This window comes from Legionella pneumophila subsp. pneumophila str. Philadelphia 1, assembly GCF_000008485.1.
GTDB classification, from domain to species: domain Bacteria; phylum Pseudomonadota; class Gammaproteobacteria; order Legionellales; family Legionellaceae; genus Legionella; species Legionella pneumophila.
Window position 1 is genome coordinate 2,340,145 of sequence record NC_002942.5, and the last position, 115,343, is coordinate 2,455,487.

A 115,343-nucleotide genomic window follows, 5' to 3' on the forward strand; every position below is an offset into this window, starting at 1 on the left:
TGGGCAATCAAAGTCCTCATTCAATTTGGCGCAACCGGTCAAAACAACACAGGGCAACAGTAATAAAGTAGTTAAAATTTTCATGATCTATATATCCTTAGAAAGAGTGGTTTTTATAGAAAAATTGGTTGGCAGCTTTTTCTTCAGCAGTCTCAGACTCGGCAGGGGCTTCAAAAGCTACTTTGGAATTTTGGCTTTCTTCTGGTTGTTCAGGGGCATTAGTGTCCGTTCCCCCATCAAGCCAAAAACCCTTAAGAAAAGTTACATCTACTGTAACGATTGGAGGCAATTGAATAATCGGGTGGTACATTTCAGCACGCTTGATGTTGTATTGCGCATACATTTTTGCAGCGCCCGATCCGCCACTAGAAACAGCCGCGAGAGGAATTTTTCCTGCTTGAATGGTTGATACACTTCCTAGAGGCGAGGTGCTGTAATCAGTGGAATATTGCTGGCCAATATTGCCCATGCTTTCCCAGAAGTTCCCCCAAAAAGCTTTTTTCACCATCGGTTCATCACGCCATACCGCACGCCCACGAATTCCGTTTTTAGAATCTGAAATGATGCCTGTAACCTGGATGTCGATATTGGTGCCATTGGAATGAATGCAACTTAATCGTTCGGTACGAAACTTTCCTCGCTCACTGGAAATATCGCCAATTACAGAAGCACTTACCATACAGCCTTTAAGTGGTGCCCTGTATTTATTCGGCATCACTCCATCATCGACAATTTGAAATATCATAATGTCGGGATTTGCTTGGCTTAAAACTCCCGCAGATGCATCTGCACCTTGTAAAACAACTGCTTTAGCAAAGGTGTTGGAGAAGACATAATTATTGGGTGTTTTGATTCGTGGCTTGGATTTTTTATTTAACTTGGCTGTGTATTGAATAAATCCCGAATCCATCTCCATGGAGTTGCTCGCTGCCGCTTCATCTGCTCGGGGTAACAACCCATTTTGAGGCTCATTGTTTTTTAATGTCCCATCTATTGGGGTAGTACGCTCCATTTGTAGCTTAACTATTTGATGCTTTAATTCAGAAAGTGTGGATTTCATTTCAGATAGTTCATCTTTTTGCGAGGTAATGAGCTTGCTTTGCTTGTCTTTTTCATCACCTAATGCCTTGAGGTTTTTATCAAAGAGCTCTGATTTTGCAAGCTCAGCTCGCCAGGCATTTTGTGTTTTCTCAATCCAATGGGATTCATTAGTGGCAGTAGATATCGGGCTGGCTAAGCTGTGTTTTTTATAAGCGGGTTTATCAACCTCTCTGGATTTAACTGTCTTGTTTCCCAATAAGGCAAAGCACGCAATCACCAACACTATAACGCCGATAACAATCCCTAAAAAGATCTGTTGTTGTTTTTTAAGTTGAATAGACATGTTAGCTAATCCTGTACAATCGAGTAGTTTCAAACGGCGCTAAATGGGTTTTAGCAAGCGCCACCCCTTTGGTTCCAGGCCAATTAAACCAGGATTCCTTGGCATCAATAGGCTGGTTGGTTACGTTTTTTAACTCAAAAATTTCACCCCGCATACGATTGCCATTAACTGTCAATAAGCGTTTTAGTTGTGTTTTTTGTGCTTTATAGACTGAAGGATTTTTGGGTATTGTTTGGGTAAAACCTTCTGGCAAATACCCATTAACAAGCGCTCGTAAAAAACCAACCATCACCTTTTCATAACTTGATGTATGTGGAGCGCGGGCACGAATTACAGGATTTCTGTAGGATTTAAAAACGATTGTTTGTGACGCAATGGGCTTTGGTTCTACACGCACGTTGTAAAAAAGACCTTTTTCAGTCAGCAAATTGATAGTAAAAGCTCGTGTGTGGTATAGAGGCGATGGCAAAAAAGTAAGAATACCCGTCGTATCATCAATTAATTTGCAATTCGCCTTCCCATTGCATGCATCAACCAGGGTGTTGCCAGGTGCTTTTATTTGCTGAATGCGATCATCCTCTAACATAAGATTATTGGGTTCTTTAATTGAGGCATTAATGAAAATATCTTCATAATTTCTGACTGTTTTTATTTGAGCACCTTCTGCTGTTGCTATTAATAAGCCTAAGCTGAATATCATTGCCATTTGTTTCATGATTACACCTTCTCAAGATTCGTTAGTTTCAACAGGCCATACTCATAGGAATACCTAATCAAAAAAGTCTCCCGTACATCAGACATCAAATCCGCGCCAACAAAACGCTTCATCTGTCCCATTACTTTTACGCTCAAGTGTTTGATATCAATTTCAAAGGTCGATGGATAAAACACGCTGGATAAATGTTCGTGATTAATTTGTTCGACTTCCTTAACCAATTGCGCCCTGATGTCCCCATACAGTGAGGGAGCTACATAGCCTAAGAGCGCATTAAATTGGTAAGTGGCTGAACTTGAAGTGATATTAAAACGAAGTTGCGTTAAGAAATTGGTCATGTCTCTTAAATAACCTTCCGAAACACCTGTTCCAGAAAGTGTAAATTCTTGAGATATTTTAGGTGGGATGAAATGGGTTTCATGTTTGCTATGAGCATAATGCAATAAGACCACAATGGTAATTGATTGCATGAATGTCATAGCTAGCAGCACACTACTAATACCTATGAATAAAACCCTAATCTTTTTTTCCTTCATTAATTCTGATTTTTTTTGTTCTATTTTCATCTGTTACCCCAAAAACGCTCTAATCCATGACGGTGGTGTTGCCCGTAACTTAGGTGATAGAGAAAAGAACCAATAAAAAAGGTGGATATAAAAATAGGGACCTTCATTACCCTTCATGCGTTTCATAAGAAATAGAAACGCACAGGTTAGAATCAATGAGGTAACAAAAAAACCACAAACAGCCCCAAATACGTAGAGAGTTAGTGCTCCTACCATGACCTCATCGAGTGTAAAAATAATCAATCGATAAGGCTCATTAAGATATTGGGGTGTTTTGTATTTTCTCGGATCTTCCATCTTAAACCCCTGCTAGCATTGCAACGACATTTAGAAAAATAGCCATCGCCCCAACGCCGCCAAGCGTTTTAATATTTCGAGTAAACATCAAGGTAACAACAGCCGCTACAGCTTCTCCGACATAAAGATAGGTTTTTATCGAACCATTGTAGGTATCCTTAACTACTTCTTCTGCAGCGGATAAAGCATCCGCTGCAAAGGTTCCTTGAGCCATTATTAGCAAGCAAATAAGTATGAAAATCTTTCCAATGTGAGCATTAATACTGCTTAACACGTTACTTCTGAACTGATTTAATAAAGACATGTTATCCCTCCTTTTTAATGGTGATTGAGGATTGATTGCTGCATTGATGGGCAAAATTTCTTTGTTGGATCAGCCAAACCATCGTGCTTTTCAGATTGAATTTTTTGATAAATTTCATAACGGTGGATGGCTACTGAATTGGGTGCATTAAACCCAATGCGTACCTGATTCCCTTTACAACATAGAACTGTGATAAATATATCTTCTCCAATAACAATGCTTTCACCGACTCTTCTAGTTAAACTCAACATCTTCTTCTCCTTTTTAGTTAACTTTCATATTTAAAATGTGTTTCATTTTCAGTAATTGGGTTTTAGCCACTTCAGGGTTATTGTTTTTGGGAGCTGCATCAGGTACAAAAAATGAACTTCTCTTGGAACAATTTTTACAAAAATCAATAAATTGGGGTAAGGTTGGCGGTAGTTCCTTATTTTTTCGACATAAATCAATTGCCATATCAAGAATGTTATCCGCATAGGTAAATAGTCCTTGTTGCCATTCACCTTTAACAAAAACTAAAAACTCATCGCTTTTAAATTGACTACGCCAAACCTGTCCGTACATAGCTGCAAACCTCAAAAATAATCGATCAATGCGCTTGCGACCTTCCTCGGTAGGCGCTAAGGTCGATGATGTTGTCATCGGTTTCTTCTTCAATGCCTGATTTACATGACTCCCAGAAGCTGTCTCTAATGGGTTGTTTCTTATAATTTGTTTCATGGACTGCATTATTTGTCTCCTGACACGTATCACTTTGAATTTCATCTTCCCAACAATGTTGTGCTAACCAATTGGCAGGATATTTCCAAGCAGCAACCCATTGGCCTTGGCTATGCTGTTGTTGATAAAACTGGATTTGTTGTTGTAAAGCCGAATAAATTTGTATTGGCAACTCAGGTGTGAGATTAAGCGCTTGAAATGCTTCCCATGCTTTTTGCTTTGATTTTTTTAGCGGGTACAAATCCCAAAATTTTTCGAATTGTGATAATAAAAAAATATAATAATTATCTTCTTTTAGAGGTGTGTCGGCTTTTGGAGATTTATCTATGCCGGCTTTTAGTGGGTCTGTCTTTGATAAGCCAGTATTTATAAGGCGTTGCTGATTTTTAGCTGGGTCTAGTTGCTGTGTCTGGTTTAGGTCTAGTTTATTTTGGACGGAATAACCCATTGTAGCTAATTCGCATCTTAAAATTAATTTTAAACCTTCGGATTGTGGTGTAATAAGCCCTGCTCGCCCCAAAGCAGATAAGGCACGGCGTATTTGCATGCGTGAATAGCTCCCGCTTTTAATGCCTTGATGCGGCTCAATATAAAGTTGCTCTGCTATCGATTGATAGCTGATTCCGCGCTTTATGCCGACTAATCCTGTTTTGACATCCATATATGGCCTTATCCCTCTTAGGTAAGCCAGTTGCTGAAGGTGTGGCATCCCACATAAAGCAGCAAGTTCTTTGTCATTAATTAAAAAATCCACTATTCACTCTCAATCCGTGTACAAATTCGTTATTATTTTTTTTATATGGTATATTTACTATTAACTACTACTTGAGTCGTACGATTCGTGTAAATAATTATTTTAATTTACCACTATTTGGTGCATTGTCAATATATATTTTCACAATATGGGATTAATTGGGTTGGTTAATATGAATATAAAAGAAAAAATTGGTCAAAGAATTCAAGAAGAACGGATAGCAAAAGGATTAACTAGAAAGGCCCTTGAGGAGTTAACTGATGATCTTAAACAATCAAGAATTAGCAATTGGGAGCGAGGTGATAGAACTCCAGGGCCTGAAGAAATAAAACAACTTGCTAGAGCACTAGATATTTCACCTGCTTATTTGATGTGCCTAACCGATGAGAAACGTCCAAAAAAAATTCCAGGATTAGGGTCATTGGTTCCACTGCTCGATCATCAACAAGCCTGCGATCCTAAAGGATTCATTCAAAGGGTTAGGAACGAACATAATTCAGATGAAATAAGCTTTATACCGATTTCTTCTGAGCTTAGTACTCGTCTTGGAGAAAATGCATTTGCTCTAAAAATGAAAGATGAGAGTATGCACCCTGAATTAAGAGTTAATGATATTTTGATTATTGATCCCAATTCTGAACTGCATCCAGGAAGTTTAGTTGCAGCACAGCTTAACGAAGAAAATGAGGTTATCGTGCGTAGATATAAACAACTAACCTTATCAAAAGAATTTAATCCATTTGAATTGCGGGCCGAAAATGATAATTGGGGGAATATAAAAATTGATAAAGTAACTGACGCTATAATTATCGGCGTTATTGTGTGTGTTGTGAGGTATACAGGGAGATACTAATACATTTAACCTAATTAATTCGATTTACCAGTGAAATGTTAACGGATAGTTCTGAGATTTTTTATAAACCACTCATGTTACGCACGTGAACTTGCAGTTTGAATAAAAAGCATTAGAATTTTGCCCTTAATTTTAGGGAGTGAATTCAATGGATATGCTTGATCTTTATTGTGATTATTTAATTTTCCAAAACAAATATGCGACTGCTACCGGGTTATCTGATTTGGTTGATGGAGCATTTGCTCATAACAAAGTAACACGATTTCTTCGTTTTGAACATTTTGGTTCAAAATCACTTTGGCACTATGTCAAAAAGCCAGTTAGGTCACAAGAAACAGTAGGAGGAGTATTGATACTTGATGATTCCATCGAAGAGAAGCCCTACTCTGATGAGAATGAAGTGAATTGCTGGTATTACTCTCATGCTAAAGGGGCTGTACTCAAAGGGATAAACATCTTGTATTGCATGGTTCGTTACGCTGACTTCAGTGTATCCATAGGATATAAGGTGATTAAAAAAGATATCGCTTATTGTGATATTAAAACCAGACAAACCAGAAGAAAATCATCAGTGAACAAGAATCAATTATTTCAAAGCTTGATTGCACAGGCTATTACCAATAAGGTGATGTTTGATTATGTGCTAGCTGACAACTGGTTTGGCTCGAAGGCCAATATGGTTCACATCCATAAAGACCTTCAAAAGTCGTTTATCATTGGAATCAAGTCTAACCTAACATTAGCCTTATCTGAAAACGATGCCAAAAACGGGCGGTACCAACAAGTAAGAGCATTAGAACTTGAAGAGGATATACTGGCTTAAAGGCCTAGACCTCCCCGTGAGGCTCCTGAAAAAGGTTTTCAAAAACGAAAATGGCTCAACAGGAATTCTCTATCTTGTTTCAAATGACATGCAAAGTAGTGCCGAACGTCTTTATGAAGTGTACCCTGGCGGATTGAAGAGTATCACAAGTCAATTAAGCAAAATGCAAGCTTAACCAAGTCCCCAGCTCGAATCGTCATAACACAGTGCAATCATATTTATGCGTCTATTATTGCTTACTGCAAGCTCGAAATGCTGAAGATAAAAACCCAATTAAATCACTTTGCCATTAAGTACAAACTAATTGTTAGAGCGAACCAAATTGCCTGGCAGGGGCTTAAAAATATGGCTGCTTAAAATTGATCGTGGGTAACATGAGTATTTGAGCTAAAACCTTAAAGTAATTTTCTGCTACACTTAAAATACAAACTGTCTTCCAAGGTTAGGTATGCGCTACCTCTTTATTTTGATAGCTCTTCTATCCCAACCACTTTTTGCTAAACCATCCGAAGCCATCTTTGCTGGTGGTTGTTTTTGGTGTGTTGAAGCCGATTTTGATAAAGTTCCTGGGGTTTTAGAGACTATTTCAGGCTATGATGGTGGTACTGAGCCTAGGCCTGGTTATGCATTGGTCTCATCGGGTAAAACTGCTTATGTAGAGGTTGTGCGTGTTGTCTTTGATAGCGATAAAGTGACCTATCAAGAATTACTAGATTTTTATTGGCGTCATATCGACCCAACAGTACAAAACCAGCAATTTTGCGATGTTGGTAAGCAATATCGCAGCGTCATTTTCTATTTAAATGACGATCAAAAAAAGGCAGCTTTAGCTAGTATTGATGAAATAAAAAAACGATTTCCTAAGGTATATACAGAGGTAATTCCCTCTACAACGTTTTATCCTGCAGAAGAATATCATCAAGATTATTATCAAAAAAATCCAATTCGTTACAAATATTACCGTTACAATTGTGGTCGTGATGCTCGTATCAAGGAGTTATGGGATGAAAAGTCTAGTTAGTTTTATTGTAAGCGTATTTATGCTAAATACTGCCCTGGCTTACACGCCTGAATTTAACAAATCCGAAAAACTAAAACAGCTTACGCCTCTACAATACCAAGTGACTCAAAAGGCTGCTACAGAAAAACCTTTTGATAATCCCTATTGGAATAATGAACAAGCCGGAATTTATGTGGACATAGTTTCAGGAGAGCCTCTGTTTAGTTCTCTGGATAAATACGACTCAGGAACCGGTTGGCCTAGTTTTACAAAACCCATAAATACCGCAAATGTTATTTTAAAACCCGCGAGACACTATTTGTTTTTTGTGCAAACTGAAGTGCTTTCTAAAAATGCGCAATCTCATTTAGGGCATGTATTTAATGACGGCCCAAAACCCACCGGTGAACGATATTGCATGAATTCGGCGGCATTGCGATTTATCCCAAAAGATCAAATGAGCAAAGAAGGCTATGAAGAGTATTTAACTCTTTTTAAATAGATTGCTTATGAAATTCATAAAGCCTGTGCATCGCTGTCCCTATCACTAACAAAGAAAAGATCATTGCTAAACTTAGGAAGTGGTTTGGCCAAAGCATCATGGCTATAAAAAAAACAAAGGCTTCAGCTCTTTCTATTAATCCTGGGCTGTAATGAAAACTTTTTTCTGAATCATTAGTCTTAAAAATACCCACAACAAGAAAACTCGTGATACAAAGTAGTATACTCGCCATCATTAACAAAGACCCAAGACCCCGCTCATTTGGATTAATAGCCCATAAGGCAAACACAACACCCACCTCAACCACGCGATCAGTCATAATATCCAATACACTACCCCAGTCAGAGCTATGGTTAGTTAGACGAGCAATAGTACCATCGAGGGTATCACAATATCCAGACAGTAATAGTAAACTAATGGCCAGATAGGGTAGATTTAGCCACAGTGCGGGTATCACTAAAAGACCCAATACGCCAGAAAAGAAGGTGACTTGATTTGGGGTCACTCGCTCTATCAACACAGGAGTAATTGGATTGACACAAAGGCGTTGATACAGTGGCCTAAGGTGTTGTTCTATCATAGATTTATCCTAATTTATTTAGCCAACGAACGAAAGTTCGAATTTTAGAAGAAAATATAAACGGCTTATAATACTCTCCCGCAACTCGCTTACTAATTTCACTAAAAGTGGGGTACGCTGCAATCGCATCGGTAAAAGTTCGCAAACTTTTCCGTTCTTTAACGGCTATAACCCAAGGTAAAATTAATTCACCCGCATGAGCGCCCACTATGCTCACACCCAAAATTTTAGCTTTTTTACCGGTTATGATTTTTATTTTGCCATTTACCTTATTTTCCGCTTGGGCTCTGTCCACCTCGGCGAAGGCAAATTCTGTGATTTTTAATGTAGGATCTTTTAAGGCCTCACTCGCCAATAGGCCCACGTGGGCTAATTCGGGCTCAGTATAAGTCACCCAAGGCACCGCTTTGTAATCTACTTTTGCAGGCCATTTAAAAGCAATATTTCTCAATGCAATACCCGCTTGATAACTAGCCATGTGCGTAAATTGATAAGGCCCTGTCACATCGCCTATGGCATAGATTTTTTTATTAGTGGTTTGAAGTCTGGCATTCGTGTTTATCCCTCTGGTGGTGTATTGAACGCCTGCTTTTTCCAAACCGAGCCCGTCCACATTAGCCACACGACCTGTTGATACCAACAAATGCGAGCCTGTGATAGTAATTGGGTTGTCCTGGTTTTCCAAATGAACACTAATGGTCTTATCAGCACTCTCTTCTATTTTGTTAATTTTAATTTGCTCATAAAGTGCTATCTGCATCGACTCAAGTTGACTTCGAATAATAGCCACGCAATCGGCATCATCCTTAGGAAGAATAGTAAAGGCTTCTAAAATAGTGACTTTAGACCCAAGCATTGCGAAAGCCTGAGCTAATTCACAGCCTATAGGACCTCCGCCGATAACAATCAAATGCTCAGGTTGTACTTTTAGGTTAAAGATGGTTTCATTAGTTAAATAAGAGACCTTGTTTAAGTTCTGGATAGGAGGGATGGCTGGAGATGAGCCTGTAGCAATCACAAAATGTTTGGCCCGAATAATTTTCCTTTTTAATTTAAACTGTTTTGGCCCTATAAAATGCCCTGCTTCTTGAATAACCTGAACACCTAGAGAGGTAAAACGTTCCACCGAATCATTTTTTGCAATACACGCTATCACATTATGCACCTGCTGCATCACTTGCAAAAAATCAATTTTCACCGATTTTGCCTGAATACCTAAAACAGTCGAATGTTTGGTTTGATAAAAGATTTTGGCAGTGTTCAATAGCGTTTTAGAAGGGATACAACCGTAATTTAAACAATCACCTCCCATTTTGTTTGGTTCAACCAATACCACTTGTAATCCCAATTGAGAGCAACCTGCAGCGATACTTAAGCCTGCAGAACCCCCGCCAATAATGGCCAAATCACAAAATAAATCTTTATCTTTCATTTTTTCAGTACCCTGTTTACCCTTTTTTTTGTAAAAAACAGGAATCAAAGAAAGAGCGGCTAATCCTAATAAAGGTAGAATAAATTTGGGTTCAAAAATAATCCCCAGATTAGGCTGAAGGCTTGCTGCAAATAGTTCGCCCAATCCATTACCAACAGACACATAGACAATAGAGCCAGGAATAATTCCTATAAAAGTGGCTATGATAAAAGTAGAAGCGCTCACACCCAATACGGCAGAAACGATATTAATCACCCAGAAAGGAAATAATGGGATAAGTCGCAAGGTGAGCAAATAAGAAAATGCATTGTCTTTAAACCCAGAACGCATCCGCTTAACCCAACCTGAAGCACGCTTGGAAAACACTTCGCCTAAGGACGATTGGACTGCAAAAAAAAGAATCGTTGCACCTAAAGTGGCACTTAGAACCACCAAAAAAGTTCCCCAAAGTATTCCAAATAAGAAGCCGCCTATTAAAGTCAAAAAGATAGCACCTGGGATAGAGAGTGCTACAGCCACTGTATAAATTATTATAAAAACGAAAGAGACCAGATAAAAATGTGATTTTGTTATGGCTATAAGCCATTCATGATTGTCTCGTAAACTGGCAAAACTTACGTATTTATTTAAGCCTAAACCCAAAAAAAGACCTAATAAAACTATTATAATTAATAAGGGCAGCCAAGTTTTTATTGCACTAATTTTCATAAGATGATGCCCTTTTCATTATTCACATAACGTTCTTACTTTCTTATCAGAAGTTTTTGACTTTCGACTAAAATGAAAATCCTTTTTTATTTGCCAATAGTGGCGTTGAGCTTTAATTGGCATCAAAAGTAACCGTATAAGACTATTATCTGATGGCTTGGAATACCCAGGTACACCAATTATTATAGCTTGTTGGGGAATATCTAATTTGATTGTTTGATGCAACCTATCCCAAAATGAAAATACAACCCCATAATTACTATTGGTTTCATTGAGATAATTGGAATGATGAATGCCATGCATTCTTGGAGTAACGATAATTTTATTAATTAGCCGTTCAAAGCGAAAAGGCAATTTGATATTGCTGTGTTGAAAAAAAGTATGTGCTTGAAAAAAAAATTCATAGCAAAAAAAGAGTAAGGGACTCACTCCAATCAACCCTAATTGCACCAACCTAAAGAGACTCGAATACATAATTTCCACACAATGAAAACGCATGGCGGTTGAAACATCTAAGTCAGGATCAGCGTGATGCACGACATGGAATCGCCACAACAACGGAAGTTTATGATTTAGAGCATGCCAGTAGTAAAAGCTTAAATCCATTAACAAAAACCCAAGTATAAACACTACCCATTGATTAAAGGGAAGCATAGATAGAAGGCCGAAATCATGGCTAAAGGTGAAAAGGACGGTGGCTTTTGCTAAGGGGCTAATAAACAGACTTGCGATGACATAAACCAAGAGGGTAAAGGTGAAATTAATTGCTAATCGCGGCAATAATGGGCGAGTTGCTTTTCTTAAAGGCCACTTTTTCTCTAAAACAAACAATGACAAATAAATAAAAATAAGAATGAGTACTAAGTAATATTGTACTGTACTGTAATTGATCTCAGACATTAGTTTAAAAGGCTCGTGAATTGTTTCTATAAACTTGCCTATAAAAATGGCTCAAGTCAATCCAATTATAATTATCTTTATTCATAGTAATCATTTTTCTCTTAAATTAGTGGTAGTTGTTGGACTGAAAATATTTTTCTATTTTCAATGTGTCTCTGTAAGAGTAAATGGTGTTCTTGCTTACATTTTTTTGTTTGGGTAAATAAACAGTAAGAAATTCAGTAAAATATTCTGCAAAATCAGTTGGTTTCATCGTTATCGCCTTGCAAATCAGGGATTATTCCTGGGTACCTAGTCTCCATTTTCAACTTTATATCGGGAAACACATCGATCGTCATACGAAGGTAATAGGCCCTTTCGTGAAAAGAGTCGTGTCCCATATAAGTTTTAAATACAGGCAGATATACGTAAGCGTTCGCCTAAATACGGGTTGCATTGATATTGATGCTTTGCACTGAAGCAAATCAAGCCCATTGGGTAATTCTATTCATCTTGGCCTTATATTTTATTCTGGGAAGAATTCTTCATGCTTATGCTTTTATTTATAATAAAAAGCATTTCAAATTTCGTGTGCGGGGAATGGTTCTGACGTTTTCTGCACTTTTTTCCTTGCGGTGTTGAACATTAGTTTAATACTTTTTAAACTCGGGTGATAAAACAATTATTTTTTTACCCTGCATAAATCTGTTCAAAGTATTTACTTTTTCTGAGCGGGCAATCTATTAGAAAAAGAATTATTGAGATCGCTGGACTTATTATACTCAGAAGCATTATGCACACCAAATTTGATTTAGGCAACATCGCCACGCGAAGATGCCAATAATCCAAATTTCTTAGAAATTAAGTGGTCAAGAGATAGTGAACCCGGGCCATAAAATAAAATCAAAGCAAGCAGCATAGCCCAGTAACGATGGTCTATTAAATCGAGATAGGTAAACTGAATGACAGCGGTCATAGCCAGTAAAGGCAATGTTGCAAGTCTTGTTGCAAACCCAAAGATAAGAAGTACAGGGCAAGCGAGCTCAAAAGAGGTTGCAAGACAAGCAGTAATTTCTGGAGGCACAAAAGGAACTTTATATTCTTCCCTAAACAAGAAGACGGTCGACTGCCAGTTTGATATTTTAGTCATGCCAGAATACCAGAAGATTTTAGCCATCCATAAGCGCATGAATAAAACAAGCACAGGAAGGGCAATTTTCTCCAAAACCTTTGTAACTGATAGATAAATTTGAATAATTTTAGAAATGAACGGCTTATTTATAGAAGTTTCTACCGAATTATTGAGCATTATTGCCTCCGGTTTTAATGATATTGTCGACCAGCTGCTCCTGTAACACAAAAGCAACTGCTGAAGTTAAGTCAAAATTTTGATTGATTGTTTGTGCATACTGGACGCTCTCTAAAAGCTTTGCACCTTCAAATAATTTCTTTATGAAATGCCACTGATCTTCGGCAATCCAATAGGTATGTATTTCGTTTTCCTTACAGCCAATAACACCATAAGCTGCTTCTGTCTTAAGGGTAATTGCTTTTGAACTACAATTCTCAATGGTATCATGAATATCAAACAACGGGTATTTGGACTGAAAAATACAAACTGAAGGACAAAAATTCAGTTTGATATGATCTATTTCCTCTTCGGGGATGGTCATTAAATCTTGAGGGGAAATGGACTTAGAGTCTACAGCCCCATACGCCAAATGTTTGAGCCATTCATAGTGGGCATAATCACTTAAATAGGGCAACTCAGACAGTTGCTGTAATGTGGAAAGAAAGTCAGGGAAATCTCCACCAAAATCATCAAGCCAGCCTGTCTTTGGTAAGTACTTATCCTTTTTGCAATAAGTATAGGCAACACTATTGGCACACTCATTGCCGATTAATTTCCAAACGCCTGGATAAGTAATCCTCAAAGCATTGATCATATTTTCAAAAATAGTCTGACGATAAACATCTAGCCGTTCTTGGGAGAAATCCGAGCTTATAAAACTTAAATCAACGTCTTTTTTAAAGATATTTCGATAAAAGGACTCTTGTAATTTAAGTAATTCATGCATTTGCTACCCCCCTATTGACTTTGTAAGACGAGAGGTATGACTCGCATTTTGAAGCTTCCTCAATTAAAACATTGAGAGAAGGGATGTCTGCATCCCATTCAAGTAAAGTTGGTATAGGGCCAAATCTTTGAACAGTATAATCGTATAGAGCCCACACCTCATCACACACATAATTATTGTGAGTATCTATACGCAGAGTACTATCGTTTGACAATTCTTTTATGGAATGACCAGCAATATGAATTTCTTTTACTAAATTAAATGGAATAGAATCAATGTACTCTTTGGTATTCCATCCGTGATTCCAGGATGAGATGAATAGGTTATTCACATCGAGCAGAATCTTGGCACCTGTTTGATTGCAAAGCTCCACCAAAAAATAGGATTCATGGAGCCTGGATGACTTATATTCTATATAGGAAGATGGGTTCTCAATAAGAATTTCTCGTTTTAAAAAATCCTGTGCTATCGATATACTGCGCTTAAAGGTGTTAAAACTTTCTTCTGTATAAGGCACTGGAAGTAAATCAGGCATGTGTATGCCACCAACATGTCCCCATGAAAGATGCTCAGAAACAAATTTAGGCTGCACCTGATGAACAAGATTCGATAGGCGATCCAAATGGACTTTGGAGATACCATCGGATGAACCCAAAGATAGCCCAACACCATGAAGGCTTATCGGATAATATTCGGAAATATTTAAAAGAGCTTTTATCTCATTTCCGCCGTTGGAGAAGAAATTTTCGCTATGAACTTCAAACCAGCCAATCGAAGGTCGCTCCTCTAGAACTTGTGTGTAATGAGGGTACCGAAGTCCAATACCTATTAGCGGGTTCAAAGTCATAATATACGAATCGATTAATTTGAAACTTCGATTTTATCTTTAATGTCTTGCCCAACAGCGCTAAAATCACCCGCATTTATTTTATCACATTGACCTTTTGGTACTAAGATCCACGATTCAGAATCACCTGCTTTATTTTGTCCAGCACAGGAGTGGGAAGAACCTTTGCAATCTGCTTTGTTTTCCTTAATTAATCCCTTGCCATCTTTAACAACGCTACATTTCTCCATTTCACCTTCAGCAAATGCAACACTAGTTGTTAAAGTTATCGCTGCTGCAACTGCTGTAAAAATTCCGTTTTTTATCATTTTAATGCCCCTTGATTAATATAACAGTTACATAACATGGTATTGGAAAACAATCATATTATTTCAGGACTATCCGATATGTTATCTTTTAAATATAGCACCGATCAATTCGCTGTCAAGGTTAAACAAGTTTATAAACTTTCGTGTTAAGGAGTAACTTGGGATTAAGATCCATCGTTGAGACTATTATTATTCTGTAAAATCCTTCCTTAAAATAATCAATACAACGCTAAATATTTGTAGAAAAAACGCTATTTCAGAATACAATTTATTACTACCTTCGATTGCAGTTGCTTTATTTTGAATAGTCACTTGATCAAGATATAAATTATCAATATATTCACCATAACGCTCAATTTCCTTTTTAACCTCTTTGACAATATCCGCTGTACTTGATGTTCCTGTTAACTCAGAAAAGTCTCTCAAATAGTCTTTTTTAATGGCCTGAACTTCGACCTCATCTTTTACAGGTAAAACAGACAGAAGTATCGCGATATCAGCTCTGGTTTCTTTTTTTACTATATTGTTCCATACATCTTTAATGAGAATTTGTTTGTTCTGCGCTTGCATTTTCAAAGAAGATATAAGCAGCTCATTTTGTCTGATAAAGAAATATGAAATCACAGCTGAGCTAACCATCATGGAGAGAGCAAGAATTAAAACTAAATTACTTAGGTATTTACTTGTTTTACTCCTTTTTTTTTCTTTCATATTCCTTCTTCAGCTAATGAACATGATATTATCGATATATTAAGCTCAACGTTTTAATGAAAAGTTTAGGTGAATATTAAAAGATGTCAAGGCTTTCCCAGCCACGATTACTGGCTTACCGCTGACGGTAGTCTGTTTAAAGGCTATAGAGTCTGTATTAATCACCACAATTTCCCGAATCTTTACTTAATGAATACATACTCATTACATCATTTCCCCTTCCAAACTTCTTAATTCGAACCGCAAAACAAATCCGGATGCAAACTAAGTGGGAAGGAGAATTATATTAAAACAGTGCAACTTATTATAAGTCTTTAGGGTCGATGCCTTTAATTTTTGGCCAATTAATATTTGCCTTCTTTATGTTGCCAGGTATATTTTTTGCCCAAACATCTTGTGTTTTGCTGTTTAAATTTAGATAGAGTGTTCCATCCACAATTCTCCAAGCTAAAGGATCACTCACTATTTTGCTCCCAACGGATACGCCATACGCGCAATATCCTCCATAAGCGGGAAGATATTTTTCAGGATTTGCAAGAAATGTTTTTTTGTTCTCTTGATTAGAAAAAATATAACTCACACCTTCATAATATCCCGTGTAGTTTCCGCTACCACGTACAGGCCCACCTTGTTGAAAATAAGACACAGGATCATACCCCTGAATACCCACCAAACTGTAGGAAATATCTGAAGCCCAGGCAAGAACTGGCATCATAAAAATAAATATTAATTGCGGTATATACAATGATTTAATTTTTTTCATCGCTGCTATCCTTATAAAATTGTTAACCATATTTAAATCTTTTTACATTGAAGTGGTACGGAAAATCTTTCCCTGGACTTGCACCTGCCGCATAACAAAGCGGCGCTTTTGTTGCCAAAAAAATTGCGGCTCTTGTTTATAATAAACCATCCAATGCTACTTTTAATTACACACATTTAGGCAGCCTGGCGACCATTATTAGAAAAGCATCAATAGTTGAATTAAATCATTTCAGCTTTTATGGAGCGCTTGCCTGGTGGTTTTGAGGAGTTGTCCATGTATCCTTCCTTGTAGGAGCACGAAATAAATTCTCTGTGCTGTCCGATTGAGTATGGTCCTTTTTTACTTTTAGAGCAAATAATTTACTTATTACCTCCATTAAGAAAAAGAAATACAGATAGAAAAAACCAATGATTTTAATGAATGACTAGAAACGAGGCATAATAGTGTTTTAGACAAAAGGATTCAATTGATGGACAAACAATTGTTCCTCAAGCCAAACATACAATTTTTTTACCAAATAGCTTGCCGCTTTCTCATCCTTCATTTCATAGCTTAATTGTTCACAAATTTCTATGAAAGAAGCCTTGTTTTGGATTGGCTTAACATATTTTGCTCTAACTTATCCATTAGATAATATCTTATTTGAAGTTGGCGGCGCCAAATGACTAAAGATTGTGAATGAGCCATTTTTTTAGGACGAGGAGGATGCTTGTAACCATCTCTTGATGCTTTAATGAGGTCAAAACTGTTCCAATGCATTGATAATAAATGACAAGATGGATGAAGATAAAACTTCATGTCAGGTTTAAGCTCCCTGTTGATAATATTATCCAGCTTAAAGGTAGCTGATTAATTGATAAATTGCAAAAACCAGGCAAAACCACTCAACTGCCTAAGCTCTGTTTATCAAAGGCAAATCTTGTTGTGAGCCATAAACATGGCATATTACTTCACGTTATTTTCCTGCATTTTTGAATAGTGGCAAATACTTACCATAACCTCTTTTCTGCAGATCCTTGACTGGAATAAATTCCAGCGCCGCAGAATTCATGCAAAAACGTTTATTGGTGGGCGGAGGGCCGTCACCAAAAACATGCCCCAAATGTGATTTTCCATGTTTGGAAATCACTTCAGTCCGACTAGTAAACATGCTGCTATCATCTTTATATATTATGTTTCCAGGTTCTAGCGGTTTGGTAAAACTCGGCCAGCCAGTCTTAGAGTCATATTTATCGAGCGAAATAAATAATGGTTCACCGGTAACAACATCAACATAAATACCTTGCTCTTCATTATTCCAATAAGCATTATTAAACGGGGATTCTGTACCCTGTTGTTGAGTAACATTATATTGAATTGTTGATAATTTTTGTTTGATGACAGCATCTGAAGGTCGTTTATAGGCTTGTTCTGCATAGGCTGTCAAAGAGGCAACACTCATGAAAAAAAATAACAAACCTTTGATAATACTCTTCATGGTGGTTTCTCACTGATTAATGCTCTATTCTTAAGTATAGTCAGAATTCCGAACAACAGAATTCCGAACAACTGTCAATTTCCTTGACGTAAGTTATATGGTCTGCTACAAATATAAAGGGCAAGAGGATACTGTCGTATTCCAATCTATCCAAAAATAAGGAGAGGTATCATGCAACGTATTAAAAAAATCTCTATCGCTAACGCACAAGGCAAAGCTAAAGAGCTACTCGAAGGCACAAAAAAAGCTATGGGCACTGAATTAAATCTATTCAGCACACTTGCCAACTCACCAGCGGCACTGGAAGCCTACATTGGGATTATGACCTCTCTTAGCAAAGGTGCTCTTAACCCTAAACTACGCGAACAAATCGCATTGGTCTCAGCAGGTTATAATGGCTGTAACTACTGCGCATCCGCTCATACCTATCTTGGAGAAAAAGCAGGGATTAATAAAGATGAACTTAAAGAAAACCTCTCAGGAAAATCGTCTGATAAGAAAACACAAGTGGCTCTCAATTTTGCTACTCAACTGATTGAACGTCGTGGTGGGGTGAGTGAGTTCGACATCAAGACTGTCCGTGAAGCTGGATTTAGTGATGAAGAAATGGTTGAAATTTTAGCGCATGTAGCGATGAACACTTTCACTAACTACTTCAACGAAGCATTCAAGACGGACATCGACTTCCCTGTCGTTGATACCCATAAAGGACGTACTGCATCATAAATTATTCTAAGGGGTGGCTTAAAAACCACCTCCTTAATAGAAAATCCAAATTATATTTTGCCCCAAATACAAACCACCCTAAGATTCAATCCTCAAGTTTTTATTCTTGACTTTATAGAACGTCGATTTACAGCGGTTGAACTGGAAGATCCAGAGATCTCGAAATACCAATTGACTCAATGGACAAGCTTTTTGGTATCTACGTTTTTATTTTAGAACAAAAAACATCAGAGAAAAAGTTGCCATTCTTATTAGCGATCAATTGCCCCACACATTTTTCCCGAAATAGATACTATTCTATGGCGGGATATTTATCTTTTAATTGTTCGTGTCTTTCCAAGCTAGACTAGACATCATTATTATAAAAAAATCAGGACCAGAAGAAGGAGTATATATTCGTGCTGGAACCACAAATAGAAAAGCTGACACAGAAATGATTAAAGAGTTAAATCGCATAGTCAGCAATCAAACTTTTGATGAGCAACCCTTAACTGCATTGAACTCCGAAGCGATAGACTTCAGAGCTGCTTTAGAGCAATTCGAAAAAATTAGGAAGATCGATAAGAAAGATCTAGAAACGGTCGTTATCTTAATGGATTATCAAGGCAAAAAAGTACCTACAGTTCAGGGTTAATATTATTTGGTAAGGACAGAGCCAAAATATTTCCAGATGCATGGATTCAAGCGGGTCGATTTCAAGGAACAGACGAGAGCTTTATTGTAGATAATGCTGAATTTCATAATTCTCCTGGAAAAGCAATTAAAGAAGCAAGCTTTGCTTTTAATAAGCTTTGCTTTTAATAAGGCTATACTGACGAAACAGCCTGATGCAAAGATCGTCATTCCTCCTCCATCAGTTGCAGTGATTAGCTGGAAAGCGAACACTCAGCGCGACGATCATATTCGCCTTTTGCAGGACGAGGGGGATATGGTATGGCAAAAGAAAAACAATTATGGTTTGCGCAGCCATATAGAGTTAGCTATTTTGCGTTACAAAAAAGTCATGGGGACAGCCATGAAAGCAAGGGAATTACCTCAGCAAAAAACAGAATGTGGGATTGCTACGCGTGCTTTAAACGAATCACTTCACTGGGTATGCCAGTCTCTGTGAAAGTGAAGTAAAACCAATTCGGTTAGGTGAAATGTTGCCTAATTTTGATTTATTCAACAATGCCATATTGGATCATCCCGCCAATTATTTATAAATCCCATTTCAATTCCTGAAAACTGCTCATTTCTTTCAAATAGCTCAAAGAGCTTTATTTTCCAATTAGATTCAGGTGCAATTGTTTCTAATAATTGATCTATGATAAAAGCGATTAATTGAAAACGATAGTTACCATCAATATGGGTTTTAATAGGCGCATTCTTAGGTATTAGCGGAGGAATAACAAGCCATCTATTCCATAATCTTGAATGATGAGCACAGAGGTTCCTTGTATAGGTTAAACTTTTTATCCAAGATTCAATTACAGTTGTATGCTGACCTAAAAAAGAAGCAATCTCATTACGCACATCTTTCGACTGGATATTATTAAACATCTTAGAACAGACACCAAAGGAGAGTGCCTCAACCATCATCCAAATTGGTGGAAAATATGGTTTATCATAATTCTTATGATAATGTTGAATAAATAGTTCCTGCTTATTGGTACTAATCGTTTTAATTGTTTTTAGATAATCATCAAAAAAATCTCTTTCTCTATTTGCACCAGCTTTAGCCTTAAAATAATTTCGTTCTACATACCAAAAAGGATTAAATCGGATACTTGTCACATTGGTTAATGCCGCTCGAAATGCCACCTCTATTTTTTCAATTGCATCAGCAACAAGTAACCTTAGCTCTCTGTCAAATTGATAAAGCTGCCAAACTTGTTCAAATGTAGCGTTTTCTTTAAACTGGCGAGGGTTCTTTGCATTGTGGGATTGCTTAAAAGGCAAAAGATAGGATGATAAGCGATAATAACTTACTGTTTCCAATGCACGAATAGCTAGTTTTTGATCCTCAATCTGCAAACCCTGAGAAAATAAAAACTCCAGCTGTTGACTAACAGTAAGTGCAGGTTTCGTATAACTCTTTTCAGCCATAAAAAAATAACCCGTCGTGGTGCGCATCATTGAGAGGCGTGACGGGCATGGTTAATTATATTATAGCGCAACCACTCTCAAATTCAAATACGCGTTTTGTATTTTTATTAACTCAGGTAATAAGAGATTATACCATTCAGAGTCAGTCTAATCAAAATACTAATAATCAACAATAGGACTCTAATGTGGCTGTATGTCGCACAGGGAAATATTGATTGGGACTGCCTAGCGCTGCCTGACACAACAGTGACGAAATCGTGCCGTAACAGTGACCGTTTGTAGTGTATTTGTGGCAGTTCTAGGCAGTAATTCGATGATTTGATGCATCGTAAGTTGTTGATTTATAATGTTTTCTATTATTGAGTATCAGGCTTCGAACCAAGGTGTCGGGGGTTCGAGTCCCTCCGAGCGCGCCATTTGGGTCTGGTCTATTCCGAAGACATCGGTTACAAATTGGGTCTTTCCCAAATACCTGAATCTTCTACACATCTTGTTTATTCCAAACAAACATGATCAAATCACCTCTTTTTGAGGTATGTATGGACTTAGCAGTTGAAGATACTACAGCATGGTCGGAAGCTATTTTTGGTTCAGTTGCTTTAGGGGATAAACGACTTACTCGTCGGTTAATTCAAATAGGCAAACAATTATCATCGACGCCTGGTGGTTCTCTTTCAGGAAGTTGTGGAGGGCAGGATGCGCTTATAGAAGGTAGTTATCGTTTTTTACGAAACAAACGAGTCACAGCGAATCAAATTGCAGAGGGTGGTTATCAAGTAACAAGCTGGTTATCTCAGTCAATCCCCACGCTTTTAGCCATTGAAGACACAACCACGCTCTCCTATACCCATCAAGTAAAAGAATCATTAGGTGATTTAGGCGGTCCTAAAGAAAAAAGCAATCGAGGTTTTCATGTTCACACCACCATGCTCATGGATGCAGAACAAGAGAAAACAATAGGATTAATCGCGCAAGAACGTTGGTGTCGAGATATCAAAGAAAGAGGCAAAAAAAATCATCGACGAGTAAGGTTATATACAGAGAAAGAAAGCTATAAATGGGAAAAGAATACTCGGGAATTAGAGAATCGATTGGGTTCTAAAATGTCTGATGTGATTTCTGTTTGCGATAGAGAAGCTGATATTTTTGAATACATTCAGTACAAGTTAGACCATGCTCAACGTTTTATTGTTCGAGCGAGCCATAATCGAAAACTAGAAGGAAGTAACTGTTATTTATTTCAAATGTTACCTTCAGCAGTAAACTTGGGTATTTATACAATTGAAGTGGCTCAAAAAGCAAATAGAAAGAAACGCCAAGTGACTCTTGAGTTAAAAACAACATCTGTTACTTTCTCACCTTCTGAACGAAGAGCTAAAGCACGTGAATTAAAACCAATCACTTTAAACGTAGTAATCGCTAAAGAGAAAAATCCATCTGAAAGCGATTGCCTTGAATGGATTCTATTAACAACAGAAGCCACAACAACATTAGAGTGTACCCGAAAAATAACGCGATATTATGAAATGAGATGGCGCATTGAGGATTTTCATAAAGCATGGAAATCGGGGGTTGGTGCTGAAGAGCAGCGTATGCAATCAATTGAAAATTTAGAGAAAATGATTGTCATTCTCTCATTTGTAGCAATTCGATTACTCCAATTAAAAGAGTATTTTGAATACCCGACTACTCTAGTTATCAATGATAGCAGTACTTCTTGCGATGAATTGCTCACTGATGCTGAATGGAAAGTCTTATGGAATAGTGTTGAAAGAAAATCATTACCTGAAAAAATACCTACTGCTGCTTGGGCTTATAAAGCAATAGCCAAGTTGGGCGGTTGGACTGATTCCAAAAGAACTGGGAAAGCAGCTTGGTCTACTATCTGGAAAGGATGGTTCCGATTACAGGAACGAGTAGAAGGGCTTAGGATAGCTAACGAGTTGATGGAGATGTGATCAAGAGACAGCCCAAATACGGGGGCATTTTATCAAGCACATAATACTCTAACTCTTAATCGGTAGTTTTCAAAGTTTCTAAACCCATAAGCTCTTCGTTGTATTAGTTTCATTTTCCGATGAAATCCTTCAGTGATGCCATTTGATTTACTAAACCGCCACATACAGGCAATTTCTTCTTTCCATGAATCTAAGGTTTTTCCCAGGGCAACTAATGATTTAAATGGGCTTTGTTTCAAGTTCTGAATCATTTTTAAGAAGAGAGGAATGATTTTACGGCATCGTACTTTAGTTAGAGTTTTATTCATTAATAGCTCATGAAGCTGTTGTTGGAAGTGATAAATGGCTTCAATGGCTGGATTTTCAGCGAGGAAAGTGTCTCGCTTTATTTTCTTATGAGATGTGAGTTTATCTGGTTTGGTTCGCAACAAAGCCAATAGACCTCGGTTATTTTTAATTGAGCTGGATAACTCACGATAAGTCATCATACATTGATGTTGTACTAATCGAATGACGTGAAACCTATCAGCTACTATTTTAGCGTTTGGGAAATGCTTTTTGACCAGAGAGCGGTAGGTATTACTTAAATCCATACAGACCACTTGAACACGGTCTTTCCCTTTTAAAGAGTTAAGGTAGTGATTTAAATCAACCTCTCTTCGTCCTTTAACGATATCAAACACTTTATGCTTTTTAAGGTCACATAAGGTAGTTGCAAAGCCATGTTTTCGACTAAAGAAGTGCTCATCAAGACCTAACACTTTTGGACAAGGCGTATTGAGCAATTCATTTCCTTCTATTTGATAGCGTCTATGATACCAACGTTCAATGGTTGCTTTCCCTTGTTTAAATTGAAGAGATAACTCTTTCTGGGAAATACCACTCGTATGGTGATGAAATATTTGAACTTGTAAACGCTCTGTAGACCGTTGATATTTAGCAATTCCGGGAAATTGTTGATTACCATAACGACCGCATTCATTGCAAAACAGTTTGTATGCTTTGAATCGAAGAATAGTCCGTCTGTGACCTATTAATTCATGATGAACCTTTCGTTCATAACTCGATTTCTTTCGAACCTTTTTGCTTGAACAATGAGAACAGCGTGGTAAACGGTTATAGGTTAAATCCAATAACAAGGGTTGATAACCACTTACTTTTTTTATAGTAAAACCAGGCAAATTTAGGATAACATCATGTCTCGGCACTTTAATCTCCTTTTTGATCGCGAAATCAAGAGGTTAGTTTATACTAACTTGATTAAAGTGCCCCCTTTGTTGGGGTAGAGCCACATAACCTACCACAATGAGTTACTGTTATCATTTTATCATGAAATGGATAATCAACCTCAGGCAGTCCTTTGTACTCCTTGTTTGATGGGATATATACTTCACCTGGATAACGCATATCTAAAGCTTGATGAGGACGTTCATTATTGTACTCATCAATAAATCGGTCAAACTTCTCTTGCTGCTGTAAGAAGTTTTCTCCTGAGGGTTTTGTTGTTTCTTTCTTTAAAGTTAAATGCATACGCTCATGACGACCATTTTCTTGCGGATTGCCTGGTCTTATGCGCTCAATGCTGATACCTAATCGCAGCCACCATACGGAAAGTTTACTTAGTCCAAATAATGCTTGTACTGAAGAGAAAGGAACACCATTATCGGTACGGATGGCGTTAGGTAGCCCATATTCTTTAAAAACACGTTCAAATACAGTGATAGCATATTGCTCTTTTGTCGTTGATAACCCTTCGCATGCAAGTAAGTAGCGACTGTTAAAATCAGTGAGTGTTAATGGGTAGCAATACTCTTTACTCCCTAATTGAAATTCACCTTTATAATCTGCACACCATAATTCGTTGGGAGTCTTTCCATTAGTTAACTTAGTACCTTCTGCTTTGTAACGCCTTCTCTTACGTTTTGTGACCAAGCCATATTTATCAAGAATAGTATGAATGGTGCTTATTGCAGGTGATTTTACATCTGGATATTGTCTCAATATCTTTTCTCGTATCTTGGGAGCTCCCCAAGTAGGTTTCTCTTTCTTTACCTTTAATATCTCTTTTTCTAATTGAAAAGGTAATTGGTTCGCATAACGATGAGGCTTCCTGCTTCGATCATTTAATCCTTCCAATCCACTTTCTTTATAACGATTGTATATCTTATGCCCCGTCTTTCGAGAAATACCGAATTCTTGGCATAAAGATGACATTTGTTCGCCATCTAACAATCTTGCTACAAATTTTATCTTTTCATCCACTTTAGTACACTCCTGCCATGGCATTTCTCTTCTCCAGAAATGCCTTTGAGTGTAACCTATGTCTCCAGAATATTTTGTTACCTATGTCTCAATAAGGACATCTTTCCCAAATACCTGAATCTTCTACACATCTTGTCTATATCAAAGAAACATGATCAAATCGCCTCATTTTGAGGTAATGTATGGATTTAGCAATTGAGGATTCTGCGGCATGGTCGGAAGCTATTTTTGGTTCAGTTGATTTAGGTGATAAACGCCTGACTCATCGGTTAGCACAGATAGGTAAACAACTAACATCCTTGCCTGGTGGTTCTCTTCCAGAAAGTTGTGAAGGACAGGATGCACTCATAGAAGGGAGTTATCGGTTTTTACGCAATAAACGAGTTACTGCGAGTCAAATTGCAGAGGGTGGTTACCAAGTAACAAGCTGGTTATCTCAGCGAATCCCTACTCTTTTGGCGATTGAAGACACAACCACACTATCCTATACCCATCAAATAAAAGAATCATTAGGTGATTTAGGCGGTCCTAAAGAAAAAAGCAATCGAGGATTTCATGTTCACACCACCATGCTCATGGATGCAGAACAAGAGAAAACAATAGGATTAATAGCGCAAGAACGTTGGTGTCGAGATATCAAAGAAAGAGGCAAAAAAAATCATCGACGAGTAAGGTTGTATACAGAGAAAGAAAGTTATAAATGGGAAAAGAATACTCGAGAGTTAGAGCGTCGTCTGGGTTCTAAAATGTCTGATGTGATTTCTGTTTGCGATAGGGAAGCCGATATTTTTGAATACATTCAGTATAAGTTAGATAATCATCAACGTTTTATTGTTCGAGCGAGCCATAATCGAAAACTGGAAGGAAGTTATGGTTATTTATTTCAAATGTTACCTTCTGCAACAATTTTGGGTACTTATACAATTGCAATAGCTCAAAAAGCAAATAGAAAGAAACGCCAAGCGGCTCTTGAATTAAAAACAGCATCCGTTACTTTCTCACTACCAGAGCGAAGAGCCAAAGCACGGGAATTAAAGCCAATCACTTTAAATGTGGTTATCGCAAAAGAGAAAAATCCATCTGAAAGCGATTGCCTTGAATGGGTTCTATTAACAACAGAAGCAACCACAACATTAGAGTGTGCTCGAAAAATAACACGATATTATGAGATGAGATGGCGCATTGAGGATTTTCATAAAGCATGGAAATCGGGGGTTGGTGCTGAAGAGCAGCGTATGCAATCAATTGAAAATTTAGAGAAAATGATTGTCATTCTCTCATTTGTAGCAATTCGATTACTCCAATTAAAAGAGTATTTTGAATACCCGACTACTCTAGTTATCAATGATAGCAGTACTTCTTGCGATGAATTGCTCACTGATGCTAAATGGAAAGTCTTATGGAATAGTGTTGAAAGAAAATCATTACCTGAAAAAATACCTACTGCTGCTTGGGCTTATAAAGCAATAGCCAAGTTGGGCGGTTGGACTGATTCCAAAAGAACTGGGAAAGCAGCTTGGTCTACTATCTGGAAAGGATGGTTCCGATTACAGGAACGAGTAGAAGGGCTTAGGATAGCTAACGAGTTGATGGAGATGTGATCAAGAGACAGCTTTGTTGGGGTAGAGCCAATATCTTATTTGGGGTAGAGCCTTGACTTGTAGCCTTAAAGAATAGTATTCTGATCCTAGCTAGAAAATGTCTATTTTTATACTTTCCAAATCGTCGTTTTATTCATTTAATCCCTCGTTCGGTAGTTTTTAATTCTTGACCGGTTTCCGGCTAAATTCGCCTATACAGGCACTATAATAAATACTTAAGGATACTTATGTCTAAAACAGTAAATGGAGTCGTTAAATGGTTTAACGAGATCAAAGGATTTGGTTTTATTGAGCAAGAAGGCGGCCCGGATGTATTTGCTCACTTTAAAGAAATTTCAAGTTCTGGCTTTAAAACCCTGACTGAAGGTCAGCGAGTACAATTCATTGTGACGCAAGGAGCAAAAGGTCTTCAAGCACAAAATATAACAGCCCTTTAATTTAAGTAGCTAATATTATTTTTACTTATATCTCTTTGTAGAATGATATATCTGATAGAAACATTAAAATCACTCTCTGTTGATGTCTTTGAGATGATTTTAATGTTATTTTGATCTACACGGATTCAAGTAGAAAAGACAATTGTAAGCATCAGATTAAGCTTGCCCAAAATAAATTGATTTAAAATTGCACTAAGAAGTGCTAAGCTATTCACCTATTATAACAATAAGCACTTTCCATGACTCAATCAGAACACAACGACCAACACCTATCATTCTCTCAATTCCCCCTTCGTCAAGAATTAATAAAAAGTCTTGCTTCTTCAAATTATGAAAATATGACCCCTATCCAAATGCAAAGCCTGCCCATAATTCTTAGAAATGAAGATATGATAGCTCAAGCAAAAACAGGGAGTGGAAAGACCGCTGCTTTTGCTTTGTGTTTATTAAATAATTTAAAAATTTCTTTTTTTGTAGTACAAGCCTTGGTTCTTTGCCCTACCCGTGAACTCGCGGAACAAGTAAGCCAAGCTATCCGTCGATTAGCCTGTTTGATGCCTAATGTCAAAATTATTAATTTATCTGGTGGTATACCAATGCAGCCTCAGCTTGATTCATTACGACATGGAGCTCATATTATTGTAGGAACACCGGGGAGAATACTTAAGCATTTAAAAAACGCCTCTTTAGACTTATCTCAGGTAAAAGCTTTAGTTTTGGATGAGGCAGACAGAATGCTGGATATGGGTTTTTTTGATGACATTAAAAACATTATTTCGGTTTGTCCCAAACAACGACAAACCCTGCTTTTTTCTGCGACTTATCCTGAAGAAATCAAACGGCTTTCAAAACAATTTATGAAGGACCCGAAAGAAGTTCATGTGGTAACCCCTCCTGAAGAAATTGATATTGAACAACATTTTTATGAAGTCTCGAGACATGCTCAGAAATTTCCCTTATTAAAATCATTACTGTTGCACTATCAACCCGTTTCAGTGTTAATCTTCTGTAATACCAAGCAACAAACAATAGAAGTCACAGACCAGCTCATCAATGAAGGCTTCAGTGCCATCGCTTTAAATGGTGATATGGAACAAATCGAGCGTGATCTTGCTGTCTTGCGTTTTGCCAACCAAAGTTGTTCTATTCTTGTCGCCACTGATGTTGCAGCACGAGGACTTGATATAAAAGAACTTTCCGCAGTGATTAATTTTGATCTCGCTTTTGATCACGACGTCCATATTCATCGTATTGGTCGAACAGGACGAGCTGGGAGTAAAGGCATTGCCTTAAGCATTGTAACGCCTGCAGATGCACAACGAATTTGCGCCATTGAAGATAACTACCCGCTCCCCATTCATTGGGGAAACATTAATGAATTAGAAAATCACAACACTGCTCGCTTAGTGCCAGAAATGGTTACACTCTGTATTGCTTCCGGTAAAAAAGATAAAATTCGCCCTGGTGACATCCTTGGGGCATTAACCAAAGATGCAGGATTAGCAGGCAACACAATTGGCAAAATTAACATCACCGCCATGTACTCCTATGTTGCAATTCACCATAGCCAAGCAGATAAAGCCTACCAATATTTACAAAGTGGAAAATTAAAAGGACGCAAAGTTAATGTACGTAAAATAAATTGATTTTTCTAAACCATGCGAAAAACTTACTGCAACAATTGAAAAAAGAAGCAGTTATTATGTAAAAGACCTAATAATACAAGCCTATGGATTTATTAGTGGCTGTTGAAGCAATAGTATAAGTAGATAAAGCATTGTTAAAATCAGGATATCACTCAAATGACAATACAAAAGGGACTTCATGAACGAAGAGCTCTTAAAATATCAATCGCTGTTACCTTTCTCTTAGCCGTGGTAGGTATTTTATTTGGGCTATTGTCCGGTTCATTGGCTATCGTCTTTGATGGCATGTTTAATATGGTGGATACCGTTATATCAATCCTTGCTTTTTTTGTTGCCCGTCTTTTAACAAGTAAGGGGAATCGGAGATTTCAATATGGTTACTGGCATATTGAACCTATGGTTCTTGTTTTGAATGGTAGTATCCTAATACTTCTTTGTACTTATGCACTGGTAAACGCGATTGGCAGTTTGATGTCTGGTGGACATGAACTCAATTTTGATTGGGCATTTGTGTTTGCACTTTTGGTGTTTTTTTTATCAACAGGCATGTATTTTTATTTAGTCAAAACAAACCGCAAAATTAAGTCCGAATTCTTGCGACTAGACATTCAAAGTTGGTTAATGTCTGCTTTGATTTCTACTTCTCTCCTATTGGCATTTGGCATCGCAGCCTTGTTGCATGGTGGGGCTTATGGATATTTTACCCCTTACATTGACCCCCTTATTTTAGCAATTCTTACTGCATTTCTGATTTTTGTGCCTATGGCCGCAGTCCGTGATGCCATGAGAGACATATTTCGCATGGCTCCTGTGGGTCTTGATGAAAGAATAAGAGAATTTTTAGATGAGCTTATTAAACAGCATGATTTCAAGACTTATACAAGCTACGTTGCAAAAATAGGACGCGCACAATTTATTGAAATACATATAGTAGTACCTATGGATTACCCAATTTCGAGCATTGAAACCCTGGATAAAATTCGTAATGAAATCGCGTTGGCTATTGGAGAAGATACGCCACAACGTTGGCTTACCATTGCCTTTACTGCAAATGAAAACTGGATTTAACAAGCGTTTTATTCAAGTTTCCATAAGGATATTTGTGAAAACATGCTACTGAAAATTGAAAGTACAGCAAAATGAACTCTTAATTTTAGTAATTGACTTTCTAGAACAGCATTATCATCTTAACCAGATAGATGCAACTCTTGTTAATGGCTTTTCCACTTTGGGGTATATGGTCGGCGCACCTTTTTTTGGAGTGTTGTCTCATAAAGTAAAGAACGTCATTCCAATCATGTTTTATGCCGCATTGATTGAAAGTATTTTATTGGCATTTAACATCCTTTATCTTCATGACCTACACTTAAAAATGATCTTTTATGCCATAGTTGGTTTTTTAGCTAGTTGATAACAGACTCCATAATAGCGACACCTCGCGGTAATAAGCCATTTCAGGTGAATTTGACAGCTTACAATATATTGATTTATAAGGAATTATCAGAGCATCAGCTTCGAACTATGGTTCCGTGGGTTTGAATCTATTTGAGCTTGTCATTTAATGAGATCTATTCCAATTTACATATTCAGAGTAGGACGCAAGCTTAAAAGAGTAATAAAGCGCTGGCTTAATAGTTTTGCGATATTATAACAAATCAACAATGCGTCCAAATCTTTTGAGTAGATACGAATCCTGAAATCCTCCCCTTCGATTTTTAATAATCTACAATCTACTAAGGCACGGATTGATGCGGCTCGTTTTAGTTGTCCAAATACACATAATTCCCCAAACAATGCTCCGCTTTTAAGTACTCCAATCACTTGCTCCTCCTGAGGATTCGAGCCTGTCGAATTTTGATCCAGTATAATTTGTAATTCACCCTGTTCGACAATATACATTGAGTCACCAATTTCGTTTTGATGAAAAAGAAATTCACCTTCCGGAAGTTCAACTTCCTCACAATTTTCCAAAAAATCATCAATGTACTTTTCATCTATTCCCTTAAATAACACGCTGTTATGTAAATCGGCTTTGTTCATTTCACTATCCTTAACCACTTAAAAACCCAATATCGCCTCTTGAATGGGCTCATAATTGATAATAAGTCCCTATTGCAATAGTTTTATTGTAAGGTAATCGATAAAACTGAATATCTGGCACAGCATTGCGTATCATGAGAGAAAAAAGGTGCTTTTGCCACATGTACATGTGTTTTTGCCTTTCTCTAGTCATTTCAACAAAAACGATCTCAATAAAATAGATTAATTTATTCTTAATTATCTCAAAAGGTAAGTATACTCTTTTAAACATTTCGTCTAATTCATTAGGCAAATTAATATTTTCAGTAAACCCATAATGAATAAAAATTAAATAAAACCCTTCAGCTTTCTTTATAAGCTCAAATTTATCTTCAATAGGGATATAAGGTTTATTTTCAATTTTGATACTTACAAAAATCATATTCTCAAAAAAAATACGGTTGAGGCGAAGATGGTGAAGAAGGCTTTCCCCTTCACAATCATAGGGGTCGATAATATATAATCCCATTCCGGATTGTCTTGAAATTTTATTTTGATTTAATTCATCAATGATAAAAGCATCCATCAGAGCATCTCTATGATGCAATTCCCGTAGTTTCTCAAAGCCACAGTGCCAGGTATACATCACTACAAATCCTAGAAACGCGATTAAAATAGGGATCCAACCCCCAGTTAACAACTTGGGTATATTTCCAGCAAAGAATGCAAGTTCAATAACCAATATCAGAGGGAAAATCATTACCTTGAACGCATGCCAATTCCAGCAATAATAAGCAATGATCCCAACTAAAACTGTTGTGATAAGCATATCTAAATTAACAGCGATGCCGTAAGCATCGGCAAGATTAGATGATGATTTAAAAATCACAACAAGTGAACATGTACCTAAAGCTAAAATAAAATTGATAAGTGGCAAGTATACTTCGCCTTTCTCAAATTTGGACGTATAGATAATCTTAAGACGTGGAATCAGATTAAGCAGTGACGCCTGCTTTAAAATCGAAAATGCCGCTGAAATAATTGCCTGTGATGCAATAATGGTTGCAATGGTAGCCAAAATAATCATCACAGGGAGAAACCAATCTGGCGATAAACTAAAAAAGGGATATTTGATATACTCTATATGCATCAATACAAACGCTCCCTGGCCAAAATAGCATAAAAGTAATGCGGGAAGCGCCACAGCAAACCACCCTGTTCGAATGGCCTTTTTGCCAAAATGCCCTAAATCAGCAAATAAAGCCTCACCACCAGTCATTACTAAAAACACCCCTCCCAATATAAAAAGAGCAAAGTATTTATGTATCATAAAAAAATAAATCGCATAGTAAGGATTTATTGCCATCAGTACTTTGGGGTTCTGTATAATTTGTAAAAAACCCAAAACGCCTATGGTAATAAACCAAATAAGCATAACAGGAGCGAAATAAATACCAATTTTCCCAGTACCTATGCTCTGCATCTTAAAGAGGAAAAATAAAATAATTAATGTCACTGGAAGAACATATTTGGCCAAATTGGGAGACAAAGATTCCAGACCTTCAACAGCACTTAATATGGATATCGCTGGAGTTAATATTCCATCACCAATGATAAGCCCTATGCCAACAAGAGTAATAAATAAAAGCCAGCCTCCTGGTTTTTTTATTTTCTGTCTTATCAACCCTGCTAAAGCTATAATACCGCCTTCGCCATCATTATCAGCACGAAACACGATTACCAGATACTTAATACTGACTATAATGATCAGCGACCAAAAAATGAGCGATAAAATACCATAAATATTATGGTCATTGATTGGAAAATACTTTATTACTTGGCCAAATGCATAAAGAGGACTTGTTCCTATATCACCAAAAACAACCCCCAGAGCCGCAAATGATAAGCTGAGCTCGTTCTTCTTCTCTGTTGAAGACTCATTCATCATCCGGGGTTACTCCCAATATAATTTAAGATCCTTTATGAATTACTATTTTGAGTATAGTACTATCTGATATTAAAAAAACATTATCTCCAAGTATCCTGTGCCTGGTGAATTATTTATTTCTATCTATCGCCAACTGTAAAATGCTTTCTTCATTGCATAAGCAATAGGCCCATACATCTTTCAAGTTTTTTGATATATTTTCTCAGTTTTTTTTAAAATTGTTCCAGATCTTCTTAGTTATCATTAATCACCGTCTCATCAAATCTTTATTTTAAAGTTTGTCATGGCTAAAATACTTGGCTTCGAACTAAGATTTCTGAAGGAGAGTTCTTCAGAGCACGCCATAGAAATTGATTTTTTCCTAAACAGACTTTCAAGCTACGTATATTTACATAAGATTTAGCCTGCCAGGTCTATGAATAAAAACAATATTGTGGGATAATTATTGCCCAACTTCAACAATATTAGCCTATTTATATGAAAATAAGAGCAATTTTTTTCATGATCGCTATTTTTTTTCCAGTTACTTTATTCGCTAGTAATACGACTTGTCCTTTATCAAATGGAATCAATGTACTCACTAAAAAGCGAATTTTAAATATTTGTAAAAACGGCACCGTCGTTAAAACCTTTAAAGTAGCGCTCGGGTACAAAGGCGTTGGTAAAAAAAAGGCTGGGGATAACAAAACTCCAATTGGTTTATATGGGTTAGCCCATCCAAGAAAATCCAATCAATTTAAAGTCTTTATTCCAATTCTCTATCCGACTAAAAAGCAATTAGCTGCTGGATATTCAGGTAGGGATGTTGGGATCCATGGACCAGCCCAGACATCCAATTTATTTGGTTGGTTAAACAACTTACCAGGCTCAACTCGTGGATGTGTTGCTGTTGGCAAAAACAACTACATCGAGTATGTGGCAAATTGGGTAAAAGCCAATCCTGGAGCTAAGGTTTTAATTATTTAAATTGAGACGAAATTTGATACCGCCTATTTATTTTATGTAGAATGCCCTGATAGTGGTCGTCTTGATGATAAAGAAAATTCATTTAAACCAGGTAAGTGCTCTAACGAATTGCGTATTTGTCTAAAATTAAGGCTACCCGTAGCATCAAATATTTTTAGAACTTCAGCAACTAAAGGTCTCTCTTGTCGGGCCCCATCTTTTATCACATTGCGAATCAGGCGAAGCGCATCACTAATTGATTGCTCTTCTTGTGGGTCTATTTCTTTTATAATCGCTTTGATTTCTTTTAAAATCTTGGGAATTAAACTGTCTTCATTACACATTAGAGGGCACTCTAGCATTTGAAATACCGCGTAAATATTTTCTTCACGCTCAGTTGCCGGAATTCTTAGAATACTCATCGATGATTTTTTATGCATCAAGTTCTGTGCATCTATAGGCTCTTTTAGTATATCACTGTCTTCTGCAAGTCTGCTTTTCATTATACGAAACTCGTATATAGGCAGTAGCTGCAGGTTTTTTGACGACAACGTACTGAATAGAGGGAGCATCTCTTCTGACTCAGGGAATAATTTTTTATTGATATTAGTAATAAATTGCTCGGACCTGGCCATCTCTTTTTTTAGGCTATCCTTGTGCTCTTGCAAAAGCTTTTTAAACAAGGCTTTACTTTGACTATCCAAAGTCTGGGGCATGAAAGAGTCAAGATATTCTTGTTGGACGCTTGGGTGTCAAAAAACGGTAGCAGGAGGAAAGGAATGACGTCGCCCAACTCATGCCATAAAGTACCGTAGTTGAAAGTCCTGAGTGACGAAGCTGTGCTTCATTCTGAAACAGCTCTTCTTTTACAGGGTTGGATATATGCCACATGACATTAGTATAGGACTCTTTGTGCTCATCAATAAAATCAATATAATATTTTCTGCCTATGACGCGTTCCTCATTTTCTTTGATTGCTTCCAGAAGCGCGTCTGTTTCTTCAAATTGTAACTCAAGCATTTCCTTTTGGCGTTTTAAATCAATGAGCTGGTTAAGACATGCAATCACTTCCCTCGGCAATGGCCGCCCGAGTATTCCTTTTTTCTGCACAATCCGCCCTGTTGGCAGATCTAAAATGAGGTTCAATCACTTTATCCAGATAACGTTGAATATGATTTTCATCCCCCATAATAACTGCCAGTTCTCCAGGCGAGAGTAACACCTCTTGTTTTCCTTTATGAAACTGCAGAAATGAATTCATTCGAGAAACAGCATCTTGTTTCAAGTAGGTTTTTTTTCCAATGAATGGCTGAAATTAAGGAAGGACTTAGATCAGCACCTAATTTTATTAATTCATCAAGAACCAAAGGTTGACCTGTTAATGCAGCTATATGAGCCGTGGTAAAGCCATCATTATCTGCCTTATTGAGTTCAGCCTGATGCTTCGCAAGCTCTGAGATAAGTGCAATATCTCCTATTCGTGCTGCAATCCAGGCTAAACCCATCCCATTTTGTTCCCGGAATGCTATTTCCGGGGTGATTACATGACTGGATTTAAATTGACCCAATTGTGTGCTTAATGAATACATTTGTGGGTTTCTTGTTGTGGTGTAAATGGATGCATCCAAAGCGATATAAGTGGAAGGCGGGACTGAATTCAAACCCTTTATTATCATTTTAGCAAGTAATCCTGTCTCTTCGGTTTTAAAAACTTTAGAGGGGTATTGATTAATATCCATAAACCCCCACCCATTACCAGGTTTATAAGTCAATGCCAGAGTATGATCAAGAGAGTCTTACTTATGTAACACGGTATTGAACAATTGAAAATTATTTTTTCCCCCTATTTTCACCCTATATAATGCTTCATCAGCTTTTCTAATTAATGTGTCTGAATCATCGCCGTCATATGGATAGATACTTATACCAATACTGCCTGTAATTGAAATACCATAACGTTTGATTGTGATAGGCTTGCTTACAGCAATTAGAATTTTATTTGCTATTTCTATAACTTGATTTACATTGGATAATTCAGTAAGCGCGATAATGAATTCATCACCACCATGCCTGACAATTAGATCAGTAGACCTTAAAATCGTCTGTAATCTTTTCCCAATCTCAACTAATAAAAGATCCCCAATATCATGACCCAATTTGTCATTCACATTTTTAAAATAATCCAAATCCATAAACATAATAGCAATTTGCGTTTGGTGACGTTTCGCATGAGCTAATGCCTGGTCAAATGATAACTCTAATAGCTTTCTATTTCCCAAACCAGTTAAAGTGTCATGATATGCGATGTGTTGAAGTTCTTGCTCTGCTCGTTTTTGAGCATCAATGTTTTGAATTTGCGAGATAAAATAGAGTGGTTTATTGTCGAGATCTCGAATTAAAGAAGCACTGAGTAAAATCCAAATGACACTACCATTTTTGTGAATATAGCGTTTTTCCATATGATAGAATCTTATATCCCCCTCTAATAATTGCCTCACATAACCCAAATCGAGCTCTAAATCCTCTGGATGAGTGATCGATTGAAAATTAGTTTCCAATAATTCTTCTTCTGAGTATCCTACAATCTGACAAAGCGATTGATTAACCTTTAACCACATCCCCTCCAAAGAAACTATAGCCATACCAATAGCAGCAGAATTAAATGCGGAACGGAAACGTAACTCACTTTCCTCCAAATTAGCGTTAATTGCATACAATTTATTAATTAAATCCAAATTCTCATAACGTAATTTAAAATTCTTATTAAGAAGTCCATATCCCATCCAGGATATAATTAATAAAAAACAAAAGTAAATCAGCAATGCAGTTCCAAGGAACCAATAGTTAAGTGTACTTTGCTGAAAAAACCAGACACATAGAGGAATAAGGGTTAATGTAAAAAATAATAGACTTGCTAAAAAACTGGGCTGAAGAATATGTAATCCACCTGATGCGATTCCAATAATTATAATTATGACAATCATTTGATTTAACAGATCATTTTGAGGAATAAGAACAGAACCTGCTATTCCCCATAGAGCCCCATAAATCGCAGTGACGCTTATTAACCATTTTAAAAGGTATTTGGATGGCAAGGAACGATAATAATTAAATAAAAATAAACCTCCATGGAGAACAAATACTGTTACTCCAACCATAAACCATACTGAGAGCATTTCTTGATCTGTTGTTGTTTTATTGAAATCAATATAAATAATTAATGCGCATAAAAAATTTGCAGGAATGCTCACTAATAAATTTTTATTTAGTAACATTACGCGATCTGAAAACATTATTTCATTTATATTTTGAATCTTTGCATTGGCCTTTTGCATTCAGCACTCACTGAGATAAAGTGACAAATTCAAAACCTCAATTTGAACCCTATTGTATTAATATATTGTATTAATATAGTACAAAAATACTTAATTGTTAGAAGCAGAATGTGACACTATAGTAACTCTATGAATCTGTTATATCATCGAATTACATAGAATAATGAGATCAATTTAAGGTAAAATCCCTCTACATCACTTTAATATTCTATTGATTTATTGTATGGAAAATAAGAAGAAAAGGGTCGTTGTCGCAACCGCCGGAACTTTTCTGGAATGGGCTGAGTTTACTTATTACGCCTATATCGCCAATATTATCTCAGGATCGTTTTTTCCAAAATTGGGAAATCATCTTGGTTTGATAGCAACCTTTTCTGTTTTCGCGCTCAGTTACTTTTTTCGTCCGTTAGGAGCCCTCTTTTTTGGATATCTTGGAGACAAGATGGGGCGTCGAGTTGCCCTGCAATCTTCTATTATGCTGATGGGGTTATCCTCTCTGTTCATTGGTTGTCTTCCTGCATACAATAGTATTGGTATCTTGGCTCCAATTCTCTTGCTCATCTTTCGTTGTGTACAAGGCTTTGCCGTATCTGGTGAATTTAATGGTAGCGCTATCTATCTGATTGAACACGACTCAGAAAAACCATGCCAGGCCGGTAGCTGGACTGGATTTGCTTCCGCATTGGGTATGATGTTTGGCGGATTGATGTCTACTTTAATTTATTTACCTCACATGCCAGAGTGGGCATGGCGTATCCCTTTTCTGTTAGGAACCTTATCCTGCTTTTGTGCGATGTATTTTCGTAAAAATTTGAGGGAATCACCACCCTACCTCACAATAAGTAAAGAAAAACCATCAAATCCACTGAAAATTTTATTTGACGATTATAAAAAACAATTAATTAAATCGGTATTATTAGTAGCGGCATTAGGTATTTATATCTACATTATGAATGTTTATTATGCTTCTCATTTGGCAAAATACACCACTTTGTCAGATGCCCAAACCAAATTCGTTGTTACCCTAGGGCAAGGATTGGTTGTCCTATTCATTGTTTTAACAGGAATGTATGCGGATAGAACTGACGAAAGACATATTATAAAAATCGGTTTATGGGGGTATTTTATTGCAGCTCCTATAGCTTACCTGGCCCCTCAAACCAACTCTTTTGCATTAATTCTCTTATCACAAATTCCCTATGCAATCTGCAATGCTCTGGTCGGTACACCAATTTTTAAGCTATTGAATGATTTTTTTCCAACTCAGATTCGATACAGTGGTGTTTCTATTGCCTGGGGAGTAAGCATGGCTATTTTTGGAGGAACAGCGCCATTGGTCGCCAATTATTTACAATATTCATTCAAATTAGCAACTGCACCAATATTCTATATACTTTTATCGGCCAGTGTTGCCTTGCTCGTTTTACATGATAAAAAGAATTACAAGATAGCCCCGATAAAATTAAGATCAGATAATTGAATAAAATTAGCCTTTGCAAGCACATGTCTGTGCAAGCATCCAGGCAATTGGTGACGATTACTTCTTAATAGGTTCAATTATTCGATTCATCATGGTACTTCTTAAGAACTTTCTTTTGATTGTTTTCTCTTTTCGTGCCAGATTTCAAAGGCATTATAGACTGTAGGCACAACAAACATATTTAAAACCGTTGAAGTTAATAATCCTCCCAATAACACTTGTGCCAAAGGACGTTGAAGTTCTTTACCAGCAGGAGATCCCCACAAGAGAGGTATTAAGGCCAGAGCTGCTGTCGCTGCTGTCATTAATACGGGTACCAGGCGATCGAGAGTTCCCTGGATCACTACTTGCTCACGTCCCCGGCCAAGAGAACGTAATTGATTATAGTGGCTCACTAAAATGATCCCATTACGTGCCGCAATTCCAAATAGAGTAATAAACCCAATCATGGCAGCCACACTCATATCACCGCTGGCAAGGAATAAAGAGACCACTCCACCTATTAATGCCAAAGGTAAGTTGAACATAACCAACAAGGCTTCCCAAAATGTGCCAAAAGCCTTATGAAGAAGTACTAACATGATAAAAATTGCCAATGCACCAAAAAGAACAATCACACGAGATGCTTGTTGTTGACTTTCAAATTGGCCACCATATTGAACGAAATAACCACCAGGTAACGAAATCTTTTCTTTAATCTGATGTTGTACTTCTTGAATCACACTACCCAAATCTTTCCCTTGCACATTAAAACCGATAACCAAAACACGTTGCACGTTTTCTCGATTAATTGCAAACGGTTGAGGCTCTAACTGAATATCAGCCACCGCACGCAAAGGGATTTTTGTTTCTTGATTATTGGCCGCACCATGGGCATCAATCAGCATATTTTGAATGGCTTTAACGCTATCCCGTTCTGTTTCACCAATACGCAAATACAAATCAAACGTCCTCTGGCCTTCAAGAATACTGGATACCGTCACACCATTAAGAAGGATTTGAATGTCCTCGGAAATTTGACCAATATTGACACCATAGCGAGCCGCTTTCTCCCTATCAATTTTAATGACCAGCTGAGGTACATTGATTTGCTGCTCTTTATTAATATCTACTACTCCTGGGACGGTTTTTAAAATGGATTCTACCGATTCACCCAATTCATTAAGGGTAGCAAGATTATCACCAAAGAGTTTCACGGCTACTTGCGCTCTGACTCCTGATAACACTTCATCCATGCGATGGGCAATAAACTGCCCCACATTAAATAACGCTCCTGGAATATTCGCTAAATCAGCTCGAATAGATTGTAACAATTCATCAGGAGACATGGTTTTATCTTTACCAAAATTCAGATGTACATCGAATTCACTAATATTCGGTGGTAAAGCATCTTCATCCAATTCACTGCGACCCGCTCGTTGGGCAATAGAAATTACTTGCGGATATTTCAATAACGTCTTACTTACTTGCTTACCCAAACGCATGGATTCATCCAATGAAGTTCCAGGAAGAGTACTCATCACAATAATAAAGTTGCCCTCATGAAACTCCGGCAAGAAAGAGGTTCCAAAAAAAGGAAGTAAACTCAAAGCAAAAATGAATGCTGCAATTGATATGACTAAAACTGTTTTACAATGGGCCAAAGACCAATTTAAACCGGTTAAAAAATGCTTTTTTAGCCAAATCACAAAACGCGTTTCCGTTTGAGTCTGTTTAACCGTTTCCTCTTGTGCGTAATGATAACGTTCGTCTTCGGATAAAGCATGCACCTCCACTTTAGCATCCTGATTCTTTTCAGTTTTTCGCACCAAAAGGAGATAACATAGGGCTGGTACCATAGTAATAGAAACGACAAGAGAGCCTATTACGGAAGCAATATAAGCAATGGCTAATGGGCTAAAAATCCGCTCGGGAATTCCTGACAAAAAGAAGATGGGTAAAAACACCAGGCTAATAATAATGGTCGCATAAACTACTGAACTGCGAATTTCCAAAACCGCATCAAAAACAATTTCAATCGTAGGCAAAGGTTTTTCTGCCAAACGATTCAGTCTTAAGCGATGTACCACATTTTCTACAGTAATAATCCCATCATCCACCACTTCACCAATGGCAATCGCCATTCCGCCCAAAGTCATGGAGTTAATGCCAAAACCAAAATAATGAAGGACCAAGATACCTGCGATAAAGGAAACGGGCATAGAGAGAAAGGTAATAAATGAAGCTCGCCAATTCATCAAAAATAGAAAGAGCACGGCAATCACAATAACAGCTCCCTCAATAAGAGCCCTGGTTAGGTTGTGAATGGCTGACTCAATGAAATTGGCTTGCCGAAATACTTCTGTATTTAATTCAACACCTGCCGGCAAGGATTTTTTTATATCAGCTAAAGCTTGCTCCACTTTACGTGTTGTAGTTAATGTATCAGCTCCATAAATTTTGGAAACAGTACCAATGACAGCGTTTTCTGCATTGAACGAAGCATCACCGCGTTTGATTTCACCGCCAAAAGCGACTGTGGCTACATTATTAACAGTAACAGGAACTCCCTTGCGGACTACAATCAGTGTTTTTTTTATATCGTCCAACGTCTTAATACGACCAATGGTACTTACGACAAATTCCGTACCCCCCTGATGTACGAAAGCACCAGGTACATTTTGATTTCCTGTTGCCAACGCTTGACGAACTTCTTCGACTGTGATGCCATAAGCCAGCATACGCTTGGGATCAAGCTGTACTTGATATTGCTTTACTTCTCCGCCCAGTGAAACTACTGAAGCAACTCCGCCTAAAGCCAATAGACGTGGACGAATAGTCCAATCAGAAATAGTGCGCAAGGTTTCAGGGCTTGCTGTGTGACTCACCAAAGCATATTTAAGCAACCACCCTACTGCCGATGTGACTGGCAGCATCACAGGTGAGGAAACACCTGGAGGGAGACGGTTGATTACCTGTTGAATGCGCTCATTAACCAGTTGACGATTGAGATAGATATCCGTTTTATCATCAAATACCACGGTAATTGTTGATAATCCGACGGAGGTTTTTGAGCGAACACTGGCTACCCCTGGAGTCCCATTGATGGCACTTTCCAAAGGATAAGTGATTAATGTTTCCACATCTTGGGTTGCCATGCCTGGCGCTTGGGTTTGAACTACAACTTGAGGAGGGGCAAATTCAGGAAAAACATCTACCGGCATTTGCTTTAGAGTATAACCACCCAGCAAACAAAGAATAATCGTTAATGCCAAAATCAAGAGACGATTATGCAAAGACCAGGCAATAAGGCGAGTAAACATTTAATGATGCTCCTCTTGCCCTGATTGCAGTTTGCGGCCTCCACTCAACCAAAGTGTATAAAGCTCGCGATTTCCCTGAGTAACAACGAGATCGCCAGGAACTAGACCATCAATAATTTCTGAGTAGTCATCCTCCACAGCGCCTACTTTAACATCGACTCGTTTGTAAGTGCCTCCATTTTGCACAAAAACAAATTGCTCGTTATCTGCTTGTAAAAGAGCGGCATTCGGCACAACGAGTGCTGCCTTATTATGACTTAAAATCACATTAGCCCGCACAAACATTCCGGGTTTCAGTAGCCCCTCCTTGTTATCCAAAGTAATTCGTACATTAACTGTACGGGTCAATGGATCAAGATTGGGTTCAATTAAAGTGACTTGCCCCGGGAATGTCTGTTTGGGATAACTTAAGACATGAACATTCACTTCTTGCCCTACCTTCACTTTACCTAAATCTTCTTCATACACTTGAGCTATGACTAATAATTTATCGCGATTACTGATATGAAAAAGAACGGTGTTTGGCTCGACAGCCTGACCTAAATTGATGTTCCTTGCATCAATGATACCAGCAATTGGGGCATTGACAGCAACGCTCGGTGGAGGATTTCCCACCAATCGTGATTGCACTGTAGCCAAGCGCTGTCCTGTCTTGACACTGTCCCCCAAATTCACATCAATCGCTGTCACACTGCCACTAATACGAATGCTGACATCAGCTTGAGCATCAGGTAATAATTGAATTTGACCATTTAAACCCAGCAATTGTGCCATAGGACGATGGGTTGCCTGGACAACTTTGATATCAAGCATCCTGGCTTGTTCCGGAGTCAAATGAACCGGCCCCTTGGTGCCTCCTTCACTTACTTCTATGTTTCCTCCGTGTGCAAAACTCACTTGGATGGGGGAAAGCAAGCCAAGAAAAAAAACAGTCATGATCATCATTCTAATTTTAAGCTGCAATCTCATTTGCTATCACCGTTGCTTTGATACTCTAAATAAGAGCAAAACCCATCTGTTTTTCCAGGACCAATAGCTGTACACAAGGCCACATAGACTTGTAAAAATTTTTCTAACGTATTGAGATAAGTGGTTTGCAAATCGTTTTGTTGTTTTTGCACTTGTAGCACATTTAAAAAAGAAATTTGCCCATTTTCATAAGAATCACGAGCCAATTTTACATTTTCAATAGTTAATTGAAGAGAAACACGTTGTGTTTCCTCAAGACTCTTACGTAATGCTTTGAGTTGCTCATAATTACTGGCTATCTCCGTTGCAATACTTAAATCGAGAGCACGTAATGACATCATCGCCTGAGTACCTGTATGACTTGCTTCTAAAATTCGCCCTTGATTTCGATTTAAAAGAGGGAGAGGAACAGACAGTGTGACGCCCAAAGTACGATCGGCTGGTTGAGGGGGGCCTTCTTCCACCACAATTTTATCCTGCTGAATACCAAGGCCTACTGTCCAATCTGCAAAGCGCTCGGCTTTTGCCAAACGGCGATCAGCATTGGCACGCTCAATCGATAACGCAATAGATTGCCGATCAGGGCGATTTTTAAGCGCCTGTGTTTTTAGAACATCTAATGCCGGGAGTTTTTTTGCAGCGGCAAAATCCATTTTAAGTGATAAAGAAGAGTTGGCTTCACGTCCCATTAATTGATTTAGTGTCGCATATTGACTAATACTGAGACTGTGCAAAAGATGTTTTTCTTGAACAATACGCAAATACTCAATGCGCGCTGCATTGTCATCCAGTTTTGAAATCTCTGCAGCATGATAACGATTATGGATAACATCAACCAATTCCCGGTTAATCCGTAATAAGTAATTGACTTGCTGTATGCGACGCTCTGTAAGCACTGCTGTATAAAAGGCACTAGCCACTTTGGCACTGAGTTGACGCTCAGCTTCCCTGATTTCTGCAACAGCTTTCAATACATCCAGACGAGCCACTGTCTTTTGTTTTGCAATACGTCCTGATATGGGAAATGCCTGGCTAAAGCCAGCACTGCGCGAATACTCTCCTTCATCAGTGAATAAACGATCGTCATTATTTGAAAGATTCAAGCTTGGATTAGGCCAAAAGCCTGCTTGTAGCAACCGGGCTTTTGCGATAGATACATTGTAACGGGCGGCTTTTAAATCCTTATTGTTTGCTAAAGCAATTTGGGTTACTTCTTTAAGAGTCAAAGCGTTCCCAGCCGATACCAGAGAGGCATACAGCAGTAGCAGGACTAATCCATAAGAAAACCGCCAAACACGATGATATTCCATAAACGATAGCTCAAAAAATCTATCTATCTTCAGTCAACATGGAATCGAAAAAATAATCTGTGGCAGGTGCAGACATCAAGAGTAATGGACTGTGTTTTATTCGAAAGTAAGTCATCAATTAATACCTTCTTTTTATTGTTATATGATTTATTCAGGACTTACGAAAAACCCCAAGGTCGAGGCAGAAAATGTTTTTAATCAAGGAGTTTAGATAAACCAAATGACCAAATTAAAAACATTTTTTAACATAGAGATTGGGATTTTTCGTAAGTCCTGTTAGTATCTCCCAGCAAATGTAATTACACAAGAGCAGTGAAATAATAGATGACAGGCTGCTCTAACACTTCAGTGACATTTTTTAGCTTGGGCCTCGCATCAATGAAGGGGTAAATATAGGTTGCTTATCTTGATTTGCAGAAGATTTCATTTCTTGAAGTTTTCTTTTGGTGTCAGATTGCTTTTCAATTAAATCTGATGCTATAGCTGGCGCACTAGCCATTTCAGCCACTGGTGTTTCAAATGGCTTTAATAACAGTTGAATCGTAATTTCTTTATATGAACAGAAATCCTTAAAAGATTGCTCAGGATTAAAACTCTTTTTATTATCCAACTGTTTCAATAACTGAATGGTGGAAGCTATGGAATTAGAGCAAGCAGAGGGATTTTTCATTAAATAGGTATCAATATGAATTAAAAATCGCTGAACATCTTCTGAGAAACTTTCAAAACTTGGTTTTGAGTTTTTTGAATTATCTTCGAATAATTTATTGATTTGTGCGTTTAGAAAATCATAGGCCGCTCTGGCCGACTTTTCATCAGTTTTATCATCTTTAAATGCGGAACAGATATTATCTAAATACTCCAAAAATACCCTAAGATGATGTCGATTTGTCAAGGTCAACAAATCTTTCATATTCCAATAATTTTCTTTAAATCCTTGAATTTCTCCCAACAACTGTTGTTTGCTCATTTGATTTTTGTATGCTTGTAAACCCAAAGCTTCACTTTCTAGTTCAACGTTTTTTTTCAAAACCAGATTCGAATTATTTAGATATTCATTGTAATTCCTTTCAATAGCTAACTTTAAATCTGAAACACAACGATATTCACTGTTCAAAATTCTATTTAACTTTGCTTCTACTGGGTTGGGGTTAACTATTCGCCTGACTGTAGGTTCATCAGACCAATAGCGTGATGCCTTAAATTGATTTGTTTCATTAGTTGTAAACAAGAGTGATATCATTTCTATGGCAATTGAAATATCCTGTGCCCAAAAGCGTTCATCTGCTACTTTCATTTCTCCTGCATCAATAATTTTTAATTGATTATTTTTTTCGTTATATAAAATATTTTTGAAAGTTAAATCGCCATGGGCGTAGCCTTTGTTATGCAGATTTTCCAACTCAGTTAAAAATGAAATGGCTAACTCCATTTTGTCTGAAAATGTCAATTTTTGAAGCGAGTCTATATCCTCAAGAAGTTCTTCCAAGGCATATCCTTCTTCTTTTTGCATAAAAAATCCTTGGTTTCCTCCTTGCAAATTGACTAATTCTGCAGTTGAATTTCCTGATAAAATCGAATAATTGACAGATTCCTGTTTTATTAGCTCCTCGGCATTGATAAAGTTCTGATATAAAACTTTCAGTACATTCTCTTTAGGAAAAATTACCAATTCATCATCGATTAAGTACATAGCATGATTACTCTGTATCACTACGCCTTTGGTTCCTCTCCCTATCTGTGAGCCATTTAAAATTAAAAACTCCGTAATACCATCCTCACGTTGATTTTTGTAAATATCATGACTTAAGAGGAATTCTATTTCATTTCCATCTTCATCGTTTAGCGTATAAGGATGGTTGGCAAATAATGCGGACTGACTGGAACCAGACAATAAATATTGCTTAATTAACTGCGTTAAAATTTCTTTATCTTGATGTAAAGGTTGTTCCTTCAAATTTATGTAATAAACCATAATGCTCTCCTACAAGCCAATTATCTACATGTATTTGAGCATATTGATAAATATTAATACAATTAATTGTTTTGATATGTTTTATTAAATTTAGTTATATCTATTATTTTTCAATGAATTACTGATGATTTGACGTCTTTTTATGAGCAGTTATTTATTTTGATAAATATCAAAAAATATTATTAACAACTCCTATTCATATTCATAATACTGTTTGTTAGAAACAAACTGTTTCCTTAACTATAATTCTATTAATAAAGAAAAAGATATGGTCGGTAAATTCCAAATTGTAGTTTTTGGGCTTATTCAGTCACCCTGGATAGGAATATAAAAAAGTTAATTTGGATTTAATGAAAAATGGATCTCAGAAAAATTAATCTCAACTTGTTATTGCATCTTGATACATTGTTAAATGAGCTCTCAGTATCCAAAGCGGCTGAAAAATCTTTCATGAGCCAGACTGCAATGAGCCATATATTAAAACAATTACGTGATATATTCGATGACCCTTTGTTTATTAGGAAACCGCACGGGCTTCAACCAACACAAAAGGTACTTGATCTGGCCCCCAAGATTAAAAAATTTTTAAATTACTCCAATGATATTTTTGAAGAAGATACTTTCAATCCAGGAAATGACAATTTATTTTTAAAGACTGCATCAGTAGGTACAGGGGAATATTTTATTTTACCCAGGTTATGTGCTCATTTGGCTAAAAATGCTCCGAAATTTGTATTAAAGATTTCTTCACTGTCAGAGTACTTGAGTCTCGAGTATTTATTAATGTCCGAATTAGACTTTGCAATAGGACCAGGCTTTGTTGAAACGGGGAATAACATCATCAGAGAATTATTGTTTGAAGAGGAGGCTGTGTGCATCATGCATAAATCTCATCCTCTCGCAAATCAGGAATTAACTCAAGATATGTACTTGCAAGCTGAACATGTTGACATACAATTTAGTTACATGGGAAATGAAAATATACTGTATAAAGCATTACAAGGATATCATCAAAGAAATATCAAAGTGATAGTGCCCAATATCATTAGCGCATTGGAAGTGGTTTACCATACGAATTTCATTACAACTGTACCGAGAACTCTAGCTGTTACTTTCAAAGACAGATATCAAATTGAACTACACCCTTTTCCTTTCCCTAAAAAGACATTTTTAGTTAATTTTTACTATCATAAACGATTATCAAATCATAAACCGCTGCAATGGGTATTGGATGTAATAAAAAAATATTGTTGCGTCAATCATGAGGCTTAAACAAATTGATATTAAGGAGAAAGCAGATTCTTCTCCCAATTGTTTTTTATAAAACAATATTCTACGACATCAGACAATTCATCCGTTCTATAAGTATAAAAAACCATGCGTGTGGGAATGACTCTGAAACCATAATAATATTCACTCATAGGCAATGGCTTATCGTGAAACTGAGAAGTCAATATTTTTCTTTTATTTTCAATGAGTTGTTTGCTGGGTATAACTTGTGAGGAAGTAGGCGCATAACTATGAAATCTGATTTGCGCGAAAGGCGGATAGGTATCCCAGTATGCTTGATTTTCGCTTTCCGATAATGGCCTGGCTGAACCGTCTATCATGACCTCTCTTTCACATAACTCAAACCAAAAAGTGAGAGATACCATAGGGTTATGGGTCATTTCTTCAACTTTTCTGGTTCCTCGTTGGGTAAAAAATAATAAACCTTGCTCGTTGATTTCGCGAATGGCGATAACACGCCCATGGGGAATAGAGTTTTTGCCTGCTGTAGATAATATGGCATGCTGTGGATTAGGTGCTCCTTTTTCCAATTCCTCAGAAATCCATGTTGTTAAAAGGCTAATGGGATTGTTCATGGCCACCATTTGAATACCTATTGCAAATATTTTTTGATGTTCATAATGATACTGATTAACAACAGCTCATTGCGACGCTGAGTATTGTGAGCCATAATTCACCCGCAGTCTATTGGTAATACGTCTTTTACAAAAAATCTTAACTATCATCATTGTGGAACTTGGGTTGTTGATAATCCCTGATTTGCTCGTTTAACTCTTCTATTTGATCCAGAATTTTTAAAAACTTTTCTCCAAAAGGAGTCACAAAATACTCAACTCTGGGAGGTAGCTCATGAAAGGTATTTCTGCCGAGAATCCCAAATTCAATATTCTTCCGAAGGCATTGGTTTAAAACTTTTGTTGATAGTCCTTCAACGCTTCGTACCATTTCCCCTGGTCGATTGATTCCATTTCGTAAAAGAGAATAGATAGTCAAGGACCACTTACAACCATAGATAGCCTCTACCATTGATGCGGTCTTAATGGGAGCTTTTTTTTGTATTAATTTTTTTTCATCCATTTCAATAATTTGTACCATAAAGTACTTAGTGAACTGAAAAGTGCTTACTTTTTTTAATATTGTAGTTCTTTCATACTGGATTGGACAGTATTTTAATGAATCAGGAGAATCTATGTTCAATCAAAATTTAGCTATTATTATTGGCGGCTCTAGTGGTATGGGCCTTGAAACTGCAAAAAAACTTTCAAGTAACAATATGGAGCTGTTAATTACCGGAAAAGATAAACAAAAACTTGAAAATGCTGCGGCAGAAATACAAAAACTGGGAGCAAAAGTAGACATTTTAGTTCTTGATCTTTATGACAAAGAGCAGGTATTCCAATTTATGACTAGTATGAATGATGAAACTCGAAGAGTAAAATATCTTGTAAATGCCGCAGGTTATTTCAAACCCATCACTTTTTTAGAACATGATGAAGAAGATTACGATCGTCAGGTTAATCTTAATAAGGCGTTCTTTTTTATCACCCAGGCCGTAGTAAAAAACATGAAAAAAAATGGAGGGGGTAGTATCGTCAATATCGGTTCAATGTGGGCGAATCAAGCGGTTAAAGCAACCCCCTCCTCTGCTTATTCCATGCAAAAAGCCGGACTTCATTCACTAACCCAACATTTAGCTATGGAGCTTGCTGAGCACAATATAAGAGTAAACGCCGTGGCACCGGCAGTGGTAGCCACTCCTATCTATAAATCATTTATTGATGAAGAGAGAATCGAGGAGTCGTTACAGGATTTTAATAAATTTCATCCTATCGGCAGAATCGGTAAGGCAACAGATATCGCTGATGCAATCGAATTTCTTTTGTCAGAAAAAGCAAGCTGGATCACAGGGGAGATTATGAATGTCGATGGAGGGGTAATGGCAGGAAGAAATTAATCAGCAAACCTTATCTAGATTTATGCCTGCGAGCATCAATAGCAAAAGATTGATTTTTAATGCCCTGTTTCAGATTTATCTGATGTGGGTTCTGGATAAGGATTATATAAGAAGCAGTCAATATCCAGAGTCCGTTTGGGCTGAGGAGATGCGTAAGCATCGTCTCGAAGCCTTGGCAAGAAACATTAAATTCCATACAAGGCTTCGAGACGGCATAAATGCCTCCTCAGCCCGAACGATTCAAAATAATGGCTGTCTTATCCATAACTCACGTTATCCATAAAAATCAATCTCTTGCTATTGATGCTCGCACTAAGGCTTTTCATTGCTTGCATGGAATAATGTGGCCATTTGCTTTTGGCAAACATTGATAACCATTACGGTCTAAAAATCTCTTGGGATCCTTGAGAAATTTCAAAAAATACTCCCAGATTTTTTCTCTCTTTTTCGAGAAAGTCCATGAATCCACTATATATTTTTTTATCACCAAACCAGGGATCGGTTACTTCAAACTGCCCATGGCGTTTCTTGCCTAATAAGGTATGGAGTACTCCAGCTTTTATAATGATAAGAGAGGTTATCCCCTCAGGGAAATCTGCCTCACTTAAGGTTGTCAATGTCATTTTTTTTCTTATTGGCACCTCTTTCTTAAAAAGTGAATAGAGTGAAGTAATAACCATATCTTTTGAATATTTATTTCGTACAGATTTTGATAGCTCTCTAATCTCGACACCAATGACATTCAAATTATATTTGCAAAAATAGGATGCGATCTTTTCAGGCGATGCCACTTTACCGGGTTCTAACCAAATGTCTTTGTATATTTCCAATTCTTTGCCAGGTGTATAGCTGCTTGGTTCAATAAACCCCCTTTCAAGAAGTATTTTCATTATTGCTCTTGCAGTACAAGAATTTTCGAATTTTTGTGCATCGACCAAAGGTTCAATGCCATCCAGTTTTGCTCTTAATTTAGGATTATCTAATACAAAATTTGCAATTTCATTAGAGGTTACTATTAATTTTAAGAAGCTTTTTTGGTCAAGCATTTGAACGAAATCTTCTGTGGTAAGAAGCAATTTAATCGTATCAGAGGAGACATTTTTCATCTTCCCCAAAGTAATAATCCCTTCAATGGGCTTATCGTGAGTGCTATGAATACTCTTAAATTGATTAATAAATTTCTCCAAGCTGGTTTTATTGATGGCTATATCAGCATCTTCCCCAAAATTAAAATCAATACTTTGATAAATATTTTGACAGGATTTAATAGCATTAAGCGTCAAATCTGGAAATTGCTCTGCCGTAATATTCAAAATCATAATAACCTGTCTTCACATCCCAAAACTGACACTAACTTGATTATAGGTTATTTTGCATATAAATAATTCTTTTTGATATATAAAAATGCAATTGTATCTTGTATTTGCCTATTCTGATTCTGTTCTCCTTTCATTAAATCCTGGTTAGCAAAAAAGTGAAGCAATGACTTAATATTCAGTTAATAAACATAGTGTAAAATTATTAAACTTTTAATCATCACTATTTGCTGCTATGAAAAAGAATTTTTTTTCTGATCTTCCTGAGGAAACAATTGTCAATACATTGAGTTTCTTAAAAGCAAACACACTAGCTCGTATAGCTCAGACATGTCAATTTTTTAATCGCTTGGCTAATGATAAACATCTGGAGCTGCATCAACTAAGACAACAGCATATAAAGCGAGAGCTATGGGGAAATCTTATGGTGGCGGCAAGAAGCAATAACCTGGAAGAGGTCAAAAAGATTCTAAAAAAAGGAATCGATCCAACCCAGACCAATAGCTACCACTTAAATAGAACGCCTTTACTTGCAGCTATCGAAGGAAAAGCATATCAAACTGCAAATTACCTCTGGAGAAAATACACTTTCGATCCCAATTTTAAAGATAACTATGGTGATTCACCTATCTCTCTTCTTAAAAAGCAACTGGCAAATCCAGCCTTCAAGGATAAGGAAAAAAAACAAATACGCGCCTTAATTAGGGGAATGCAAGAAGAAAAAATAGCACAGAGCAAGTGCCTTGTTTGTTAAAGCTGTTAAATTAAACAGATCGCGTCTGGTCTATGATAGATGTGATTTTTTTTCCAGCAAGTGTTTGCAGCAATAAACAAACTCATTAAATTGAGAGTCTTTTACAAAATATCCTGCTATATCCAAACCTGTTGTTGCCTGCTTATCCCGGATATTACTTGATGTCGTGAAGATAACAACCTTAATCGGATTATAATGAATATGAGAACGCAATTCTCTGAGAAATTCTATACCATTCATTTTTGGCATCATGATATCAAGGATGATGATTTTAGGCTTGGTCGCTTTGATATTTCCAGAGAGTTGTTCGAGAGCTTCAACACCATCACGAGCTATATGAAAACAAACTGGAATACTCAATTTTGTCAGCGCTCTTTGAACAGACATTAAATCGACTTCATCATCATCAACCAATAAAACATGGGTACACTCATCATTCTTAGCACGCATCGCCAATCTCCTTATCTTTTGGCCATAAAAAACGAAAGACGCTGCCTTTGTTTTTTTCTGATTCCACAGAAATTTTACCTCCTTGAAACTCGACTATTTTCTTAGCAATGCTCAGACCTACACCACTTGTTTCAAGTTTGTCCCTGGGTTGTAAGGTCTGAAATAATTGAAAAATTCTGTCTTGATATTTTTTTTCTATTCCAGGGCCATCATCCGCTACAAAAAACTCATAAAACCGATCCTTTTCTTTTGTACCAATGATGATATGTCCATCTTTACGGTGATGATGCCTGATACTGTTATCGAGAAGCGCTGTAAAAACCTCTCTCAAAGGAAGCTCGCAAGTATTCAATACTGGTAGTGTATCTTCGAGTTGAAACGTGACAGTCTGCGGAGGATTCAATTTCTTTATGATATCAGTAATCAATCTATCAGTGTGAATTGTACGAACCTTATCAAAAACATATCCTGATTGAGCGTATTTAAGCAATCCATCGAGCAACTTTGACATTCGTGAAGCACGTTGACGCAAGAGCAGTAAATATTTTTTAGATTGTTCAGAAAGCATTTCACCCAGATCTTCTTCAATCCATGAGATCAAATGCTCCATAGCAGGCAGAGGCGCTTTTAAATCATGTGATGCGTGATAGACAAATTGATCCAGCTCATCTTCAGCTTTCTTCACCAAAATCAAATTAGCAACTCTGGCTTTAAATTCCTTGGCCGAGAATGGTTTTATCACATAATCCTGAGCCCCTTCTTCCAACATACGTGCAGTTAATTCATCGTCTGCTTTGGCAGTTAAAATAATAATTGGAGTTTTCAATAGCAGGGGGTGTTCTCTAATAGCATGCACCATTTCGACACCGCTCATATGAGGCATCATAATATCACTAACAATGAGATCTGGATGTAAAGCAAGCGATTTTTGCAACCCCTCCCGACCATCAAAAGCACTTTCAGTACGATAAAAAGTGTTCAATATTTTACAAATAAAATGATTCATCTCCTGATTGTCTTCTACTACCAGGATCAGCGGTCTATCGTAATAATCCTGTTCAAAATACTCTTCAGCCCCCTCCTTAATTGGTTTTACTTTATTTCTGAATTCAGCAAGACTCGCGCTTATTTCTTTTTCCCCCAATAATAGCTGGCTATAGGAAGAATAAACCTTTGCATTTTGAGGCGCTTTTAGTGGTAACTCAATGGTAAAAATGGCACCGCCATTTCTAGCATTCCCTGCCAAAATTGAACCCCCATGTAACTCAACGAAATCTTTTGCAATCGATAAACCCAACCCAGTTCCCCCTACCGTACGAGTTGTAGATTCCTCAATCTGAAAAAAACGCTCGAATATAGTTTCACAAAGATCAGAAGGAATACCCGGTCCATTATCTTCTATCTGAAGCCTGCATGTTTCAGGATTGATTTGCACTAATCTAATCCTTACTTTCGCATTTTGTGGTGTGAATTTTATGGCATTTGACAAAATATTGATTAAAACATGCTGGATTTTGTCGGGATCTATTTGTGCTTGCAATTCATCAGGCAAATCCATTGAAAAAACAAGCTTGCGTTCGGGAATCTGAGCCTCAAACAATGCAATTGTCTGTTGAATTAATTTTACCAAATCAATATTGGCATAATGAAGAATCATTTTGCCAGCATCCAGCTTTGATATATTCAGCAAATCATTGACATGTTTTAGTAAAATTTGAGCATTATTTTGTATGCGCCTTAATGTATTCTGAACAAATGAGGGAAGCTTTTTTTCAGCAAGCAACATTTCCAGAGGATCTAGTATCAGCATTAATGGGGTACGAAGTTCATGACTGACATTAGCGAAAAATTGGGTTTTGATTTGATCAAGTCTAGCCAGATTTTTATTAGCCTCTTCCAACTGCTTGTTTGCTTCCTGAATTTCCTGGGCACGCTGATAGATTTCAATCTCCATTTCCCCAGCCTTGGTACGCAGTTCTTCCATCAGCTTCAGCTGCGCTGAACCAGTTTTTTTTAAGTGGACAAATTCCGTAACATCCTCCACACGATGAATAATATATTCCACTTCCTGATCAGCCCCTAAAACCGGAGTATTAATAGGGCTCCAATAACGTTCTTCAAATCCCCCTCCTCGATCTGCAGGTCTCTGAATATCATATTTTTGTATAGCCATTGTATCTGCTGATTTGTTTTTTAGAACCCTTAGTAGCGATGCATATAGGTTCTTAGCACCTGTTGCCTTTGGATCGTTTGGATTATCAGGAAAAGCATCGAAGACATTTTTTCCCAAAATTTGTTTGCGACTCACCATTGTTGCCTGTAAGTAGGCATCACTGACTCCGACGATATTAAAATCCCTGTCCAATAAAAGGTATAAATCCGGCAGGGAATCAAATATAGATTTAAAATCTATATTTGATTTCGTATTTTCCCTTCGCATAGAGCATCCTCCTTCCTCTATGTAAGGCCTATTGACTATAAAGCATTACACAAGTCTTTGCGAGGCTGGCCATGAATCCAATGTACAATTTTCAACACAGGGTATGAATAGCCAATTAACCCTACTACTAATTATAATCGAGGATTTGAGACCTTACTAATTAGGAAAGCCTGGTTTCGATAATTGCTTGCAACCACCAACAAAAAGATGAACCTCTTTCAGCCAGTACAACGCTTGCTTTAGTGGTTCGATCCCCTCTCAGCAATTTTTCTTCAATAGTCGCCCTATCGATTTAAGATCTTATCGTCAATCAAATATATAAAAATAATACAAAAAAACACATACAAAACCAAAGTGTACAAAGTTTATTTTAATCTACAATTAAATATAGGGTATCTATCAGTGAGGTTAATATGACAACTTCCAAGCTTGAAAAAACGGGTTTGCATGTTCATGAAAAAATCAAACATATGGTCAAGAATTATGGAACGATGATAACCGGTATTCCTGCCGAAATATTAGGGCAAAATGAGGCAGAAATTTCGGTTGGATATGTAAAAAAAATGGGAAATATGAAAGAAAATATTGCTGAAGTAGTTCGAAAATCTGAAATGACTCAACCCACAAACAGCTGCGGAAAAGCGAGCAATGAAGTGTGTGATTTACTTTTAGGAACAGAAGGAGCGAGCGAATTCGAAAAATCAAGCTATCAAGTATTATCTGGGGATGGCAGTAATTTGAAAGGTTCTCTACCCAATAAAAATTTACTGGTCAGGGTTGAAATGGATCGATTTAATGCTCCTCAAAAATACCAAAAAATAAAAAGAGAGGAGTTTAATCCCGAGACCGCGGAAAAAAATAAAATTTATCTACTGGAAGATCAGCTGGTATATCTCGATATATTTGGAAAAGTCATCGACCTTGGACAGACATCAGACACATGTCATAGACTATTTAATGCTATTACCACCCCTTTTTATCAAAATTATATTCTTTATGATGAGTATATTGATCCGGAAGAAAGTGCTGAGGAAGCGGCCATGTTTGAAATGGGTGAGATAGTTAAAGCTAAAATGAAAAACATAGATTGTTGGACAGCAACCCATTCTTTTACTATATTTGTTCCTGAATCGGACAGCGAAGACACACGCACATTATATCCTTACCAGGCATATTGGACCAGCCATACTTTGCAACAATGGTTTTCCGGTGATAAAGATGAAAAATTATCACGCTTGGGTATCGATGGCTATATCGAAAAACTGGCTCTATTAGGCACAACAACCGATAGCAAAATACGCTCCAGCATTTATGGAGAACTATTTTCTCCTCCAGGAAAAGAACATGTTTTTTGTACCGGGATGAACGAAAAATTCTCGCCATTACGAGTCAAATTTAAAGTCACTGAAGTTAATCCAGAAATAGCATTGCAAAATTTAGAAGAAGTTCAAGAGTTTATTGATACGAATTATCCTGGCGAAAACGCGAAAGATCAATGCGAACTTTATAAAATAAAAGCGCAAGAAGCGATGACTAAACAACTTGAGATGCGACTTCTAATAGAGCCGACTCATCGAAAAGAATCAGTAACCCCCTATAAAGAAAAAAACACACAATCTTTCTTTAGCAAAAACTTAGATACAACCAGTAGAATAGATAAAATGATCTCATCAGTCATTACGATGGAAAACCTCAAGATTCTTGCAAAAGAAGCAGATACCCTCTCTGGAAAGGATCGTGAAAAGTTAGTGGAGTATTTTAAAACATTACCATCAGAGCAGCTGGCAGAAATCAAGGCTGAATCAGAAACAGCTCAAAAAGCCTGGGATGAACAATACGGGTTAGTTCTTCGTGATAAGTGATAAATCGAATCGGCTTTGTGTATTTGTCACTTGAACTGTTTATAATCAAATGATATTGACCTATAATATATCACTTTGATTGTGCGTGGCATTAATATGACAAAAATAAAACTGGAATCGCCGGGTTTCATGGTACACAAAAAGTTGAAAAGCATGTCCCAAAGCTATGGAGTCATGATGACTGGTGTCCCTGCTGAGGTGTTAGGACAAATGCAGGCAGAGCGATCTATCCCCAGCATTAATAAAACAGGGAACCTTAAGCAACAAATTGCAAAGGAGGTTTCAAAGGTATGTCATATGATGACTGAACCCACTCAGAGTTGTGGCCAAGCCAGTAATGATGTGTGTGAATTGCTTTTAGGAAAAATTGAAGCGGAAAAATTCCATTTCACCAAATATGAAGCATTATCAGCAGATGGAGACAATCTAAAAAATGTTTTAGAAAATACAGCCCCATCCAGCACTAACCTATTAATACGATTTGAAATTGACAGAGAAGACCCTCCCATTGTATTGGTCAAAACAAAAAACGAGAATTTCAATCCGGAAACCGCTGTGAAGAATAAAATTTACCTATTAGAAAATAAATTATATTTTATTGACAAGATGGGTAATCTTTTTAACCTTGGACCAGGTAAAAAAAAATGTACGCAGTTATTCAACGCAATTGGAGACTCAGCAGAATATAGTCTTTGTGATCCTTTTGTTCTTGAAGAGCCTGAAAAACCTGAGGATTTTGCAATAAGTGAGATCGTAGATATCTTTAACGAACAAAAAGAGAGATTCGATTTTTGGATCGGGTCGCATTCTTTTACAATATATATCCCTCAAACGCTGGGTGAATCACCACGCCAATTCTATCCTTATCAAGCTTACTTTGGTTCACACACTTTACAGGATTGGTTTGTCAGCGATAAAGATGAATACCTGTCGCGAATTGGCATCGACAAGTATATTGAAAAATTAGCTGTACTGGGAAAAACAACAAACACGAAAGAACGCTCGGATATTTATGCAGAATTTTTTTCAAAGCGAGGCCGGGAAGCATTTTTTTGCGCCCACCTTAATGAAAAAAGACAACCATTACGAGTAAAGTTCAAAATAACTGAAATTAACCCTGAATTGGCATTAAAGAATTTACAGGAAACGCAAGAATTTATTGATACCCATCCAGGAGAAAATCCATCAGATAAAGTAGAAAATTATAGAAATAGAGCAAAATTGGCAATGACCGAACACCTGGAGAGCCTATTAGACATCAAGCCTGAATCAAGCCCCTCTTTATTTTGGAAAAATGTCGATAAGAAAGAACAAGAAATGACTGACAGTAGCAGGTATAAAAAGGGGCCAAGCTAATCAATAAAACAATAAAAATCAATTAAATTATAAATTGTTCTAAAATTGTATTAATGGGTGTTTGAAAATAACGAAGGAGTTTGATTTATGATGAGTCGCGAAAAAGCAGCTGGAACTTTTTTTAAAGATTACCAGAAAAAAAATGTAATGAGATTGTTACAAGACTCTCTCGAAAAAATTATCAACGAATGGCTGAAAACTGATGATGAAAGCCATACCAAACTGAAAAGTCTTCAAGAACTTTCAGAGATGGATATTAATGCTACCTCATTTGCTGAACACTCACCACTTCCTGATTTTGTTACGCGTCTCTGGCTGGATCCACATAAAGCGCTTGATGCCATGGACAAAAACATTTCAAAAAACGAAATCAGAAAGCTGATTAAAGAAACGGCGAGGGAAATAGAACTTGTCTTTACTCATCAAAAAGCACCCGACTACTCTTAATTGAAATGAGGATGGGGCTGGTATATTAATTCTTCATTCATTTTGGCCATATCATTGGCCAAATGATGTCTTATTGGATAAAAACATACACAGAAAAACAATTCGAAAATTGACTAATATCTAAAAACCCTTCTAATTAATTTGTTATGTTAAATTAAGTCTATGGAACCGGGCCTCCAGAGGTTCGTTCTTTTCCACCACAAATTACTTTAAATATAAGGGGTTAAAAGATAATGTCATGCTATATTTTGGATTTAATCGAAACATTAAAAAATGATTTTGTAAAAAAAAATACCCCTACAAGATTTGACAGCGTCAAATCTTATGGAGAGTTATTGGAAAAATCAAAAATTAATCCCGCGATTGCAGAGTATATCACAGGCACTTCATCCGGGGTTATGATGGTTGATTCCTATGAAAAACTATTAGAACTCTCTAAAATTAACTATGCTGTTGCTGATAATATGACACAAACTCAATTGGGTCTGGATTTAATTGATAGCTATGAAAAATTTCTGGAAATAACAAAGATAAATGCTAAAGTTGCTTTTAATTTTCAAATATTAAATTATCAAAGGTATGTCAAACTGGTCGACTCATATCAACAATCTTCACAAGCAAAATCTCTTTCAGACCTAAATACCTCGGCAAATTCGCAACTTTTTTTTAAGAAACGCGATTCTACTGGACAAGACCGAGCTTCTATTACCACAGGACAAGCGAGAGTAGCTCATGATACAGTTGGATTGGGGCTGAAATGGAACGAAGCTATCCAGAATACCATTAGCGAGAACATGATGAACCAGAGACTTTAACAGCAAACCCTAATAGCTATTCTAGAATTTAAATTTAAAAAGGCCATAATCCAGAAATATGAAAAATCGACGTGATGAACAAACAATGCTTACACTCATCATCAAAATAGCTAATGACGATGAGAGGATTAAAATTGTGATTATGAATGGCTCTCGAGCAAGCCCTTCAGCGAAAAAAGATATTTTTCAGGATTATGATATTGTGTATCTGGTAACTGAAATAGAATCATTTGTTCATGATAAAAATTGGATTAATCAGTTTGGTGAATTACTTATCATGCAAACACCTGATGAAATGGATGGGCAATGGCCAAAATTTAAAGGTAAATATACTTATCTGATGCAATTTAAAGATTGGAATAGGATTGATTTAACCTTGTTACACATCGATCAACTGGAAACTATGCCTAGAGACAGTCAAAGTCTCTTATTGCTTGATAAAGACAATTTAATTGCACCTTTTGGCGAACCTACTGATGAAGATTACTTACCAAGCCCCCCTACAGAAAAAGATTTTGTTAACTGTTGTAATGAATTCTTATGGGTAAGCACTTACGTTGCCAAAGGACTCTGGAGAAAACAACTCATCTATGCAAAACACGTTTCAGAGCAGATAGTTAAAGAAGAGTTAATTAAAATGCTCATGTGGTATGCAGGAATTCAAACCAACTTTAGTCAACCGATGGGAACTTATGGAAAATATATTGAAAACCACCTTGAGCTCGAGCTCCGGCAAGAATTCCTCAAAACCTACGTTGATGCTGATTATAAGAACATGTGGGCTTCATTATTCAAAATGTGTGAAATATTCAATGACCTAGCGATAAAAATTTCAAGTTATTTTGGTTACTCATTTAATCAGAAAGAATTCGATAATGTGGTAGATTATTTGCAAGATGTAAAAAACAATAAAATTCCAACTTAATCGAACAAATCCACTTGGAGTTAAAGAATAAATACTATTGAGATATCGATGTTGGTTATCGATTTTTGCAAATGAATTGAGAGCACTCCGCCATATGAGGTGGAACAAATTTTAAAGTTTGAAGGAAATGTTATGCCCAAAACTCCAAACAATTGTAGTTTATCCAGCGGTAATAAACCACCAACCTTCTTAAGAATCTTGTTCTCATATATGGCTGAATACCGCTGGAATACAGCATTTTTTATTTTATTTGGCCTTTTTTGGGCATTTACTCTACCTTATATGTCCTACTTACTTGGGCAAATCATAGATGAAATAAAATTTCAAAATCCTAAACAGTTCGACACCTTTAGCTTAATCCTAACCTCATTAATTCTTTATGTTGCAATTCATGTTTTGCGAAGCTTGGGATATTACGTTCATGGTTTGTTTTCACTTACCAGTATTCCCGAAAAAAAAGCCAAACTGATTAAACAACTATTTAATCACCTGGGCAATCAATCGATCGGTTATTTTGAAGATAAGCACTCCGGTTATTTAACAAACAAAATTACCAATGCCAGTTCTAGTATTGAGCCACTTATTTTTAATTTATTTACCATTATTTACCCACAATCATTAGCAATTATCCTAACAGGTATATTATTGTCCTTAGTCGTTCCGTATTTTGGAGTGGTTCTCTGGCTCTGGGGAGCTATACTTATTATTTATTCATACCATTCCGCCAAAATTGGTAATGATAAAGCAATGCTCTTTGCGAATTCCAATAGTAAAGTCAACGGTAAGGTAGTCGATGTGGTCAATAACATCCACACAGTAATCTACAATGCTGAAATGTCTTTTGAACTTGGTAATCTGGATACAGACATTCAGGATATGGTTCAAAATGATCGCAATTTGCAGCGCCACATGACAAAAGTCATGCTGGTACAGCACATTGCAATGAATATCCTCGTCGCTTTCTTTTTAATAGGCTCAGTGCTTGGGTATAATTATGGTTATGTCAGTGTAGGCGACATTGTTTTTGTTATGACATCAGTTACTGCTATTGCAGGCCTCACAAGCAGCCTTGGGAAATGCTTTCTCGATTTTGTTACTAATGCCGGGCGTTTAAATGAAGGGTTGAGCTTATTGGGAGATCAACATACGATTACTGATAACGCAAATGCTCAAGCACATCAAATTAATAATGGTGAAATTCAATTTCATGACATTTCATTTGCTTATCCCAATCAACCGCCAATTTTTCTAAATTTTAATTTAACGATTCCAGCAAAGCAGAAAATAGGAATTGTAGGTAGTTCAGGGGCTGGTAAAACCACATTATTCAAATTATTGATGCGATTATACAATGTAGAAAAAGGTGTCATTGCAATAGATGACTTGCCAATAAATGCCTACACTAAAAAATCACTTTGCTCTCAGATTGCAATAGTGCCACAGCATTTAACACTTTTTCATCGTAGCATTTATGATAATATCACCTACGGTTGCAATAATTTTGATAAATCAGATGTGATTTTAGCTGCAAAGAAAGCACACTGCCATGAGTTTATCTCTGAACTCCCACAACATTATGACACTATTATTGGCGAGCAAGGCGTAAAATTATCAGGTGGACAAAGACAGCGTATTGCATTTGCCCGAGCTATTCTCAAAAATGCACCTATCTTGTTACTTGATGAAGCGACATCAGCCTTAGACTCCAGTACTGAACAGGCAATTCAAGATGGCTTACAAAATTTGTTAGCAGATAAAACTGCTTTAGTGATCGCGCACCGTCTATCAACGCTCAAAGCAATGGATAGAATTCTAGTTTTAGAAGATGGCAAGATCATCGAGAATGGAACACATACCGAACTATTAGAAAAAAAAGGAGCCTATTATAACTACTGGACACACCAATCGGAAGGTTTCATACGGGCATAAAGTAACCTGATATCAGCCTGTAAACTGTTAATATAATCCTAAGAAAAACTTATAACTATTAAAACATTAAAGTCTTATATCATTGTATCAACTCCTCTTGGCTTATTTTTAAAATAGAAAGCTCTTACTGTCTATCAAATTCCCCAATCACAAAAAATCAAAAGACTAATTTTAAACACTTAATATTTCCTTAAAACTATTATCCTATAATTAAGTATACAAAGTGTGAATATTCGTATCCATTAGAATCAGTATTTGCATGTACAAACATCAGTTTGGGAGAAAGTAAAATGCCTAAATACGTAGAAGGGGTAGAATTAACTCAAGAAGGTATGCATGCTATTTTTGCTCGTATGGGGCATGGCGATATCACCAGCGGTAGCATTTATAATGGAGTACCGACTATTGACACAGAGGCCCTGAACAGACAAGGCTTCATGCCTGTTTTAACAGGAGTAGGCCCCAGAAGAGATTCTGGTCACTGGATCATGTTAATCAAAGGGCCTGGTAACCAATATTTTCTCTTTGACCCACTGGGTAAAACATCAGGCGAAGGCTATAAAAATACTTTATTAGCCCAATTACCCATAGCCTCTACTCTTTCTGTTATCCCCAATGAGCCCGGCCTAAACAAGGGGCTATGTGGCTATTGGGTAGCCTCTGTTGGATTAAAGGCACGTTCTGAACTCAGTAAGGATAATCCTCCCAATTTAGAAACTTTGGGTCAAATCACAACGGATGCAATGAAGGATGAATTAACCGATAATGGTTATCTGAAAATTACCGGCTGGCTAAAAGCTGTTGCTGATAAATTTCCAGAAGGTGACCCCCAACCCGATGCGAAAGCATTAAGACAAACCACTGAAAAAGATTTGCACATAGAGATACCCTCTCCTGTTTCTCCAATCAAAGACACAGCTCCTAAGGAAGTTTCTACAAAACCTACTGCACCACAAGTAGCTCCCAAGCATTCTTTAGACAGTAAGTTATTAGAGAATGACGATGATGTTCTAGACACCATAAAGTATGTTCATAAAGAGTATTTAGGAAAACCATATCCTGGCCCATTAAAAAATCCAAAAGCACCGGAAGAAGGACGACTTCCTCCAAATGAAGGGCCCGATCGAGGACCTCATGGTCTTGCTCATACGGTAAGAACAATGGCTTGTGCCGAGGTGATGATAGAAGAAGCACGTAAAGCTCAACTGAGAGGAGAAACATTAGGTAAAGCAAAAAATGGTCAGACTTTAGCTGATGTAACACCAGAAGAACTGAAAAAAATTCTCATCGCACAAGCCTTTTTTGTGGTAGGAAGGGATGATGAGCGTTCCGGCTATGATGACGTCCACAAGAGAAATTTTTACGCGGAATATCATGAGAAAAGTGAGCAAGCGTTCAGGAAATACGTTGAAGATAACAAGCTCATCGGCAAAATATTTAAAGATCAAAAAGAAGTCGATTTCTATGCTGCGATTATTCTGGATAAAAATCATGAATGGGATGCCACCCCGGCACATATCCTGATAAATCAAGGCCATATGGTCGATTTAATGAGGACTAAAGCACCTGCCGAAGTCGCATTGGAACGTACCTACAATACACTGAAAGGTACCGTCGGTTCAAAAGGTGCTGAAGTGGTCCTCAAGGCCCATCGAGATTTTTTCTTTGCCACAGGCGCTGTTGTTCCCTTAGTTAACCCTGAAGCAATTGATGACCCCAGTAGAGGTGGACCTTATGAAAATCCTTATAGCGGGGAGAAATTTGTTATTGTTGATGATAAGGTACCAGCTTCCAAGAAAGACTTACCAAAAGCTGTCAATCGTGACTATAAACTGAAAGATAACGAACGATTCCTAACCATAAAGGAATACTACGCTTTTCCTGATGTGCAGCAAACCTACCCTGGTTACAAAACACGTTTGGAAGCAAGCTCTTACTATTTCCCAACACCATTTGCAGGAGAATGTGAACAAAACCCTGCAAAATGTCTGGGAGCTATCCAAAAAGCCCGTTCAAAACTACAAACGGATGCCATTAAAAATGGCTTTCAATCAAGCTCTGAGAAAGAGAGAAGACAACCTAATATGGATGAAATTGCGGCCGCCCGCATTATTCAACAAATCATGGCCAATCCTGATTGCATCCATGACGATCATGTGCTCATCAATGGTCAAAAACTGGAAGAAAAATTCTTCCGTGACTTGTTAGCGAAATGTGATATGGCTGTTGTAGGCTCACTGCTCAATGACACCGACATCAAAAATATCGATACTTTAATGCGACACGAGAAAAACACCGAGTTTCATTCTACCGACCCCAAAGCAGTTCCAGTGAAAATTGGAGACGCCTGGGAGAATAGAATAAGAACGAAAGGTGGCGACGTCACTCAAATGAAGCATGATTTAATTTTCCTCATGCAAAATGACGCCTGGTACTTTAGCCGAGTCAATGCCATCGCACAAAACCGGGATAAAGGCTCCAATTTCAAAGAAGTGCTGTTTACCACCTTAATGACGCCTTTGACTAATAAATCATTAATAGATACATCCCACGTCCCAGCTCCGAAAAAACTGTATCGTGGATTAAATCTGCCACAAGAATTTACCAATAAATTAATCAATCAATCCAATGCCATTATTGCCAATACAGAAAATACGCTTTTTACTGATCTCTCTGCTGAAGCCTTCAAACAAATCAAGTTAAATGATTTTAGCCAAATGTCTGGCAAAACCTGTGCCAGCACAACCAAAAATATGAAACTTTTAACCGATATATGGGGCTCCAATGTCATTTTTGAAATGCTTGACCCGGATGGTTTGCTGCACCCAAAACAAGTAGGAACCCATATGGCTGGTTCCGAAGATGAATTTTCCGTTTATTTGCCGGAAGATGTCGCTTTAGTTCCAACCAAGGTAACTCTTGAAGGAAAAACAGACACAGGAGAAGATCGGTATATCTTTACACTGGTTGCTGTTAAAAGCCCTGACTTTATACCACGACATGAAAGCGGCTATGCGGTTGAGCCCTTCATGAAAATGCAAAAAGAGAAAGTCACCCAGGCATTGGATGCCATTGAAAAGGATAAAGACAGCTATAACATCGACGAACAACTAAAAAGCTTAAGAACAGAAATGGTTAGGCAAGCCAAATTGCCTCTTAGAGAAGGGGTTTTTGATAGACTCTCTCATCGCCTTTCTCTGGAAACCAGTGATAACAAAATATCTCCGGAACGCAGAGATTTTCTTAACCAACACGTCATCCCTGTATTACAGGAATGCCATATCGCGCTTAGAGCAAACGATATGGACATGATGCAAAAAGCCTTGGCAAAATTCCCTACTGATAAACAATGGTCTGCTTTTAAATCAGGAGAAGCGGTTAGGGCCAAAGCTCAAATGGATGTATTAAAGCAACAGATCGAAAAGAAAATCATGCTGCAAACTCAAATTATCCCGGCTCTCACGGAATGTGGTGAAGCACTGGATAAACAAAATGTCACAGAGGCATTGCAAGCGCTCAATAAACTGCCTGCAGAAAAAGAAATAGGCAAGGTCAAGACAATAGGACAAGAGTTAAGAGGACAAATTGTAGGTGTTAAGCAAGAGCTGACCGGAAATCTTGAGCCCCTGCAACGCGCTACCACTACTCCAATTGTACAAGATGCTGAAAAAATAAAAGTACGGTATGAAACGCTTCTCACAGACGTGACCAAACGAGTCACCGACTTTGAAAAAATCAAACCAGCCAATCTTGACGGTTATAATAAGGCCATTGCCGATTTAAATAACATACAACAAGAATTAAACCTTTTGCGCAATGAAAAAATTCGCATGCATACTGACAAAGACAAAGCAGTGGACTTTTCTGACATAGAAGCGTTGGATAAGAGATTACAAGACGTTCAATCCAAATTGCCAACTCAACTTTTAGAGCAAACGTCTAAAGATGTTGCAAAATTAGCAAAAATGCCGGAAAAGATTACCTTTAATGACATCAAATCAATGACATCCAAAATGAATAATTATCTGGAAACCTTGGAATTGATTCGTAATGACAGGATCAAGAAGCATGCTGGATCTACCGACCCTCTTGATATGTCGGATTTGGATGGATTAAAAGGTCAACTGCAAACTTATAATCAAAGCATGGCTGATATCCTATTGCGCGCTGCCAAAAGTTCTCTAGACAAAATTAAAGATCCAGCTACTTTTGAAAAAGAATCCCCATACATCAAACAATGTTTTGATCATTTAGCAGAACTTGAAAAAACTCTGGATGATTCAGACAAGGGAAGAAAACAAAAAGAAGACTTTACTGCCTATAAAAGCGCTTTAATGGATAAACAGGAAAAGGCTTATCCAGAAATGCTACAGTTACAATACAAGAGTGAAGCATTGATTATGCAATTACGTGATATCTGTAAAATTCACCATGACAATTTAGCTGAAGCAAGAAGAGTGAGACTTCAACAACTCGATAGTCAGGGAGGCGGACTTTTAGGTGGATTATGGGCTGTAACCAATACCATAGGTCTTACTACAGACAATGTGAATATTGAAAAAATGCAGATTAGAATGAAGGAGCAAACTCTTAGAGCGTTTAAGACAGAACTTACTAATGACAAGCTTAATACGGATCAAGTCATTGCCTTTTTAGCAAAAGGAAGTCCATCTGAATTGCAAGAAGCTTTAGGAATATCAAAAGAGAATGCAGAACAATTGCATGGATTGTTAAAACAACTGGAGATTAAAACAGCATCAACCGATAAACTCCAGGAAATTGAAAAGCTAATTGATGAAGTCTCAACTAAAATAGGGAAAGAACCAGTAAAACAAGATCATACCATCACAATAGATGAGGAAGAAAGCGATGACATAAGGTATGGTTTCTAAGGAGTATTTTTTAAGTGTTTGTTCAATTGTTAAATGAAGTAATGAATAGTACAAAGCTGTGGCAGATGAGAAGGCAAAACATCATATTATTTGTTTCTCATCAAGCTGCTGCTTTTTATTTTAAGGAATACTAAATTTACTTGTTGAATAATAATTATTCGTGTTGTAGCATTAAAGAATGCTATGTTTTAATTTAAACAAAAGGTGGTTATTGTGCCCATAATTTTAGATCCAGAAGTATTAAAAGTAGCAGAGTATGTCTATCAAGAGAGATTATCCAAACCTTACACTGAAGTAGGCCCGGAATGGGAATACAATCATAAAACCCCTTATGCCACTCGTGCTACAGGCACAGGGCATAATTTGCAACGATTTATCACGATAGATGATCAGAAACTTCATCGCCCCATTCATGGTTTGGCTCATACCATGCGCACTCTTTTTTACAGTCAATTAATGTATGAAGCGGCCAAAAGACAGCCACACCCTCATCGATGTGCTGACGGACGCACTATTGCTGATCTGAGTGCGCAAGACCTTAAAAAGCTTAACATAGCGCAATTATTTTTTGTGGCTGGACGAGAAAGCGAGGCCTCTTATGGTGATGCTTATCACCGATATCATCTGTATGGCGCTAAACAATTCGAAGAATACGCCCGTAAACATTTGACCCATCTCTTTTCAGAAAAAGAAATTGTCCTTTATTCTCGATGCATCGAAGATCGAATAGGCGATCGGTTTGATGAAACTGCTGAAGGCTATCTCATTCACTTATCGCACATGATCGATTTAATGCGCTGTAAAAGCCCAGTAGAAGTGTTTATAGGACATTCACGCGGTGTTTCAGGTATCGTACCAACCTTGATTCAACTATTTGGTCGTGAAGACGGTTTAGATATTATGCATTATGCACGCAGCCTTTTTGCTGCCACTGGCGAGGCTGTTCCTTATATCAGTTCATCGGAATGGCCCCATTTGGGCATTGAGTCTGATAGAGTGGAAAGAGCGCTTAAGATTGTAGGACCGCTTGAAGTGGAAGGTCAGGAAGCCGATGCTAAAAAAACCGCACAAGCTGGATTTTCGGTGGATGGCTGCTATGGCGCTTTGGTCAAAGTAGACACACCCGATTGGTATCATCAGGTTAAAGAAAAAGAAGACTATGATGTCGATGAAGTGATCGCTTTGCCACCGCAAATCACTATAAGAGAAGAGCCTCCCAAGGCAAATGAGTCTTTCCTGTTATCACTCCTTAGACACGTATTTTGGTGTTGTCCTTCAAATCAAAAAAGAGACGATGAAAATACAGATGTCTTGGAAAAAAAGGCACAACTATGAAGAGGTTATGAGGCAGCTTATTTTATAATTTTCGAGGTCATGAGGACGCAGTATGTTTGGTTTCATAAAGAAAGTACTTGATTTTTTTGGTGTTGATCAATCTGAAGATAATCCATCTGAGACTGCGGTGGAAACAACCGATGTTTCAACAAAAATCAAAACCACTGACACCACCCAGGAAGAGAGTTCAGTCAAAACCAAAACGGTTGTTCCTACCCAACCTGGGGGTTCTGTCAAACCCGAGACAATCGCACCTGACCAACAAAAAAAACACCAAATAAAAACAGAAACGACTACAAGCACAACCAAACAAAAAGGCCCCAAAGTAACACTAATGGATGGTCACGTGAAACAATATTATTTTGCCCGGCGAGGTGAAACAAGCACTCATGACACCTCTCTGCCACCACCTGTGAAGGTGTTAAGTGGGCGCTCTATCCCATTAAAAGAAATTCCTTTTGAAGCTACCAGAAATGAATTAGTCCAGATTTATCTCACTTCTATTGATAAACTCATCAAAAGCAACAAATTAAACTCTATTCCATCACAACAAATCGCCTCTCACTATCTCTTTCTTAGATCACTTGCCAACTCAGAGACTGATGGAATTAAAAAAAATCAAATACTGTCATTAGCCAAGCCATTGGGCACTTACCTTGCCTCTAAAGAGCCCCATGTATGGAAAATGATCAATGAACTCATTGAAAAAAGTGAATACCCAATTATTCATTATTTAAAAAATAACCGTGCTCATTCCAATTTCATGCTGGCATTAATTCATGAGTATCATAAGGAACCATTAACCAAAAACCAAAGCGCCTTTGTACAAAAATTTAGGGACTCCTCTGTCTTTCTCTTCCCTAACCCAATTTATACAGCATGGCTCGCTCATTCCTATGATGAGGACTCCAGCTTTAATCCTATGTTTCGTGAAAGATTATCCACCAACTTTTATCATTCCACTCTGACCGATAATCTCTTGTTAAGAACAGAACCTAAGGAAGTAACTCTTTCATCAGAGCATCATTATAAAAAGGAAAAAGGACCAATTGACTCGTCTTTTCGTTATCAAATGTCAAGTGATCGGTTATTGCGTATCCAGGGCAGAACTTTACTGTTTAGTACCCCCCAAAATGATGTGGTTGCAGTCAAAGTACAAAAAAAAGGAGAGCCTAAGTCCACCTTGGAAGAAGAATTCGAAATGGCAGATTATTTGCTGAAACATCAACGTCGTTTGGATGTACACAGCAAATTGCCACAACCGCTTGGACAATACTCTGTTAAAAAATCAGAGATTTTGGAAATAAGCAGGGGATCATTAGATTTTGAGCGTTTTAAAACCTTAATAGACGACTCTAAAGACCTTGAAGTGTATGTTTATAAAGCCCCCCAGTCTTATTTCACTTACCTACACGATAAAAATCAGGATTTGGAAGATCTGACAGCTTCTGTTAAAACAAATGTGCACGATCTCTTTGTTCTATTACGCGAAGGAATCGTATTTCCCCAATTAGCCGATATCTTCCATACTCATTTTGGTGAAGACGAGCGCGAAGACAAAGGAAGATACCAGGCATTAGTTCAACTTTTGAATGTTTTACAGTTCCAATTAGGGCGCATTGATAAATGGCAAAAAGCTGTGGAATACGTCAATTTGCGCAGCAGTGGTCTGGCTGATTTGGGAGACAGTCTGCCCATAACTAGCCTGTTCACTTCATCTGATTTCACAAAACATTATTTCTCTGAACTGCTTACAGGAGGATATCACCCAACCTTCTTTGACAAGTCATCTGGTACAGCCAACTCTTTATTCACCGGCAAGCGCCGATTATTTGGTAATTACTTGTATCTCAATACCATAGCAGAATATTTGCTGGTTATTCAGTTAACACTCGGCAGCTATGGGGATAAAGTGACTCGAGACATGATGGATAAACCTAAAAAAGAGGCGGTATGGCGAGAATTGGCAAACGTCATGTTTACAAGTTGTGCAGAAGCCATTCATATCATGACTGGAATACCTCAATCGCGAGCACTGACACTACTAAAACAACGAGCTAATATTGAAAAACATTTCAGACAGACACAATTCTGGATGACGCCTGATTATTCCAAACTGGATGAAGATACACTGCAAATGGAGCAATACAGCATTTATTCCGGTGAGCCAGAATATGAATTCACTGATAAATTAGTCTCTGGTGTTGGATTGTCCGTCGATGGTGTTCATCAGGACTTGGGTGGATATAACAGGGAAAGCCCATTAAGAGAACTTGAAAAACTGCTCTATGCCACAGTAACACTGATTGAAGGAACCATGCAACTTGATAAAGAGTTTTTTAAACAATTGGAACAAGTTGAAAAAATACTTTCTGGTGAGATAAAAACTGATGCCAATTCGTGCTTTGAAGCAGTTGCCCAACTTCTGGACCTTGCAAGGCCTGGGTGCCATTTTCAGAAAAGATTGGTTTTGTCCTACTACGAAGAAGCCAAGCTTAAATATCCCTCCGCACCAACTGACGCCTATGATTCACGTTTTCAAGTAGTCGCCAGAACCAATGCCGCAATAACCATTCAACGATTCTGGCGAGAAGCACGCAAAAACTTGTCAGAAAAATCGGATATCGATTCTGAAAAGCCGGAATCCGAACGTACTACTGATAAACGTTTGTGATAAAACGAATACCCTGCCCCTGACTCTTTGAAACCACACTATTCCCATGGAGAAGTCTATAAGACAGAATAGACTTCTTCATTTTCTGGCTTGAGTTTTAAGAGCAATAAGAGAAAACCCCCCGCTTCTGTTCCAGCTATCAACTCCATATGTTGCCTATCTTTTAAACACTTAATACTTTCTTAATACTGTAGCCCTATAATGAAAATAAACATAAGAATATTCACATCTATTAGAATCAGTATTTGTACATACAAATATTCGCTTGGGAGAAAGTAAAATGCCTAAATATGTAGAAGGGGTAGAGTTAACTCAAGAAGGCATGCATGCTATTTTTGCACGGATGGGGCATCCCGAGATTAAAAGCGGTACTATTTATAACGGAGTACCTACTATTGATCAAGAAGCTCTCGACAAGCAAGGTTTTATGCCTGTATTAACAGGGGTAGGACCTAAGAGAGACTCCGGTCACTGGATCATGTTAATCAAAGGATCAGGCAACCAATACCATCTCTTTGATCCAATGGGTAAAATTTCAGGTGAAGGCTATCAAGACATTTTAGCCACTCAATTGCCCAAAGGCTCCACCCTTTCTGTTATCCCCAATGAGCCCGGCCTAAACAAGGGGCTATGTGGCTATTGGGTTGCTTCTGTTGGATTAAAGGCATGTTCTGCACTCAATAAGGATAATCCTCCCAATTTAGAAACTTTGGGTCAAATCACAACGGATGCAATGAAGGATGAATTAACCGATAATGGTTATCTGAAAATTACCGGCTGGCTAAAAGCTGTTGCTGATAAATTTCCAGAAGGTGACCCCCAACCCGATGCGAAAGCATTAAGACAAACCACTGAAAAAGATTTGCACATAGAGATACCCTCTCCTGTTTCTCCAGTCAAAGACACAGCTCCTAAGGAAGTTTCTACAAAACCTACTGCACCACAAGTAGCTCCCAAGTATTCTTTAGACAGTAAGTTATTAGAGAATGACGATGATGTTCTAGACACCATAAAGTATGTTCATAAAGAGTATTTAGGAAAACCATATCCTGGCCCATTAAAAAATCCAAAAGCACCGGAAGAAGGACGACTTCCTCCAAATGAAGGGCCCGATCGAGGACCTCATGGTCTTGCTCATACGGTAAGAACAATGGCTTGTGCCGAGGTGATGATAGAAGAAGCACGTAAAGCTCAACTGAGAGGAGAAACATTAGGTAAAGCAAAAAATGGTCAGACTTTAGCTGATGTAACACCAGAAGAACTGAAAAAAATTCTCATCGCACAAGCCTTTTTTGTGGTAGGAAGGGATGATGAGCGTTCCGGCTATGATGACGTCCACAAGAGAAATTTTTACGCGGAATATCATGAGAAAAGTGAGCAAGCGTTCAGGAAATACGTTGAAGATAACAAGCTCATCGGCAAAATATTTAAAGATCAAAAAGAAGTCGATTTCTATGCTGCGATTATTCTGGATAAAAATCATGAATGGGATGCCACCCCGGCACATATCCTGATAAATCAAGGCCATATGGTCGATTTAATGAGGACTAAAGCACCTGCCGAAGTCGCATTGGAACGTACCTACAATACACTGAAAGGTACCGTCGGTTCAAAAGGTGCTGAAGTGGTCCTCAAGGCCCATCGAGATTTTTTCTTTGCCACAGGCGCTGTTGTTCCCTTAGTTAACCCTGAAGCAATTGATGACCCCAGTAGAGGTGGACCTTATGAAAATCCTTATAGCGGGGAGAAATTTGTTATTGTTGATGATAAGGTACCAGCTTCCAAGAAAGACTTACCAAAAGCTGTCAATCGTGACTATAAACTGAAAGATAACGAACGATTCCTAACCATAAAGGAATACTACGCTTTTCCTGATGTGCAGCAAACCTACCCTGGTTACAAAACACGTTTGGAAGCAAGCTCTTACTATTTCCCAACACCATTTGCAGGAGAATGTGAACAAAACCCTGCAAAATGTCTGGGAGCTATCCAAAAAGCCCGTTCAAAACTACAAACGGATGCCATTAAAAATGGCTTTCAATCAAGCTCTGAGAAAGAGAGAAGACAACCTAATATGGATGAAATTGCGGCCGCCCGCATTATTCAACAAATCATGGCCAATCCTGATTGCATCCATGACGATCATGTGCTCATCAATGGTCAAAAACTGGAAGAAAAATTCTTCCGTGACTTGTTAGCGAAATGTGATATGGCTGTTGTAGGCTCACTGCTCAATGACACCGACATCAAAAATATCGATACTTTAATGCGACACGAGAAAAACACTGAGTTTCATTCTACTGACCCCAAAGCAGTTCCAGTGAAAATTGGAGACGCCTGGGAAAATAGAATAAGAACCAAAGGTGGCGACGTCACTCAAATGAAGCATGATTTAATTTTCCTCATGCAAAATGACGCCTGGTACTTTAGCCGAGTCAATGCCATCGCACAAAACCGGGATAAAGGCTCCAATTTCAAAGAAGTGCTGTTTACCACCTTAATGACGCCTTTGACTAATAAATCATTAATAGATACATCCCACGTCCCAGCTCCGAAAAAACTGTATCGTGGATTAAATCTGCCACAAGAATTTACCAATAAATTAATCAATCAATCCAATGCCATTATTGCCAATACAGAAAATACGCTTTTTACTGATCTCTCTGCTGAAGCCTTCAAACAAATCAAGTTAAATGATTTTAGCCAAATGTCTGGCAAAACCTGTGCCAGCACAACCAAAAATATGAAACTTTTAACCGATATATGGGGCTCCAATGTCATTTTTGAAATGCTTGACCCGGATGGTTTACTGCATCCAAAACAAGTAGGAACCCATATGACTGGATCAGAAGATGAATTTTCCGTTTATTTGCCGGAAGATGTCGCTTTAGTTCCAACCAAGGTAACTCTTGAAGGAAAAACAGACACAGGAGAAGATCGGTATATCTTTACACTGGTTGCTGTTAAAAGCCCTGACTTTATACCACGACATGAAAGCGGCTATGCGGTTGAACCCTTCATGAAAATGCAAAAAGAGAAAGTCACCCAGGCATTGGATGCCATTGAAAAGGATAAAGACAGCTATAACATCGACGAACAACTAAAAAGCTTAAGAACAGAAATGGTCAGGCAAGCCAAATTGCCTCTTAGAGAAGGGGTTTTTGATAGACTCTCTCATCGTTTTTCTCTGGAAACCAGTGATAACAAAATATCTCCGGAACGCAGAGATTTTCTTAACCAACACGTCATCCCTGTATTACAGGAATGTCATATTGCTCTTAGAACAAACAATATGGAGATGATGCAAAAAGCCTTGGCAAAATTCCCTACTGATAAACAATGGTCTGCTTTTAAATCAGGAGAAGCAGTCAGAGCCAAAGCTCAAATGGATGTATTAAAGCAACAGATCGAAAAGAAAATCATGCTGCAAACTCAAATTATCCCAGCTCTCACGGAATGTGGTGAAGCACTGGATAAACAAAATGTCACAGAAGCATTACAAGCGCTTAATAAACTGCCTGCAGAAAAGGAAATAGGTAAAGCCAAGGGGATAGGACAAGAGTTAAGAGGGCAAATTGTAGGTGTTAAGCAAGAGCTGACTGGAAATCTTGAATCCTTGCAACGCGCAGTCACTACCCCTGTTGTAAAAGATGCTGAGAAAATGAGAGTACGGTATGAAACGCTTCTCACAGACGTGACCAAACGAGTCACCGACTTTGAAAAAATCAAACCGGCCAATCTTGACGGTTATAATAAGGCCATTGCCGATTTAAATAACATACAACAAGAATTAAACCTTTTGCGCAATGAAAAAATTCGCATGCATACTGACAAAGATAAAGCAGTGGACTTTTCTGACATAGAGGCCTTGGAAAAGAGATTAAAAGAAGCACAGCCCAATTTATATCCCTCGCTTGTGGAAGGAACAACAAAAGGTATTCAAGAACTTGAAAAAATACCCAAGTCAATCAGTTTTGACGATGTTAAATCAATGACATCCAAGATTAATGGCTACCTGGAAACCTTGGAATTCATTCGTAATGAAAGAGTTAAAAAGCATGGTGAATCCACTGAGCCACTGGATATGTCTGATCTGGATAAATTAAAAAATCAACTACAAGGCGTGAGTCAGCATTTAGCCCAAATTTTATTAAATGGAGCTAAAAACTCACTCGATAAAATCAAGGATCCGGTTACACTCGAAAAAGAAGGACAATATATAAAACGCTGCCTTGACCATTTTGCTGAACTTGAAAAAACTCTGGATAGTTCGGTAAAAGGAATGAAACAAAAAGAAGACTTTAACACCTATAAAAACTCTCTAATGGAGAAGCAGGAAAAAGCCTATCCAGAAATGTTGCAATTGCAATACAAGAGTGAAGCATTGATTACACAATTACGTAATCTATGCAATATTCATCATGATAATTTGGCCAAAACGAGAGAGGAACAACAACAGCTACTGAACAAGACCGGAGGAATATTAGGCGGTTTCTTTAGCCAGATAACGACTGCTATAAGTCAAGCCGAGTCAAAGAAAGCAAATGAATTTGCAAGATTTAAAACTGAATTAAATAATGACAAAAGTGATGTGAGTCAACTTATTCAATTTCTGGTAAAGAAAAAACCATCCGAATTGGAAGAAAATTTGGGCATATCGAAAGAAAATGCTGAGCAATTACATGGACTGTTAAAGCAACTAGACGCAAAAGCTACTCCAATAGATAAATTGCAGGAAAACACAAGATTAATTGATGAAATATCAACCAAAATGGGTAGTAAACCCGTCTCGCCAGAACATGTTGCCGCAACAAAAGCGAGAGAATACTATCAATTTCTTCTATATGGAGCGACACAAAAAATCGGTAACTTTGAAAAGATCAAACCTATCGATCCCGAAAGCTATAAAAAGGCTATGTCAGACTTAAATAACATGCAAGAAGCATTACAATTCCTACGTAGTGAAAAATCCCGAATACATGATGGCAAAGAAAAAGCAGTGGAATTCTCTGACATAGAAGCCTTGGAAAAACGAGTACAAAATGCTCAACCTAAATTACTGACAGCACTCCTGGATAAAACAACCAGAGAAATCTCAGCATTAGTAAAAATACCCAGGAAATTGACCTTTGAAGATATAAAATCAATGACAACCAAGCTTAACAGTTACCTGGAAACCCTGGAGTTGATTCGTAATGAAAGAATCAAACAACACGGTAAATCCCCTGAACTTCTGGATATGTCCGATTTGGATAGTTTAAAAGGTCAATTGCAAACCTTTAATCAAAATTTGACTGGCATGATACTAAATGCTACTAAAGATGGTCTAGATAGAATCAATGACAGGGCTAACTTTAAGGAAGGAGAACCTTACGTAAAAGCATGTCTTGATCTTTTAACAGAACTTGAAAAAACACTGGATAGTTCGGTAAAAGGAATGAAACAAAAAGAAGACATTAGCGCCTGTAGAAATTCTCTCCTTGATAAACAGGAAAAAGCCAATTCCGGAATGCTGGATTTGCAATCCAAGAGTAAAGATCTGGTTACCCAATTACGTGATATCTGTAAAATTCATCACGGTAATTTAGCTGAAGCAAGAAGGACCAGGCTTCACTCACTTGATAATCAGGAAGGCGGATTATTAGGGGGATTATGGTCTGTTACTAACAAATTAGGTGTTACCACAGACACAGTAGGTATCGAGAGGATGCAAATAAAAATGAAGGAGCAAGCACTGGCAAGATTTAAAACAGAATTGAATAATGACAAATACGATACGAATCAAGTCATTGCCTTTTTAGCAAATAAAAAACCATCAGAGCTGGAAGAAGGTTTAGGCATATCGAAAGAAAATGCCGAAGAATTACATGGACTGTTAAGTAAACTCACTAGTAAAATGACTTCGAAAATCGAAATTGAAGAAAATACACAGTTAATTGATGAAATTTCAACTAAAATAGGTACCGAACCCGTAAAACTCGAGTCGACTCACACAGTAGATGAAGATGAGCGTGATACCTATCACCGAGAAAGTGGTTACTTTTAAGTACTTGTTCGATGGTGAAATGATTCAGTGAATGATCGTAAGCGCTAGCAGATGAGAAATGAAAGACATTATATGAATTAGTTTCTCATTCTGTTAATCGCTTTAAAACATGTCACTTCTAATGAAGAAACACTATAAAGATAGGGTCAACCTCTTTTCCGCTCAAATTCACCTTATTTTACTGCCCTGCTCTTTATACAAGAGGAACACCTCCCAATTTTTTTTCAAATATCAAATTCAAAAAAAAATGAATATTTTTTTTTACATTTAATACTTTCTTAATACTACACTTCTATAATAAACATACAATTTGAAATATTTATATTCATCTAATGTGCACATTTGCACGTTTTAGAATATCAGTTTGGGAGAAGCCATAATGCCTAAGTATGTCGAAGGGGTAGAACTAACTCAAGAAGGTATGCATGCTATTTTTGCACGCATGGGGTATGGAGATATTACCAGCGGTAGCATATACAACGGAGTGCCAACTATTGACACAGGTGCGCTAAACAGGCAAGGTTTTATGCCCGTGTTAACCGGGGTAGGACCACACAGAGACTCCGGCCACTGGATTATGTTAATCAAAGGTCCTGGCAACCAATACTACCTCTTTGACCCATTAGGCAAAACATCAGGTGAAGGCTATCAAAATATTTTAGCAGCCCAATTACCAATGGGGTCTACCCTTTCTGTTATTCCCAATGGTTCCGGTTTGAATATGGGATTATGCGGCTACTGGGTCGCCTCTGCTGGTTTAAGAGCACACCAGGCATTAAATCAACATAATCCCCCTACTTTGTTAAATGTGGGACAAACCATTACCAATGAAATGCGTAACGAACTCGATCATGACGGTTATCGAAAAATTACCGGATGGTTACGTGCTGTTGCTGATGAATTCCCTGAAGGTGACCCACAATTAGATGGGAAAGCATTAAGAGAAAACACTGAAAAAGATTTAAAAATAGAAATTCCTACACTGGTTCTTCCTGGAAAAGATACCTCCCCTAAAGAAATGTCTGTTAAACCCACTGCACCACAAGATAAATCTGTGCCTGTTTGGAATGGGTTTTCATTATATACTGATGATACCGTTAAAGCCGCGGCACAATACGCCTATGACAACTATCTGGGCAAACCGTATACCGGATCAGTTGAATCAGCACCTGCGAATTTTGGCGGTCGAATGGTGTACAGACAACATCATGGACTTTCCCATACTTTACGGACCATGGCTTATGCGGAATTGATTGTTGAAGAAGCACGTAAAGCTAAATTACGGGGTGAAACATTAGGGAAATTCAAAGACGGACGTACTATTGCTGACGTTACCCCTCAAGAACTAAAAAAAATCATGATTGCCCAGGCATTTTTTGTAGCTGGACGTGATGATGAAGCATCCGATGCCAAGAACTACCAAAAATATCATGAACAAAGCCGGGATGCTTTCTTAAAATATGTGAAAGACAATGAATCCACTTTGATTCCTGATGTTTTCAAAGATCAGGAAGATGTCAATTTTTATGCCCGAGTGATTGAAGATAAAAGTCATGATTGGGAATCAACCCCAGCCCATGTGCTAATTAACCAGGGCCATATGGTCGATTTGGTACGGGTCAAGCAACCCCCTGAATCATTCTTACAACGCTATTTCAGTTCCATGCAACGCTGGATAGGTTCACAGGCAACGGAAGCTGTTTTTGGAATACAAAGACAGTTTTTCCATGCTACCTATGAAGTAGTCGCAGGTTTTGACTCCGATAACAAAGAACCTCATTTGGTTGTTTCTGGTTTAGGTCGTTATGTCATCGGTGAAGATGGTCAACCTATCCGAGAAGCTCCGAAAAAAGGACAGAAAGAAGGAGATTTAAAAGTTTTCCCTCAAACTTATAAATTAAAAGAAAATGAGCGTCTTATGCGCGTCGATGAATTTTTAAAACTTCCTGAAATACAAAATACCTTCCCTGGTTCTGGCAAACATTTACAAGGTGGAATGCCAGGTATGAATGAAATGGATTATTGGAATCGACTGAACTCTTTAAACAGAGCACGATGCGAAAACGATGTTGATTTTTGTTTGAAACAATTACAAACAGCCCATGACAAGGCGAAAATTGAGCCTATTAAACAAGCTTTTCAATCCAGTAAAGGGAAAGAAAGAAGACAACCTAATGTCGATGAAATTGCTGCTGCCCGCATCATTCAGCAAATCTTGGCCAATCCTGATTGCATCCATGATGATCATGTGCTCATCAATGGCCAGAAACTGGAACAACAATTCTTCCGTGACTTGTTAGCGAAATGCGAGATGGCTGTTGTAGGCTCACTCCTCAATGACACCGACATAGGAAACATTGATACTTTAATGCGACATGAAAAAGACACTGAGTTTCATTCTACCAATCCTGAAGCAGTTCCGGTGAAAATTGGAGAATATTGGATTAATGACCAAAGAATTAATAATAGTAGTGGCAACATCACCCAAAAGAAACACGATCTAATTTTCCTCATGCAAAATGATGCGTGGTATTTTAGCCGAGTCAATGCCATCGCCCAAAACCGGGATAAAGGCTCTACTTTCAAGGAGGTGTTGATTACTACTTTAATGACGCCTTTGACTAGTAAAGCACTAGTGGATACCTCGCAAGCCAAGCCCCCTACAAGACTATTTCGTGGATTAAACCTGTCAGAAGAGTTTACCAAGGGATTAATTGATCAAGCGAATGCAATGATTGCCAATACGACAGAGCGTCTTTTCACCGATCATTCACCAGAAGCCTTCAAACAAATCAAGTTAAATGATTTAAGTAAAATGTCCGGCAGAACCAATGCCAGTACAACCACGGAGATTAAGCTTGTAAAAGAAACCTGGGACTCCAATGTCATCTTTGAAATGCTTGACCCGGATGGTTTGCTGCATTCCAAGCAAGTAGGACGCCATGGCGAAGGCACCGAAAGTGAATTCTCCGTTTATTTGCCGGAGGATGTTGCCCTGGTCCCAGTCAAGGTCACCCTTGATGGTAAAACGCAAAAAGGGGAAAATCGATATGTCTTTACCTTTGTTGCCGTAAAAAGCCCTGACTTTACACCACGTCATGAAAGCGGCTATGCGGTTGAACCGTTTTTAAGAATGCAAGCCGCAAAGTTAGCCGAAGTCAAAAGCTCTATTGAAAAAGCCCAGAGAGCACCTGACCTTGAGACAATTTTCAATTTACAAAACGAAGTAGAAGCAGTGCAATACTCACACTTATCGACGGGTTACAAAAATTTTCTAAAAAACACCGTTGGTCCTGTTTTAGAAAATAGTCTTAGTGGACTCATGGAGAGTGACACGGACACTTTAAGTAAAGCATTAGCAGCATTCCCATCCGATACACAATGGTCAGCCTTCAATTTTGAAGAAGCAAGGCAAGCCAAAAGACAGATGGATGCCATTAAGCAAATGGTTGGAAATAAAGTGGTGCTTGACGCCTTGACTCAATGCCAGGACGCGCTGGAAAAGCAAAATATCGCTGGCGCACTGGATGCTCTCAAAAAAATCCCGTCCGAAAAAGAGATGGGTACAATTAGAAGAGAGCTAAGAGAACAAATCCAAAGCGCCAGGCAAGAACTGGAATCATTGCAGCGTGCTGTTGTTACCCCTGTAGTAACCGATGAAAAGAAAGTAAGAGAACGCTATGATGCCCTGATAGAAAACACATCGAAGAAAATTACTGAACTTGAAACAGGGAAATTACCCAATCTTGATGCTGTCAAGAAAGGCATATCTAACTTGAGCAACCTGAAACAAGAAGTAACCGTATTACGTAATGAAAAAATACGGATGCACGTTGGAACTGATAAAGTTGATTTTTCAGATGTTGAAAAACTGGAACAACAAATACAGGTTATCGATACCAAATTAGCCGATGCTTATTTACTTGAAGTAACCAAACAAATTTCAGCGCTTGACAATACAAAACCCAAAAATCAGACTGAATTGAAAACAAAAATAGCAGCATTTCTTGACAGAACCACTGATATTGAAATGTTGCGTAATGAGCGAATCAAAAAACACGGTTCATCGAAAGATCCACTGGATCTGTCTGATTTGGATAAATTAAGCGGCAGCTTACAGCGCATTAATCAATCCCTGGTTTCAGATTTGATAACAACCATCCGTGTGTCCATCAATCAAATGGAAGCGAAAACTTTTCACGAACAGGAAAAGGAAATACAACAAAATTTCGAGTTACTCGCAAAACTCGAAAAAACATTGGATAAGTCAAAGACATCAGAAAAACTAAGGGAGGATATTCCCAAACTTAATGATTTGCTGGTTGCAAAACAAAAAGCCTACCCTCAAATGGTACAAATGCAACTCAAGAGCGAAGTCTTCGTTACCCAATTACGTGAGGTATGTCAAGCTAACCATGACGATCTGGATAAAACAAGAAATGCAAGATTACGAGAACTGGATCGGCTGGACAGAGAAGCTGGAATAACAAGAATGGTGGGTAATCTAATCTGGGGTCTTACCAACAAAGTAGGTTTAACCACAGACGAACGACTTGACATCAGGACTAAACAGCAATCGCTTGCACGATTCAAAAATGAATTATTTAATGACAAGATTGATACGGATCAGCTAATCTCTAATTTGGCAAGGAAAAGACCTTCTGAACTGCAAGAAGGATTGGGAATATCTACAGACAATGCGATGGAGTTACATTTACTGTTAACTGAGTTAGCGGGTAAAACAACTTCTCCAGATGAACTGGAAGAAAGAATGAAAGCAATCGATGACATTTCCACCAAGATAGGTAGAGAGCCTGAGCATTTGAAATTTGTCATGGTTGAAGAAGATGAATCCAATAAAAAAACTATAGGATTTTAATTGACCTTAACCCAAATCGCATGAAGTTCTGAAGTCGGGTCTTATTGACCCGACTTTTTGTTATGGATTTAAAATAAAAGAGAATATATCCATCTACTGGCAACGAAATTTCGACCAGTTTGCATACCATTTAATTTAGACCTTGATTCTTCTCCCTGGTAGCTACATCGCTTATAAAAGAGTCACTTTGACTTTGTAAATTCAAAATTTTTACATGAGATCATTGACTTATTTAAGACATATCTTCATCCTTTGGATCATTTCGTATTGTTGGCGCAGATATTACTAAAGATAACTTTGAGATGAAATTACCTCAGTTTCAACAGGAGTGAACTTTTTCATTACAATATACGAATTTATAATCCCTAAAAGCAAATGGTTCTATTTTTCGTTTTGTCTTTCTAAATGGAGTATTGGTTATGTCGCTCTCTTCAGTAAAAAAAGTTTATAATATTTATTCTTCTTTTTATGATGTCCTTTTTGGATCTATCTTTCATCAAGGCCGCTCTCTATGTACTAATAAGGTTAATAAAAATGCTGGCCTGAATGCTTCTGTTTTAGAGCTTGGGGTTGGCACAGGGTTATCTTTACCCTTTTACCGTCCAGATTTGAACATAACTGGAATCGATATTTCAGAAAAAATGTTAGAAAAGGCTGAAAAACGTATCGTCAAGAAAAAATTAACAACCCATATTGATTTAAAAATTATGGATGCCGCTAATTTGGAGTTTCCAGATAACCATTTTGATTTTGTTGTTGCCATGTATGTTGCGTCTGTTGTCCCTGATATTGATACTTTTCTAAAAGAAATCTCACGTGTTTGTAAACCATCAGGCGAAATAATATTTGTGAATCATTTTGCTTCTGAAAAACCCATCCTGCGCTTCTTTGAAAAACAACTGTCACATATTGATAATTTTGTAGGATTTAACTCGAATTTTTCTATCCATTCCATTTTAAATTATAAAGAATTTAAATTGCTGGAAACTCAAAAAGTCAATCTTTTTGGCTATTGGAAATTATTACACTGTAAAATAAATTGAAGCTTTACAAAAATAAAGATAAGGGTTTTTACTTTCGAGCCAATATCAAAGAACAATAATAAAAATGCATCCCCTTTACTTTATGCGGTTGAACAATAGTGAAACCAATTTTTTCTAACATGTTCTGATATTCTGAGGCCCTTTTCATCACATTCACACCAAAATCATCGTGAAAAATGTACCGATATTCCGAGGCAAGGCAAATGTCGTTATTATCCTCTTTATAAAATTCACAAATACCGACTAATCCATTCTTTGGTAAGGCCTGATAAGCCATTCTTAATAATTTTCTACACACCTGATCATCCCAATCAAACAGAACTCTTGTAAATAAAATAAGATCAAATCCTACCGGAAAAGCATCCTTCTCAATAAAATCCCCCTCAATCACATGCACTCTATGATTTAGTTTCCTCGATTCGATATTTTTTCTTGCCATCTGCGCAGACATTGGCAAATTGTAGACTGCTGCTTTTAAATGCGGATATTTTTTAACAAAAGTACACGCCATAGTTCCATCACCACCACCCACATCCAAAAATTTATTGACCTTTTTAAAATTGATAGATTGTAATAAACAATAGGTAGGCTGATCAGATGTTCTAGTCATCCAATCCTCAAGCCACTCTGCTTCTTGCTGAGTTTTCGGAGGCCAGGAAACACTTGTCTTGACTTTTCCAAAGCGCAATACATCGGTCAGATTTTCTTCTGCACTAACAAGCCAGGTCTTAAAAAACATTTCCATGGCAGGGAATTCTTCACTGTGTATTAACTCAATGAATTCCTCGGGTAATTGATAAGCTTGCTGCCCATTAACCTTAATTTGTATTAAAAAATGCTCTGAACTAAGAAGATGCAGCCACTTCCTGGCCCTTATTGGCATTAATTGCAATTTTTCTATAATATCCTTTTCTAAAACCCATGCCTTATTTTCAAATAAAGAAAATAAATTGACACCAAACATGGCTTCAATCAGTTTAAGTCTGGTACCAGCGGCAACAAGAGAAAAATAATTTTCATAAAAATCGGCATTAGGCCTCACCTTTTTTTCTTGGGTTAAATCAGCCTCTTCCTCTTTATTCTCATTTTTTTTCTGATTGGGGAAAAATTTCTGTGACCATGCCTTTATCCACGATGTTAAAGCGTTCATCCCACAATATTCGTTTAAGAGTGTTATTAATATGAGAATAGAACAGGACTGACAAAAAAACCCAAGGCCAAGGCAAAAAATGTTTTTAATGAGAAAATTTAGATAAAATAAATGACTGAACTAAAACTCTTTTTAACAAAGAGATTGGGGGGCGTAAGTTCTCTAGAAGTGAAAAACCCGTTCAGCCAGTTCCCTCAAATCACACAATGGTAACAATAAGTGTACAAATGCAGACATCATCCAGTGTAATAATCCGCATTTGCTATTTAAAAAAATGACTTGATGTAGGCTGTTACATAGGACTTGCAACACTCCTGCTCAACTCTGGCTGTTCCCATTCGCTCTCTTCAATATCATCAAACTCCTCTTCTGACGAAGGATCCAGATAATTTCGTCCAATAATCTTACAAAGTTTCTTCTTATCCTCTTCACATAAATAAGCAGCCAAAGCTTCAAGAGGATTATATTCAGTAGAGTCTTCTTTAGTTTCAGATGGCCAATCATCATAAATTTTCCAATGATCAACAATAGCCATGTATAGACTGTTAATCAGATATTTAGCATTATTTAATTTCTGCAAAAGACACTTTTCATCAAGATCTCTTGGCAAAGAGAGCAATGAAAAGGCGAATCCCATCCAGCCTGTGGCTGTTGACTTAGCCTTTTTAGGTTCAACCTGAGCAAATGCTTCATAATATTGCCGAATACGAGCAACCAAATCGTCTTGATAAGGCTTATATTTCTCTGGTAATTTGGCATCAATAAATAACCACTCCAATTTTTGCAGTTTGCTTATCGCTTGTTTTACCTCATCACAATACTCCTCGCTTATTTCCAGTAATTTGATGGTATCTCCGGATAACGCTTCAATTTCTTGTGGAGGCAATGTCCAATGTAATTTGACTCCCTCGTCCTGCAAATCACGATAATGAACAATCGCACCGGAAGATTTTTTATGTTCACGTAATGGTCCGCTGCTATGCAAATAAATTCTTTCCAATTTACCACTGTATCTTGGTACGGTAGGGTGTTTTCCTGCTTCAGTAATTCGGGCAATTTGCTCTTGAGTCAGTATGCCTTTTAATAAATCAACCATCAGTGATTTACAAGTATAGGATTGATTTAAAGCCGGCCCCCACAGGGTAAATGACAAATTTAACTCAAATGGTTTAAGCCTTGGCTGATGGCCTTTTTGTTTTGCCTTGATTTTTTCCAAAGCAAAAATTAACGGGGAATACTCTTCATGCTCATAAATACGGTATTTTTGTTTACCAGCAATCCCCTGTGATTCAACAACTTCCTTAACTGCTTGCTTCTGTTCTTCCAACATTGTTTGGCATTTCAACTGCAGTAAATCAAATTTTTCCTTGGTTAACTCAAAAGTAACTCCATGTAAACCATAGCCAACATCCAAATAACGCAGTTCTTCGTGTCGTAACATACCATGATTGCCCTTCAAATCAACATCCAGACCCAACTTGATTTTCAGTTTACTTAACCACGTATCACGAACAGTAGATGGCACCCCATAAAAACCCCAATTATCGACTACCTCAATCTTTCCATTGTCATCCCATTGAGATAATAAAATGCAACTATGCCAAAAAGGATTACCACTAAACTCATGATCCATCGCACAATAGGTAACTGCATATCTCATTATTTTATCCTTAAGAAGATTGATTAAAAACATCTGCATGGATAACCAGGCAAAATCTAGAGATTGATTAGCTGAGAACAGTGAACTGCTTAAACCTGACTCACTTAATACAATCCTATGAAACTATTACAGATCCCCATATTGCCGTCAACGGCTAAACAGATAATGAGATAACCCCTGGAAATTTCCCAATAAAAGCAAACCCAACTGCCTAACATATAAATTAGTAGAAATAAATTTTTAACCTTTCAAACTAAAAACAAAATTGATACAAATCCAAAGCGTAACAATAGAATTTCAGTGAACACGGTGCATTTACTGTTTTGATAATAACTGTCTATAATGATTTAAAAGTGATTAACAAATGGGTTTAAATGCTCGATGCACAATGCCTACTATTTGCCCCAGCCAGCAAACCGGAACGTGTTAAAAGGCTAAAAAAACGCGAATGGTTTTATTATCGTTTGAAGAAGATATTTCTCTAAAGAGAAAACCGCCTTACGAAAATATGAAAAAAGAAGAGAATGATAGCAACATACACTGATAGTCAAAATTTGTTAATGATATAGAGTTAAAGAACCCCGAATTGAGAGGCCACAGGAGAAAAAGATGTTTGCCGAAATACCCAAAATTCAAGAGCAACTCCATAATGTTCTTGAATATTCCCAATCCATGACTTCTCTTTGGATGCAATCAATTGATAAAAGCCTTGAACAAACAAACAAGGTGACGCAATCTTTAATCAACTTAAATCAGCAACAAATTTATCCTTATCCCAACATATTAAATGATGCCATTGAATATACCGTAGACTTCATGCAGAGAAGCATTCTGTTTTGGGACATCATGCGCAAACGGGGCAATCAATATCTCAAGCATGAACAAGAAGGACAACCTCCTGTTCTCATTTTTTCTTATAATATGCTCATGGATGGCAGACATTTTGAGAGACCTGTAAATTATGCACTGGTGGAAATCATTCCCCCTGAAGGCATCCAGATTGATCCTGCAAAAAGACCTTATGTGATTGTTGATCCGCGGGCTGGTCATGGAGCAGGAATCAGCGGTTTTAAAGACGCGTCACAAGTAGGACTTGCCTTAAGGGCAGGACACCCAGTTTACGTTATTATCTTTTTCCCTGTTCCTGAACCCAATCAAACGCTGGTGGATGTCACCGCAGCCCACGAAAAATTTTTAACTGAAGTAGCCTTGCGTCACCCTCAAAGTCCCAAACCCTGCTTAATTGGTAATTGTCAGGGAGGATGGGCTATTTTAACCCTTATGGCCGCTAACCCAGATGTAGCAGGGGTCGCTGTAGTCAATGGCGCTCCTCTTTCCTATTGGGGTGGGGAAAATGGAAAAAATCCCATGCGCTACATCGGAGGAATTTGGGGAGGGAGCTGGATCGCACAGATGGCTGGTGATTTGGGTAACGGCAAATTTGACGGGGCTAATTTGGTAATGAACTTCGAAATGGCTAATCCTAAAGTCACTTACTGGAGCAAATATTACAATCTCTTTGCCAATCTTGATAAAGAAGAAATCCGATTTTTAAATTTTGAGCGATGGTGGGGAGGTTTTTCTCTTTTGAATGTGAACGAAATGAGAGGAATAATTGATAATTTGTTTATTGGTAACAAACTGGTCCATGGCAAAATACCCTTGGGGCAATCGGGTAATAACCTGGATTTAAGAAACATTAGCGTGCCTGTTATTATTTTCTGCTCGGAAGGCGACAACATTACACCACCCCAACAAGCCTTAAACTGGGTTTCTGATCTTTATTCAAATACTCTGGAAATCAAATTGGATGGACAAGTTATTGTTTATCTTATCCATAAGAGTGTTGGTCATTTAGGTATTTTTGTCTCAAGTGAGGTGGCTAAAAAAGAACATAACCAGATTATTGATTTATTAAATTACATAGAACATTTGGCTCCAGGTTTATATGAACTAAAACTGAATGAAACAAAAGAAAATCCCAAGTCACCCCCACATTACCTCGCTTATATTGAAGAGCGCTCTATTAACGACATCAGGAAAGGACAGGAGAGTAATGTAGCAATCTTCAACCTTGTTCGTATGGTATCTGAATACAATGCCATGAGCTATGACTTGTTTATGGCTCCGATAATCCGTAATATAAGTAACGAATACACTGCAGAATTGATTCGAAAATTACACCCACTAAGGCAGAATCAGTATTTATTGAGTGATCTGAATCCATTAGTGCACCCTGTATCATGGATATCACCTTTTATTCGTCAAAATCGCATTAAAATTTCTGAAAATAATCCCTTTTTAACTCAGCAATTAAATTTTTCAAAGCTTATAAACGCATTATGGGATTTCTTCAGCGCGTCTCGTGATAATACTGTGGAACTAATGTTTTATGCTGTCTATGGCTACATTCAATTATTAGCTCCATTTGATCCCAGAAGAGATATGATTGTTCATTCCCCTGAAAAAGATAATCAGGAAAAAATAACTCAATCAATTATTGCCCATATTAGTGATGGAGGTGTACCAGAGGCTATTTTGCGTATATTACTATTATTAGTGAAAATTCAAGGCTATATCATTGGCGCTAACTTACCTGATGTCATTCAAAAACTACGTGAATGCAATGCTCTTAAACATTTAGATAAAAATGGATTCAAACAAATTGTGCACTCACAAACAATAATGATAGAGCATGATCCTGAACTTGCATTTAATACAATACCTCATTTACTGAAATCACAAGAAGAACGCTCAATGGTCATTCAATTCATTGAAGATATATTAAAATCTTTAAAAGTATCCCCTTCCGAAGAATATAAAAAGAAATTTCAAAGAATAAAAGAACTGTTACAAAACCAGGTTTGATTTCCGAATTGGGCCATACTGCTCTCAATCAAGCCTAAACCTATAGATATCCTATTGGAAAATCAATCATTCATCTTTCAGACAAATGAAATCCCCCACCTCAATTGTTTATTTTATTGACATTCTGAATGCGTTGCTATAAAAGCAATTTTTTTCTAATTGGTGGTAGACACAATATGTCTAAAGAAATTAATATCATTTGGGTAGGATCACAACGCCTTCCCTAAAAATATCTACAGCATTTAAAAAAATGGCATAGTTTAAACCCAGACTATCAAATCAATTTCATCACTGATGAACATTCTTCTTCTATTCAGCTTCCCGGAATAAATACCATTCACTGGAAACAATGTTTTGACCTGACGGATGTTCGACAAGAGTTTTTGCTGAGAGAAGCGGAGCGTGCTCTCAGGGAAAAAGCCTATGCTACTTTATCGAATATTGTTCGCAAGGTTAAAATTTTTAATGATGACGGGTATTATTTTGATACTGATGTCGTTCCTATAGAGAAATTGCCTGCTATTACTGAAAATACCCCTTTCTTGTCACAAGCTAAAGCAAGTTATGGTGCAGAATTTGCCAAGCATCGGTTTGTTATTTCTGCGCTTTATGGCAGCAAGCACTCTCCAGTATTCAATGAAGCATTGACCGTCATGCATGAAACTTATCAAGTAAAATCATTACAAGATGCCATTAGAGAAAATCCGGAAAAATCAGACTACCTTCGTTCCTATTATTCCGCATCTCTTATGTTATCCCGTTTTGTTAAAAGACTTTATACAAATGAACAGGATTATCAAAAAATGATAGAAGACTGCCAAAATGAGTTTGGGAACCCTACTGCATTTCAAATTATACAAGATGGTTCATGGGGAGAGGGACTAAATGCTGTTTTGATGGAAAGCAAACACCTGGCAGCAACTACCATACAAAGATTTTTTCGGGTAGCACAAGCTCTGAATCAAGTGAATTCCAAACAGCCAACGACCTACACTAAATCCTCTCAAAAACCAAGGATCTTCTGAAGACAAATTGACTAACTATTTAAAGACGCAATAAAACCAATTAGCACGCGTTTTATTTTTATTTATGTACTTTTATAAAGTACCATAATAATAAAAGACCTCTTGCATAAGCTGATTATTTTGTTTTAGGCAAGGCACAAACGTTTTGAGGAGCGAAGTTATAAATAGTAAAAATTGCCTCAGAAACGTTTGTAACACAGCAATAAAATGAAAGATGCCGGTTATGCCCGATCTATTGTTATCAGCTATTCTGACTGCTGTTTAAAGCGGATTATTTTAACAAAAGCCAACATTCCGTTAAAAGTTCCGTTTCAGCTACTTCATGATCAAAATTGTAATAACAGAAGATACAGGGTAAATCTCCTAATTGTTCTGAGGTATTGGGTAACCAATCTCGATAAAGATAATAAACCACATCACCAATATTATTACGCGAACCTTTGTGTACCGTCACTGCATAACGACCTGATGGCAGAAACTTTTCAATCACACCATCCAATTTTAAATTTTCGGGGACCTTGATCCCAAGATCAATACGAAAATCAGATGGTGGTGTTGTTTTAGGGTCATCATAAGCAAGGGCAAACGCTTCTCCGGCGCGTGGTTTAAGATTAATCGATTGAGATTTTGCCCAGGATACCAGCTTGTTAATGCTTTCACCCAGCAATTTAGGATCGCCTTTGTGCTCAATTACAGCTAATCGTATCTTATCAATACTTTTAATATCTACTTTCATATCAGTTCTACTCTGTCCGGGCAAACAATACGGTGGCTGCTCCCAATATGACCTCCCAAAACCTTGCCTAAACTGACTTGGACTAAACCCACAAGCTTTCTTAAAGGCCCTGGAAAAGGCTTCATGAGACTCAAAACCTGCATTGATTGCAATGTTAATGACGGACTGATCTTTATCGACAATAAGCTGATGAGCAGCGCGTTTTAAGCGTAGCCATTTAATATACTGCTGCAAAGACAATCCGGTAAATGCAGTAAATAAGCGATGAAAGTGAAATTTTGATATACAAAAAATTTCACTTAAGCTTTCAAGAGAAAGCTCTTCATCGAGATGCTTTCCAATGAAATCAATCATATTTCTCAATTTCTGTTGATATTTCACTTTCTTGTTTCCGATTATTAACTTGATTTACAGAATAAGAATACTGTTTTCTTACTGAAAATATTTGACCATTTTTGCTGATTTAATTGAGAAAAATGTGATGTATACAATTATTTTTGCTAAATTGAGATGGCGATTGCCATAAAAAGCAATCACCACCTTTTGATGTCACTGTATCTTTAAATAAAATCAATTTGTTACGCTGAAAAATGAAGTCACTTATTCCTGCGCTTGAAAGCATAATAAGTAACACCCAATATCAACCCATACACAAGATGCCCAACCAAAGGGGGTATGTTTTGTTTAAATCCTTCCATAGTCCATTTTGCAAACAAAGGCACCCCTGAAGCGAAATAGGGTAACAAGGTCATTGGGCCGCCGACCCACATTGCAAAACCAAACAATAACCCAAGAAGAATGGCTGAGACCCAAGAATGCATTAACCAATCCAGAACCAGGGCAAAAACGATCCCGCTGCCAATGCTCATTACAGCATGCACCAAAAGGCCTCCTCCTTTTGTTGGCATATTAATCATACTTCCCAATGTTTCGAGCATGCCCCCCATAACTAAAAAAAAGGTAAAAACAATTCCTGCTATAATTCCTGCAATAGCGCCATGTGAAATACATCTTGAAAAATACATGCCAATCTCCTTATTAAATAGATCCCAGCTTACCATTCAAAATCATCAGTTTACTTAATAATCAACAATTAAGGTAGAAAAATTAATGGCAATGTCTTAAAAAATTTTTTGCCAGCCACATTATCAACATCTTATTGTTAATAAAGACTTTTATATAACATATCGATTCAAATGTTCTTTAAATATTAGTCATTTTGCGATTTAATAAAGAAATAGATAACCCTGTCTTGAGAACTCATGTCGGTAATAAATGGTAAGAAAATAATAACTATCATTCTGGGGATTGCATGCCTTTTTTGTTCAATACACCCGGTAAATTCTGCTCCGGATTTCTCAAATAAACCGCACGTGAGGGAAAAAAACAAAAATCTCCTTGGTGTTTTTGTAGGTGGAAATCATGCTCAAAACGATGAAGCGTTTACCTATGGATTTGAGTACCACCGAGTCCTTTCCATGCCTTTTGGTTTTAGTGCGGTTATTGAACATACCCCCGTTAATGTGGAACATAATAATCAAGTAGAACTGATAGGTCTTGGTACATTAAACGTATTCAGAAACCTGACTTTTGGCATAGGCCCTGGAATTAGATATGAAAAAGATGAACCCAACCGCATGGTTGGTCGATTGGGGATTGGATATATCATACATTTTCCTCCGGATATAGAAATCACCCCGAATATAGACCTTGATTTTATTGAAGGGGGTGAAAAAGAGCTGATCTTTGGTATCACTTTTGGCAAACAATTTTAAATAGTTCTTTTCCCCTATATGAATTGTCTCTCCCGCTTTCTCTCTTTTTAAAAATTTTCTGATTAATAATCACGACTAAATAATAGCTTTTTTTAGAAGACCGGTGTAAATTTATGACTCTTTTTTCTTAAATAATGATTGATATGATTTCAATAACAACTTATTGGCAACAATTTAAAGATTGCATTGATCAACTTCGTTCATCTGTAGACAACAAAGAATACTCCAATCAAATAGCCACCGCGGATCTTATGATCGAGATTGGCTTGACAATAGAACAACTGGGGATTACTCAAATCCAACAGGTAGGAGATCGACTGCACGAAAAAGCCAAATTGTTCGGATATCGAGTCCCATTTGTTACCCCTGAAAAAAAATATGAATTTTGTTTACCCAAAATAACTAACGCTGAAACCCTGATTTTTGCAATCGTTTACTATCAGCACCTTAAGAACTATGAAAATGTCGAATACCAAGGTTCTATCAATTGGTTTAGATCAAAGGTAATCCATGGTGTTAATGAAAAGAAAATTTCGACCCGTGCTCAAGCCGAAGCGATGTTAGGAGAAATTAGACGATATTGTCAAAGTCAAAATCTTGCCTTTAATGAATCTGAATTCATAAAGAAAAATGACGAGTCAGCAAAAGAGTATACAACAAGATTGTTCAAGAATTTTTATGCCAATAAAACTGCAAAAAGTGAACCAATCGGGCTAAAACAACTTAACGAATCAAAAGAATCCAACCTGTCCGATGAGCTAGCCAAGCTTGAAAAATCCCTTGAAGATTCAAGAAATAAAAGAAATCAATTGATTGTCAAAATAGATGCTCTTGCAAAGAAACTGGCAGACTATCATCTCCTTTCGCAAAACCAGCATAAATTAAACAATGAATGGAATAACAAATGGTTTTTTACAAAATTTTTCGACTGGATCATGTCCTGGTTCTCTAATGATTCATTTATCAAAAATTTAAAAACCAGCTATGAGCAAGTCATTAATGCTGAACATGAGCTGAAGCAAGAATTTCACCCCTTCGACACCGCGGATGCCTATCGAGCTGAATTAAAAAAACAACTGGAAGAAACTCACATTGAATGCGATAAGAATCAAAAGCAAATTAACGAATATCAATTGAAACAGTTAGAACACAAACTTGAACAAAGGTTAGAACAAAAGCTGCAAGAAAAACTACAACAGGACACTGCTGTTGAACAAAAAGAACCTTCCGTTACAAAAGTGCTATCAGAAATCAAACACGAAACCAATGGCAGTGATTTCTCTTCAAATTTAAATCATTATTATGGTTTCTTTAAAGAGCACTTGCCAAATCGAGAAACGCTGGGAGCAATTGCTGTTGGTGTCGCAGCCATTGCCCTTCAAAATTTGATGTAAAACCGTTTGAAATACGAGGTTCTCTCACTCAGGAATAAGTGGGAGTTCAGCACGTCTTTGGCATTGGAAGCAATCTTAATCCGGGAAGAAAGTAAAACTTGATTCCCGGCATTAAATTTTACCTGTTCAAGTTAACACGTCAATAACATCGTGTTGTCATCAGCCTGGGATATTATTTTGCTTTCGCCAATCATGAAGTAACACCGAGCGTCGCTTTGCATAACAGACCCCCAAGTTTTCAACATCTACAATTCTATCAGCTCTAAAATGACGAAAATCCTTTTTTAATTCACACCAGGCAATCAAAACTCTTACTTGATCAAAATACCCAAGTCCAATTGGCCAAATCGTACGCGTTGAAACATTTCCTTTTAAGTCATGGTATTGAATAAACAACTTCAGTTCTTTTCGTATTGCCTTTCTGACTAATGCGAGAGATTCATCTTCTCCTGAAATCACTTCACCAGGCCCTATTAATAAACTGGATAGCTCCAATTGCTGTCGCAAATCGGCAGGAAGTACAGAAGCGATTTTAGCCAAGGCATTATGAGCAGCCTGTTGCAAGTGAGTATCCGTTTTTTTAGCTACCCATCTGGAGCCTAAAACAAGAGCCTCAATTTCCTCTTCATTAAACATCAAAGGCGGTAACATAAAGCCTGGTTTTAACACATAACCCAATCCTGGTTCACCCTCAATATCAGCACCTTGAGCCTGTAAAGCCGCAATGTCCCGATAGATGGTACGGGTACTGACACCCAGCTCATTGGCAAGAAATTGTCCACTAAGGGGATAACGATAACGCCGCAAAATTTGCAACAGATGAAAGAGTCTCTCAGTTTTGCTCATAGTGGTATTGCTCTTCATAATAAAGATTTTTGAACAGTTCACGAAAACCAATCTTTTTATAAATATTCAAACCATCTGCAGATGCTTCTAAAAAACACCAGGAAATATTAGTGTCTTTCAGAATTTGAAGTTCTGATAAAATCAATTGTGTTGCATACCCATTTTTCTGATATTTGGGAAAAGTAGCTACATCATCAATCCTTGCACAGTCTCCCATAACAGTCAGCGTTAATGAGCAGACAATTTGCTCTTGAATAAAACCGGAAAAATGATAAATATCAGAAGACTTCTCAATAGCCTCCTGATGTCTTACTCTGTAAATTTTTGCAATCTCTGCAGTTGATTCAAATGCAGGGATAGTAGGTAAAATCCAGGTTTCCATCTCATTATCCATGCGCTTTATTAACAAGTCAGATTTAAACCCGGGCATTCCAAGATCCTGAATTGACAAGTACATGGCCACTCCTTGATCAATAGATAAAAATCCTGATTGAGCAAGTACATTATCTGTTTTTGTATCAGATAAATAGTCGGGAACCATCAGTGCCCAAGGTACTGAATGAGACTCATAAAAGCGTTTGCATTGATAAATCTCTGCCACAAGCAGAGTCGATTTACCTGAATAAAACACGGGATTTAGAGCAGGAATTGGCATTCCACTGTTACAAGCTTTCAATCCTTCCAATGATAAAAGCTCCATACTAATCAGTGAAAAAAAATGCCACTCCATTTGATGGAAAGTTTCAATACGGCTGTTCATAAAATAAACTCATCAAAATTTTTGAGCCAGGATAGGCTAAATTTTGTTTTCATAATAACACCAAAATCCTGTTTCATGTGTTTTTTATTATCAAGAAGGTCAATATTAGGCACTTAAAACACTACTGACAAAATCTGTCATTAGCCTTGTTTATACTGGCGATGATTAATAAAAAATAAGGAAAATAACATGTTAAGTGACCCTAATTTGGTTTTATTTTACGTCAAAAACCCGGCAAAAAGTGAAGAATTTTATAAAAATCTGTTAGACACTCAACCTATTGAATCTTCACCGACATTCGCTATGTTTGTCATGAAAACAGGGCTTCGTCTTGGATTATGGGCGCAAGAAGAGATTGAGCCTAAAGCTCATCAAACAGGAGGGGGTATGGAGCTGTCTTTTCAGGTTAACAGTAATGAAATGGTCGATGAGATACACAGGCAATGGTCTGATAAAGAAATTTCTATTATTCAACCTCCCACACAAATGGATTTTGGATACACATTTGTTGGTGTTGATCCCGATGAGCATCGTCTTCGTATTTTTTGTCTAAAACGAACGTAAGCAATTGGAGTAATGACCAATCATAGCTTGTAGTATGGCTTTTAAGTGAGTGATATCACACATCCCAAGCTGCTACAAGCTACAATTACTATTAGCAAATGAACAAACATCGGGACATCGACCGCTGATAGCTGTATTTTTTAAAAAGGAGATACAGAATGGTATGGGACGCAACGACAACAAACGCCATCTCTAATGCCGCCCATGCGCTTTTCCTGTTATTGTACTTAATTGGTGCCTGCATCCACTACTTAAAAAAAGATCATACTTTTTCGCTTTTGATTGTGTTTTTTTTCTTAAACCTCCTTGTTCTCAAGGTATTGGGAGTTTATGTCCATTACTACCCTTCTCATTTGCATTTACCACCAGCCTGGATTGCGATTAGTTTGCTTGTAATCATGCTTAATTATCTGCTTGTCCAATCAATGCAAATGCCCGATTTGTGCCGAGTTATCGTAGTATTTCTATCCATCGTCTTCACTTATCTGTTCCTGACCCACGATGGAAATTATACCTACATTGCCCTTCCTGTCATCCTTGTATGTTTGATTGCGGCTTATTATTCGCAAGCAAAAGTCAGGATTGGCTTTGTCATGGTCGTTATATCAAACCTGATATGGATAGTTACAAGACATATTGCAAACTATCTCACTGGTCATGAAATACCTATAGAATATCGCTATGATAATGATATCTATCATATCCTTTTAATTCTCTCTACTTATGTGATCTATAAGGGTATTGCCGAAGGGCAATGGAAACATCCTCGTTAAAAATATCATTGAGAAACCTATACTTATCAAAAGCAATGTCAAGATATGAGTGAATAATTTAATCACTTTGAAATGAACCATTTCCTGAGCATGAATTCATACATTCATGGAATTCTTTTAGTTATTCTAGACAGCCTACCAAAATAGCTGATTAATTATGCGATTAACAACAATCACTCTATAAAACCACAGAACACTTTGATACCTTATCCAAATAATTAAGAAAATCTCTTGAGAATAAATATTCATGAGCACTGATAATTTATTACAGCCCAAGTTAATTGAGGCAACACTTGGTGACTATCCAGTTATTCAAAATATGGCGCGATTTTATGTTTATGATATGTCACGTTATTGCGGTTTTATTTCGGAAGAATGGACATGCCCACCAGATGGACTTTATGAAAGTTATGATTTCAAAATTTATTTTACCGACCCCGAACGAAAAGCCTTCCTTATTCAAATTGACAATGAACTGGCCGGTTTTGCTTTATTAAATAAATTCGGAATCCAAGCTGTTGATTGGAGTATGGGAGAGTTTTTCATCCTGGCTAAATTCCAAGGGAAAGGCATTGGCCAATCAGTAGCTCATCAACTATGGCGCACTCATCCAGGTGAATGGGAAATATCGGTCATTCCGGAAAACATACCGGCTTTATCGTTTTGGCGCCAGGCAGTAATGACCTATACTCTTGGACGGTACAAAGAACAGATAAAGACAGTGAATTATGATATCCACCAAACCCAACGCATTATTTTAAGTTTTAATACACAAAAACAGAACAAATCTTGTCATTCCATTCCAAAAAAACCTATTACAATAGATTTCGTGGATAATATCCCCAAATCTCTGGAAAAAAAGATGACAGAAGATCTGATAGCCTATGAAAGAACTCATGGTATTGATGTGAACTACAAGCGTTTTTCGATAGTACTATCTGAAGAAGGGGTGACTTGTGGCGTTATTAATGCCTTTACTGCTTTTGCAGAAATATACATCGATGACATATGGGTAGATAAAGCATATCGTGGTAAAGGATATGGCAAAAAATTACTGCAAACTCTTGAGAATCATTTTAAAGGGCAAGGATTTAATAATATCAATTTATGTACCAGCGCCTTTCAAGCACCAGAATTTTACAGAAAATGCGGATACACGGCTGAATTTACTCGCATCAATCAAGCCAATCCCAAGCTTTCCAAAACCTTCTTTGTGAAATTTTTTGATGATGAAAATCAAACACAAGGACTATTTTGAAAAATAGAACTTCTAAATAACTCCCCACATCTTATTGATATTCAGAAGTCCTGAAAAAGTAATTTTCAATTAAATAGACTAATTAAAGTGCCTATAAACCGTCTTATTCGAACTGTTTATATTAATTTGTTTTAAGAGAAAAATCCTGGGAAGTCAGAAACCAACATCGAATACTTTTTTCAGAACGCCTATGATATTGGCACCAGTCTTTAATAATAGAGGAATCTATATCTTCAGGAATATCATGCATTCCTCGAGGAAAATTTCCCTGTAAAAGCAATAAACATCCCAGATTATGCAAATAAAACTCAGGATCTATAAAAATCATTGGCGTAGGATCATATAGGCAAAAATTAATAGGTTTTTTATCGTATAATACATCCTGAGAGGTGAAATTGGGACCAAACTCATCATGCAGTCCTAAATTCCCCAAAATTTTGCCATCAAACCAGGCTCTGGGATATTCGCTCATGATATTTTTACCGCCCGTTGCAGTTAATATAATATCTGCTTTAGCCACAGCTTTTTCGAGCTTATCATGCTCCTCGGGTCTAATAGCCTCTATACCAAGATTGAAAGCTAAATCACATTGATGGACTGAACTATCCACTACAGTAACTGGTACTTGATGTTCCAGACAAAAATAAGCGAGCCCTCGCCCTATTTTACCAAACCCAAAGATTAGCCAATTCTTGTTTGTGGGATCGACACCAGTGAGTTTTTGAATCGCTTGGTGAGAACTTTCAGCACAGCCAAATACTGTTTCCAATTGTTTCGTCATTGTGTGATCAATGCTTATAACCGGAAAATCAAGTGTTTTCAGACTACGATAATACTGATCCCCTGAGCCTGTTAACTCTATAGCTCCCGTCAAAGGTCTTCCGAGACGCTGATGAAGCTGCCCGCCACAATCCATATAAACATCGAACGTTTCATCTCTTAAAAGGTCAAGATTTTCAACATAAGCAATTCCTGAATTATGAAGACAAGTAATCGCATCAGGATGTGCCTGACAAAAAGAGGCTGGATTGGTTACGGTCACCTCAGCATTTGCAGCGACAAGAGCTGCTATTTTTAGCAGTGTATTGGGAACCAAAGGCACATGATGCAGTATTTTCACTCCTTCCAGTGGCCTGTTTTTGTCCCATTCATTAATCTGAAGATGCATAAATGGCGCAATTTGCGGGTGATACATTTCTAAGTACTTTAATAACTCCTGGTGCATTATTTAGACCATATGAGTATGAGAAAGAATGACAATACTATAATAAAACTCATTAACAATAACACGAATTAATAAAGCATATTTTAATGGCTCTACCCCAACAAAGGGGGCACTTTAATCAAGTTAGTATAAACTAACCTCTTGATTTCGCGATCAAAAAGGAGATTAAAGTGCCGAGACATGATGTTATCCTAAATTTGCCTGGTTTTACTATAAAAAAAGCAAGTGGTTATCAACCCTTGTTATTGGATTTAACCTATAACCGTTTACCACGCTGTTCTCATTGTTCAAGCAAAAAGGTTCGAAAGAAATCGAGTTATGAACGAAAGGTTCATCATGAATTAATAGGTCACAGACGGACTATTCTTCGATTCAAAGCATACAAACTGTTTTGCAATGAATGCGGTCGTTATGGTAATCAACAATTTCCCGGAATTGCTAAATATCAACGGTCTACAGAGCGTTTACAAGTTCAAATATTTCATCACCATACGAGTGGTATTTCCCAGAAAGAGTTATCTCTTCAATTTAAACAAGGGAAAGCAACCATTGAACGTTGGTATCATAGACGCTATCAAATAGAAGGAAATGAATTGCTCAATACGCCTTGTCCAAAAGTGTTAGGTCTTGATGAGCACTTCTTTAGTCGAAAACATGGCTTTGCAACTACCTTATGTGACCTTAAAAAGCATAAAGTGTTTGATATCGTTAAAGGACGAAGAGAGGTTGATTTAAATCACTACCTTAACTCTTTAAAAGGGAAAGACCGTGTTCAAGTGGTCTGTATGGATTTAAGTAATACCTACCGCTCTCTGGTCAAAAAGCATTTCCCAAACGCTAAAATAGTAGCTGATAGGTTTCACGTCATTCGATTAGTACAACATCAATGTATGATGACTTATCGTGAGTTATCCAGCTCAATTAAAAATAACCGAGGTCTATTGGCTTTGTTGCGAACCAAACCAGATAAACTCACATCTCATAAGAAAATAAAGCGAGACACTTTCCTCGCTGAAAATCCAGCCATTGAAGCCATTTATCACTTCCAACAACAGCTTCATGAGCTATTAATGAATAAAACTCTAACTAAAGTACGATGCCGTAAAATCATTCCTCTCTTCTTAAAAATGATTCAGAACTTGAAACAAAGCCCATTTAAATCATTAGTTGCCCTGGGAAAAACCTTAGATTCATGGAAAGAAGAAATTGCCTGTATGTGGCGGTTTAGTAAATCAAATGGCATCACTGAAGGATTTCATCGGAAAATGAAACTAATACAACGAAGAGCTTATGGGTTTAGAAACTTTGAAAACTACCGATTAAGAGTTAGAGTATTATGTGCTTGATAAAATGCCCCCGTATTTGGGAAAGACCCATTTTAATTTGTGAGGATTGGGCGATTAATTATTGATTGGGCCGTATAGGATTCGAACCTATGACCCTGAGATTAAGAGTCTCCTGCTCTACCAACTGAGCTAACGGCCCATATTATAAAAACCACTTACAATTTAATAGCAACAAGTATTCTATCTGTCAACTGACAAATAAATTAGAGAATGGCCTTATATCATTTATAGTCATCAAGCAAAAAACCAATCGCTAATAACGAATGAAATCTTTGTATGATAGTATGATTTTAACCGCAAATTTAATTGACTAAAATGCTGAAACTATTTGATGCTCATTTTCATATTATCGATTATCGTTTTCCTCTAATAACTAATCAATCCTATCTTCCTCCCGAATTTACTGTCGAAGATTACCTCCAACGGGCAAAGCCCCTGAATATTTGCGGAGGAGCTGTTGTTTCAGGCTCATTCCAAGCCTTTGACCAAAGTTATCTTCTAGCTGCTCTGTCTATTTTAGGCTCCGATTTTGTAGGAGTTACTCAATTACCTGCCACTGTAAGTGATGAAGAAATTATTCAATTAAATCAAAAAGGTATTCGTGCAGTCCGCTTCAATGTCAAGCGTGGCGGCTCAGAAAACATCCATCGGTTAAAGTATTTTGCTCATCGTATTTATGAAATGGTCAGGTGGCATGTAGAGATTTATGTTGACTCAAAGGATCTTGGCGATTTGACTAGTCTGTTATTGGAATTACCGGCTGTCAGTATTGATCATTTAGGATTATCGCATTCAGGTTTTTCTCAATTACTCCATCTGGTGGAACATGGCATCAAAATAAAAGCTTCAGGTTTTGGGAGAGTCGATTTTGATGTTAAAAAAGCACTGCAAACCATTGCCCAAATTAATCCAGACGCTTTGTTATTTGGTACAGATTTACCCTCCACGCGTGCCCCCCGCCCTTTTCTGGATAGTGACATTCAAATAATCCAGGATCTATTTGATGAGAAGCTGACAGAAAAAATTCTGTACAGGAACGCGCGTAATTTTTACAGTAAAAATAGTTCAGAGTAAGGTTTACACTTTATATTTCTCTGTTTTTCTATTTCTAAGTCCTTCATCTTCTTCTACAGGCACATTTGTAAATATCCTCAAACTCCCTGGACTGGCAGAAGTATAATTAAGACGGGCTTTTTGATATTGTTTACAAATTTCTCGCTGAAGCTCAATCGGCATCATACCAACAGCACCATACACTTTGACATTACCGCTTGGTTTCTTTCCAGGAGGATAATTTTTAACATCAATCACCGCCTCTCTTAAATCTTTTATAAATTGCGTTTCGAAACCTTTGACTAATGTGTGCACATGAGTCAAACATAAGTGAAATCCGTCCGGATTTTGTAGCAAATTAAGCTTCCAACCTCGCTTCTCCAATTCATCTGCAATGAAATGAGCATTGCAAGTGTTACTTCTAAAACCCAGGATGGACCATTGAGGATTACCATAAACATAAATATCCTCACTGGTTAATCCATTGCCTTCCTCCAGTAATGTCGTTAATTCTTTTTGAATCGCATTGCGTAATGTGATAATGCTTTTAGCGATTTCCTGATATTTATTTTTTCCATAGTAAGACAAAGTGGCATAGACCTCTGCAACCCGAGCCCCACTGGTTGAACCATCGAGAATTCCTGGTGTAGCATACAATCCACCTGACCAGTTTAATGCGGCATAAACCGACAAAGCAGGCGAATCCTCACTAAAAAGACAAACAGAGGTGCCTTTAGGACAACAGCCATATTTATGCAAATCGGCTGAAATGGAAGTCACTCCAGGTACTCTAAAATCCATAGGTTCTGATGAAGTATCTAAAAAAGCCGTTAAAAATCCACCCAAACAGGCATCCACATGAAAAGGAACATTTTTTTTCTTTGCTAATTGACCTAACTCAGAGACAGGATCATGAATTCCATTCATGAAAGATGGGGCAGATCCAACGATTACAGCAGTATTTCTGGTAATATAGGAACTCATGACCTTGGGATTCACCGCACCCGTTTTTTTATCAACAGGAACCGTAATTAATATTGCTCCAGTTAATTCGGCTGCTTTTTTAAATGCAGCATGTGCTGTTTCAGGAACGACAATTTCAGGATAATCAATGCCTTTTGCCCTTGCGCGAATGACATAAGCAGCCATCGCCTCAATAATGCTGGTCGTACCCCCATGAGTTAATAAACCATAACATTCTTTTGAACCATGAAACAAATTTTGACACCAGCGAATCACCTCCGCTTGCATTGCGTTAATTCTAGGCCATTTATCATGCAAAGGATTAGTGAGAGCAGTTGCCCCATAAACTTCTTTAAGCAGCTCTGTCAGTTCCTTAGGGTGAATAGCGTATAATGCACCTGAATCTTTACCATCCCCTCTTTCAACAAGAAACTCCCTCTCAGGGCTGTCATTAGTTACGGATAAAAAATCAAAATGACATTTTTCCACATCCACATCAAATGCACTCAAAATATCTTGGGGAGAAAGCCCTTCCTCCGGTATTTCCTCCCTCAGAGTCATACCGGAACGCTGAATTCTCAATTTTTCTCTCGTTGAAGAGAGTTCTTTATTGAGCTCTTTCTCAATGATCTGATTCACCCCAGGTAAATTTTTTGCCAAGGCGTAAGCACTATCAATAATACGCTGCTTCATACTGGCGTTATTACGGCTACGGTACCACCTGGAAATCGATGGGTTATGGTATTGATTATAAAGAAAATAAAGAGCAGCTGTGCCTAATATGATTTGATGTGCCGGAGTATCTTGTAATAATTCATCTAAAGAACTGACCGCTGCTGTTAATAAATCTGAAACAAACCCGAACATTGCACATATCCTTACGAACAAAATGATGGATAATAGTCACTTTGCATAAAAAAATAAAGGCCGGTCGATACGTGTCAGTATAACAAAAACGCCCTGGTATTTTGCTTGAGCCGGATGATCTCCTAATGCAAGATATAATATTCACGGCATTACGCATAATGCGTCTTTATAAGCTAAACTAAGCTTATCCACTGGATCATAACATACCAGTGACTTGAATATCAGGGATAGATAACAATGAAAAAAAAACTGGCATTGGTCATGCGATTACTGGCTGTTATTCTTATTCCTGTCCTCATGTCCTGTAATTCAGAATCCAATAAGCCAGTGGTACATACCTTGGCAGAAGTTGACGTCGCGCTACCAGTAAAAAAGAATATTGTAGAATGGGACGAATACACAGGACGATTTCAAGCAGTAGAAGAAGTGGATGTTCGTGCCCGTGTCACTGGATATCTTGAGGCGATCAAGTTCCAAGACGGCCAAATGGTAAAAAAAGGAGACGTTTTATTCGTTATTGATCAACGCCCCTTCAAATATGCTCTGGCAAGAGCAGAAGCTCAATACGCCTTAGCCAAAGCGCAATATGAACGTGCCATAAAACTTCAAAAAGAGAAATTTATTTCAGCTGAAGTGATAGATCAACGATTTCAAGACGTACAAGTTGCTGAAACCAGAGTACAGGAAGCAAAATTGAATCTCGAATTTACTGAGGTCAAATCCCCCATCAGTGGCAAAATTAGTCGAGATTTTGTGAGTGCGGGTAATTTAATCCGCATGAACGACACAGTCTTGACTAAAGTAGTTTCTGTTGATCCCATTTATTTTTATTTTGAAACCAGTCAAAATGATTTGCTCAAATACATACGCCTCGATCGCGCTGGAAAAAGACTCAGCTCCGAGAAAAAACCAACTCCAGTCTTAATTAAGTTACCTGATGAAAAGGATTACTTGCATCAAGGAACAGTGGATTTTTTAGATAATGTGATTGACTCAGGCACAGGAACTATCCTTGCCAGAGCACTTGTCCCTAATCCTGATAACGTCATTTATCCTGGTCTTTTTGCACGTGTAAAATTAGTTGGAAGTGGGGAATATGAAGCAATTTTACTCCCCGATAAAGCAATCAATACGGATCAAGCCCGCAAATTTGTGTATGTGGTTGATAATGAAAATAAAGTGAAACGAGTGTATGTTGAGTTAGGGCCACTGCGCGAAAGCGGGTTTTACATTATCCGAAGTGGATTGAAAGGGGATGAAAAAGTTATCATTCATGGAATCCAACGTATTCATGGCCCAAACCAGGAAGTTAAGCCTGTGGTAATTGAGGTGACTGAAAATTAAACCGGTTTTGTATTGGAATTATGGTCATTTGATATAATTTTAATACTGCACAAAGCATACAACGTTTTATGGTGGAGCCCTCACGAAAAGGATTTTCTGGATGAAAATAGCTCTTTTCTTTATTGATAGACCAGTATTTGCAACAGTGATCTCCATCATCATTGTTATGGTGGGGGTATTGTCCTATTTCAACTTACCAGTAGAACAATACCCACAAGTAGTTCCTCCTACGATTCAGGTATACGCCTCTTATCCTGGAGCCAATGCAAAAACAGTAGCTGAAACTGTTGCAACACCGATTGAACAGGAAGTTAATGGTGTGGAAAACATGTTGTATATGGATTCCCAATCCACTGATGATGGACAAATGCGTCTGACTATTACTTTTAAGCTTGGAACAGATCTGGATCAGGCGCAGGTGCTGGTGCAAAACAGGGTGGCAGTTGTGGAACCCAAATTACCTGAAGAAGTCCGCCGCTTAGGAATCACTACTAACAAAAATTCACCTGATTTGATGTTGGTAGTGAATATGTACTCCCCTAATGGTCAATATGATCAAACCTACATCGGAAATTACGCTATCTTGCATATACGCGATAAAATCAGACGAATTGAAGGTGTAGGCAATGTACTCGTATTTGGGGCCAGTGAATATGCCATGCGTCTTTGGCTGAATCCCGATTTAATGAATACTTTTAATTTAACGGCAAATGATGTTTTAGCAGCTGTTCGTGCTCAAAACGTGCAAGTCGCCAGCGGCAAGCTTAATTTGCAGCCACAGAAAAAACAATACGGTTTCGAGTACCATATTGAAACCAAAGGACGCCTGGTTAAAAAAGAAGAATTTGAGAATATTATTGTCAAATCAGGTGAAAGCGGGCGTATCGTTCGCCTGAAAGACATTGGTCGCGTCGAGTTAGGTACGCAAAATTACCTGACGAAAGGTTATTTAGATAAATACCCTGCTGTTGCATTACCTATTTATCAACGCCCAGGAACCAATGCATTAGCCACTGCACAAGAAATCATTAAAACCATGAAAACAATTGCCAAGGATTTCCCGCCGGGCATTACCTATGACATGGCCTATAATCCTACTCTATTTGTTCAACAGTCGATCGATGCGGTATTTCATACCATTTATGAAGCGATTGCTCTGGTTGTACTCGTCATTTTGATTTTTCTACAAACATGGAGAGCCTCTGCCATTCCAGTAGTAGCTATTCCTGTATCATTGATAGGAACTTTTGCCGTGATGCAGGCTATTGGATTTTCGTTGAATTACTTGACCTTGTTTGGACTTGTTCTTGCTATTGGTATTGTGGTTGATGATGCCATTGTCGTTGTCGAAAATATGGAGCGTAATATCCAGGCAGGCATGAATCCCCGCGATGCCGCCAGAAAAACCATGACAGAGGTAGGATCAGCATTGGTTGCTATGGGTTTGGTGTTGATTGCCGTCTTTTTACCTACCGTTTTTCTGGAAGGAATTTCCGGGCGTTTTTATCAACAATTCGGTACAACGCTTGCTGTCGCAACTGCCATTTCTGTTTTTGTCTCGTTAACCCTGACTCCAACCATGGCGGTATTATTGCTTCGTGCTCATCACGGAACTATAAAACAAGAAGGGTTAGCCTGGTGGAAAAAACCAATATATGGATTTTTGCATGGATTTAACCGACTAATGGAAGGATTTTCCCGGCAATATGGGAAATTGGTTGCTACCCTCACACGTAAAACGGCTTTAATGATTATTGCTTATGGTATTTTTATTTCCATCACACTACTTCTATTTGTCTACGTACCACGCGGCTTTATCCCGAGACAAGACCAAGGTTATTTTATCGTTGCAGTTCAATTGCCGCCTGGAGCCTCTTTGAGCCGTACCGATGCTGTCATCAACAAAGCAGTCAACAAAATATTGGCGATTCCTGGTATTGCCCATACCGTTAGTTTTACCGGCTTTTCTGGCGCTACATTTACTAATTCATCGAATGCCGGAGCAATTTTTACCCCCCTATTGTCATTTCAAGAAAGGCAACGTATGGGGATAAATTATAACGATATTCTTAAGCGTCTAAGGCAGGAATTAAGTACCATCAAGGAAGCCCTCATCGTGGTTATCCCTCCTCCCCCAGTTCGAGGTATTGGAAATGCAGGTGGTTTTAAAATGATGCTTCAAGACAGGGGTGGTCGAGGTCTTGATGTATTAATGGAAGCGGCAGCAACAATGGTTAATGCAGCGAATCAGGAAAAAGCCACCACATCAGTATTTACTTTTTTTGAAAATTCAACACCACGACTTCACTTGAAACTTGACAGAGAAAAGGTGGAACGGCTTAACGTGCCTTACGCCAATGTCGTGGAAGCACTGGAAGTTTACCTTGGCTCTGTTTTTATTAACGAATTCAATTACCTGGGACGTACTTTTCGTGTTATTGCGCAAGCTGATTCAGAATATCGGCATACTGAAGATGATATTTTACGAATCAAAGTCAAAAGCAACAGTGGAGACATGGTTCCTATAGGATCAGTTGCGCAAATAGAAAATACGGTTGCTCCCTCGCGTATGCCTCGTTTCAATCTGTATCCCGCTATTGATTTGCAGGGTGATGTTGCTCCCGGATACAGTTCTGATGAAGCACTGGTGACTATGGAAAAACTGGCTCAGAACAATCTTCCAGACGGGATTGGTTATGAGTGGACAGAAATAGCCTATCAACAGAAAATGGTAGGTAATACTGCTTTGATGGCTTTTACTCTGGGTGTTATTTTCATTTTCCTTGTCCTTGCCGCTCAATATGAAAGCTGGTCTTTACCTTTAGCCGTCATATTAATTGTACCGATGTGTCTCTTTTCTTCCATGCTGGGAGTTAAAATTCTCGGGATGGAAAATAATATTATGACTCAAATTGGTTTTCTGGTTTTGATTGGACTTGCATCGAAAAATGCCATCCTCATTGTGGAATTTGCGAGACAACTTGAAAATCGGGGCTATAACCTCTGGAAAGCCGCCATTCAGGCAGCAAAACTTCGTCTGCGCCCGATTTTGATGACCTCATTTGCATTTATTCTCGGTGTTTTTCCCTTGATTATCTCAACAGGCGCAGGCGCTGAAATGCGCCGAGCGCTCGGTGTCGCTGTATTCAGCGGGATGTTGGGAGTGACTTTTTTTGGTCTGGTCTTTACGCCTTTATTTTATGTTTTAATTAGTCGCTTGAGTAGATATAAAAGGAAATTAAAAGACCTTAACTAAATATTTGCTGTGAAACCCTTAATATATTTATGCACTCGGTTCCTCTCTTCTTTGCATGATGTCGTGAGTGAAATTTTAATCAACCTTGACTAAAAAAGATCATTTCAATTAAAATGTGGCTTTTATTAATCGATCCAGTCTGACAGCATGGAGCACTATGATTAAAAGCAAGACATTTAGTTGCTATATTATCGGTGAAGCTAATATAACTCTTCAATGTGCAGATATCCTATTAGCAGGAGGCCATAAATTACTTGGCATAATCTCTCCATCAAACACCATAAAAAAATGGTGTACTGCCAATTCCATTGCTTATCTTGAGAACATCAAGGAATTTGAAAAAAATCATATGGACGAAGAATTTGATTTCTTGTTTAGCATAGTCAACAGTGAAATCATTCCTCAAAAAATTTTAAGACTCCCTCGTTATTACGCCATAAACTATCATAACTCCCCATTACCCAAATATGCAGGATTATATGCCACTTCGTGGGCGATCCTTAATGGCGAAACTCAGCATGGTATTAGTTGGCACATTATGAATGAAGTGATAGATGCAGGTGATATTCTAAAGCAACCAACTTTTCCAATAAATGATCTGGATACGGCGTTTAGTTTAAATCTGAAATGTTATGAACAAGGGATCTATTCCTTTCATGAACTTGTTGAAGAGCTTTCATCCCACACTACGACTTCGGTTAAACAAAATCTGTCATGCCGTTCTTATTATGGTCTAAAAAACAAGCCGGCAAATTTTGGATTTATTTCATGGGAAGAATCTTCAGAAAGCATTGATCGGCTCTGCAGGGCTTTAACATTTGGAAATTATACCAATCAGTTAGAAGTACCCAAGATTATGATTAATAAGGAAATTTATGTTGTAAAATCTTATGAAAAATTAAATATATCCTCAGGAGTAAAACCAGGCACCGTTGTGAATAACTCGAATGGTGGCTTACAAGTAGCTACCGGAACAACAGATATATTGATTCTAGAGCTTACTGATCTTGAGGGCAGAACATGCTCAATGGAAGAATTAGGCAGCTTATTTAAAATGACTCGCTACTCACAACTTGACACAATTGAACCTGCGTTTTTTGAAAAGCTAACAATTTGTCCTGCTAAAAAACCAAAAATAGAGAAGTTCTGGGTCAATGAGTTTTTGAAATGTGCTCAAGAAAAGAATTCATTTTTATCTCCACTATCCCAACTCGATAAAACATCATGTTCACTTCACGATAGAAAAACAGTAACACAAGTACCTGGTGAGTTACTCGCAAAATTGAAAAAACTATGCCCTGAGCATTGGCAAATAAAGAATATCTTATTAACTAGCCTCTTAATTTACCTATATCGATTAAATAATTACAGTAATCTCTCGATTGCATTCATTAATTCACAATTGAGCAGTAATGATCCTGATTTAAATAAGCTTTTATCAGACTATGTGCCTTTAACAACGCAATTTGATAGCACTATGACATTTATGGACGCATTGACATTTGTCTCAAAAGAACAGGGAAAGTTATATGAAAACAGCACTTACACTAGAGATATTTTCATACGCTACCCTGAGCTACATAATGCTTTCAACCATATTGATGTCAGTATCACCTATATTACTGACTCAAAAGCAGTGGCACCTTGTGTCGGCGATAAAAAGTTAAACTTCTGTATTGCAGAGGATTGTTCCTGGTTTTATGTTAATAATAAAACAAATTATAGAGCCCATTTGGAATCTTATGCTTTTTTTGAAAATATGAATGAGCATTTGCTGACTTTATTGGAAGATATAGTCAGTAACCCTGATAAAAAGATATTCGAACTTTCAATAATCAGTAAAAAGGAAAAAAACGATTTATTGGTAGTCTGGAATAACACTCAGTGTGATTACGATTATGAAAAACCGATTCATCAATATTTTGAAGAGCAAGTTTCCAAAACACCTGACGAAATAGCTGCTGTCTTTGAGAACAAATCAATAACTTATGTAGAACTTAACCGAAAAGCCAATCAATTAGCACACTATTTAAGATCTCAAGGTGTAAAACAAGATGACCTGGTAGGGATTTCTTTAAGTCGCAGTTTGGAAATGGTTATATGCATTTTAGGCATTTTAAAGTCTGGAGGAGCTTACCTGCCATTAGATCCTAATTATCCTGATGAGCGGATTTCATACATGCTAATGGACAGTAAAACTAACCTGCTGATAACAGATCAAGAATTCATAAAGAGAAAACCACATGGATTCAATGGCAAAAGTATTGAGATAAATTCCTTTTTAAATTTAAAAAACCTGTCTTCTGAAAATCTTCAAGCAATTAACAAACCATCCGATTTAGCCTACATTATTTATACTTCCGGGACTACAGGAAAACCTAAAGGTGTAGCCATATCGCATCGTTCTATTTGCAATCACATGTTGTGGATGAAGAAGGAATACGCTTTTAAAAACAAGGATGTATTTTTACAGAAAACCCCCTTCTCGTTTGATGCCTCTGTTTGGGAGTTTTTTATGCCACTTCTGGTTGGTGGTAAACTGGTCGTTGCCCCAAATGATGCACATACCAGTCCCAATCAAATGATACGCCTAATCAGAGAGAACAAAGTTAGCGTATTGCAGATCGTTCCTTCTATGCTAAAAGAATTAGTATCTAACGAAGAGTTTGGTCTCTGCAAATCACTCACGCATGTATTTTGTGGTGGTGAAGCCCTTTTATCAGAAACAATTAATGCTTTTTTTAAGTACAACTTCTCAGATACAAAACTACATAATCTCTATGGACCAACGGAAGTAACCATTGATACAACTGCTTATACATGTACCGCAGGAGATGCAAAAGGCGATGTAAGCCGAATAGGCAAACCGATAATGAACACAAAAGTGTATGTATTAGATGCAAAAATGCAGCCTGTTCCTATTGGAATAATGGGGGAGCTTTATATTTCAGGAGATGGTTTAGCACGTGGTTATTTAAACAACCCTGAATTTACCATACAGAAATTTTTACCCAACCCATTCAGCAACAATAAAAATGATCGATTATACAGAACAGGGGATCTTGTCAAATGGAATTCCAACGGAGTCCTGGAATATCACGGCCGATGTGATAATCAAGTAAAAATTAGAGGATATAGGATAGAAATCAATGAAATTGAATCCTATTTGGAAAAAATTCCTTCCATCCATCAATGCATTGTGAAACCGGAAAAAAACCAGGACGACTCAATGTCTTTATCAGCTTATTTGGTTTTGGAAAAAAATTCTCAAATATCCGCTGTAGATATTCGGGCTATATTAAAGCAGAATATTCCTGAATACATGATCCCGGCCCGATTTTATATTGTTGACAAATTTTTTAGCACCCCAAGCGGTAAAATAGATAGAAAAATGTTACCAATCCCATCCAAACGATTACGTTCGGGTACTAATTATGCTCCCCCCAATAATCCTAAAGAACAATTATTACACAATATCTGGTGTTCGGTTTTAAAAATAGATAATTTGGGAATTTACGATGATTTTTTCGAACTTGGCGGTAATTCACTATCAGCAATGAACATAATATCACATATACGGGAACAATTTTCACTGACATTGAGCGTTAGAACATTATTTGATTTTCCCACAATATCCTCTTTATCTAAAGCAATAGAGAACATATACCATAAGAAGACTGATTGTATATACAATCAGTCTTCTGGAAATCATATCATCCCTCTTAGAACAGAAGGAGAAAAAACACCTCTGTTTTTAGTACATCCAATTGGTGGAAGTGTTTTTTGGTACAAACTTCTTGGACAATATTTTGATAAAGATAGACCATTGTATGGAATACAGGATCCTGGGCTTGATAGAAATGAATTGATATTTAGTAACCTGGAAGAAATGGCTAGTGCATATGTCCATTCAATTCAGGCTATTCAACCAAGCGGACCTTACATACTTGGTGGCGCATCATTTGGATGTACTGTTGCTATTGAAATGGCGAAACAATTAGAGGAAAAAGGAGAAACAGTAATTTCTATTATCTCCCTTGATGGTTGGGCATTTTACCCTTCCTTACAAAACAATGAGCTTTATTTTCAAGAAGTTATGAAAGAACAAAATTCAAGAATTCTAAAGAAATATATTGAAAATAACGTCAGTAACTCCAAATTTTTATTAGAATTACAATGGCATAGAGAAAACATGTTGACTCAATATAAAATGCCAATTATTAAACCCAAATTTATTTTATTTAAGGCAAAAAAACTTACAGAAATGTTTCAATATAATGCTAGTTTGAATTGGTGGGAAAATTATACAAGTCAACCAATTGAACTACATTTAACTCCTGGTGATCATGAAAGCATGTTTTATGAGCCTAATATCAAAATCCTGGCTACCAAGCTCAATGATAGCTTAAATGAGCAGGATATTAAGCATTACCAATTCAATGATACACTGAAGGATTCATTTATAGATCAACTCTAAACCAGTATCATCAGAACTGCACAGAGGTTTTGGTTGATTTGTTTCTTCTCTCTCCGTGACCTATTATTTAAATGGAATAAATAAAATCCATATGAATGAAATTGAATTAGGTCACTCTCTATGCCTAAAAAAGCGGATCTGACATTGCTCCTCATCAATACCCTTGAAGAACCAATATTTTATCTTTCCTCAGATTTTATTATTTTAGATCTCAACGCTTCCGCCAAGAAAATATTCAAAATTACAAAGAATTCAATTATTGGAAAACCTTTTTCAGTTTTATGTTCTGATCATGATTTAAAATCACTTGAACATCCTTTTGATAGAAATTTAAAGACATATATTAGAAAAAAAATAGTTTTATGGGATTCATTATGTTTAAAAAAGCCTATAAATGGAATTCAATATATTGCTATAGGGACTATTAAAAATCAAACCAATAAATCCGCATTGAATAGCAATCTCAAAACAAACACAGATGGCACCAACCCTATAGACATCACAAGTAAATTTTTAACGGAACAAATAAATAATAAAAGTAAAAATACTTCAGATTATGTATATGCTATTTATCGCTACATGGAAAATATTATCGCACAGATTCCAGTAAGTGTTTATTGGATGAATAAAAATCATGTGTACATGGGGTGTAGCAATAATATGGTTAAATTATTAAATCTCAATTCAAGGTACGATATTGTTGGTAAAACTTACGAGGATCTATATCACGAAAAATCAACCTCATACTATAAAAAAGCAGATAAAATAGTTATGGATAAAGGTATCTCATTAAGTCTGGAAGAGCCATTCTATTGTCCCGATGGAACTACTAAAGAGATTTATTTGTCGAATAAAGTCCCTCTTCGTGACCTGGAGGGTAAAATTATAGGTATGCTCGGGGTATCAGTAGATATTACTGATAGAAAAAAAATGGAGTTGGAACTTAGTAAAGCTAAAGAAGCTGCTGAGGAAGCAAACAATGTAAAGACTGAATTCATAGCCAATATGAGCCATGATCTCAGAACCCCACTAAGTGGTGTTGTGGGTATGGCTGAACTTATGAAAGAGCAAGTAACAGATCCTGTACAAGTACAATATGCGGAGTGGATTTTTGATTGCAGCCAACAATTATTGAGTTTATTAGATGGCATACTTGACATCGTATCCTTGGGAAATGTTAAAGAAGATGAATTAAAAATAACAACCTTTGACATCAACGAATGTATTGCGGAATTAGTTCATCTTGAAATGCCGTCCATTAAACTGAAACAACTTGATTTGATCGTTAATATTGATAAAAAGATTCCTCGATTAATAAAAACCGACCGTATAAAACTTCATCGAATTATTCTCAATCTTTTAGGTAATGCCATTAAATTTACCGATTCCGGTTATATTGCAATTGATGTGAAATTACTTGAGCTAAATAATGAGTCAGGATTAATTTATTTTGCAATATCTGATACTGGCATTGGTATCCCCGAAAATCAACAAACGAAAATATTTGACAGATTTCATCGTATTATCCCGTCCAGCATAGGAAAATATAAAGGCCATGGCGTTGGTTTACATATTGTTCAATCCTATGTAAACCTGCTAGGCGGAGAAATACAGGTAAACAGTGAACCGGGAGTAGGAACTACCTTTTATTTTGAACTCCCTATTCAAATTGAAAAAGAAAATGAAGTGATAAAGGGTCATTATAAGCTTGAAAAAAAAAATATAATACCTGTACCTAAAAAAGAAAAAATTTTAGATAAAAACTCAAAAAATGAGTTTTTGTATAACTCACCTAATATTCTCATCCTGGAAGATAATCTGGTAGCCAGACGTACAATAGAAAGCTTGGCGACTCAAGAAAAATGTCGTTTTGTTTCTGTAGCAAAAGGTAAAGAAGCCATACGGCTTGCTAAAACCAATGAATTTGATCTGATAATCACAGATATTGGGTTACCAGATATTGAAGGACATGTGGTAGCAAAATTAATTAGAGAATGGGAGTTATCTCAATCAAAGCCACCGATACCAATAATAGGATTAACTGCACATGTCAAAGAAAAATCCAAAGAAATATGCTTGAAATCAGGTATGGATGATGTATTCAACAAACCAATCAGTCGGCAGCTTTTACAGTATATACTGAGTCGATTCATTCCATCAAAAAATAAAAACTCAACTTCATGCTCTTCTCAAAAGACAACATCATCAGAGCAAATAATAGAAGCAGATTTGCCAGAAAGTGAAAGTAATTTTTTTAACTTGGACTCTTATCCTTTACTCGATATTCACAATGCTGTTTCCATCATGGGTAGTCTCAAATTGGTTCGGGAGATATTACCACTTATGATAGGTGAAGAAACCCAAAAAGATGTTGAATCCATTGAAAAAGCTTTTCATATAAAAGATTGGGAAACGGTAGAGAGAATCGCTCATAAAATGAAGGGTGGTGCTGCGAATTGCGGTGCTGTACGTATGAAATATGCTTGCCAATATTTAGAGCGCTATCAAAAGATGGGATATACCAAGCTTCTTGAGCCTCTTTACCAACAACTTATAAAAGTCGTGGAAGATACCCAAAAGAATATTCATGAATGGCTAAAACATTGACCCTCACTAGAAACATCAATGGTATTCACTAATTAAGCCCCCAGAAAAAACTTCAAATATAATATTTATCAATCAACTTGAATATTATAAATACACATTAATTAACTTTGCTATAATTAATTTAAATAACGCCAAATTGGATTCGGTGTAACCTTTGGGAGGAAGCAGTAAATGTCTGATGAAATAAGTAAAGAATATTTTGATGAGACTCTCGGCATCCATCAAGAATACCTGGGTATCCTTAATTGCCTACCAGATATCGTTTACTGGGTGGACAAAGATTGTTTATTAAAAGGTTGTAATCAAAACTTCATAAAATTACTTGGTTTAAAAAAAATAAAAGATTTAAAAGGAACTCCTTATGAACAAATGGCAAAATACACTGGGTGGCCAGAAAAAAATATTGAAGCATTTAAACTGGATGACATGAAAGTGCTCTTTTCAGGAGAACCCCAATGGGATGTAGAAGAGGGGCCTTTATTTAACAAGGATAAGGAAGTGAGTTATTACCGAACTCGTCGCGTACCATTATTTGATAAAGACAATAAAGTATATGGATTGGTAGTTGTTCTAACTGACATCACCAAATTTAAAAAAATGGAAGAGCAATTACAGAAAGTAGCTACAAAAGAAAAGATAAAACCTAGTCCAGCCAAACGAATAGAAGAACCAAAAATATTAATGGTCGAAGACAATTTTGTTGCACAAAAAGTTGAAGAGGCATTGCTTAAGGAACTGCAATGCCAAGTTGATATCGCGGACACGGGAGATAAAGCATTAAATCTTTTCGACCCGGGGAAATATGATATGGTCTTTATGGATATTGGTCTCGAAGATACTTCTGGCTATTTGGTAGCAAAAAAAATTCGCCAAAAGGAACAAAACACCAATTATCATGTACCAATTATTGCCTTAACATCTTACCAGGCTGATGTGGTGAAATACGATGTTGAGGATTATTTTATGGATGGAGTGCTCACTAAACCCTTAACAAGCGAACAAGCAGACCAGTTAATCAAACACTTTGTTCATAAAGAAGACATTATGGTTTCAGGCTTAAAATCAGCAAGAGAAAATTAAGATCAACTTGCTTAGCTGACAATATCTGATTTTTAGCTTGTTCGCATGAAACAAAATGAAACATTGCCAACACCTGGTAAATAGAGAAAGTGTTAAATTGGCACATCCGTGCACTACAGCATTAAAGTACAACCTCGTCGGCGAGGACTGTATCCTCATAAAAACAAGACACGTCCCGCATAATGTGTGAGAATAGATTTCAGC

The 115,343-nt window shown here is 37.4% G+C and carries 92 protein-coding genes, 1 tRNA gene and 2 pseudogenes (1 of these 95 running past the window's edge); 46 read left to right on the plus strand and 49 right to left on the minus strand.

The window, feature by feature from the left end:
- The 9 genes in view from traV to LPG_RS10535 are tightly spaced (at most 14 nt apart) and all read right to left on the minus strand, a layout consistent with a single transcriptional unit that may run on beyond the window.
- Window positions 1-84 carry the 5' end (the start) of a type IV conjugative transfer system lipoprotein TraV gene (gene traV / locus LPG_RS10495; RefSeq protein ID WP_010947801.1) on the minus strand. 267 nt of this gene lie to the left of the window's left edge, so the window shows 84 of its 351 coding nt (coding positions 1-84); its start codon is at window positions 82-84; its stop codon lies off the left edge, out of view.
- A 13-nt stretch (window positions 85-97) separates the two neighbouring features.
- The gene (locus tag LPG_RS10500; RefSeq protein ID WP_015444240.1) at window positions 98-1,384 is read right to left on the minus strand and encodes a TraB/VirB10 family protein; all 1,287 of its coding nucleotides are present in this window, start codon (window positions 1,382-1,384) and stop codon (window positions 98-100) included.
- Between the two features lies 1 nt (window position 1,385).
- The gene (traK, locus tag LPG_RS10505; protein ID WP_010947803.1) at window positions 1,386-2,099 is read right to left on the minus strand and encodes a type-F conjugative transfer system secretin TraK; all 714 of its coding nucleotides are present in this window, start codon (window positions 2,097-2,099) and stop codon (window positions 1,386-1,388) included.
- 2 nt (window positions 2,100-2,101) lie between these two features.
- Window positions 2,102-2,665 (minus strand): type IV conjugative transfer system protein TraE, encoded by a 564-nt coding sequence (gene traE / locus LPG_RS10510; RefSeq protein ID WP_010947804.1) that lies wholly within the window; start codon window positions 2,663-2,665, stop codon window positions 2,102-2,104.
- 3 nt (window positions 2,666-2,668) lie between these two features.
- Window positions 2,669-2,962 carry a type IV conjugative transfer system protein TraL gene (gene traL, locus LPG_RS10515; RefSeq protein ID WP_010947805.1) on the minus strand — a complete coding sequence of 98 codons (294 nt, stop codon included), beginning with the start codon at window positions 2,960-2,962 and terminating at the stop codon, window positions 2,669-2,671.
- A gap of 1 nt (window position 2,963) precedes the next feature.
- Window positions 2,964-3,266 carry a fimbrial protein gene (locus LPG_RS10520; protein ID WP_010947806.1) on the minus strand — a complete coding sequence of 101 codons (303 nt, stop codon included), beginning with the start codon at window positions 3,264-3,266 and terminating at the stop codon, window positions 2,964-2,966.
- Between the two features lie 14 nt (window positions 3,267-3,280).
- Complete coding sequence (csrA, locus tag LPG_RS10525; protein ID WP_010947807.1) at window positions 3,281-3,517, minus strand: carbon storage regulator CsrA; 237 nt, start codon at window positions 3,515-3,517, stop codon at window positions 3,281-3,283.
- 13 nt (window positions 3,518-3,530) lie between these two features.
- On the minus strand, window positions 3,531-3,908 hold the full coding sequence (locus LPG_RS10530; RefSeq protein ID WP_025520140.1) for a hypothetical protein: 378 nt from the start codon (window positions 3,906-3,908) through the stop codon (window positions 3,531-3,533).
- Window positions 3,856-4,740, minus strand: coding sequence for a hypothetical protein (locus tag LPG_RS10535; protein WP_010947808.1), 885 nt, complete (start codon window positions 4,738-4,740; stop codon window positions 3,856-3,858). The genes LPG_RS10530 and LPG_RS10535 overlap by 53 nt, the downstream gene beginning before the upstream one ends.
- Window positions 4,741-4,912: 172 nt before the next feature.
- On the opposite strand from LPG_RS10535, the gene LPG_RS10540 reads away from it, so the two are divergent.
- From LPG_RS10540 to msrB (LPG_RS10555), 4 genes and pseudogenes are all read left to right on the plus strand, one after another.
- Complete coding sequence (locus tag LPG_RS10540; protein ID WP_015444237.1) at window positions 4,913-5,593, plus strand: helix-turn-helix domain-containing protein; 681 nt, start codon at window positions 4,913-4,915, stop codon at window positions 5,591-5,593.
- A 148-nt stretch (window positions 5,594-5,741) separates the two neighbouring features.
- Window positions 5,742-6,773 (plus strand): annotated as a pseudogene (locus LPG_RS10545) (IS701 family transposase).
- A 91-nt stretch (window positions 6,774-6,864) separates the two neighbouring features.
- Window positions 6,865-7,437: a peptide-methionine (S)-S-oxide reductase MsrA gene (gene msrA, locus LPG_RS10550; RefSeq protein ID WP_010947811.1), complete on the plus strand. Its 573-nt coding sequence runs from the start codon at window positions 6,865-6,867 to the stop codon at window positions 7,435-7,437.
- Window positions 7,421-7,918, plus strand: coding sequence for a peptide-methionine (R)-S-oxide reductase MsrB (gene msrB / locus LPG_RS10555; RefSeq protein WP_015444236.1), 498 nt, complete (start codon window positions 7,421-7,423; stop codon window positions 7,916-7,918). The genes msrA and msrB (LPG_RS10555) overlap by 17 nt, the downstream gene beginning before the upstream one ends.
- Here the strand turns inward: msrB (LPG_RS10555) and LPG_RS10560 are convergent.
- From LPG_RS10560 to LPG_RS15270, 4 genes are all read right to left on the minus strand, one after another.
- Window positions 7,911-8,498 carry a CDP-alcohol phosphatidyltransferase family protein gene (locus LPG_RS10560; RefSeq protein ID WP_010947813.1) on the minus strand — a complete coding sequence of 196 codons (588 nt, stop codon included), beginning with the start codon at window positions 8,496-8,498 and terminating at the stop codon, window positions 7,911-7,913. The genes msrB (LPG_RS10555) and LPG_RS10560 overlap by 8 nt on opposite strands.
- Before the next feature lie 4 nt (window positions 8,499-8,502).
- Window positions 8,503-10,638: an FAD-dependent oxidoreductase gene (locus tag LPG_RS10565; protein ID WP_010947814.1), complete on the minus strand. Its 2,136-nt coding sequence runs from the start codon at window positions 10,636-10,638 to the stop codon at window positions 8,503-8,505.
- 18 nt (window positions 10,639-10,656) lie between these two features.
- A complete protein-coding gene (locus LPG_RS10570; RefSeq protein ID WP_010947815.1) occupies window positions 10,657-11,538 on the minus strand; it encodes a sterol desaturase family protein in 882 nt (293 codons plus the stop codon).
- 106 nt (window positions 11,539-11,644) lie between these two features.
- On the minus strand, window positions 11,645-11,791 hold the full coding sequence (locus LPG_RS15270; protein WP_010947816.1) for a hypothetical protein: 147 nt from the start codon (window positions 11,789-11,791) through the stop codon (window positions 11,645-11,647).
- Between the two features lie 188 nt (window positions 11,792-11,979).
- Between LPG_RS15270 and LPG_RS10575 the strand changes: the two genes are divergently transcribed.
- Window positions 11,980-12,159 (plus strand): hypothetical protein, encoded by a 180-nt coding sequence (locus LPG_RS10575; RefSeq protein WP_323740491.1) that lies wholly within the window; start codon window positions 11,980-11,982, stop codon window positions 12,157-12,159.
- Window positions 12,160-12,328: 169 nt separating this feature from the next.
- Here LPG_RS10575 and LPG_RS10580 read toward each other — a convergent pair whose 3' ends face one another.
- From LPG_RS10580 to msrB (LPG_RS10615), 8 genes are all read right to left on the minus strand, one after another.
- Window positions 12,329-12,826 carry a DoxX family protein gene (locus tag LPG_RS10580; protein WP_010947818.1) on the minus strand — a complete coding sequence of 166 codons (498 nt, stop codon included), beginning with the start codon at window positions 12,824-12,826 and terminating at the stop codon, window positions 12,329-12,331.
- Window positions 12,816-13,595, minus strand: a complete 780-nt coding sequence (locus LPG_RS10585) for an HvfC/BufC N-terminal domain-containing protein (protein WP_010947819.1) — start codon at window positions 13,593-13,595, stop codon at window positions 12,816-12,818. Before LPG_RS10585 ends, LPG_RS10580 begins: the two co-directional genes overlap by 11 nt.
- Window positions 13,588-14,442, minus strand: coding sequence for an MNIO family bufferin maturase (locus tag LPG_RS10590; protein ID WP_010947820.1), 855 nt, complete (start codon window positions 14,440-14,442; stop codon window positions 13,588-13,590). Before LPG_RS10590 ends, LPG_RS10585 begins: the two co-directional genes overlap by 8 nt.
- Window positions 14,443-14,456: 14 nt before the next feature.
- Window positions 14,457-14,750 carry a BufA1 family periplasmic bufferin-type metallophore gene (locus tag LPG_RS10595; RefSeq protein WP_010947821.1) on the minus strand — a complete coding sequence of 98 codons (294 nt, stop codon included), beginning with the start codon at window positions 14,748-14,750 and terminating at the stop codon, window positions 14,457-14,459.
- A gap of 189 nt (window positions 14,751-14,939) precedes the next feature.
- Window positions 14,940-15,461 (minus strand): hypothetical protein, encoded by a 522-nt coding sequence (locus LPG_RS10600; RefSeq protein ID WP_010947822.1) that lies wholly within the window; start codon window positions 15,459-15,461, stop codon window positions 14,940-14,942.
- A gap of 304 nt (window positions 15,462-15,765) precedes the next feature.
- The gene (locus tag LPG_RS10605; protein WP_015444234.1) at window positions 15,766-16,224 is read right to left on the minus strand and encodes a YHS domain-containing (seleno)protein; all 459 of its coding nucleotides are present in this window, start codon (window positions 16,222-16,224) and stop codon (window positions 15,766-15,768) included.
- Window positions 16,225-16,797: 573 nt separating this feature from the next.
- Window positions 16,798-17,025, minus strand: a complete 228-nt coding sequence (locus LPG_RS10610; RefSeq protein ID WP_015444232.1) for a hypothetical protein — start codon at window positions 17,023-17,025, stop codon at window positions 16,798-16,800.
- 157 nt (window positions 17,026-17,182) lie between these two features.
- A complete protein-coding gene (msrB, locus tag LPG_RS10615) occupies window positions 17,183-17,704 on the minus strand; it encodes a peptide-methionine (R)-S-oxide reductase MsrB (protein ID WP_010947824.1) in 522 nt (173 codons plus the stop codon).
- Window positions 17,705-17,875: 171 nt separating this feature from the next.
- Between msrB (LPG_RS10615) and LPG_RS10620 the strand changes: the two genes are divergently transcribed.
- From LPG_RS10620 to LPG_RS10630, 3 genes are all read left to right on the plus strand, one after another.
- Window positions 17,876-18,430 carry a carboxymuconolactone decarboxylase family protein gene (locus LPG_RS10620; RefSeq protein WP_010947825.1) on the plus strand — a complete coding sequence of 185 codons (555 nt, stop codon included), beginning with the start codon at window positions 17,876-17,878 and terminating at the stop codon, window positions 18,428-18,430.
- A 328-nt stretch (window positions 18,431-18,758) separates the two neighbouring features.
- Window positions 18,759-19,064, plus strand: coding sequence for a hypothetical protein (locus LPG_RS10625; RefSeq protein ID WP_016356980.1), 306 nt, complete (start codon window positions 18,759-18,761; stop codon window positions 19,062-19,064).
- Between the two features lie 93 nt (window positions 19,065-19,157).
- A complete protein-coding gene (locus LPG_RS10630) occupies window positions 19,158-19,541 on the plus strand; it encodes a transposase (RefSeq protein WP_010947827.1) in 384 nt (127 codons plus the stop codon).
- A 53-nt stretch (window positions 19,542-19,594) separates the two neighbouring features.
- On the opposite strand, the gene LPG_RS10635 is transcribed toward LPG_RS10630, so the two are convergent.
- Entirely contained in the window at window positions 19,595-20,518 is a 924-nt protein-coding gene (locus LPG_RS10635) for an Abi family protein (RefSeq protein WP_015444231.1), read from the minus strand.
- Window positions 20,519-21,057: 539 nt separating this feature from the next.
- On the opposite strand from LPG_RS10635, the gene LPG_RS10640 reads away from it, so the two are divergent.
- Window positions 21,058-22,476 (plus strand): IS4-like element ISLpn3 family transposase, encoded by a 1,419-nt coding sequence (locus tag LPG_RS10640; protein ID WP_015444229.1) that lies wholly within the window; start codon window positions 21,058-21,060, stop codon window positions 22,474-22,476.
- Between the two features lie 32 nt (window positions 22,477-22,508).
- On the opposite strand, the gene LPG_RS10645 is transcribed toward LPG_RS10640, so the two are convergent.
- Both LPG_RS10645 and LPG_RS10650 read right to left on the minus strand, forming a co-directional pair.
- The gene (locus LPG_RS10645) at window positions 22,509-23,684 is read right to left on the minus strand and encodes an ISL3 family transposase (RefSeq protein WP_010947829.1); all 1,176 of its coding nucleotides are present in this window, start codon (window positions 23,682-23,684) and stop codon (window positions 22,509-22,511) included.
- A gap of 52 nt (window positions 23,685-23,736) precedes the next feature.
- Window positions 23,737-24,762, minus strand: a complete 1,026-nt coding sequence (locus LPG_RS10650) for an IS481 family transposase (RefSeq protein WP_010947830.1) — start codon at window positions 24,760-24,762, stop codon at window positions 23,737-23,739.
- 158 nt (window positions 24,763-24,920) lie between these two features.
- Between LPG_RS10650 and LPG_RS10655 the strand changes: the two genes are divergently transcribed.
- The 5 genes from LPG_RS10655 (at window position 24,921) to LPG_RS10675 (ending at window position 29,833) form a co-directional block, all read left to right on the plus strand.
- Window positions 24,921-26,339 carry an IS4-like element ISLpn4 family transposase gene (locus tag LPG_RS10655; RefSeq protein WP_010947831.1) on the plus strand — a complete coding sequence of 473 codons (1,419 nt, stop codon included), beginning with the start codon at window positions 24,921-24,923 and terminating at the stop codon, window positions 26,337-26,339.
- Window positions 26,340-26,566: 227 nt separating this feature from the next.
- Entirely contained in the window at window positions 26,567-26,776 is a 210-nt protein-coding gene (locus LPG_RS10660) for a cold-shock protein (RefSeq protein ID WP_010947832.1), read from the plus strand.
- 239 nt (window positions 26,777-27,015) lie between these two features.
- Complete coding sequence (gene dbpA / locus LPG_RS10665) at window positions 27,016-28,422, plus strand: ATP-dependent RNA helicase DbpA (RefSeq protein WP_010947833.1); 1,407 nt, start codon at window positions 27,016-27,018, stop codon at window positions 28,420-28,422.
- 156 nt (window positions 28,423-28,578) lie between these two features.
- Entirely contained in the window at window positions 28,579-29,490 is a 912-nt protein-coding gene (locus LPG_RS10670; RefSeq protein ID WP_010947834.1) for a cation diffusion facilitator family transporter, read from the plus strand.
- A 55-nt stretch (window positions 29,491-29,545) separates the two neighbouring features.
- Window positions 29,546-29,833, plus strand: coding sequence for a hypothetical protein (locus tag LPG_RS10675; RefSeq protein ID WP_015444226.1), 288 nt, complete (start codon window positions 29,546-29,548; stop codon window positions 29,831-29,833).
- 167 nt (window positions 29,834-30,000) lie between these two features.
- Here the strand turns inward: LPG_RS10675 and LPG_RS10680 are convergent, their stop codons facing one another.
- Entirely contained in the window at window positions 30,001-30,462 is a 462-nt protein-coding gene (locus LPG_RS10680; protein WP_010947836.1) for a cyclic nucleotide-binding domain-containing protein, read from the minus strand.
- 49 nt (window positions 30,463-30,511) lie between these two features.
- Window positions 30,512-32,389 (minus strand): potassium transporter Kup, encoded by a 1,878-nt coding sequence (locus LPG_RS10685; RefSeq protein ID WP_010947837.1) that lies wholly within the window; start codon window positions 32,387-32,389, stop codon window positions 30,512-30,514.
- Between the two features lie 477 nt (window positions 32,390-32,866).
- Here LPG_RS10685 and LPG_RS10690 point away from each other — a divergent pair, with 477 nt between their 5' ends.
- Window positions 32,867-33,355 carry a L,D-transpeptidase family protein gene (locus LPG_RS10690; protein WP_010947838.1) on the plus strand — a complete coding sequence of 163 codons (489 nt, stop codon included), beginning with the start codon at window positions 32,867-32,869 and terminating at the stop codon, window positions 33,353-33,355.
- A 32-nt stretch (window positions 33,356-33,387) separates the two neighbouring features.
- Here LPG_RS10690 and LPG_RS10695 read toward each other — a convergent pair whose 3' ends face one another.
- Genes LPG_RS10695 through LPG_RS10715 form a run of 5 tightly spaced genes read right to left on the minus strand, consistent with a single transcriptional unit; the run spans window position 33,388 to window position 36,669 of the window.
- On the minus strand, window positions 33,388-34,050 hold the full coding sequence (locus LPG_RS10695; protein ID WP_010947839.1) for a hypothetical protein: 663 nt from the start codon (window positions 34,048-34,050) through the stop codon (window positions 33,388-33,390).
- A gap of 7 nt (window positions 34,051-34,057) precedes the next feature.
- The gene (locus tag LPG_RS10700) at window positions 34,058-34,402 is read right to left on the minus strand and encodes a hypothetical protein (RefSeq protein ID WP_015444224.1); all 345 of its coding nucleotides are present in this window, start codon (window positions 34,400-34,402) and stop codon (window positions 34,058-34,060) included.
- On the minus strand, window positions 34,386-34,595 hold the full coding sequence (locus LPG_RS10705; protein ID WP_027223817.1) for a hypothetical protein: 210 nt from the start codon (window positions 34,593-34,595) through the stop codon (window positions 34,386-34,388). The genes LPG_RS10700 and LPG_RS10705 overlap by 17 nt, the downstream gene beginning before the upstream one ends.
- Window positions 34,570-35,112 carry a Dot/Icm type IV secretion system effector LegA6 gene (gene legA6, locus LPG_RS10710; protein WP_010947842.1) on the minus strand — a complete coding sequence of 181 codons (543 nt, stop codon included), beginning with the start codon at window positions 35,110-35,112 and terminating at the stop codon, window positions 34,570-34,572. Before legA6 ends, LPG_RS10705 begins: the two co-directional genes overlap by 26 nt.
- An 18-nt stretch (window positions 35,113-35,130) precedes the next feature.
- A complete protein-coding gene (locus LPG_RS10715) occupies window positions 35,131-36,669 on the minus strand; it encodes a GGDEF domain-containing protein (RefSeq protein WP_010947843.1) in 1,539 nt (512 codons plus the stop codon).
- 223 nt (window positions 36,670-36,892) lie between these two features.
- On the opposite strand from LPG_RS10715, the gene LPG_RS10720 reads away from it, so the two are divergent.
- Complete coding sequence (locus LPG_RS10720) at window positions 36,893-38,149, plus strand: MFS transporter (RefSeq protein WP_015444221.1); 1,257 nt, start codon at window positions 36,893-36,895, stop codon at window positions 38,147-38,149.
- Between the two features lie 101 nt (window positions 38,150-38,250).
- Here the strand turns inward: LPG_RS10720 and LPG_RS10725 are convergent, their stop codons facing one another.
- From LPG_RS10725 to legK2, 4 genes are all read right to left on the minus strand, one after another.
- Window positions 38,251-41,451, minus strand: a complete 3,201-nt coding sequence (locus LPG_RS10725) for an efflux RND transporter permease subunit (RefSeq protein WP_010947845.1) — start codon at window positions 41,449-41,451, stop codon at window positions 38,251-38,253.
- Window positions 41,452-42,420, minus strand: coding sequence for an efflux RND transporter periplasmic adaptor subunit (locus LPG_RS10730; RefSeq protein WP_010947846.1), 969 nt, complete (start codon window positions 42,418-42,420; stop codon window positions 41,452-41,454).
- The gene (locus LPG_RS10735) at window positions 42,417-43,730 is read right to left on the minus strand and encodes a TolC family protein (protein WP_015444219.1); all 1,314 of its coding nucleotides are present in this window, start codon (window positions 43,728-43,730) and stop codon (window positions 42,417-42,419) included. The genes LPG_RS10730 and LPG_RS10735 overlap by 4 nt, the downstream gene beginning before the upstream one ends.
- A gap of 358 nt (window positions 43,731-44,088) precedes the next feature.
- Window positions 44,089-45,705, minus strand: coding sequence for a Dot/Icm T4SS effector LegK2 (gene legK2 / locus LPG_RS10740; protein WP_010947848.1), 1,617 nt, complete (start codon window positions 45,703-45,705; stop codon window positions 44,089-44,091).
- 357 nt (window positions 45,706-46,062) lie between these two features.
- Between legK2 and LPG_RS10745 the strand changes: the two genes are divergently transcribed.
- A complete protein-coding gene (locus tag LPG_RS10745; protein ID WP_010947849.1) occupies window positions 46,063-46,977 on the plus strand; it encodes a LysR family transcriptional regulator in 915 nt (304 codons plus the stop codon).
- An 11-nt stretch (window positions 46,978-46,988) separates the two neighbouring features.
- Here the strand turns inward: LPG_RS10745 and LPG_RS10750 are convergent, their stop codons facing one another.
- Both LPG_RS10750 and LPG_RS10755 read right to left on the minus strand, forming a co-directional pair.
- Window positions 46,989-47,576, minus strand: a complete 588-nt coding sequence (locus LPG_RS10750) for a pyridoxine/pyridoxamine 5'-phosphate oxidase (RefSeq protein WP_025862572.1) — start codon at window positions 47,574-47,576, stop codon at window positions 46,989-46,991.
- A 133-nt stretch (window positions 47,577-47,709) separates the two neighbouring features.
- A complete protein-coding gene (locus tag LPG_RS10755; RefSeq protein WP_010947851.1) occupies window positions 47,710-48,090 on the minus strand; it encodes a winged helix-turn-helix transcriptional regulator in 381 nt (126 codons plus the stop codon).
- 94 nt (window positions 48,091-48,184) lie between these two features.
- On the opposite strand from LPG_RS10755, the gene LPG_RS10760 reads away from it, so the two are divergent.
- Window positions 48,185-48,949 carry an SDR family NAD(P)-dependent oxidoreductase gene (locus tag LPG_RS10760; protein ID WP_015444218.1) on the plus strand — a complete coding sequence of 255 codons (765 nt, stop codon included), beginning with the start codon at window positions 48,185-48,187 and terminating at the stop codon, window positions 48,947-48,949.
- A gap of 22 nt (window positions 48,950-48,971) precedes the next feature.
- Window positions 48,972-49,232, plus strand: a complete 261-nt coding sequence (locus LPG_RS10765; protein ID WP_010947853.1) for a hypothetical protein — start codon at window positions 48,972-48,974, stop codon at window positions 49,230-49,232.
- A gap of 94 nt (window positions 49,233-49,326) precedes the next feature.
- On the opposite strand, the gene LPG_RS10770 is transcribed toward LPG_RS10765, so the two are convergent.
- Window positions 49,327-50,268: a hypothetical protein gene (locus tag LPG_RS10770; protein WP_010947854.1), complete on the minus strand. Its 942-nt coding sequence runs from the start codon at window positions 50,266-50,268 to the stop codon at window positions 49,327-49,329.
- 232 nt (window positions 50,269-50,500) lie between these two features.
- Here LPG_RS10770 and ankB point away from each other — a divergent pair, with 232 nt between their 5' ends.
- A complete protein-coding gene (gene ankB, locus LPG_RS10775) occupies window positions 50,501-51,019 on the plus strand; it encodes an F-box-like domain-containing protein (RefSeq protein ID WP_010947855.1) in 519 nt (172 codons plus the stop codon).
- 30 nt (window positions 51,020-51,049) lie between these two features.
- Here ankB and LPG_RS10780 read toward each other — a convergent pair whose 3' ends face one another.
- Window positions 51,050-51,469 (minus strand): response regulator, encoded by a 420-nt coding sequence (locus tag LPG_RS10780; RefSeq protein ID WP_015444215.1) that lies wholly within the window; start codon window positions 51,467-51,469, stop codon window positions 51,050-51,052.
- Entirely contained in the window at window positions 51,459-53,909 is a 2,451-nt protein-coding gene (locus LPG_RS10785) for a hybrid sensor histidine kinase/response regulator (RefSeq protein WP_010947857.1), read from the minus strand. Before LPG_RS10785 ends, LPG_RS10780 begins: the two co-directional genes overlap by 11 nt.
- Window positions 53,910-54,322: 413 nt before the next feature.
- Between LPG_RS10785 and mavC the strand changes: the two genes are divergently transcribed.
- The 12 genes from mavC (at window position 54,323) to pmtA (ending at window position 82,112) form a co-directional block, all read left to right on the plus strand.
- Entirely contained in the window at window positions 54,323-55,771 is a 1,449-nt protein-coding gene (gene mavC / locus LPG_RS10790) for a Dot/Icm T4SS effector MavC (RefSeq protein WP_010947858.1), read from the plus strand.
- A 75-nt stretch (window positions 55,772-55,846) separates the two neighbouring features.
- Complete coding sequence (locus tag LPG_RS10795) at window positions 55,847-57,127, plus strand: lpg2148 family Dot/Icm T4SS effector (protein WP_010947859.1); 1,281 nt, start codon at window positions 55,847-55,849, stop codon at window positions 57,125-57,127.
- Between the two features lie 87 nt (window positions 57,128-57,214).
- A complete protein-coding gene (locus tag LPG_RS10800) occupies window positions 57,215-57,574 on the plus strand; it encodes a lpg2149 family Dot/Icm T4SS effector (RefSeq protein ID WP_010947860.1) in 360 nt (119 codons plus the stop codon).
- 233 nt (window positions 57,575-57,807) lie between these two features.
- A complete protein-coding gene (locus tag LPG_RS10805; protein ID WP_010947861.1) occupies window positions 57,808-58,389 on the plus strand; it encodes a hypothetical protein in 582 nt (193 codons plus the stop codon).
- 58 nt (window positions 58,390-58,447) lie between these two features.
- Window positions 58,448-59,314, plus strand: a complete 867-nt coding sequence (locus tag LPG_RS10810) for an aminoglycoside 6-adenylyltransferase (RefSeq protein WP_010947862.1) — start codon at window positions 58,448-58,450, stop codon at window positions 59,312-59,314.
- Between the two features lie 132 nt (window positions 59,315-59,446).
- Complete coding sequence (locus LPG_RS10815) at window positions 59,447-61,243, plus strand: ABC transporter ATP-binding protein (RefSeq protein WP_015444213.1); 1,797 nt, start codon at window positions 59,447-59,449, stop codon at window positions 61,241-61,243.
- A gap of 290 nt (window positions 61,244-61,533) precedes the next feature.
- Window positions 61,534-66,135 carry a Dot/Icm T4SS effector SdeC/LaiC gene (gene sdeC, locus LPG_RS10820; protein WP_010947864.1) on the plus strand — a complete coding sequence of 1,534 codons (4,602 nt, stop codon included), beginning with the start codon at window positions 61,534-61,536 and terminating at the stop codon, window positions 66,133-66,135.
- A 213-nt stretch (window positions 66,136-66,348) separates the two neighbouring features.
- On the plus strand, window positions 66,349-67,470 hold the full coding sequence (dupA, locus tag LPG_RS10825; protein ID WP_015444210.1) for a Dot/Icm T4SS effector deubiquitinase DupA/LaiE: 1,122 nt from the start codon (window positions 66,349-66,351) through the stop codon (window positions 67,468-67,470).
- Window positions 67,471-67,522: 52 nt separating this feature from the next.
- The gene (gene sidJ / locus LPG_RS10830; protein ID WP_010947866.1) at window positions 67,523-70,144 is read left to right on the plus strand and encodes a T4SS meta-effector polyglutamylase SidJ; all 2,622 of its coding nucleotides are present in this window, start codon (window positions 67,523-67,525) and stop codon (window positions 70,142-70,144) included.
- Window positions 70,145-70,424: 280 nt separating this feature from the next.
- Window positions 70,425-76,190, plus strand: coding sequence for a Dot/Icm T4SS effector SdeB (gene sdeB / locus LPG_RS10835; RefSeq protein WP_015444209.1), 5,766 nt, complete (start codon window positions 70,425-70,427; stop codon window positions 76,188-76,190).
- A 379-nt stretch (window positions 76,191-76,569) separates the two neighbouring features.
- On the plus strand, window positions 76,570-81,069 hold the full coding sequence (gene sdeA, locus LPG_RS10840; RefSeq protein WP_015444208.1) for a T4SS effector NAD-dependent ubiquitin ligase SdeA: 4,500 nt from the start codon (window positions 76,570-76,572) through the stop codon (window positions 81,067-81,069).
- Between the two features lie 419 nt (window positions 81,070-81,488).
- Window positions 81,489-82,112, plus strand: coding sequence for a phospholipid N-methyltransferase PmtA (gene pmtA, locus LPG_RS10845; protein WP_015444207.1), 624 nt, complete (start codon window positions 81,489-81,491; stop codon window positions 82,110-82,112).
- Window positions 82,113-82,140: 28 nt separating this feature from the next.
- Here the strand turns inward: pmtA and LPG_RS10850 are convergent, their stop codons facing one another.
- Both LPG_RS10850 and LPG_RS10855 read right to left on the minus strand, forming a co-directional pair.
- On the minus strand, window positions 82,141-83,262 hold the full coding sequence (locus tag LPG_RS10850) for a methyltransferase (protein WP_010947870.1): 1,122 nt from the start codon (window positions 83,260-83,262) through the stop codon (window positions 82,141-82,143).
- A gap of 292 nt (window positions 83,263-83,554) precedes the next feature.
- Complete coding sequence (locus LPG_RS10855) at window positions 83,555-85,003, minus strand: lpg2160 family Dot/Icm T4SS effector (protein WP_010947871.1); 1,449 nt, start codon at window positions 85,001-85,003, stop codon at window positions 83,555-83,557.
- A 528-nt stretch (window positions 85,004-85,531) separates the two neighbouring features.
- On the opposite strand from LPG_RS10855, the gene LPG_RS10860 reads away from it, so the two are divergent.
- Both LPG_RS10860 and LPG_RS10865 read left to right on the plus strand, forming a co-directional pair.
- Window positions 85,532-87,790, plus strand: a complete 2,259-nt coding sequence (locus tag LPG_RS10860; RefSeq protein ID WP_010947872.1) for a DUF3141 domain-containing protein — start codon at window positions 85,532-85,534, stop codon at window positions 87,788-87,790.
- A 251-nt stretch (window positions 87,791-88,041) separates the two neighbouring features.
- A pseudogene (locus LPG_RS10865) lies at window positions 88,042-88,815 on the plus strand (hypothetical protein); the annotation flags it as partial.
- 271 nt (window positions 88,816-89,086) lie between these two features.
- On the opposite strand, the gene LPG_RS10870 reads toward LPG_RS10865, so the two are convergent.
- Window positions 89,087-89,932, minus strand: coding sequence for an AraC family transcriptional regulator (locus LPG_RS10870; RefSeq protein WP_010947874.1), 846 nt, complete (start codon window positions 89,930-89,932; stop codon window positions 89,087-89,089).
- Window positions 89,933-90,147: 215 nt separating this feature from the next.
- Complete coding sequence (locus LPG_RS10875; protein ID WP_015444203.1) at window positions 90,148-90,576, minus strand: hypothetical protein; 429 nt, start codon at window positions 90,574-90,576, stop codon at window positions 90,148-90,150.
- A 237-nt stretch (window positions 90,577-90,813) separates the two neighbouring features.
- Between LPG_RS10875 and LPG_RS10880 the strand changes: the two genes are divergently transcribed.
- Both LPG_RS10880 and lem19 read left to right on the plus strand, forming a co-directional pair.
- Entirely contained in the window at window positions 90,814-91,326 is a 513-nt protein-coding gene (locus LPG_RS10880; protein ID WP_010947876.1) for a hypothetical protein, read from the plus strand.
- A 134-nt stretch (window positions 91,327-91,460) separates the two neighbouring features.
- Window positions 91,461-92,720, plus strand: coding sequence for a Dot/Icm T4SS effector Lem19 (gene lem19 / locus LPG_RS10885; RefSeq protein ID WP_010947877.1), 1,260 nt, complete (start codon window positions 91,461-91,463; stop codon window positions 92,718-92,720).
- Window positions 92,721-92,879: 159 nt separating this feature from the next.
- On the opposite strand, the gene LPG_RS10890 is transcribed toward lem19, so the two are convergent.
- Window positions 92,880-93,566: a helix-turn-helix transcriptional regulator gene (locus LPG_RS10890; protein ID WP_025862533.1), complete on the minus strand. Its 687-nt coding sequence runs from the start codon at window positions 93,564-93,566 to the stop codon at window positions 92,880-92,882.
- Complete coding sequence (locus tag LPG_RS10895) at window positions 93,553-94,326, minus strand: GNAT family N-acetyltransferase (RefSeq protein WP_010947879.1); 774 nt, start codon at window positions 94,324-94,326, stop codon at window positions 93,553-93,555. The genes LPG_RS10890 and LPG_RS10895 overlap by 14 nt, the downstream gene beginning before the upstream one ends.
- 189 nt (window positions 94,327-94,515) lie before the next feature.
- On the opposite strand from LPG_RS10895, the gene LPG_RS10900 reads away from it, so the two are divergent.
- The 3 genes from LPG_RS10900 (at window position 94,516) to LPG_RS10910 (ending at window position 96,921) form a co-directional block, all read left to right on the plus strand.
- The gene (locus LPG_RS10900) at window positions 94,516-94,890 is read left to right on the plus strand and encodes a VOC family protein (RefSeq protein ID WP_010947880.1); all 375 of its coding nucleotides are present in this window, start codon (window positions 94,516-94,518) and stop codon (window positions 94,888-94,890) included.
- Window positions 94,891-95,048: 158 nt separating this feature from the next.
- Window positions 95,049-95,663: a hypothetical protein gene (locus tag LPG_RS10905; protein WP_015444197.1), complete on the plus strand. Its 615-nt coding sequence runs from the start codon at window positions 95,049-95,051 to the stop codon at window positions 95,661-95,663.
- Window positions 95,664-95,910: 247 nt separating this feature from the next.
- Window positions 95,911-96,921, plus strand: a complete 1,011-nt coding sequence (locus LPG_RS10910; RefSeq protein WP_010947882.1) for a GNAT family N-acetyltransferase — start codon at window positions 95,911-95,913, stop codon at window positions 96,919-96,921.
- Between the two features lie 121 nt (window positions 96,922-97,042).
- Here LPG_RS10910 and LPG_RS10915 read toward each other — a convergent pair whose 3' ends face one another.
- The gene (locus LPG_RS10915; protein WP_010947883.1) at window positions 97,043-98,146 is read right to left on the minus strand and encodes an NAD(P)-dependent oxidoreductase; all 1,104 of its coding nucleotides are present in this window, start codon (window positions 98,144-98,146) and stop codon (window positions 97,043-97,045) included.
- Window positions 98,147-98,316: 170 nt separating this feature from the next.
- Here LPG_RS10915 and LPG_RS10920 point away from each other — a divergent pair, with 170 nt between their 5' ends.
- Window positions 98,317-99,492, plus strand: coding sequence for an ISL3 family transposase (locus tag LPG_RS10920; RefSeq protein ID WP_010945905.1), 1,176 nt, complete (start codon window positions 98,317-98,319; stop codon window positions 99,490-99,492).
- 66 nt (window positions 99,493-99,558) lie between these two features.
- On the opposite strand, the gene LPG_RS10925 is transcribed toward LPG_RS10920, so the two are convergent.
- A tRNA-Lys gene (locus LPG_RS10925) sits at window positions 99,559-99,631 on the minus strand.
- A gap of 176 nt (window positions 99,632-99,807) precedes the next feature.
- Between LPG_RS10925 and LPG_RS10930 the strand changes: the two genes are divergently transcribed.
- Window positions 99,808-100,566 (plus strand): amidohydrolase family protein, encoded by a 759-nt coding sequence (locus LPG_RS10930; RefSeq protein WP_015444195.1) that lies wholly within the window; start codon window positions 99,808-99,810, stop codon window positions 100,564-100,566.
- Between the two features lie 3 nt (window positions 100,567-100,569).
- On the opposite strand, the gene legS2 is transcribed toward LPG_RS10930, so the two are convergent.
- Window positions 100,570-102,396: a Dot/Icm T4SS effector sphingosine 1-phosphate lyase LegS2 gene (gene legS2, locus LPG_RS10935; RefSeq protein WP_010947885.1), complete on the minus strand. Its 1,827-nt coding sequence runs from the start codon at window positions 102,394-102,396 to the stop codon at window positions 100,570-100,572.
- A gap of 216 nt (window positions 102,397-102,612) precedes the next feature.
- On the opposite strand from legS2, the gene LPG_RS10940 reads away from it, so the two are divergent.
- The 5 genes from LPG_RS10940 to LPG_RS10960 all read left to right on the plus strand — a co-directional run bounded on the left by LPG_RS10940 (window position 102,613) and on the right by LPG_RS10960 (window position 115,139).
- The gene (locus LPG_RS10940; protein ID WP_010947886.1) at window positions 102,613-103,719 is read left to right on the plus strand and encodes an efflux RND transporter periplasmic adaptor subunit; all 1,107 of its coding nucleotides are present in this window, start codon (window positions 102,613-102,615) and stop codon (window positions 103,717-103,719) included.
- 100 nt (window positions 103,720-103,819) lie between these two features.
- Window positions 103,820-106,975 carry an efflux RND transporter permease subunit gene (locus tag LPG_RS10945; RefSeq protein WP_010947887.1) on the plus strand — a complete coding sequence of 1,052 codons (3,156 nt, stop codon included), beginning with the start codon at window positions 103,820-103,822 and terminating at the stop codon, window positions 106,973-106,975.
- Window positions 106,976-107,132: 157 nt separating this feature from the next.
- Window positions 107,133-111,452 carry an amino acid adenylation domain-containing protein gene (locus tag LPG_RS10950; protein ID WP_015444193.1) on the plus strand — a complete coding sequence of 1,440 codons (4,320 nt, stop codon included), beginning with the start codon at window positions 107,133-107,135 and terminating at the stop codon, window positions 111,450-111,452.
- Between the two features lie 120 nt (window positions 111,453-111,572).
- Entirely contained in the window at window positions 111,573-114,059 is a 2,487-nt protein-coding gene (locus tag LPG_RS10955; protein ID WP_010947889.1) for a PAS domain-containing hybrid sensor histidine kinase/response regulator, read from the plus strand.
- Window positions 114,060-114,230: 171 nt separating this feature from the next.
- Window positions 114,231-115,139 (plus strand): response regulator, encoded by a 909-nt coding sequence (locus tag LPG_RS10960; RefSeq protein WP_010947890.1) that lies wholly within the window; start codon window positions 114,231-114,233, stop codon window positions 115,137-115,139.
- Window positions 115,140-115,343: the final 204 nt, after the last annotated feature.

Bases quoted from the DNA above. Each gene is read 5' to 3' on its own strand.
- LPG_RS10500 (WP_015444240.1), bottom strand. From the start codon at position 1,384: ATGTCTATTCAACTTAAAAAACAACAACAGATCTTTTTAGGGATTGTT.
- traK (WP_010947803.1), bottom strand. From the start codon at position 2,099: ATGAAACAAATGGCAATGATATTCAGCTTAGGCTTATTAATAGCAACA.
- traE (WP_010947804.1), bottom strand. From the start codon at position 2,665: ATGAAAATAGAACAAAAAAAATCAGAATTAATGAAGGAAAAAAAGATT.
- traL (WP_010947805.1), bottom strand. From the start codon at position 2,962: ATGGAAGATCCGAGAAAATACAAAACACCCCAATATCTTAATGAGCCT.
- LPG_RS10520 (WP_010947806.1), bottom strand. From the start codon at position 3,266: ATGTCTTTATTAAATCAGTTCAGAAGTAACGTGTTAAGCAGTATTAAT.
- csrA (WP_010947807.1), bottom strand. From the start codon at position 3,517: ATGTTGAGTTTAACTAGAAGAGTCGGTGAAAGCATTGTTATTGGAGAA.
- LPG_RS10530 (WP_025520140.1), bottom strand. From the start codon at position 3,908: ATGACAACATCATCGACCTTAGCGCCTACCGAGGAAGGTCGCAAGCGC.
- LPG_RS10540 (WP_015444237.1), top strand. From the start codon at position 4,913: ATGAATATAAAAGAAAAAATTGGTCAAAGAATTCAAGAAGAACGGATA.
- msrA (WP_010947811.1), top strand. From the start codon at position 6,865: ATGCGCTACCTCTTTATTTTGATAGCTCTTCTATCCCAACCACTTTTT.
- msrB (WP_015444236.1), top strand. From the start codon at position 7,421: ATGAAAAGTCTAGTTAGTTTTATTGTAAGCGTATTTATGCTAAATACT.
- LPG_RS10560 (WP_010947813.1), bottom strand. From the start codon at position 8,498: ATGATAGAACAACACCTTAGGCCACTGTATCAACGCCTTTGTGTCAAT.
- LPG_RS10565 (WP_010947814.1), bottom strand. From the start codon at position 10,638: ATGAAAATTAGTGCAATAAAAACTTGGCTGCCCTTATTAATTATAATA.
- LPG_RS10570 (WP_010947815.1), bottom strand. From the start codon at position 11,538: ATGTCTGAGATCAATTACAGTACAGTACAATATTACTTAGTACTCATT.
- LPG_RS15270 (WP_010947816.1), bottom strand. From the start codon at position 11,791: ATGAAACCAACTGATTTTGCAGAATATTTTACTGAATTTCTTACTGTT.
- LPG_RS10580 (WP_010947818.1), bottom strand. From the start codon at position 12,826: ATGCTCAATAATTCGGTAGAAACTTCTATAAATAAGCCGTTCATTTCT.
- LPG_RS10585 (WP_010947819.1), bottom strand. From the start codon at position 13,595: ATGCATGAATTACTTAAATTACAAGAGTCCTTTTATCGAAATATCTTT.
- LPG_RS10590 (WP_010947820.1), bottom strand. From the start codon at position 14,442: ATGACTTTGAACCCGCTAATAGGTATTGGACTTCGGTACCCTCATTAC.
- LPG_RS10595 (WP_010947821.1), bottom strand. From the start codon at position 14,750: ATGATAAAAAACGGAATTTTTACAGCAGTTGCAGCAGCGATAACTTTA.
- LPG_RS10600 (WP_010947822.1), bottom strand. From the start codon at position 15,461: ATGAAAGAAAAAAAAAGGAGTAAAACAAGTAAATACCTAAGTAATTTA.
- LPG_RS10605 (WP_015444234.1), bottom strand. From the start codon at position 16,224: ATGAAAAAAATTAAATCATTGTATATACCGCAATTAATATTTATTTTT.
- LPG_RS10610 (WP_015444232.1), bottom strand. From the start codon at position 17,025: ATGAAGTTTTATCTTCATCCATCTTGTCATTTATTATCAATGCATTGG.
- msrB (WP_010947824.1), bottom strand. From the start codon at position 17,704: ATGAAGAGTATTATCAAAGGTTTGTTATTTTTTTTCATGAGTGTTGCC.
- LPG_RS10620 (WP_010947825.1), top strand. From the start codon at position 17,876: ATGCAACGTATTAAAAAAATCTCTATCGCTAACGCACAAGGCAAAGCT.
- LPG_RS10630 (WP_010947827.1), top strand. From the start codon at position 19,158: ATGCTGAATTTCATAATTCTCCTGGAAAAGCAATTAAAGAAGCAAGCT.
- LPG_RS10635 (WP_015444231.1), bottom strand. From the start codon at position 20,518: ATGGCTGAAAAGAGTTATACGAAACCTGCACTTACTGTTAGTCAACAG.
- LPG_RS10640 (WP_015444229.1), top strand. From the start codon at position 21,058: ATGGACTTAGCAGTTGAAGATACTACAGCATGGTCGGAAGCTATTTTT.
- LPG_RS10650 (WP_010947830.1), bottom strand. From the start codon at position 24,762: ATGCCATGGCAGGAGTGTACTAAAGTGGATGAAAAGATAAAATTTGTA.
- LPG_RS10655 (WP_010947831.1), top strand. From the start codon at position 24,921: ATGGATTTAGCAATTGAGGATTCTGCGGCATGGTCGGAAGCTATTTTT.
- LPG_RS10660 (WP_010947832.1), top strand. From the start codon at position 26,567: ATGTCTAAAACAGTAAATGGAGTCGTTAAATGGTTTAACGAGATCAAA.
- dbpA (WP_010947833.1), top strand. From the start codon at position 27,016: ATGACTCAATCAGAACACAACGACCAACACCTATCATTCTCTCAATTC.
- LPG_RS10670 (WP_010947834.1), top strand. From the start codon at position 28,579: ATGACAATACAAAAGGGACTTCATGAACGAAGAGCTCTTAAAATATCA.
- LPG_RS10680 (WP_010947836.1), bottom strand. From the start codon at position 30,462: ATGAACAAAGCCGATTTACATAACAGCGTGTTATTTAAGGGAATAGAT.
- LPG_RS10685 (WP_010947837.1), bottom strand. From the start codon at position 32,389: ATGATGAATGAGTCTTCAACAGAGAAGAAGAACGAGCTCAGCTTATCA.
- LPG_RS10690 (WP_010947838.1), top strand. From the start codon at position 32,867: ATGAAAATAAGAGCAATTTTTTTCATGATCGCTATTTTTTTTCCAGTT.
- LPG_RS10695 (WP_010947839.1), bottom strand. From the start codon at position 34,050: ATGCCCCAGACTTTGGATAGTCAAAGTAAAGCCTTGTTTAAAAAGCTT.
- LPG_RS10705 (WP_027223817.1), bottom strand. From the start codon at position 34,595: ATGAATTCATTTCTGCAGTTTCATAAAGGAAAACAAGAGGTGTTACTC.
- LPG_RS10715 (WP_010947843.1), bottom strand. From the start codon at position 36,669: ATGCAAAAGGCCAATGCAAAGATTCAAAATATAAATGAAATAATGTTT.
- LPG_RS10720 (WP_015444221.1), top strand. From the start codon at position 36,893: ATGGAAAATAAGAAGAAAAGGGTCGTTGTCGCAACCGCCGGAACTTTT.
- LPG_RS10725 (WP_010947845.1), bottom strand. From the start codon at position 41,451: ATGTTTACTCGCCTTATTGCCTGGTCTTTGCATAATCGTCTCTTGATT.
- LPG_RS10730 (WP_010947846.1), bottom strand. From the start codon at position 42,420: ATGAGATTGCAGCTTAAAATTAGAATGATGATCATGACTGTTTTTTTT.
- LPG_RS10735 (WP_015444219.1), bottom strand. From the start codon at position 43,730: ATGGAATATCATCGTGTTTGGCGGTTTTCTTATGGATTAGTCCTGCTA.
- legK2 (WP_010947848.1), bottom strand. From the start codon at position 45,705: ATGGTTTATTACATAAATTTGAAGGAACAACCTTTACATCAAGATAAA.
- LPG_RS10745 (WP_010947849.1), top strand. From the start codon at position 46,063: ATGGATCTCAGAAAAATTAATCTCAACTTGTTATTGCATCTTGATACA.
- LPG_RS10755 (WP_010947851.1), bottom strand. From the start codon at position 48,090: ATGGTACAAATTATTGAAATGGATGAAAAAAAATTAATACAAAAAAAA.
- LPG_RS10760 (WP_015444218.1), top strand. From the start codon at position 48,185: ATGTTCAATCAAAATTTAGCTATTATTATTGGCGGCTCTAGTGGTATG.
- LPG_RS10765 (WP_010947853.1), top strand. From the start codon at position 48,972: ATGCCTGCGAGCATCAATAGCAAAAGATTGATTTTTAATGCCCTGTTT.
- LPG_RS10770 (WP_010947854.1), bottom strand. From the start codon at position 50,268: ATGATTTTGAATATTACGGCAGAGCAATTTCCAGATTTGACGCTTAAT.
- ankB (WP_010947855.1), top strand. From the start codon at position 50,501: ATGAAAAAGAATTTTTTTTCTGATCTTCCTGAGGAAACAATTGTCAAT.
- LPG_RS10780 (WP_015444215.1), bottom strand. From the start codon at position 51,469: ATGCGTGCTAAGAATGATGAGTGTACCCATGTTTTATTGGTTGATGAT.
- LPG_RS10785 (WP_010947857.1), bottom strand. From the start codon at position 53,909: ATGCGAAGGGAAAATACGAAATCAAATATAGATTTTAAATCTATATTT.
- mavC (WP_010947858.1), top strand. From the start codon at position 54,323: ATGACAACTTCCAAGCTTGAAAAAACGGGTTTGCATGTTCATGAAAAA.
- LPG_RS10800 (WP_010947860.1), top strand. From the start codon at position 57,215: ATGATGAGTCGCGAAAAAGCAGCTGGAACTTTTTTTAAAGATTACCAG.
- LPG_RS10805 (WP_010947861.1), top strand. From the start codon at position 57,808: ATGTCATGCTATATTTTGGATTTAATCGAAACATTAAAAAATGATTTT.
- LPG_RS10810 (WP_010947862.1), top strand. From the start codon at position 58,448: ATGAAAAATCGACGTGATGAACAAACAATGCTTACACTCATCATCAAA.
- LPG_RS10815 (WP_015444213.1), top strand. From the start codon at position 59,447: ATGCCCAAAACTCCAAACAATTGTAGTTTATCCAGCGGTAATAAACCA.
- sdeC (WP_010947864.1), top strand. From the start codon at position 61,534: ATGCCTAAATACGTAGAAGGGGTAGAATTAACTCAAGAAGGTATGCAT.
- sidJ (WP_010947866.1), top strand. From the start codon at position 67,523: ATGTTTGGTTTCATAAAGAAAGTACTTGATTTTTTTGGTGTTGATCAA.
- sdeB (WP_015444209.1), top strand. From the start codon at position 70,425: ATGCCTAAATATGTAGAAGGGGTAGAGTTAACTCAAGAAGGCATGCAT.
- sdeA (WP_015444208.1), top strand. From the start codon at position 76,570: ATGCCTAAGTATGTCGAAGGGGTAGAACTAACTCAAGAAGGTATGCAT.
- pmtA (WP_015444207.1), top strand. From the start codon at position 81,489: ATGTCGCTCTCTTCAGTAAAAAAAGTTTATAATATTTATTCTTCTTTT.
- LPG_RS10850 (WP_010947870.1), bottom strand. From the start codon at position 83,262: ATGAACGCTTTAACATCGTGGATAAAGGCATGGTCACAGAAATTTTTC.
- LPG_RS10860 (WP_010947872.1), top strand. From the start codon at position 85,532: ATGTTTGCCGAAATACCCAAAATTCAAGAGCAACTCCATAATGTTCTT.
- LPG_RS10875 (WP_015444203.1), bottom strand. From the start codon at position 90,576: ATGTATTTTTCAAGATGTATTTCACATGGCGCTATTGCAGGAATTATA.
- LPG_RS10880 (WP_010947876.1), top strand. From the start codon at position 90,814: ATGTCGGTAATAAATGGTAAGAAAATAATAACTATCATTCTGGGGATT.
- lem19 (WP_010947877.1), top strand. From the start codon at position 91,461: ATGATTGATATGATTTCAATAACAACTTATTGGCAACAATTTAAAGAT.
- LPG_RS10890 (WP_025862533.1), bottom strand. From the start codon at position 93,566: ATGAGCAAAACTGAGAGACTCTTTCATCTGTTGCAAATTTTGCGGCGT.
- LPG_RS10895 (WP_010947879.1), bottom strand. From the start codon at position 94,326: ATGAACAGCCGTATTGAAACTTTCCATCAAATGGAGTGGCATTTTTTT.
- LPG_RS10900 (WP_010947880.1), top strand. From the start codon at position 94,516: ATGTTAAGTGACCCTAATTTGGTTTTATTTTACGTCAAAAACCCGGCA.
- LPG_RS10905 (WP_015444197.1), top strand. From the start codon at position 95,049: ATGGTATGGGACGCAACGACAACAAACGCCATCTCTAATGCCGCCCAT.
- LPG_RS10910 (WP_010947882.1), top strand. From the start codon at position 95,911: ATGAGCACTGATAATTTATTACAGCCCAAGTTAATTGAGGCAACACTT.
- LPG_RS10915 (WP_010947883.1), bottom strand. From the start codon at position 98,146: ATGCACCAGGAGTTATTAAAGTACTTAGAAATGTATCACCCGCAAATT.
- LPG_RS10930 (WP_015444195.1), top strand. From the start codon at position 99,808: ATGCTGAAACTATTTGATGCTCATTTTCATATTATCGATTATCGTTTT.
- LPG_RS10940 (WP_010947886.1), top strand. From the start codon at position 102,613: ATGAAAAAAAAACTGGCATTGGTCATGCGATTACTGGCTGTTATTCTT.
- LPG_RS10945 (WP_010947887.1), top strand. From the start codon at position 103,820: ATGAAAATAGCTCTTTTCTTTATTGATAGACCAGTATTTGCAACAGTG.
- LPG_RS10950 (WP_015444193.1), top strand. From the start codon at position 107,133: ATGATTAAAAGCAAGACATTTAGTTGCTATATTATCGGTGAAGCTAAT.
- LPG_RS10955 (WP_010947889.1), top strand. From the start codon at position 111,573: ATGCCTAAAAAAGCGGATCTGACATTGCTCCTCATCAATACCCTTGAA.
- LPG_RS10960 (WP_010947890.1), top strand. From the start codon at position 114,231: ATGTCTGATGAAATAAGTAAAGAATATTTTGATGAGACTCTCGGCATC.